The sequence below is a fragment of the Gimesia sp. genome, assembly GCF_048262075.1.
In the GTDB taxonomy this organism is placed as follows: Bacteria; Planctomycetota; Planctomycetia; order Planctomycetales; family Planctomycetaceae; genus Gimesia.
In genome coordinates this window covers 1-115,343 of sequence record NZ_JBLXFK010000007.1, presented here as the reverse complement: position 1 = coordinate 115,343, position 115,343 = coordinate 1, and the positions used below count along the sequence as shown (strand labels likewise).

The window sequence follows — 115,343 nt, the reverse complement described above, 5'->3', positions numbered from 1 at the left end:
TCTGGTGTTTTGACAATTGAGTTTAGTTGTCCTGGTTGTGAAAAGGTTCTGAAAACCTCTGATGACAAAGCAGGGCGTCGTGCGAAATGTCCACAATGTGGAGAACCGATCACAGTACCCGCCGCGCAGGAACCGGATCTCTTTGATGATGGTTTTGAGCAATTTAGTCCCGATGCGCCTGTTCCGGAAAGTAATCGCTTTCTGGTCGGTTCGGAAACTCCGGCAGACATTGAATGTCTCATGTGTGGTGCCGCTAACCCACACGACGCGCTGGTATGTGATTCCTGTGGTGAAGTGATTCGGAACACCGTCAACCAGAAGTGGGAACCCAACCAAATTAAGGTTGGTGAAGTTTTTTCGCGCTCATGGCAATTGTATACCGAGCATCTGGGGCTTTGTGTGGCAGTGCCCTTCCTGGCCAGTCTTCTGAGCGGACTGGTTATTGCAGCAATTGTTTTAGTGGTATTTGCGATTGTCTATGCGACGGGAGATCTCCTTGTCAATAATGGTCCGCTTGCCATTCTCATGGGAGGGGGAGGATTTGTGATCTTATTCATCGCCCTTGTAATTGTACTCAATTATATTGAAGCCGGTACTCAGATTGTTTTCCTCAAAATCGCCTTAGGTGATGATGCTGAACTGGGCGATCTATTTACTGGAGGTCGCTTTGTACTGCGAATGATACTTTGTGGTTTTGTCTTTCAACTGGTGGTCGGGTTTGGAAATATGATCTTCTTTCTGATCGGTTTCTTTCTGACTCTGTTGTTCTGGCCATATCCCTATCTGCTCATTGATCGAGATCTACCTGGAATTGAAGCCTTTACCAGTTCGATTGATCTCACAAAAAAGAACCTGCTGAGTATGACGCTTGTCTTTCTGGCAATTATAGGTATCCCTGTATTGCTAGGGGTTGGACTTGTTGTCGGCGGGTTAATGCTGGTTGAGATTTTGAATGTTTCCCCCTTACCGGTTATGCTTGTTGGTGGGATATTTGCCTTTATCGTCTTTGGTTTTGTGTACACTTTTCAGCTGCTGGTGAAGGCTGTTGCTTACCGGTGTATGACTCGCATTGAATGATTCAAGTGACTGCAGGGGTGGTTTTTTCAGACACCTGCCTGCCTTTAGCTCGAAAGGCGTCATATTAAATCAGGATTCAGAGCAGGGAGCTGCTTCGGGGGTTTTACGGCAGGGGCGTTGGTTTGCTATGATACCAACCGTCAAATGAGGTGGTGGTGTCTCGATTAGTATGCATTAGCCTTATTGAGGTTAATGGTGGCATCTCCCGGGCTATACATTGCAAGTCTCTTTATTGGGATGAAGAGATAGCGTGATGGGATGTATTTCAGAGTGTGGATGAGAGCATGGTACGCGAGCCTGTCATTAAAGGCGATGAAGAACCGGAAAATGATTCTACCGGAGAAGGAAGCGGCTGGGATTCCAGCTTTCTGGCCGATGATGCCGAGTATGATGATGCGTTGCGTCCCCAGCGTCTGAGTGAAGTTGTGGGACAGCGGGCAGTCGTCGAGAGGCTGGAAGTCTTTCTGGATGCGACCCGAAAACGAAATGAACCACTGGGACATTTACTGCTCGATGGTCCCCCCGGGTTGGGAAAAACAACTTTGGCGTCGGTACTACCGCGTGAGCTGGGAACGGAACTGCAGATTACCTCGGGGCCCTCATTGAGTGCTCCCAAGGATTTATTGCCCTATCTGACTAATGCCAGTCACGGTTCGTTTCTATTTATTGATGAGATTCATCGAATGCCGGCGACCGTCGAAGAATTTATCTACCCTGCGATGGAAGATTTCCGGGTGGATATTACCCTTGGTGAAGGTCTGAATGCCCGGACCGTCAACATGAAGTTGCAGAAGTTTACAGTCATTGGCGCAACGACGCGGAGTGGGATGTTGACCGCTCCCTTGCGTGATCGTTTCGTCCGCCGCGAACATCTGGACTTTTATGAAGATCAGGAACTGGTGGAAATCGTTCGCAGAAATGCCCGCAAGCTGAGAACGCCTATTACTGATGATGCTGCATATGAAATTGCCCGCCGCAGTCGGGGTACGCCGCGGAAAGCCAATAATCTGTTACGCTGGGCGCGAGACTTTGCCACCAGCAAGGCCGATGGTAATATTACCAATGAAGTGGTAAAGCGAGCCTTTGAAATGCTGGAGATTGATCAGCTCGGCCTGGAACGTCAGGATCGGCGGTATCTGGAGGCGCTGGTTAAAACTTTTTCCGGTGGACCTGCTGGTGTGCAGGCGCTGGGGCACACCTTGAACATCCCGTCTGATACCCTGGAAGACGAAGTGGAACCGTTCTTATTGCGCTGCGGGTTTATTCAGCGTTCACCCCGCGGTCGTGTCGTTACAATGGCTGCCATGGAGCATTTAAACCTGAACCCTCCCGCGGGTGGCAGTCTCTTCAGATAGATATCTGAACTACACTCTTTTTATTTCACAAAGTAGAACTATGAGTCAGTCCGTTTCGTATGATTATGATGTTGTTGTAGTGGGTGCCGGGCACGCTGGCTGTGAAGCCGCTCTGGCGTCTGCGCGGCTCGGGGCCAAAACAGCGCTCTTAACCATGAACTGTGACACGGTCGGGCAGATGAGCTGTAACCCGGCGATTGGTGGAGTGGCAAAGGGGCAGATCGTTCGAGAAATCGATGCCCTGGGCGGCGAAATGGGACGCGTAATCGATGAAACCGGAATTCAGTTCCGTATGCTCAATCTTTCCAAAGGCCCCGCCATGCATAGCCCCCGGGCACAGGCGGACAAAAAAGCCTATCAGTTCAGTATGAAATGGAAGGTGGAGCAGCAGGATAATCTGGCGCTGCGGCAGGAAATCGTAAAAAGTCTGATCGTAGAAAATGATCAGATCACCGGAGTGCAGGTGCACGGTGATGCCACATATCGTGCCCGCGCAGTGATTCTGACGACGGGCACATTCCTGCAGGCGATCATGCATACGGGAGAAGCAAAAACCAAAGGGGGACGCGCAGGGGAAGGGACGACCGGAACCCTGTCCGACAGCCTGGCGCAGCTGGGCTTTGAGCTTCAGCGATTTAAAACTGGGACTCCTGCGCGACTGAATGGTCGCACGATAGATTTTTCTGTGCTGGAAGAACAACCCGGGGATGAACAGCCTCAGCCCTTCTCCTACATGACAGAGAAACTGACTCAGCCTCAGATGCCCTGCTATCTGACCGAAACTAATGAGCACGTGCATCGACTGATCAATGAGAATCTGCATCGGGCACCCATGTATTCTGGACAGATTAATTCAACGGGCCCGCGGTATTGTCCTTCTATCGAAGATAAAGTGGTACGGTTCTCGGAGCGAAATTCCCATCAGATCTTTCTGGAGCCGGAAGGGCGTTATACGAACGAGTATTACTGCAACGGGATTTCAACCAGTCTGCCCCGTGATGTGCAGGATGAGATGATTCATTCAATCCGGGGGCTGGAAAAAACGGAAATCATGCGGTACGGCTACGCGGTGGAATACGATTTCGCGACTCCGACACAGCTAAAACCCACGCTGGAAACCAAACGTGTTGCTGGCCTGTATTTTGCAGGACAGTTGAATGGGACAACCGGTTACGAGGAAGCCGCTGGCCAGGGATTACTGGCGGGTTTAAATGCAGCATTAAAGATTGCCGGGAAAGAAGATCTGATTCTGGATCGTAATGAAGCTTACCTGGGTGTGCTGATTGATGACCTGGTAACAAAAGGTGTTGATGAGCCCTATCGTATGTTTACATCACGGGCAGAGTTTCGCTTACTGCTCAGGCAGGATAATGCGGATCGGCGAATGACTCCCCTTGGACGTCGTGTCGGTTCGGTCTGCCAGGAACGCTGGGATCAGTACCAGACTTACGAAGCTGAAATCGTGCAGATCATGGATTTCATTCGTGGGAACCGGCATCAAGGCCAGACTCTGGAAGAATGGTTGCGGCGACAGGATACCGGCTGGAAGGAAATCTGCGAGTTCGCTCCAGGATTAAAAGCGATCCCACTATCAGAACGAGCAATTCAACAGACACTGATTGAAGTTCAATATGCAGGCTATATCAAACGTCAGACTGCTGAGATTGAGAAGCAGAAGAATGTGGAAACACTACATATTCCCGAACATATTGACTATCAGCTGGTTCCGAATCTGCGCAATGAAGCCAAGGAAAAACTAAGCCGCGTCAAGCCACGGAATGTCGGGCAGGCGGGCAGAATCAGCGGAGTAACACCGGCTGACCTGACCGTTTTAGTGATTTATTTAAATAGTTCGAGCCGACTGGCGACCTGAAAATCTACCCCGATGGTGGTCAAAAATCCCTAACTCTTTGCGGCGCTGGTAGTTTTTGCGGTCCAGATAAGCCTGTTCGTACCGTCAAAAATGCTTTTTAGTGGCGGTTTCAGCCATTTTAAACGAGTGTAAGTATAGAGACAGTATGGATTTATTTCAATAATTTAGTCAAGCTGGCGAATGCGTGTTGACCATATCGTCAGAATAGATACAATCGGAGTTATTGATAATACTGGTAAAGTCAAGCGGTATTGAAAGTTTTGGCGTTTGTATCTATGTGGGATACTTAAAGCGTCTGGAAAATCAGTGGCGTTTGGCAAGTGAACGGGCCATATAACTGCACCTTGGAGGATGTGGTTTTTTATCGTTTTACCTTATTTCAGGTAAATAGGTAAGAGGCTGATTATGGAGATGTCAGTTTCAAGCATTGGTGTTGATGATCGGGTCATCACTACCTCTGCGCAGGGGCTCGGTTATTGCATGTTGTAATAGCCTTACAGCGCTTGGTCTTTCCCGCAGTTTTGAGGCGGGTCTTCAAAGGATGGATGAGCAATATGAAAACGGTCTTTACCACGGGCGAAGCCGCAAAGATTTGCAAAGTGAGTCAACAAACGATTATTCGCTGTTTTGATTCAGGCCAATTAAAGGGATTTCGAGTACCGGGCTCTCGCTTTCGTAGAATTCCGCGCGATGTGCTTTTTAAGTTTATGAAAGACAACGGGATCCCTACCGATGCCTTGGAAAGTGGAAAACGTAAAGCATTAATCGTGGACGACGATGAAGAGTTGGTAGAATTGATCCGTGATGTTCTGGACGCAGATTCCCGTTTCGAAATTCGCGTAGCAAATAACGGGTTTGATGCCGGAATGATGGTCAAAGAATACCATCCAGATATTATCATTCTGGATGTGATGCTGCCTGATATCAATGGTAAGGAAGTCTGCCAGCGGGTTCGCGGTGATTCCTCCATGGACGATGTCAAAATTATCTGCATCAGCGGTATGGTAGAAGCAGACAAAATTGATGATCTGAAAGCGGCCGGTGCAAATGACTTCATGCAGAAGCCGTTTGAAGTGGAGCAACTGGCCGATCGCGTCTGTAGGCTATTGAATCTGGAATCCGTTCATACTGCCGGCTGATTTCAGGATCAGGTGAAATATCAGTGACATGACGATCGGATTGCGCTTCCGATCGTCGTGGCTACTGCTAACTGGAGCGTCAGATGGCGAGCGAAACCGGTGGAGTGAGCCTTGGCCTGCCGGATGTTTTTTACCGACGCCTGTTTTCATTAATTCCGATTGAATCCCTGGATACTATTCTGGGGGAGTTGGCAGCAGTCTGGTGTGAAGCCACCGCTGCGAAAGCCGCTTATCTGATTCAGTTCGATCAGACATCCCTGGAATTAACGGCCGCGATGTTCCGTCGCTCTCAGGCAGAAGCGGACTTATCCACTCAGACATCCATTCGGATTGATCCGAATCGTACTCTTGTCGAACAGGCTCGTCTGATTGCAGAGCAGGGGCGGCCTTTTCGTCTGATCTCCAGCAGCCCCGCCCATTTTTTTCTCATTCCCTGTGACCAGGTTTCTCTGGTGGGGGTATTTCTGTTTTCAGCTCATCGTTTAGAGGGCATGCTTTCTCTGATTTCTGAATTAACAGATATCAGCTGCCGACTTTTCGCTCAGGCATGGGGAACAGGCAATTCTCAGGACGCGCAACACAATAATTGCCAGTCCTGCCATTCTGCTGCAGAGCAGGGAGAGCCTGCAATTCAGCGGCTTTTACCGAGTAGAGATAAGCTGGAAGCGATGGCTGAATTTGCTGCCGGTGCCGGACATGAGATTAATAATCCTGTGGCAACGATTGCCGGACGCGTACAGATGCTACTGAAAAATGAGACAGATCCGGAACGTAGACAGTCACTGGCGACAATTGGCGGGCAGGCATATCGGATCAGGGATATGATAGGCGATGCCATGCTGTTTGGCCGACCGCCTGCTCCCCGGCCTACAGCCGTCAATCTTTCTAATGTGATTGATGAGGTTCAACACAGCCTGAGTGAGGAGATTCACAATACAGGGGTTCTGTTGACGGTTGATCTTTCAGGAACAGCTTGCCTCTGGGCAGATGAAACACAGTTAAAAGTCGTGATCAGTAATCTGATTTCGAACTGCCTGAATATTCTCGAAGAGGGAGGGCAGATTTACATTTCAGCGGAAGAGGAAACTGTGGATGCGATTCCGATGCTGCATTTACAAATCAAGGACGATGGGCCAGGCCTGTCAGAACAGGAACAGGAGCATCTGTTCGATCCATTCTACTCAGCCAGACAGGCGGGGCGAGGACTGGGCTTTGGTCTTTCCAAATGCTGGCGGATTGTCGACTTGCATGGAGGCCGAATCGAGGCTGAAACAAGTCAGGAGCGCGGCGTGACGTTTCATTTGCTTTGGCCGTGCAATGAGATGGAGTAATAGTTGGTAGCTGGATTCTGGAAACTGACGGCTTTCTGAAATCAACGCTTGCAGATCAGACGGGGATTAGTTTCAATATACTGTGCAGGACGTTCACTGGATGGCGTGATTAAAGGCTTTTGCAATCCGCCGCCGATCATTTTTGATTTAGCAGCCTGAGGGACGATGGCGGCGATTCATTCATTGCTGATTATTTTAACCAGCTTTCTGGCACAGACCGATCAGATTACGGATGTGCCTCTCAAGAAAGAGCCAGCCCGCTACGAGGTGGAAGCACCCAAGATTGCAGTAATTGGGATTCCCGTCAGTCAGGTTACGCTTCGTGCACTCAGGCTGGATGGAACTCTCGATAGCGAATTCTCAGGACACCCGAAACAGATTATGGGCCTGGAATTGTGGATCAGAGACGTTGATACCGCATTACCCCCATTTGAAGACGGGGTCCTCGTGCTTAAGACGGATCTGGCACAAAATCAGAAAGTTTTTATTACTGCGGATACGATTGTTGTTGACCCTGACAGTCGGGGGAGTGCCGTCGTCGAGGTTTATCGAATCTCACGCTGGTTAAGTCTGCTTCCCCCAGTTATCGCTGTCATTCTTGCGATCTGGTTTCGAAATATCATCCTGGCTTTACTGGTCAGTATTTGGGTCGGTGCGGTTATTTTAGCGCATGGAAATCTGTTTCTGGGTTTCGTGCATACTCTGGATACGTTCGTGATACATGAGATCGTCGAACCGGGAAGCAGCAGTTATTCCCATATGATGATCATTCTGTTTACGATGTTTCTCGGAGCGATGGTGGGAGTGATGTCGGCAGGTGGAGGTACTGCTGCGCTGGTTAATCGTCTCTCGCGTTATGCGACGAAGCGTGAACACAGTCAGCTGATGACCTGGTTCCTGGGACTGATCGTGTTTTTTGATGACTATGCCAACTCGCTGTTGGTAGGGACTTCCATGCGTCCCTTTACCGACCGGATGAAAGTCTCGCGGGAGAAACTGGCATTCCTGGTGGATTCCACAGCGGCTCCAGTTTCTGGAATCGCGATTATCTCTACCTGGGTTGGTGTGGAAATCGGGTATATCGCGGATACCTACAGCAGTCTGGGAATCAGCGAAGATTACTACACCACATTTTTATACAGTCTGCCTTATCGGTTTTATCCACTCCATCTGCTGGCTTTTGTCTGGTTAGTGGCCTATCTGGGCAACGATTATGGGCCAATGCTCAAAGCCGAAACACGTGCGATTGCTTTTAACCAGTTGGTGAGACCGGGGCGTTTTAATATCGTGGAAGCAGAGCTGGGGGCTGAAAATGGTGACCTGGCACGCCGTCAACTGTTACGCAACGCATTGATTCCGCTCTCGGTATTACTGGGGCTGGCGATGATTGGTCTGTGGTGGACAGGGACCATTGAGATCGATCGGTTGAATCTGGAACGGCTTCAGCAGGGGAAACCGTTACTGGAGAAATCCATGAGTAAAATTCTGGAGCATGCTTCTCCGAATCGGGTGCTGTTGATTTCTTCTTTTCTGGCTTCTATCTCAGCTGTCGCCAGTTGCAGTTTTTCCAAATCGCTTTCCCTGAATGAATGTGTTGAGGCCTGGTCTGCGGGAGCGAAGAGTATGTTCCTGGCCATTCTGATTCTGGTCCTCGCCTGGTCGGTGGCAACGGTGTGTGATGAAAATCATCTGAATACCGCTGGTGTGCTGGTAGAACTGCTTTCGGGCAGCCTGTCACCCAACTGGATGCCGACGATTACTTTTCTATTGGCCGCTGCCGTCAGTTTTGCGACTGGTAGTTCCTGGTCAACAATGGGGCTGTTGATGCCTTTATCGATTTCCTTGACTTACAGCCTCCTGGTTCCCTTAAATGAAGCTGATCCCAATCATCATCTGATGCTGGGGACGATTGGAGGAGTACTGGCGGGTGCGATTTTCGGAGATCATTGCTCTCCGATTTCGGATACTACTGTCCTCTCTTCAGCGGCTTCAGGGTCTGACCATCTGGATCATGTGCTGACACAAATGCCTTATGCATTGACTGTCGGCACCGTTTCTATTTTGTTTGGATACATTCCTGTTGGCTTCGGAATTCAACCTTATATTCTGTTGCCGGTCGGCCTGATCGTATTATTTCTGATCCTTCAGTTTTATGGTAAATCAGCGGAAGCCGAGGCCCAAAAGCTATTAGATGCCGGGGTAAGTGCTGAGGAATTTAACCTTTCTGAGGATCGTGAAACCGATCAAGAAGGCATAATCGATACGAATGATTCAGATTCCGAAGACAATCCAGAGTCTGCAGAAGAGTCAATTGAAGAGTCCTGAAACTGTGTCGTCCGTTTGATTTGTATGCTATACTCTTCCTATACTCCGTAAGTTAGCGAATCTGTTTTTAGGTATAGGTAGCTCCCAGAATGAATCCCCAATCCAAGCTCAGTGGAATTTTTACACCCAATCTGGTCCCGTATGACTCCAAAGGCGAAATTAATGAGCCGGAGCTCAGACGTTATATCGACTGGCTGATTGAAAAAGGGGTGCACGGTCTGTATCCCAATGGGTCCACCGGGGAATTTACTCGATTCACACCAGAAGAGCGTCGACGGATCGTCGCTATCATCGCAGATCAGACTCGAGGACGCGTTCCGATTCTGGCAGGTGCAGCCGAAGCGAATGTCCGCGAAACCATCAAGGCCTGTGAATATTATCATGGCCTGGGTATTCGTGCCGTCGCGATTGTGGCCCCCTTTTATTACAAATTGAGTCCCGCATCCGTCTATGCCTATTTCAAGGAAATTGGTGATAATACGCCGATCGACGTGACTCTCTATAATATTCCCATGTTTGCCAGCCCGATTGATGTGCCTACGATCCAGCGTCTCTCAGAAGAGTGTGAGAAGATCGTGGCGATCAAAGATTCTTCAGGGGACATCCCCAATATGATCCGTATGATTCAGGCAGTGCGTCCGAATCGTCCCGAGTTCTCATTTCTGACCGGCTGGGACGCCGCATTAATGCCGTTACTGCTGAGTGGAGCGGATGGAGGGACCAATGCGAGTTCGGGGGTCGTTCCTGAACTGACACGTAAGTTGTATGATTTGACGATGTCGGCCCAGTTGGATGAAGCTCGCCGCGTGCAATATGACCTGTTAACCCTGTTTGATACGATGATTTATTCCGCTGAATTTCCGGAAGGATTCCGAGCTGCGGTAGAACTGCGTGGCTTTCAGATGGGGCAGGGACGGCAGCCGATCACCTCAGAGCAGAAGACAGATATTTCTACGCTGAGTCGGACTCTGCAGTGCATGCTCTCCGAACATGGTTTTACCAATGAGCCCATTGGTGGTTGTGCTACCGGAATTACGGAAGAGCTCGGCAACAACGATGTTTCACAAATCGTGCAACGCGTTGTCGCAGAACTCAATCGCCGTAATCTTCTCTAGCTATAACCGTCAGGTAGAACCGAACTCAGCCAGACTCAAGCTTCCAGTTGACTGCGATAGTAGTCTGCGCCGGCCGCGAGTGCTTCGTCCAGTTTTTCGGGATCTTTTCCGCCGGCTTCTGCCATATCGGGACGACCTCCGCCTCCGCCGCCTACCACCTTGGCGGCTGCTTTGACGCAGTCACCGGCTTTGAGGCCCTGTTTCACCAGGTCAGAATTGACGGCAGCCATCAAGGCGACTTTGCCATCGATGACTGTTCCCAGGATCAGAGCGACCTGTTTGCCTTTTTTCCGCAGATGGTCCGCCAGTTCCCGCAGTTGATCACGTGAAGCATCCTTGGCATGGTAGGCCACGATTTTGACATCGTTCACAACAGGTGCGTCTTCCAGTAGATCATCGGCGGTTCCCGCGAGTGACTTACTGGAAAATTTGGTGAGCTGCTTTTTAGTTTCGCGGAGTTCATCCTGCAGATGTTGAATGCGGACCGGCAGATCGTCGGGACGCGGGACTTTCAACTGGGCAGCCAGTTCCAGTAGCAGTTTCTCTGTACTCCTGGTTTTTTCCAGGGCTTTGGGGCCGGTTAAAGCATAGATACGACGCACCCCTTTGGCGACAAGTTCTTCATTGATGATCTTACATAAGCCAACCTGCCCTGTATTGGAAAGGTGGGTGCCTCCGCAAAGTTCGGTACTGAAGTCGCCCATTTGAACCACGCGAACGTAGTCGGGGTATTTTTCACCAAACAGTGCCATGGCCCCGAGTTCACGGGCTTTCTGCAGTTTCATCAATTCTGTCGTGACGGGCGCCCCTTCAGAAACACGCTGGTTGATAATATCTTCAATTCGGCTGATCTCTTCCGGTGTGACTGCTTTACTGTGGGAAAAGTCGAAGCGGAGCGTGTCCTCTTCCACCTTGGACCCACGCTGCATGGCGTTATCTCCCAGAACAGTATGCAGGGCATGATGCAGCAGGTGTGTTGCAGAGTGGGCGCGCTGAATACCGGAACGACGCGGTTCTGCGACCGTTGCGGTGAGGGTCTGCCCCTGTTCCAATTTACCTGTCAAGAGATGTCCAATATGAAGGTAAAGGCCGGCATTCTTCTGGGTATTCGTGACTTCGAATTTGATTCCATCTGCTTCGAGAAATCCAGTATCACCAACCTGACCACCGGCTTCCGCGTAGAAGGGTGTCTGGTCGAGAACCACAACAATCGGGTGGGCATGGCCTTTTTCGACCATGGACTCAACCAGGCGATCCTCTGCAATGATGCCCATGACTTTGGATTCAGTTGTAGTGGTCTGATAGCCTTGGAAGTCCGTTTCACTGATGGTTTTGTGGAGTGCTGTCAGCGGGCCTTCTGACATGACGGAGTCCAGAAAGGCACCACTGCCACTGTCTTTCTGGTGCCGCTGCATCATATTGTTGAACTCGGTCCGGTTCACGGACATGTTATTTTTGGCAGCGAGGGCTTCGGTCAGTTCTATCAAAAAACCGTCGGTCTGATGCAGGTCGAAAGCGTCTTCTCCTGAGATGACTGAACTGCCTGCCTGTTCTGCTGATTTGAGGAAGCCTTCAAAACGGGAGAGTCCTTTTTCGATGACGCCTAGAAACTGCTCCTCTTCTTCTTTGATCGTACTTTGTACGTTTTCAGCAGTCTTGGCGATGTCGGGATAGGGAGTCTTCATGATCTCAACGACCGCCGGTACCAGGCGATGTAGAAATGGTTCATGTTTTCCAAGCAGGTATCCTTCCAGTAGCGCGCGGCGGAGTAGCTGCCTGACGACATAGCTCTCTTTGTCTCTCCCAGGGTTTACTCCTTCATGGATACTGAAGGTGATGGCACGTACGTGGTCTGAAATACGACGAACTGGTCGTCCTGATGCTGCATCGAAATCGTAACCTGTACCGACAATATCACCGGCGGCCAGGCAGAGCTGTTTGAGCGTATCGATCTCAAAGTTGCTGCGTACTCCCTGGAGCACGGAGGCTGTTCGCTCCAGGCCCATTCCTGTATCGATATTCTTTTTGGGAAGGGGCTTCAGGTTATTGGGGGGATCACCGACACGATTGAACTGAGTGAAAACAAGGTTCCAGATTTCGACATTATCTTTACCACCATTGGGATGGTAGAAAATTTCGCTACACGGGCCACAAACACCATCGGGGCCCTCTGAGGGGGCGCCAGCGGGCCAGAAGTTTTCGTGTTCGTTTTCACGACTGATTCGGTTCGCAGGAAGTTTGATTTCATCATGCCAGATGTTGTAGGCTTCATCATCTTCCTGATAGACGGTAACGGAGAGCAGATTGGGATCGAGCCCCAGATATTTCTTATCGGTGAGATATTCCCAGGCCCAGTGGATGGCTTCGCGTTTGAAGTAATCGCCAAATGAGAAGTTGCCCAGCATTTCGAAGAATGTATGATGATATGCGGTGACACCCACGTTCTGGATATCGCCGGTTCTCAGGCACATCTGGCAGGTTGTGGCGCGGGTAAAATCAAGTTTACCCACCCCCAGAAACTGTTCCTTAAACTGGTTCATCCCCGCGGGAGTAAATAAGACAGTGCGGTCATCGCGTGGTACCAGCACATCGGAGGGTCGCTTGACACAACCTTTTTCTTCAAAGAAGGATAGATAACTCTCGCGAAGTTCGTCTGTTTTCATTGTTTCTTATTGCTTGCTGGGGGAAGGATCAGCTTTTGGCCATCCAGATATAGTAATGTTACTGGTGAGTCGTTGACTTTTTGTGCTTCCTGATAGAACGCATCCGGCGTTTGAACCGCCTGTCCATTGATCTGGCTGATGAAGGCACCTTCCTTGAGCCCAGCCTGTTGTGCAGGGCTGTCCGGAGCAACATAGGTTACGACGACAGCAGGTGGATAACTGAACGGACTGAATGTATATTTCCTGCGCGAAGTAGGATAATCGACTCTAAGTCCGCGCCAGAGGGGATGGCGATAGCGGGTTTGTACAATCCCTTCATCATCCGCTACGGGCCATTTTCCCAGTTTCACGTTCAGAGTCAACTCACGCGGTTTTTTTCCTCTCAATATTTGAAGCTTTATCTCATTTCCTGCACCAGCTTTACCCACTTCACGCATCAGGTCCAGATCATGAGTCAATTTCTCGCCATTGATGGAGAGAATGAGGTCGTGTGGCAGCATCCCAGCGATTTGAGCGGGTGAATGCTGTTTGACGCGAGAAGCTTCCACGTAAAAGGGGGCGTCCAGCCCGACGGCTCCGGGAAAGCTGCTACGTACCTGACCCCGATCCAGGGTACCAGGTTCGATGCCCAGGAATCCATATTCCACTTCTAGGCCCGCAGCGAGACTGTTAATGATTCTCAAGGTCGAATTATCGATGGGAATTGCATAGCCTACCGATTTTTCATATCCCTCCAGTGCTGCCAATGCGGTCGTAACACCAATCAGGTTTCCTTCCAGGTCCAGCAACGCACCCCCGCTGGTACCCAGGTCCAGATGGGTATCGACCTGCAGCAGGGTACCAAAGTGATGCAGGGTTTCTTCTTTGGCAATTTCCTGATTCAAAAAGTGTTTGAAAATGGGAACCGGGTAGCGATGAAAATTGCTGATAATCCCCCAGCTCGCACTTGGTGACCCATCACGGGCGATGGCATAGGGATTCCCCAAAGCGATGACAAACTGTCCTTTTTTAACAGGTTTATTGTTGCCATATCGGATGGGAGTCAGGGAGCGTGCATATTCGGGAGACACAGGCTGCGCCGGTGTGAGAACGGCCAGATCGCTACGTGGATCTGCGGCAAGTATCTCTGCATAAAAACCCTGCCGATTGGCAGTATGCACGTAGATTCGACTTTCTGGTACGGGGGTTTGTTCAGCAACCGGCCCTCCTTCCGTGAGATGAAAGTTTGTCAGCACCAGTACCCGATTCTGTTTTGTCGGGTCTGGAATCAGAACCCCTGATCCAAATTCATTGGGAATAAAATTCAGGTCCTGCGGATCCTGTGAAATACTGAAACCCTGATTGGGATCGATGCCGAACGGAGCAGGGATGCGCGATTGAAATTTCTGCTTGGGGATTTTGATTTTCGAAATCGCCACCACAGAGGATTCTGACTGTTCAATGGTTTTGACAATTTGCTGCTGAACCGCCATAGCAACTGCAGAGGCATCTGGCATTTGTGCCTTGAGTGGCAAACCACTCAGAAGCGGGAGCATCAGGATTCCCGCGAGGAACGTTTTAACTAACGACAGGCGACCAGGAGCAGGTTTTTTCGGTTGAGCATCAAGCATGCAAGGCCTTGTTTTAAAACAGAAGTGTTCTTTTGAGCGGAAAGAGTCTCCTGCTTCCCGCCTTGACCGTTCAAGACTCATTTTACCTTTTTTTCGGGGAGAACCCAATGCAAAACGACCTTGAATACCGATAGGGCATCAAGGTCATTTTGTCATTCAGGTTGTGTTTCAGCCGGTCGATTGGGAGCCAGATCAGGCTTCGACAGCTTCGGCTTCCGGCTCGTTTTCTGGATTGGGCACGACTCCTTGTGCCGCCAGGATTTTCTGTTTGATCTCCTCACAGATATCCGGATTTTCTTCGAGGACCACTTTGGACTTGTCACGCCCTTGCCCCAGTCGCAATTCACCATAGCTGAACCAGCTGCCGCTCTTCTTGACGATTTTGTTTTCGACCGCCAGATCAAGCAGATCCAGTTCATAGTTAATGCCTCCGGTTGAGAGCATATCAAACTCAGCAATCCGGAAGGGAGGGGCGATTTTGTTTTTGACAATCTTGGCTTTCATGCGAATACCGGTCACAGTATCCCCATCTTTCAGAGTCGCGATCCGGCGGACATCCACACGTACAGAGCTGTAGAATTTCAATGCGCGGCCACCAGGTGTTGTTTCGGGACTACCGAACATAACGCCGATCTTTTCACGAATCTGGTTAATGAATATCACAGTCGTTTTCGACTTGGAGATGGCCCCCGTCAGTTTACGCATGGCCTGGCTCATCATGCGGGCCTGCAGGCCAACATGCGTGTCACCAATTTCGCCGTCCAGTTCCGCTTTGGGGACTAGAGCTGCGACTGAGTCAACCACGATGACGTCCACAGAGTTCGATTTAATCAGCATTTCAGCAATCTGCAGACCTTCTTCGCCGAAGGTCGGCTGGCTGACGAGAAGTTCTGAAATGTTAACACCCAGTTTTTTGGCCCAAACCGGATCCAGGGCATGTTCGGCATCAATGAAGGCAGCGATGCCTCCTTCTTTTTGAGCGCTGGCAATGACATGCAGGGCGAGTGTTGTTTTACCACTCGATTCCGGGCCATAGAGTTCGATAATACGACCTCGAGGAAATCCGGTGCCCCCCAATGCCAGGTCTAGTGAAAGTGCTCCGCTGGCAATCGAGGGAACAGTCCGGGCATTAGCGCCCGTCAGTTTCATGATTGCGCCTCTTCCGAATGCCTGCTCAATTTGTCCCAGGGCATTTTTCAGCATCCCTTCCGAATCATTCGAACCATTCGTGCTCGGGGCGGGGGTTGCTCTTTTTGATCGTGCTTTAGCGGCCATTGAGGTCTTCCTTCAATAATATGACACTTGCCCCGCAATGAGTTCGAGTTCGTCAGGCGAAGCAACTGCCCAATTTATCGAGAATTGCGGGGACGCTATTATTGAACGCCGTCTCGACCCATGGTTTTTAAAGAAATGTCTATTGTGGACGAAGGTATATTAAAATATTTTCTCTCCTGTCACAATAGAAAACATGAGACATTTATAGCTGTCGGCAATTATTTCAGAATCACACCAGTCTGAAAAGGAATAAAAGCGGGGAAAGCTTCGAAAATTTAAAGAAGCTCATTCCGAGGCCGATTCAGCTTCCCGATCCATCAGCATACCCAGATAAGAGAGTCGAATTTGATTGGAAAGTCCGAGAGATTTTGCCAGTTCAATGATCGCTGCTTCCGCTTCTACAAGTTGATCTTCTTCAGCAAGCAGTTCAATTTCTGCAAAGGTTCCCAGTTCCTCGACTTCGTCGATCGTGATTTCAAACTCTTGTTGATTGTGGGGATAAGCGTAAGGGGTCCGTCGTTTTTTGACGGTGCGAACCTGTTTGAATCCGAGCAGTTCCAGCGTTTCGGCCAGTTGTTCAAATGCCGTCGCTCCCGACTCAAAGCCAAGTTCGATCTCTTTGCGAACCTTACTCACAGTAGCCCGTTTCGGACCTTTGTAGGTGATTCGGTTCTCTGTGCCATTGCGACGGATGCGGAGGGCTTCATCGGTTTCCGCAAAGTTGCGCACGGGATGTGCAAAATAGTGGTCATGCTGTTCGATAGGCTCTCCACGCATGGCACCCAGATGTGCCAACTGGTCGATGAGTTTATCTTTGTCTTGAATCCGAAATTTTTGTTCGACTTCCAGCATGGGCGAGAGCCATCCGAAAAAAGTGATGAAAGTGGTGATCGCACTTGCTGATCAATTAATCGCGCCAGGGATGTTTGATTTTTTCCCAGTAGGAATCGAATTCAAATTTGGGGCTATTATCCAGATCATGGCACTGATAGCAGGTATTCTTTTTGGCTTCGGCAAGCGTGACCCGCATGACTTTCTTCGCCTCTTCGAGTTTATCCATTTCTACAAGCTCAATATGCCCGCTCCCGGGTCCGTGGCAGTTTTCACATTGCTGACCTAACAGGTGGGGAGATTCCTGCTTGTTGACGAATCCACTGTTGTAGCGAATCACTTCTTGTGGATGCCAGCCGGTGACATGGCAGGAGAGACATTCGGGATCGTAAATTCTTGAGACGATTTTCTCGCCTCGTTCAATCTGATCTTTGCGTCCGTTAATCAGGCTTTCGTAGGCGTGAGCATGTGCGGTGGTGAGCCATTTTTCATAGGCTTTGGTGTGACATTCCCCACAGGTTTCAGCACCAACAAATGTGGCACCGCGGGGGTGGTCGATGGGCAATTCTTTCGCGGCGAGATCTTCCTGCTTGAGGCGGTCCTGATAGAACTGCATGTGTTCAGCCATCTTCGGGGTATCTTTGAACCGCTGTTTATCCAGTTCGATTACAGTGAAGCGGAAGCGTTTCGAGGGATCTGTTTTGTCAGCCTGACCAGGGTAATAGCCCACAACTCCGGCACTTTTCCCTTTGTGGCCGACATCCACCATCATCGTTTTTCCAATGAACTCAGGTTCGCCGAGGGGGTCTTCTACACCTCCTGCAGTCAGTAAAAGGTCAAACTCAGGGAATTTTTCAGCGAGTGCTTTTGATTCTTCTTTTTCCGACTGCGAGAGGAGAATCATCAGGTCTGGTTTGGAAGCCTGCATCTGCTTTATGATATCGGGCAGTACTTTTGCGGGTTCCTGCCAGGTGATATCGGGGAATTTTTCAACATGACTTTTGCTTAAGATCGAAGTGACCGCCATTTTCACGCCACCCACTTCAACAATTTTAAATGCTGTTTTACCAAGTCCTGGAGTTTCCAGGATAAGGATGTTGGCTGCCAGAAATGTGGGTGTGGTATTGGGAGCCTGTGGTTCTGGATTGTGCAGTTGCAGGAAGATGTCGGCTCCGAAACGTAGTTCTTCCGGTCCGAGTCCGACGCCCGCGTAGTCCATGTCTTTCATTGAAGCCAGAATGGTTTCGTATTTGATCTGACTCTGTCGGCGATTGCGTTTGACCAGTCCCCCCAGATCGAATGCCGTCACGGGCCATTTTCGTTCCTGGATCTGTTTGAAGAGATCGGCCAGTAGTGAAACTCCCCCTGTCTGATTTTGCGTACAGCCACAAGGCTCAAGATAACCGTGCCTTTCTCCGGTAAGGACAATCGCCAGTTTGGGGGCGGGCCAGTCTTTGAACAGTGGTGTGGGACCACTGGGGGAAGTCGATGTCTTTTTCGCTGGTGTTACAGCGTGTGAAGACTCCGCATGAGCAGCCGCTGGTGTATCTGTTGCAGCAGGAGATTGCTTTTTCTTGACCGTCGGTTTAGAAGTGACCTTTTGTTCTGGTTCCGATTCCTGCGGTTTTGATTCCTCAGGAGCCATATTCACTTCGGGTGATGAACTAGTTTCACACCCTGCCTGAAAGGAGATGCTCAGACACGCGATCAGAAGTATCCGGGTTGAAAATCGGCTGCTTAACATTCAGTTTGACCTTCCGTGGAGGTGATTGAGGAAAGTAAACAATGGCAAGTCCCTCGTTGTTTATCTTAGCTCAAAACATGGTATTGCGTCAAAGTAGATCTGACCCTGGCCCTGGAAAGGTCTTCCACAAAAAAGTTACTGGTCGCCTGAAAGGCTGGATGATTTTTTGGGGGATAAGAAATCACAGAGAAATAATATCACAGAGAAATAAACTGGACTCGAAATTCAATTACTTTTGCGTTGGGGTGATTCGTCTGCAGTTTGACTTTAGCCAGATTGGTTCTCCCGAAGGAGACAGGAGACATCTTGGCAGGAACGGCAAACTTCAATTCATAACGCTGCTTGGTTTTCGACTCAAATGTGTCATCTTTTTTCAATTCAAATTCAAGGAAATCCGGAGCAACTTCCTGGTCAACAATTTCCAGTGGCTGCTCTGTTCCTTCGACGAACATGGATAGTATGACTGACTTTCCCTCCTTCGCTGAGAATTCACCCAGGTTTAAAATCATTGTTTGTGGGTTCCAGTACACACCAAATGTGGGAACAATTCGAATTGGGCCGGTGTGATTTCCAGAAACCTGAATCACGAAATTTCGCGGGCCCTCTGGTTCTGGATGGTCATGATCATGCTTGTGGTCATGGATTTCCGGGTGATCATGTTTCTCTCCGATCCCGGGCGGTGATAAATCATGTGGGATATCAGTTTTAACTGTGAGGCGTTCGTTAAATCCTCCCAGTGGGAACAGATCGGGGTTTGCTGTGACTTCAATGGAATAGCCGCTTTTCGCATCGGCTTCGCTCAGCTCTTCCGCTGTGAGTGGTTTGAATTTTGATGTCAGCCCCGGCTTACTCGATTCAATATCCAGAATTTTAAAATCGTCCAGATATTTGGTGTGAATTTTTCCCGAGAACGAAACTGGATCCGTTGTGGACATGGTGGGCAGGGACCAGTGCGGGCTGCCTGCGTGGTCGCCGGTAAAAGCGATCAGGTTGTTGGCAGTACCTTCTATCTGCAGTTTGAGTTCCTGGTTTTCGGGGTCGTTGGTCCAGATTGTGGCAGTCTGTCCAAAATGCTCCTGCGGACTTTTGGGGGTCCAGGTCAATTCGATTTTAACTGACTCACCAGGGGCAACGAGGTTCTCTTTCATTTCGCTCAGTGTGCATTTGCAGGTCGTCGCGCCTTTTTTGACTTCCAGAGATGCTTCCCCTTCATTTTTCAGAATGAAGTGATGAGACAGTGTCTGTCCCACAGCCATGCTGCCGAAGTTGTAACGCGGCTTTTCTACAACCGCTTTGGGGTAGGGGCCGGTGTGGGAAATTTTCGGGCGGTCTTCTGAGGTGTCAGCCTGTTTTTTAACCGGAGTCGCAGGCTGGACATCTCCATTGCCTCGACCCAGCCAGACTGTACCTGCAAGTGCAATAACAAGAGCAATTATCGCCGTAACGGCTCGTAAATTCATGGTTTCACCAGCAATGAAGTAGTTTGAGAATATAATAGACTTACATAATATTGATGTCAGAAAAATCAGGTCAGACCGGATCCCGACAGAAAACACTTAGTTATTATGGGCCGAATCGTGGCCGAGTTCAATTCTGATTCGTTTGAGTTACGTTAATTATTTCTTTCATTCGACTTACTGTATCCTCATTTAAGTATTTGTCCACATGCCGACCACGTCTGTTGGCTTCATCCAGTTTTAGCGCATGTTGCGCCTCACGCTGACTCTCAGCGGACTTACCTGCGTCTGACAGGGCTTCCGCATATTCAGCTCGATAGAGGGAATTATTGGGATATCCGTCGACCGCTCGACTGAAGTTTTCGAGAGCAGCGACCATGTCATTCTGCTGGTGTGAGGCCTGATACTGCTGTTTCAGCTGACGGCCGAGATCGTAATACTGGCGCGGATTCAATGGATCGCGTTGGATCGCCGCTTTTTTCAACTCGACACCCCGTTCAAATGCACTGCGATTCTGTTCTCCTTCTCGAAATTCAAGCTCAGCCAGAGCCTGCCAGGGATCAGGAGAGAGTGGATCTACCTGACTGGCCTGGGTGAAATAACGTTGCGCATTGCGAACTGATGGGCCACTCACGAGTGACCGTTCCGCCTTTATTACGACTGATTTTCGCTGGATTGTTGGCGCAAACGAAGTCACGACAAAGAAAAACGTTAAGATCAGGCAGGCAGTCAATGAAAGTGCTCTCAAATGTATAGATGCCTCTGTCCGAGGCGAGCCTGGTAGCGATTGGTCTACTGAACTTACGTCAGATATTCCTGATTCTGTGACAACGGGAAAAGCAAGTGCCAGCAGCAGTAGCCAGGTCTGCGTGATGGCGGGCATGGCAATTCCCCCTGCACCTGTCAAGTGGATGCATAAGGCAATAAAAGCTGCTCCCCATGCAAGTGGCAATAATGAAGGGGGGGAATTTGAGTCTGTCACATTCAAGTCAGCGCTGGCATTTAGTAAAAAGAAAAGTGCCAGCCAGCCCAGGCAGAACAACCAGAGTACCAATTCATCAATAGAGAAGAGAAATAATTGAACTCCCCAGAGCATCACAAAGGATAGCCCGAATCCTAACAGCAGCGCCAGTTGTGAGTGAGAAAAGGAATTCTCGGTGAAGGGGCCCTGTTGCTCCGAAGTATCCAGGTTGGGCCACGGTTTTATCATCCAACGGTAGCAGGCCAGACATAGAATCAATAGTAATCCGGCGAGTGCGATCAGGCCTGCATTCGCCCAGATATCGAGAATGAAGTTGTGCGGATCTGCGATTTCTTCACTCGATCCAGGCAGTTTAAACTTCAAATAATGCGAACGGAAGTTCCCGGGGCCTGTTCCCCAGATCGGATTTTCTTGGATGACATCCCAAGTCGCCGTCCAGTATTCGATGCGGTATTGAAGAGATTTTGGGGCTTCGGTCAACACCGCCGCGTCAAAGCCTCCACTCAGGGTTGCCAGCAGCAAAAAGCCAATACAGAGGATCGCGGCGAGACCTCCCCATTTGAGAACCCGCTTTTTCCAGAGCAGAGGATCAGCTGCCGTGTTCCGGCGTGACTGAAGCAGTTTCAGCAGTCCCAGGCTGAACAGGCCTCCGATGAGGCCGACCCAGGCAGTGCGGCTCTTGGTCAGGATCAGGCAGTAACCGATCAGCATCGTTGAGAACAGAAAGATTCCAGGTTTCCATTTATTCCAGAGAGAACCGGAGGACGCAGATTTCCGGAAAAAACAATCAATGGTTACTGCAAACGAAAGCAGAAAACCCACGACTAACAGACCGGCAAATGTGTTTGCGAGCGCAAACATGCCCAGTGGTTCGGAACTGTTTAACAGTCGTTCTTCAAACAGCTTTCGACTGCTCCCCTGGAGGGCATCCGGGGGGACTCCCATGGATAGGAGTTTCTGCCGGGCTTCGGTAGAGAGTGTGGCATCGTATTGCTGCCGTGCCTCCAGGTATTCTTGGGAGAGCTGGTCATACATCCAATGATGCTGCCAGATGCCGTAAACTGAAAGAACTACGACAGTCGTGATGAATCCCACTATCAATGTGCCGCGCAGGGAGGGTGTGGCAAACAGGCGACGGATCAAAGTGAAGCTGCAACCCAGTGCGACCCATTCCCACATCATGGTCAAAGCAGCACGCTGCTGACCTTCTCCGAACCAGATCATGACCAGTGTGGAGAGAGTCTGACCTGCTACCAGCAGCCAGACCGCGCCGTCAAACCAGTCCAGCCGAACAGATCGTGAACGATCTGTCAGAAAGCTGGCGGCATACAGAATCGTGACCAGGAACCAGCCCAGCGCGAACGTGAGTGTATCCCCTTCCGGCGCAGATTCTGCCGGCAGAAAGTAACGTGCTAAAATCAGGGAACCGGTTAGAAACAGCTGGGTTCCCTGGAGTAGACTGGTCAGCCAGGGCAGAGATGAGCTCGTCTCTACCTGAATCGGCTGTGGCGGTTTTTTTTTACGCTGCTTACTCATTCCCGATTTTTCCGACCTACATTTTCCAGGATCGTCACGATCGAAAGGACACAGAAAATCATGAGCATGACCAGCAGAGCAGCGCTCCAGGACGAAACCTCATACAGAATCAGTCCGCCGATTCCCGTGGTCAATGTCGCCAGGTGGATGGTGAGAACTGTAGCCCGTTTACTTAAGCCGAGCTCGACCAGGCGGTGTGAGAAATGGCTTTTATCTGCATGAAAAGGGCTGCGACCTTCTTTCAATCGAATGATCATCACCGTACAGAAATCATACAGGGGGATCGCCAGAATGCAAAGCGGGGCCAGGATGACATGCCGATTCACGATGGTATCGCCGGCTGTCGTTGCACCGGGATAAAATGTTCCCAGAACGGTCATTGTAGAGAGGATCAGTCCGATAAAATAGCTGCCCGAGTCTCCCATAAAGATTTTCGCTGGTGGCCAGTTATGGCATAAAAAACCGGCAATCGAGCCAGCGAGAACGAGTAGCACACCCGCAACCAGCCAGCGTGGTTCGCCGGTATAACGTAACATGATAATAGCAAACAGGACAGCGGCGATGAGTCCGATACCTGAAGTGAGGCCATCCATGTTATCCAGAAAGTTTAATGAGTTGACCAGGACAATGATCCAGGCGACGGTCAGGAGCATTCCAATCCAGGGGTACAGAATAAAAAGTGTGCCCCGGATGCCCCCCATCACCAGGCCTCCCGCCACGAGCAATTGAATCATCAGCCGTGGTTTCCAGGAGATATTGAGTTTATCGTCCAACAATCCCATGACGGCGAGCACACTTCCTCCTCCCAGAACCATCCAAAGTTGTCCAGAGCGATACAGGACCCCTTCCAGATGGGGGACCAGTTCCGCAGGAAGCCAAGTCGGGTTGCTGCCTGATTTGGCAATCATCAGTGCAATCAGTTGCACGCAGACAATCGGGATGATCACTCCCAGCCAGATGCCGACACCTCCACCAAGGGGAGTGGGGGAAATATGTACTTTGCGTTGGGCAGGTTGATCAATGAGTCCCCAGCGAGGGGCCAGTTTGCGCATTGCTGCCGTAGCGAGAAATGAGATTAAAAATGAGGGGACAAGGCAGGCAAAAACAAAGAATAGCATTTCAGATGGCATTCAGAATGACAGAGTGGGATCTTGAATAATATGTTCTAGTGCTTTGTCAAGCTAGAAATTGAGGGTTGGAAGTATTGTTGACGTGCTCCGTTGTCGCACTCTCGGGATATCTATCAACCCAAAATTAAAAAATGACACTTCATTAGTTTGGCTGAAATCAGGGATTAGTGGTAGCGAAAAATGCATTTCCTGGTGGTTTTCGATTGATATATCCTGTGCATGACTTACAGTTGACCCTACCTGTATAATCCGATTGGCGACCAAGGAAAGAGGAGTCTTTGAAAGACGGTGATGAATGAATTGTTTGAGGGAGAAGTTCGATTTAATCAGGCGAGTCGTCCGAATTGGGACCAGGGGACAACGCACCGCAATTTGATTACAGGATATTTGACAGACCTTGCCACCTCTTCCGGGCGGCGGTTATGTGTGCTGGGAGCAGGAAACTGTAACGACCTGGATTTGCAGAAGCTGTCTCAAGTGTACAGCGAAATTCACCTGGTGGATCTGGATGAATCTGCATTGAGATACGGAGTGGAATTTCAATCTGTCTCAGAAAACCCGGCGATCAGCCTGCATGTTCTGGATGTGACGGGAGTCGGAGACAGGTTGGCTGCTTTGAAATCAGAACCGGATCAGCGGGAGTCGGAGTTGGGGGAGATCATTGCCTCTTTAACTGAATCTCAAGAGTTGAATCTTCCTTGTCCTTTTGATGTCGTCTGTTCCACTTGCATTTTGAGCCAGCTGATCCTTCAGGTCGTACATGCAGTAGGTGAGACCCATCCCCAGTTTGAAGCGCTGATGGTCGCCGTGCGCGAGCAGCATTTCCGTACGGTACTGGATTTGATTGATGAAGGGGGCGCGGGGCTGATTATCAGTGATTTTGTCTCTTCTGAATCCGCGGCTGATTTGAAGGATGTCCCCGATTTTCAGTTCACCCAGTATCTATCTCAGCTGCTGTCATCACGTAATTTTTTTCATGGCGTACATCCTGGTCTGTTGTTGGCACAATTAACAGGTAAGACGATCCTGGCAAAGCTGGTTCAAGATGTGGAGATGCTGCCTCCCTGGCGCTGGGATCTCGGCACGCGTCAGTATGCTGTCGCCGCAGTTCGTTTTCACCGACGTATGACTGAATAAGTAGAATGCAGGAGCCCTAAGCAGTCGGTCTGCCTGAATCATTTTTTTCCGGCTGGTTTCTTTTTCTGCGCGGCCCCACTGTTTCTCGGTTTGAGATAAAGTGAGGGCGGGTTTTTCTCAACGGATCCTGTATCATCAGGAACCTGATATTTTGCCTGCAGGAGCTTCAGTTCTGCTTTCAGGTCTTTGACCACCTGTGCGTATTCCGGATCTGAATAGACGTTTTTCATCTCACGGGGATCTTTTTCCAGGTCATAAAGTTCCCATTCACCCAGATTGTAGAAATCAATCAGCTTATAGCGTTTTGTGCGGACTCCGTTGTGCCGACGGACCATATGAGCCGAACGTCGATCATTATAGAATTCATAATAATGGTAATAGAGGCTGTTGCGCCATTTCACTTCTTCCCCCTTAAAGAGGGGAACCAGACTGACCCCCTGCATATCAGCGGGGATCGGTGCGTGGGCCAGGTCCAGAAAGGTCTCCGCGAAATCCAGGTTGGATACCAGATCGTTGTTGACGCTACCGGGTTTGATTACGCCGGGCCAGCGTGCCAGCAATGGCATCCGGTATGACTCTTCATACATGAATCGTTTATCGAACCAGCCATGATCTCCCAGATAAAAGCCCTGATCAGAAGAGTAGATCACAATGGTATTCTTTGCCAGTCCTGACGATTCCAGGTAGTCCAGCATGCGGCCGACATTATCATCGACGGAAGCGACACATCTGAGATAGTCTTTCATGTAACGCTGATATTTCCAGCGTACCAGATCCTTTCCCGTGAGATTTGCTTTGCGAAATGCTTCGTTTTTTGGTTCATAGGCGGCGTTCCATGTTGCCAGCTGTTCGGGAGTCAGATTCTTTGGTGGCGTTAATTTCAGATCAAACGGGGTCATCGTTTTTTCGATGGTCATATCCTGCTGGCGTGCTGCGGTACCACGGCCCTCATAATTATCAAACAGGTTATCCGGCTCCGGGATGGTCACATCGTCGTACTTATGGAGATATTCTGGTCCGGGTTGCCAGTTACGATGGGGGGCTTTGTGTTGAAACATCAACATGAACGGTTTGTCGGGATCCCGATCATTCTTGAGATAGTCCAGTGCCAGATCGGTGATGATATCAGTGGTGTAACCCACGTATTTGACTCGTTTCCCATTCTTGATCATCGGGGGATTATAATAGGGACCTTGGCCAATCAGAATTTCAGAGTAATCGAAGCCTGTCGGATCAGATGCCAGATGCCATTTCCCGACAATGGCAGTCTGATATCCATGTTTTCGAAGAATCTTGGGGAACGTCTGCTGCGCGCCATCGAATTTATTACCGTTCTGTTTGAAGCCGTTCAAATGGCTGTGTTTCCCCGTCAGAATTACAGCACGACTGGGGCCACAGATACTATTCGTGCAGAAACAGTTATTAAACCGCATGCCTTCTTGGGCGATGCGATCCAGATTCGGGGTCTCGTTGACTTTCGAGCCATAACAGCTCATGGCATGCGAGGCATGGTCATCGGTGAAGATAAACAAAATGTTGGGGCGGCCTGATTCCGCGGCGGTGCACTCAGCTTCCTGGCAGATGATCAAGAGAGAGGGACTGAGCAGTAGACTCAGCAAAAATGAAAAAGAGCTGCGAACAGCAGGTTGGGAGAGCGACAGCATAAAGTTCATCCTCAGTCTCAAAAGAAGTTAGATCACAGGCGAAGGCTCATGGCTTATGTGCTCTCTATCATGCAGGTTTACCAGCGGAAGTGCAAGTTTTCGCATGGTATTGGACCCGCCAGTCCTGAAACCAGGTTAGAGATCGGAAGATGTAGATGTTACAGAAGTCGTTCGGGTAGAAACTGCATTTTGGCTGATCCTGCGGATGCGCAGAGAAATAACTCTGGGTTTAAAGGTGTTGACCTGCCTTGAGATAGGTGAAATCCACGTCTGGAGTTTTCTGATTGGTATGGAGGTTGCATTTAATAAATTCATCGAGTTGACGTCTCAGAGGATTGAGTCGTATTTGGAAACAACACTGCAGCCGGGCAATGGATTGCTTGCCCCACCGGTAAAAAAAGGAATTGATTATGTTAGACAAAGTTTCTCCCAAAGTTGTTCACAAGATTATGGCCGCTGAAGGATACCTGGAACTGGGAATGCCCATTCAGGCTCTGGATGCACTTGCTGCATTAGGAGATGCCGGTCCCCTGGAAGCAATGCGTCTGTTTCTGACAGGGGAGGCCTACCTGCGTCAGGAACGATATCAGGAGGCAATTGAGCCTCTTCATCAGGCAGCACGCCTGTTTCCGGTAATGGAAAGTCGCAAAGCCTGGTGTGCCTTAAGCGAATGCTTTCGCCTGGGAGGTTACAAGGAACTGGCAGAGGTCGCGTCCATGACTGCTGAGGCGGTGGAAGAGATAGAAGCGAGTTGTGAAGTATTATGTTTAACGCAGAACCATGGATCATCCTGGGACTGGCCCGATTCTGACTCTCGCATGGCTGACTTTTCGCTGTCCTCTCGGGGTGTGAGCCCCCGCATTCCACGTTAAAAAATCAAAAAAAGACTGAGTTTTTCTAATAAGGCGATGTTTTAGAAATTGATGTAAGTGTTTTAATAGATAATGGATACGTGTAATTTATCAGGGGTAAAATCATATTTGAGTTTCACGATGTGTTCGCTATACTTCAGCCCTCGGGTGATTACTTAACTCCTCTCATTTAAGAAGTCATTCGAAATGAAATCCTGTCTCCCACTGTAGCCCTTACAATGCGAGTCAGGCTTACCTTCTGGTCAAAGTTCCTTCCTGGTTCTGGCCAACTTTCCCACACAATTAACAACTCCAAAATGCAATCAAAGAGTCAATAGAAACATTGATCTCTCTGGTCACCTATGGTTGTTGTATTTCACACCGTATTTCCGGGCTGCTGTCTGTCGGGGATTCCCGCTCAGTCGGTGGAAATGGTGTAGACGAACTTTGTGCTGAAAAGACGATCGCCAAAACTCATGTTTGATATTAATCGGTACCTTACTTATCGCATTCAGAGCTGTTTGCTCATGGGACTGCTGATCCTGCTGTCAGGTTGCGGAAAGATGATCAGTAATAGTGCGACGGAGCAGTTACTGACGTCAGATGCCGTCGATCAGACCATTTCACACCTTGATTTCAGCACACTGGCAAATAAAAAAGTCTATTTTGATACAACCTACATCAAAAACATCAAAGGGGTCGGTTTTGTCAATGGAGACTATATTATCAGCTCCTTGCGTCAGCAGATTGTCGCCGCCAATTGCCTGATCCAGGAGAAGAAAGAGGATGCGGACTACGTCGTTGAGGCGCGCGTCGGTACCCTGGCGACGAATGGTCATGAAGTGAATTATGGAATTCCGGCCAGTAATATGCTTTCCTCTGCGGCGACACTGATGCCAGCGGCACCTGCGATTCCCACAATTCCTGAAATCTCCCTGGCGAAAAAGAATAATCAGATCGCCGCAGCGAAAATCAGTGTGTTTGCCTATAACCAGAAAACACGTGAGCGTGTCTGGCAGTCAGGTGTCCTGCAGGCAAAGAGTACTGCCCGTGATACCTGGATCCTGGGGGCAGGGCCTTTTCAGCGAGGGACCATTTATAAAGAAGGCGCTCAATTTGCCGGCTCGAAAATTGAAATACCTCTGGGCAGTGGTGAAGAATTTTCGAATGAGAGTACCGTGGATTATCTGGAACCCGCTCGTTTTGTTGAGACGCCTGTAAAATCAGAAGTCAAACAGGAAACCAAAAAACGGAATGTTAAAACGCTGGAAGAATGGATCAAGGCTGAGACAGCGGGAAAAGAATCCATAAAAGAGAATTCTGCTGTAGAAGCGAAGCAGTCAAAAGCCGAGTCTGTGGCAGCGAAAGAAACGCAGACTGCTGAGAAGCCCACAACAAAACCGCAATCGGAATTTGAAGTGGAACCTTCCAAAATTAAAACGGTTCTCTTTTTAGAGCCCGAAAAAGCGAACGGGCATCACGACTGGCTCCAGGGGGATACTTCACGGATCTCCACTGTCTGGCCTCAAGGTCCCGAAGAAGCTCAGAAAACAACAGTCGCTGAGCCTGCGGATTCCGAGCCGTCGGAAAAGTTTGAAGTAGATGAAACCTTTCGCAAAATTATTTCCGAATAAATGCTGTTTTTCACGTAGTTATAAACAAGTGGCCTGAAAAATCAGTTTTTCAAGCTGGCTAGTGCTTTGTCAAGCTTGATATTGAGGGGTGGGGTGTTGTTTACGTAGTCTGCTGTCGCACTCTCGTGATATCTATCACCCCAAATTTTAAAGATGACACTCCACTAGACTGTGTCCAGTACTGTTTGACCCGAGTAGATTAGACTGAGAGACGCTTTACTTAAATGTGATACGCTCTAGATCCATTTTGACTCGCGCGAACCGGTTTCCCTTTTGTCTTGTCTAATGAAAAGCTCTGCGGTTGTACATGTTTGATGCAACCTGCCACCAGATTGGTGTCAGATCGACCGCCAGATTGGCAATGTCTAATTCTGATTGATGACTGGTGAATTCGTATAAGTTGTTTATATTATTTGACTTATCTTGTTTTGATTAGAAGCGGAGGCAGATTTGGCACATTCTGTGCGGTAAAATTAATCCAGCGGGCTTCAAATTGCGTTTTTTAATTCAACAGAAATGTAAATAAGCTCAGAGGCATTGATTTCCCATATAATTCAACCCAGCGATGCTCACCATGAGATGGTGAAACGGGAGGTATTAAAAATGATGATTCCTCGAATTCCTCAAAAAACAGTAAGACGACTGATGGCCGCTGAAGGCTATCTGGAGCTGGGAATGCCTCGACAGGCGCTCAGAGAACTCGATCACATTACTGATCCGGGATCGTTAACCGCCTCGTATTCTTTTTTACGAGGGGAGTCTTTAAAACGAGTCGGTCGCTATTCGGAAGCGATCAAGCCCTTACAATACGCGGCTGATTTACTGCCGATACCACATAGCCAGTTGCCCTGGAAATCCCTGGGTGCCTGTTACCGCGAAAGCGGCCAGAGCGATCTGGCTGACAGCGCTGAAAAAACTGCCGATGAAATTGCATCAGAAGCCAATATTCATCTGCGATTCGAGCCTTTAGGTTCTCAATTCAATCCCGTCATGAAACACCAGGTGCATCTGACCATTTCATTTGAACCCGCGGAAGATGCTGAGCAAGACGAAACTGACGAAAATCCATTTCTGAATAACGAAGAACCAGAAGATTTTGGCATTGATCCGGAAGTCGATTAATCCTGCCATTTACTAACCATTGTTATGTAATTGATTGCCTGGAACTTACTGACAGAATTCCCTCCTCATGATTGAGAAGTGCGACCTGTTGTAGTACTGTAGAGTTTGCAGTCTCTGACAGGTTGAGACCTGTATTCTCTAATTCTGATTGAGGTAGTGTGGCAGCATGCAGGATCGAATTCATTCCTCGAACCATCTATTTTGTCTGTTGGCAGTCTTCCTGCTGGCATCTTTATTTCAGTCTGAACGAAGCTACGCCACTCCGCCGAACATCGTCATGATTTTTGCAGATGATGTTTCCTGGAACGATTTGGGTTGCTACGGTCATCCGTCCATACGAACTCCTAACCTGGATCGACTGGCCAATGAAGGTCTGCGGTTTGACAATGCCTATCTGACAATCAGCAGTTGTAGCCCGAGCCGCTGTAGTCTGATTACCGGTCGCTATCCTCACAATACAGGTGCACCAGAACTGCATACGCCATTGCCTGAAGGGCAGGTTTTATTCCCGCAGCTATTACGTGAAGCCGGTTATTATACGGTGATTTCCGGTAAACAGCATATGGGTGACTATGCATTGACCGCCTTTGATCTTGTGTCAAAAGGAAAGGGACCGGGCCGCGAAGCAGACTGGGTTCCCATTCTGAAAGAACGCCCCAGAGATAAACCATTTTTCTGCTGGTTCGCATCCATCGATGCCCACCGCGCGTGGCAGGCCTCCCAAGAGTATCAGCCCCATCAGCCTTCCGAAGTCGTTGTCCCTCCCTATCTGATTGACAGTGAAGAAACGCGCCGAGACCTGGCACAGTACTACGACGAGATCAGTCGCATTGATTATTTTACCGGCCAGATCCTGGATGAACTGGATGCCCAGGGGATCGCTGATAATACGCTTGTTCTGTTTTTCGCAGACAACGGCCGCCCCTTTCCACGCTGCAAAACCAGACTGTATGACAGCGGCATCAAAACACCTCTGATGGTCCGCTGGCCTGCTGCCATTAAAGCAGGTGGCGTAAGTAAGAGCCTGGTCAGTTCTCTGGATATCGGGCCTACGTTTCTTGACCTGGCAGGAGTGGCTCCCGATAAACGCATTCAGGGAGTCAGTTTTGAAAAGGTCCTCAAACAGCCGGAAACGAAAGTTCGTGACTTTGCCTTTGCCGAGCATAACTGGCATGTCTTCAAAGCCCACGAACGGATGGTCAGATCTGGTGACTGGCTTTACATTCGTAACGCCTGGCCTGAGCAGCGTAACCTGTGTGTGGAGTCAATCGATTTTCCTTCGGGTAAAGTGCTCTGGGAACGATTCAAATCGGGTAAACTGAATGAGTTTCAGCAGGACGTCTTTTTAAAGCCCCGTCCACAGGAAGAACTGTATCTGGTGACAAAAGATCCCTACCAGTTTCATAATCTGGTATCCAATCCCGAGCACGCCGCAGAACTGGCGCGGCTCAGGAATGCTTTGGATCAATGGACGGTTCAGACGGGAGATACCATTCCCAAGAATCCGACTCCCGATCGGAATCAACGTCCGGGGGAACCCAAACCTCCTGAATTTGAACATCGTGAAATGCCCGGTGATGCGAAACAGGCTCAGAAAATCAATGCGCCCGGACCGGTTTTGTCCAATTCAATTGATTGAGTGATTCTATCTGCCTGTGAGCAGCGAATCTCGTTGAATCAGACTTTTGAACAACTTACGAAGAACTATCAACATTGCGACTTTTTTTGGAGAGAAACATGAAACGACATCAAATCGTGGGATTGAGTGCAGCATTATTGACAGCAGTCTGCCTGAGTGCGAGCGTTCAGGCCGGAGCGGATTCTGGCTGGGTAAGCCTGTTCGACGGGAAGACACTCAATAACTGGGTACAACACAACGGAACAGCCACCTATATGATCAAAGATGGCACGATTGAAGGCACAACCTCAGAAGGCAGCCCGAATTCGTTTTTGTGTACCAAGAAGAACTATGGAAATTTTGAACTGGAATTTGAAGTCAAAGTTCACAATAACCTGAACTCCGGCGTCCAGATTCGCAGCCAGCAGGAGAATGGCGACGGTCGTGTGAATGGTCCCCAGGTCGAAATTGAAGCCAGTGGAGACAATGGTGCCGAAGCCGGGTACATCTATGGTGAAGCCATTAAATACGATGGTAAAGGCATTGGCTGGATGACACCGGAAGATCAGCGCACTCCTCACAAGAATCTGAAGGATGGTGAATGGAACAAGTTCCGGGTTGTCGCCAACGGTCCAAGAATCCAAACCTGGATTAACGGGGAGCAGGTTTCAGATCTGGTTGATGAGCGGGTTTTCAAATCTCATCCCTCAGGTTTTATTGGTCTACAGGTACACGGCATTAACAAGGGAACCGGTCCTTATTCTGTTGCCTGGAAAAATATTCGGATCAAAGAATTGAAGTAGTCCGACTCAATTTACGAATTGAATAACAAACAGGCCGGTAGAGATGATTTCCCTACCGGCCTGTTTTCTAGATAGATTGTCGCTAATTGGAGATAGACAATTCACTCAGGTACATTCGCCGCCTGATACTCTTCTGCTTTGCGTGATTCCAGAGCTTCCAGAATGGGAGTGATGCCGGCATCGACGGCGATCATTTCAGCGCTATCTGCGGTCCGCCACTTGGTTTCGATTTCCCCATTCTGGAGTCCCTTTCCGCCGATCACGACGCGAAAAGGAATGCCGATCAGGTCAGCGTCTTTGAATTTGACACCGGCGCGGGCATTACGATCGTCAAACAGGACGTCGACGCCTGCTGCTTTGAGTTCCTGGTAATAGCGTTCCGCTGTCTGCATGACTTCGTCGTCTTTTGTGTTCAACGGAATCACCAGCACTTCATAGGGGGCAATGGAAAGGGGCCAGATGAGTCCATTGTCGTCGTGCCGTGTTTCGGCCAGGCCAGCGACAATACGATTCACGCCGATCCCATAACAACCCATGATGATTGGATGCCGTTTTTCTTTTTCGTCCAGGTAGTTCGCATCCAACGCTTCTGTATACTTGGTCCCCAGCTTGAACACATGGCCGACCTCGATGCCATGTACAATTGCGAGCGGTTTACCGCTCTTCGGGCAGGGGTCGCCTGCTTCGGCGTTACGCAGATCGTAAGTGGTGTCCAACTGATAGTCCCGGCCGACATTGACATTCAGGTAGTGTGCGTCTGCTTCATTCGCTCCCGTAATCGCATTTTCGATGACGGGGATGTCGTGGTCAGCGATAATTTTGCAGTTGATACCGACCGGCCCTGCAAAACCGGTCGGTGCATTTGTGACCTGCTGAATGGTTTTGTCATCCGCTAACTCGACGGAACTGACAGACAGGGCGCGGCGGATTTTGCCTTCGTTGGCTTCGTGATCGCCGCGGATCAGGACGGCTATGGGCTCGCCATCTGCCAGATAAATCAGGGTTTTGATCATCTGTGAAGGCTCACATCCCAGGAACGTGCTGACCTGTTCAATGCTCGTTGCTTCGGGAGTTGCTTTTTTCTCCAGGGGACCTGCATTGCCGCTGGTTGTGATTTCCGGCGAAGTACGGCCGGTATCAGCCCGTTCCATATTGGCTGCATAGCCTGAGGCTTCACAGTAGACGATGGAGTCTTCACCATTGTCAGAGGGAATCATGAATTCATGAGAGGCATCGCCGCCGATCGGCCCACTTTCTGCTTCCACTGGCAGGTATTTCAGGCCACAACGTGCAAAAATACGGCAGTAGGCGCGGTACATGCGTTCGTAGATTTCGTCGAGCTGTTCGACGGAAGAACTGAAGCTGTAGGCGTCTTTCATCAGAAATTCACTGGTTCGCAGCACGCCGAAACGGGGACGTTCTTCGTTGCGGAATTTTGTTTGAATCTGGTAGACCGTTAGCGGCAGCTGCTTGTAGCTGCTGATGCAATGGCTAATAAGATCTGTCACGACTTCTTCGTGAGTCGGTCCAAGTGCCATGGGGATCTGACGATTTCCACGGGGGACATTAAACTGAATCAACACAGAACCGAAGGCTTCTTTTCGTTGTGTGCGTTCAAACAGGCCTATCGGCTGCAGGGCTGGCATATGGAGTTCAGCGGCTCCAGCGGCATCCATCTCTTCCCGGATAATTTGTGATGCTTTCTGAATCGCCTTCCATCCCAGGGGAAGGTAAGTATATGCCCCCGCCATTAACTGGCGGATCAGACCGGCTCTTAGCATGAGTTGATGGCTGGGAATCTCCGCGTCGGCGGGAACTTCTTTGATGGTAGGGATCAGAGTATTCGACCAGCGCACGTTATTTCCTTAAGTATCTGATGAGAAAATGTTTATGAATTAGAATGCGAGACCGTTTGAGTACAGGGCATGACGTATGTCAACGGTCATCTATTCTAAAACGCATTGCATTTCACCATAGCGTCTCTCGATCTAATATACTCGGTCCAAACGGGCCTGGAGACGCTACAGCAAAACTGGACACAGTCTAGCAGAACCGATTCGTCTTCAAAAGGTTCGGACTTGTTCGGAGTGAAAATAATCCAGTGGCTCTAAGTTCTATGAAATCAGCAGCTTATTGAGTTTCGCCACAGATCGGAGAAGGCGATCTCCGAGGATTGGCGGGCATCGATTCAGGCAAATGGAAGAGACTTTCAGAACGGACTGGTGTCGGACTTGTTGAGCAGAATGGAACGGCTTAAGATCGTTCTATTGTGTTTCTTAGCGAAACTTAAGATCGACAACAGCGTTTTAAAAGTGATTCTGAAAGCCGAATCGAGATGTCTCGACAAAATATAAATCAACTCAAGGATGGTGATACAGTAAATGAGGTTTATCTGTTAGTTGATAAGCAGTTACGTGCAAATCGCAATGCCAGCCTGTTTCTATCAGCCGACCTGCGGGACTCGACCGGCGTTGTGAATGCCCGGATGTGGAACGTGCTTGAAGAGCGGATGCAGCATTTTCAGTCGGGAAATTATGTGCAGGCCAAGGGGAAAGTGCATCTGTTTCAGGGAACGCTGCAGATCATTTTGACCTACATCGAACCGGTCTCCGCAGAGAATCTGGATCCCGCTGATTTCCAGCCTCAGGCACCACAAGATGTACAGCAACTGCTGACAAAACTGCGTGACATGCTGCTGGGCATCGAAAACAATGAAATCCGTACGCTGATGGAATGTTTTCTGGTCGACGAAGCCTTGATGGATGAATTCTGCAGAGCACCGGCGGGTGTGAAAACACATCATGCCTATCACGGCGGGTTAATCGAACATGTCGTTAATCTGATGGAGACAGCACACCGCATTTCTGATCTGTATCCCAAAGCGGATATGAGTTTGCTGCTGGCAGGAGTCTTTCTGCATGACCTGGGCAAAGTGCGGGAACTCGGATATGAAAACGAGTTTATCTATACGGATGAGGGGCAGTTGCTGGGGCATCTCATTATCGGTGTTGAGATGCTGACCGAGAAAATCCGTGCTTATCAGGAGATGACCGGAGAATCGTTTCCGAAAGAAGCAGAGTTGCGGCTGAAGCATATGATAGTCAGTCATCATGGGACTTATGAGTTCGGCAGTGCCCGCTTACCGATGACACCGGAAGCAGTGGCATTACATCATCTGGATAACCTGGATGCCAAGGTGAATGAGTTTGCGAGATTCATTGACGATGATCTGAATTCCACATCAAACTGGACCCCTTATTCGCCTCGCTTGCAGCGAAAATTGTTCAAGGGAATAACCGAGGATTGAGGTGATGCCCGATTTTGAGAAGAAAATTCTCGATTATGTGAACAGAGCCGGTTACACACCGGTCCGCGAAAAAACACTGCTGAAAAAAGTAGGGGGCTCAAAATCAAATTCCTCTGAATTTGAACAGGCGATAGCCAGTCTGCGAACGCGTAAGGATATTCTGATTTCCGACTCCGGTCTGATCCGTCCTGTGAAAAAAGAGGGCTGGATTGCAGGGATGATTAAGAAAACAAATTCCGGCGCCGGTTATCTGATTCCTCATCACAAGCCGGATGATATTGCACATGATCAGCGTCACGCGGGGGATCTCTACATCTCTGAACGTGATCTCGGTGATGCGCAGACCGGTGATGAAGTTTATGCCACCGTGTTAAATCGCCAGCGCAGTAGCGGACAGATCTGCGGCCGTGTGGTTGAAATCATCGAGCGGGCATCGACAACCTTTGTGGGAACCTACTTTGAAACACAGGGGGAAGGTTATGTGCACGTGGACGGCAAAATCTTCAATTCGCCGATCCATGTAGGGGACCCGGGTGCCAAGGGAGTTTGCTCGGAAGACAAAGTCGTCATCGACATCCTGCATTTTCCTTCCAAAAATTACCTGGGACAGGGGGTGATTGCCAAAGTACTGGGGCCGCATGGGAAACCCGGCGTCGACCTGCTGTCGATCATCTATGAATTTGGGATTCCTCTCGATTTTCCCGATGAAGTGCTGGCAGAAGCACGTGAACAGGCCAGTCTGTTTGATGAAACGAAACTCGGGAATCGACGTGACCTGACCAGAGAAACGATCGTGACCATCGATCCCGCAGATGCGCGTGATTTCGACGATGCGATTTCCCTTACCCAAAATGAAAAGGGGCACTGGCTGCTGGGGGTGCACATCGCAGATGTGGCGCACTTTGTCAAAGAAGGTTCGTTGCTGGATCGGGAAGCCAAACGCCGCGGAACCAGTGTTTATCTGCCCGGGAGGGTCATTCCGATGTTACCGGAGATCATTTCCAATGGCCTGGCCAGTCTGCAGGAAGGGCAGGTCCGGTTTACCAAATCAGCTTTCATTGAGTTCACTCCTGAAGGGATTCCCGTTCATACCGAATTTGCTAACACCGCGATCAAAGTGAAACAGCGATTTGCCTATGAGCAGGTACTGCCTATTGTGCAGGAGAAAGATGAAGAAGGGAAAAAAGTTTCATCTGAAGTGCGTGGACTACTTAAAAATATGTATGATCTGGCGATGAAGCTGCGGGGACGCCGTTTCTCTGCTGGTGCGCTGGAATTACATCTTGCCGAAGTGAAGCTGACATTTGATGACAAACATCGCGTTACCGGCGCTGTCGAACGCGAGCACGACGAGAGTCACCAGATCATTGAAGAATTCATGCTGGCTGCCAATATTTCTATTGCAGAAGCATTCAATGATCGGAAATTGCGTTTTTTGCGTCGTGTCCATCCTAAACCTGAGATGCCACGACAGCTTGCATTTGCGGAATTCGCTAATGCCCTCGGATTTACGCTGAATAAAGTTCAGAGTCGCAAAGATCTGCAGAAACTGGTCGATGAGGTTCATGGAACTCCAGTGGAGCAGGCGATTAATTATGCGCTGCTGCGGAGCCTGAAGCAGGCGGAATATACTGATGAGGAGTTAGGTCATTACGCGTTAGCCGTTGATCATTACTGTCACTTTACCAGTCCGATCCGCCGCTATCCCGATTTGACCATTCATCGCATGATTGATGAGATCCTGGAACGACCGGATAAAAGTAAAGGACAGAGTCCACAGGGGCTCCGGCAATTGGGGCATGAACTTTCATTGCGGGAGCGTCGCGCTGAATCTGCCGAACGGGAATTAACGAAAGTCAAACTACTGACCTGGATGATTGATAATAACATCAGGACTCTGGAAACCATGATTACCGGAGTGGAAACCTTTGGAATGTTCTGCCGAGGGACAGATGTGCCTGTGGAAGGGCTGTTGCACATCAGTCGTTTGGGAAAACATGACTATTTCCATCAGGATGTTCCCAAATTCAGTATCGTGGGTGAGCGAACTGGTCAGGAGTATCGTGTAGGTGATCTGTTGACGGTGGAAGTCGAGAAAATTGATCTGGATCGGCGCGAGTTGGATTTTCGACTGCCGCGCCCTAAACAGTACGGGAATGCGAAAAAAAAGGGTTCAGGTGCCCCGGAGAAGTCGCAACCCAAGGGGGCCGCGAAGTCCAAAAAGAAAGAGAACATGCGCAAGGTAAAATCAAAGAAGGCCAGAAAGAAAAAGAGAAAATAAAAAGCAATTGATCAAGCGTAACGAAGAACAGTGGCAATGTGACCGATGTAAGAGTGCAGGGCCTCCTGTTTTGAGATAGTGAGATCACTTTCTGGAATTAAGTGGCCGAAGAACGAAGTGTGCCTTGAAATTTATCGATTTACTTCTACAAAACCATGAATTTTACAAAAGCATCTAAGTTTATAATTATGTAATGATTGATGTTCGAAGGCAAAGAAATATAATAACTTAAGTTAAGTCTTCAATTCAGAAGCAGCCAGAACGCATTCTGAATTATGACCGGATGAGTGATTGACAGTCAGTCACTGGCATCAAAATTATTTATCACAATCTTATTCATGGCTTGCCTCTGGGCAACCGTGTGAGAGCTAGATTATGGTGACGAAACCAGCTGAGAAACAGCAAACCTCTCCATCAGCAGGCGGTAAATCAGCGACAAAATGGATTATGACATTACTGTCGTCTTCGCTTGGTCAGAAGTTCGTGATGGGAATTACCGGACTTTTACTATGTGGCTTTCTCGTGGTGCATCTGGCGGGTAACCTGCTTGTTTATGTGGGCGCAGATGCTTACAACACATATGCCCATGAGTTGCATAGCATGATGCTGTTGCCTGTGGCGGAAGTCGGATTGTTTCTGCTGCTGTTTGCTCACATCGCTCTGGCTTTCAAGCTGACCAGCGATAACCGCAAGGCGCGGCACATCAGCTATCAAGAACGACAAAGTAAGATCGAAGAACCTCCTTCCCTGTTTGGGCGGACCCCCCTGGGACGCACCAGCTCCTGGATGTTCCTTTCCGGTTCAATCATATTGATTTTTCTGATCGTCCATATGATCGATATGAAACTGCATCTGAATCCTGCTGTGACTTACACAACTGAGACGCCGGAAGGTGTTGTAGAAGCGGATCCTTATTCCATTATTGTACAGGTATTGGGGAGCTGGAGTGCTTCGATTTATATAGTGGGAACGATCATACTCGGGTTTCATTTATCCCATGGGTTCTGGAGTGCGTTCCAGTCGCTGGGGCTGAATCATCCAAAGTACACACCCTGGATCAGGAAGTTGGCGATTCTGTTTGCAGCAGTCATTGCAATCGGTTTTGCCAGTCTGCCCATTTGGGGATTATTTATTCATTGATGTCTGCGATTCAGCTCTGTTTGAATTCAAGCATTATTTTATAGTTCAACAGTTTCCGTTGTGAAGGTTTAAATCATGGCCGAGGCGGCTACTACGGTTTTAAATTCTCGTGTTCCCGAAGGGCCGATGGCCGAGAAATGGGATCGTTGCAAGAAGGAAATGAAGCTGGTTAATCCGGCGAACAAACGGAAGAAAAAAATCATCGTCGTCGGGACCGGGCTGGCCGGCGCATCTGCTGCGGCTTCTCTGGCGGAACTGGGCTATCAGGTCCAGTCATTCTGTTTTCAAGACTCTCCACGTCGTGCACATAGTATCGCCGCACAGGGGGGGATTAACGCCGCTAAGAATTATCCCAACGATGGCGACAGTGTCTGGCGACTGTTTTACGATACCGTCAAAGGTGGAGACTTCCGCAGCCGCGAAGCCAACGTGCATCGCCTGGCGCAGGTCAGTAATAATATCATCGACCAGTGTGCAGCCCAGGGAGTTCCCTTTGCGCGTGATTATGGCGGAACTCTGGCAAACCGTTCTTTCGGTGGTGCCCAGGTGTCGCGAACTTTTTATGCCCGTGGACAGACCGGACAGCAGCTGCTGCTGGGAGCCTACAGTGCACTGATGCGACAGGTTGGCGCCGGTCGTATCGAGCTCTTCCCCCGGCGGGAAATGCTGGACCTGGTGAAAGTTGATGGCGTTGCACGGGGCATTATCGTTCGGAATCTGATTACCGGCGAGTTCGAAAAATATTCGGCTGACTGCGTGCTGCTATGTACCGGCGGCTATGGAAACGCGTTCTATCTATCGACGAATGCCAAGGGTTCCAATGTGACGGCAGCCTGGCGCTGTCATAAACGCGGGGCCTTCTTTGCGAATCCCTGTTACACGCAGATCCATCCAACGTGTATTCCCGTCAGTGGCGACTATCAGTCCAAGCTGACTCTGATGAGTGAGAGCCTCAGAAATGATGGCCGGGTCTGGGTGCCTCTGGTTGCCGGCGATAAACGTCGTGGAAACGAGATCCCAGACAGCGAACGGGATTACTACCTTGAGCGTCGGTATCCTGCATTTGGGAACCTGGTACCCCGTGATGTCGCTTCTCGCGCTGCCAAAGAACGCTGCGACGCGGGGTTTGGTGTGGGAGCAACCAGTCAGGCAGTATTCCTGGACTTCCGTGATGCGATCATCCGCGATGGTCGTCATGCAATTGAAGCCAAGTATGGCAACCTGTTTCACATGTATCACAAGATTACCGGCGAAGATCCTTATCAGGTTCCTATGCGTATCTATCCTGCCGTGCATTATACGATGGGCGGGCTGTGGGTGGATTATCATCTGCAGAGTACGATCCCTGGGCTATTCGTGCTGGGAGAAGCTAATTTCTCGGACCATGGTGCAAACCGCCTGGGAGCTTCGGCTCTGATGCAGGGGCTCGCAGATGGCTACTTTGTGGCTCCTTATACCACGGGACACTATCTTGGTTCACAGAATCTGCCCTCTGTTTCGACTGATGATGAGGCTTTTACTGAAGCTATGGCAAATGCCCAGGACTGGAATGCAAAGATTCTGGGAGTGCAGGGAACCCGGTCTTCGGACAGTATTCACCGCCAACTGGGACACATTCTTTGGGAGTACTGTGGAATGTCGCGGGAACGCCAGGGTTTGGAGACTGCGATGGGTAAGATTCGCGATCTGCGGAATGAGTTCTGGTCCAGTATCAAAGTGATCGGTCAGGGTGAGCAGTTGAACCAGAACCTGGAGCATGCGGGCCGCCTGGCCGACTTCCTGGAGTTTGGTGAGTTGATGGTGCGTGATGCATTGGTTCGAGAAGAATCCTGCGGCGGTCATTTCCGTGAAGAGCACCAGACTCCTGAAAATGAGGCGCTTCGCGACGATGAGAATTTCTGTCACGTGGCAGCCTGGGAATTCACGGGAGTCGGTAATGAGCCTGTGGAACACCGTGAGCATTTAGATTTTGTCGAAGTACCTCTGGCTACGAGGAGTTATAAATAATGAGCGAGACCCTGGATCTGACGCTCAGAGTGTGGCGACAGCCTGGCGCTGATGCCGCGGGCAAGTACGTGGAATATAAGCTGACTGGGATTTCGGTTCATATGTCCTTCCTGGAAATGCTGGATGTCCTGAATGAGCAACTGCATGCCGAAGGTGAAGAGATGGTCGCCTTTGACCATGACTGCCGCGAGGGGATCTGTGGCATGTGCAGCCTGATGATCAATGGCCAGGCACATGGCCCCGATACCGGGACAACCACCTGCCAGCTGCATATGCGTCGGTTTAACAACGGCGATACGATCGTGATAGAGCCCTGGCGTTCCCAGGCGTTTCCCGTCGTGCGTGACCTGGTCGTCGACCGGAGTGCCTTTGATCGTATCATCGAGAAAGGGGGCTTTATCTCGGTCAGTACCGGCAATGCTCCTGAAGCAAACGCGATTCCAGTGCCAGCACCGGTTCAAGAGACTGCGATGGACGCAGCAGCCTGCATCGGCTGTGGTGCCTGTGTCGCCGCCTGTAAGAATGCCTCAGCCATGCTGTTTGTCTCCGCCAAAGTTTCCCACTTGTCGACGCTGCCTCAAGGTAAGCCGGAACGAGACAGTCGTGTCCAGAATATGGTGGCGCAAATGGATCTGGAAGGATTCGGTAACTGCACAAACACAGAGGAATGTGAGGCTGCCTGTCCCGCCGAGATTTCCGTTTCGAATATTGCCCGTCTGAACCGCGAATACCTGCGAGTCAAACTGTGTTCGAAGGAATAATACGCGATTGATTTTTATCAGTTACAGCAAAGCGAGGCTTCTAAAACGGGGGCCTCGCTTTTTTTATAGTGAAAGAGTCTGGGAAATTTCAGATTCGCGGAGTGTGTTGATTGCGAGATTCGGCCTGAGCTTCCACAATAGACGAGCCTCGAGATTGACAGCGTATTACGTCTGTTTTTTATGATCAATTTTGTCAGCAACAGTCAATAGAGAAGAGAGAAATCTGTGTCTGATCCCTTGTTATATACTGCCTGTCATCAGTGGCATGTCGACCATGGTGGCCGTATGGTTGATTTTGCGGGCTGGGAAATGCCTCTGCTCTATTCCAACATCACCACAGAGCATCATGCGGTGCGTAAAACCGCGGGGTTGTTTGATATTGCCCACATGGGACGGCTGTTTTTCACCGGACCAGACGCCTGCCGTTTCCTGGATCAGTTGTTGACGAACAGTGTCGAATCACTCAAGCCGGGCCAGATCCGCTATTCGCTGGTCACGAATGAATCAGGGGGGATACTGGATGACGTGCTGGTGTACCGCTTCTCTGATTTTTACATGCTGGTAGTGAATGCTTCCAATCGTCTGAAAATTGTGGACTGGATTGAGCAGCAGCGAAGTGATTTTGATGTGCAGATTGAAGATCAGACTCGTGAGAAATTCATGCTCGCACTTCAGGGGCCACAATCTCTTGGGATTCTGAACCCACTGGTTGATGCGGAACTGAGCGATATCAAATACTATTATGGGATTGAAACCAGGGTTTCAGGTGTTGATGCCCTGGTCAGTCGAACGGGCTATACTGGTGAGGATGGTTTTGAAGTCGTTCTTGATCATTCTGAGGGAGCAGCGCTCTGGGAACGATTGATCGCCGATGGAGAGTCATCCGAACTGATTCCTGCCGGCCTGGGATGTCGGGATACTCTGCGACTGGAAGCAGCGATGCCTTTGTATGGTCATGAACTGGATGAAGCGACCGATCCCTTTACTGCGGGCCTGAATTTCGCTGTCAAATTGAAGGCCGCTGATTTCATTGGAAAAGAGGCCCTGGTGGCGGCCAAAGCTCGGAACGATCGAAAGATTCGCATCGGTTTTGCCCTGGAAGGGAAGCGGGCAGCCCGTGAAGGTTCGCTGCTGTATTCAGGAGACCAGCAGGTGGGGATTGTGACCTCCGGTTCCTTTTCACCTACTCTGGACCTGCCGATCGGGATGGCATATGTTGACCCCGGATTTGCTGATGTTGGTCAGATCCTGGAAGCAGATATCCGAGGCACACGATTTCCTGCAAAAGTAACAGAACTGCCGTTCTACAAACGCGACAGTTAAGAAATTACAGGCGAGAGGACCACGAAGTACTTTTTATGCGTACATCGGGAATCGTTGCCTCACAGTTCAGTTCTGAATCATTTCGATGTCGATACGATAAGCCCGTTTCAGGCTAGATCGCTTCACATTTAACGATAGCGTCTCTCAATCTAATATACTCGGGCCAAACAGCTCTGGAGACGCTACAGTAAAACAGGACACAGTCTAATCGACCGGTTTGGTGACAAGGTCGTCATCGGCGATCACTTCTTTGGCGACATCCTGCACGAAGTTGTCGATCTGCTTCTTTTCTTTGGCCGGCGCTGGAGCCCCTGCATTCATGCCCACACCAGGCTTAAAGATAAAGGCAGGGGCCATGTCGATGATCGCCCCCCAGTATGTCGTGAAGACAGGGTACTTGACTTCAGGATTTTTTTCCTGATAGTCATCCATCTTCTGCAGCAGCAGGTTATGAGCAATACGAGGATGGCGGTGATGTGGTCCATGTACAAAGATATCAAAATTGAAGTAGGTGCAGAGCTTCGTAATCAGGTTTGAACCGACCACGGTACGAGTACCCAGCATGGGGTCATAGCTGCTCATTCCCAGATGTTCTGTAAACTTACGTGTGTTCTGGTAAATACCAGCCAGGTAGTGAGGCAGAAACCAGACTCGCAGGAGTCCCCAGAGCGCACCATAGTAAGCACACAAGCCGAGAACTGTTCCCCAGAAGAGAACCATGACCGCATACTCATAGCGGATGGTACGACGTACTTTGGGGTCTGTGAGCGGAGAGTCTTTATGCCAGAAGATCCGACCATAAATATAGGGAGCCATGAACAGGCCCATCCCCAGATCGAACCAGATAAAAATTCTACGGAACCGCAGTGACGTATTGGGGTCTGAATAAGGCCAGAGTTCCCAGTCGCTGGGCTTATTCAAATAGGCGTGATGGCGAATATGGCTTTCACGATAGACGGTGTAGGGCACAAACATCGCTGTTCCCAGCACGCGCCCCAGCCAGATACTGGCATTTTTAGAACCAGAGAGGGTATGGTGTGAGCATTCGTGAAAACAACTGGTCCAGCAAAACAGGCAATAGGACGTAAAAAGTGTCCAGAAAATCTGCCAGCCAATGGCGTTACTCGGCCAGTATACAGCCAGGCATACCAGTCCTATTAATCCAAGGGGTAAGAATAAAAAACGAGGAATGGTCGTTTTTTCTTCGAGATCCTTTAATTCCTGCTCAGTAAATTGTGTGACGGACACGTTTCGCTCCGGACTTATGAACTATCAGCACTTTTTCTAATAGATGATTCAAACAGTTGTGAGTATCAGATAAAGATTACATTAGATACTGCTGAGAACGCATAAAATGTTACTCCCAGAAATTTGGTGAGTCAACTAATCAGAACTTTCGGCCATTTGCTGTGAATACTGTATGTTCTCTTATCGTCTAAAACCTGAGTTGCGCTTATTTTTAATTCAGGTAATACTGTATAATTTTTACTAATGGGTATTTTACGATATTTGGGATGTCTTGGGAGTGCGAATCTGAAACTAATTTTAAGATTCTGCGGGCTGCCTTTAAATTATTATTAAAAGATCTGTTTCTTTAGTCACAATTATGGTCAGATTGCGTAAAATCAATCATTTCAAATTGTTGTGACAGGGACTAAATTCTAGTCAGTTTATAGAACTTTTAAACCGATAAATGTTTCCTATATCCAGCTACAACTTGTATGCCAGGTATTATAAACCAGATTTTAAGCTGAAACGATCACAGGAGTCGATTTTTCAAATGGCAGATTTTTCTAATTATCAAAAAGATGTGATCAAACGTTACTACGACAATCGTGATTCCATCGATCAACAGAGGTTGTCTGAACTCTGTACCAATCTTTTTTTGACGGAAGGCAAGAAAAAGGCCAAGCTCTGGGAAAAAGCGCAGGAGTTGATGGAACGACTCGAAGTTCCTGCTTCACGCATTGACCATGTTCTCAAATCTGCTGATCCCGCTGTCCTGGCTGAAGTAGTGCAAGACCTTGAATCAGGAGCGATTGGTTAAGACGATACGGTCCCGCTTCAACTGTCCTGAAAACGGACAGTTGTTTCTTGGGCGAATATGTCAATCAACGGCCTCTTCAAGTGATGTACACAGCTCCTGTTGTTGTGGAATCGCAATATCTTTACTCAGGCTGTGATTGGCCGTCAATGTGTAAACAGTTGCGGTCAGCGTCATCACAGAAGCCGAGGTATAGAACATCGGGGTAAATCCCCAGCGGTCAATGATACTTCCCAGGATCGGGGCAAAAATGATGGCTCCTGCGTCAAAAAAGCCCAGTACGATTGTTGTTCCGGTGCCCCGGTAGTGGGAGGGGAATGATTCGGTTCCCAGCGAAACAACAGCCGGAAAGAGCAGGGCGTGTCCAAAACCGCACAGGAGGGATGGCCCAATCAACTGCCATTCCTGCGTGATGGAAGGGAGAATCGTATGGCCGATGGCATGTCCCATCAGTCCCAGGGTAATCATTTTATTGCGACCCACTGTTTCGCCCCAGCGTCGCGTCATAATACGGATGACGAACGCAGAAGCCGCATAACCGGCGAAGAAGGTACCGATCCCCCCCAGTTCTTTCTGGGAAACAAACCGCGTCAAAAAGACACTGATGACTGTAAAGCTGAGTCCCATCATGATGGCAACGACGACGACCTGGCCGGGCCAGTAACGGAACAGCAGCTGATGGGCGGCTGGTGTGACTTTGGGCCTGCGGTGAATATCATTCTGCGTGACATAAATCACGATCGCAAAGTAGCAGAGCCCCAGAATCGCCGGGATACCAAATAACGCATAAAACTGGGCATTTCCTGGTGCAAATGAACGAAGCATCCAGTCACTGGTTTGTGTCCCCAGGATCATGCCTACAAATCCACTGCTGCCAAGACTGCCAATGACTTCCGTACGGCGGTGATGGGGGACTTTCTGTTGGATGTGGACCACGGAGCAGGTAAACATCCCGGCAATCCCCGTGGCAAAAAACATACGCAACGCGAAGATTTCCCAGCCAAGTGATCTGCAGAGTGTCATGCCACCAGCGCCGATGACAAAGATGATGGCAGAGAGTGCCCAGAGTCGGCGGACTCCGTATCGGTCGATTCCCTGTCCCAGAAAGAAGCGGGCTATCAGAGCAACGAAGACGCCACAACTGACGATATCCCCCACCAGTTCTTCAGTTCCTCCGAGATACGTGATCAGATCTGCAAAGCGGAATGTAATAGCGTTCGCAGTGACCAGCATGACGTTTGCCAGATAGCACAGCCAGAACAGCCGGTTATATATGGGTTCCTCTTCGTCACCAGGGATAATAGGAGTAATAGACATTTGGCTAATTTTAGTTAGGACATATTGACGCATTCAGTACCAGAAAACTCTGGTCACTGCCGGCTTCTGCCTGCATTTTGAAATCAGAAATCCTGGCCGGTTGGAGCGGATTTCATCAAAGTCTTGTATTCGAATGTGAGGCAGCAGGCGGGTACAACGACTGGACACGAACCGGGAAAACAAGTTCGTCTCCCAAGGGAGAAGCGCCTCTCGTTCAACAAACTGACACCGGTGAGGAAAGTGCCCTGAACCCTTATGAAATCATTTTAGCAGATCGGCTGCGATTCGTCTAAGGGGGAAAACTGGAAAGATGGTGGGCCAGGCAGGTCGTTTGGCTGAAAACAGGCTGAATTCAGCTGATATTAATAGTTTGTGAAGGCCGGGGATCCCTGTATTTTGGGATTTAACCCCCGAAGGCGCTATAACGGCGGATGCCTCGCTGAAAGGCAATACGATTTAGCGAAAACAGCACAATGATCCAGACAACTTCGATAGACAATTCGAAAATCAGTTCCTGATGGGTATATTTACCTAGAATGACGGTTCCCGGGAAATAGGCCAGGTACTTGAACGGCAGCATCTGCATCCAACTGCTCAAGGGCTCCGGAAACAGGTCGAGAGGAATCATATGCCCGGAGAGAAAATAATTCAGCATCATGTAGATAAAGATCAGCGAACTGACTTCCAGGAACCAGAACGCGATCAGGCCGATCAAAGATTCAATTAAAAAACCGACGAGAAATGCCATTAACAGCGATAACACCCAGACGGTAATCGTAAACGCATCTGGCCAGCCGATGAAGTAATCGCGACAGAGATAAAAGAGAAGAATGAACGGTCCGATCGCGACCATATAATAGACCAGCTTATGAGCCATGCGGGCCCAGAACAGGTAGCCGAGCATGTCGATGGGTTGGATCAGGTATTTTTTGATCGTTCCATCCCGCACATCATTGGCGATCCCGTTGGCCAGGCCGGGCATACTGGAGAAGGCACGGCCGACCATCACCAGCAGGTAGTAGGCCACCATTTCCTTATAGTTATAGCCTTTGATCGAAGCGACTGGTTTCGTCGTATGGATTCCATAGATGGCCCCCCACAGGAAAATCTGGGTGACAATGGGGAGGAATCGTACAAATGTCGCGAAGACAAAGTCACCCCGATAAACGAGGCGTTCCTCGACAGAGGTTTTGAGGATAATCCAGTGAGTTCGCAGGCTGGCAATCATAGATCTGTTATCAACAGGGTAGAAATTCAAATCGGGAGAGGACAGTTTTAATCGGAGGCAGACTGCAGGACACTCTGTTCGTCCTGCAGACGCTGGGCATCATTTTTCTGCTCGGTGAATACTTCTGCGATGACTTCTTCGAGCGGTCTTTCCTGCACACCCACATCCAGGATGCGATACTTGGAAAGAAGGTTCGAGAGAATTTCCGGTATTTTGTTGCGGGGAACTTTCAGCTTGACTCGTGGTGCTTCATTTTCAATGACTTCTCCCCACTGTGAAAAGTCGCGGGGCATGTCGTCACCATCAAACTGCACGTCCATGATTTTATAGTTGCTGAACCGATCAAGGATATCACTGAGGGGGCCGTCATGTTTAATCTGCCCCTGGTTGATAATGATGGCGCGTTTGCAAAGGGCCTCCACATCTTTCATATAGTGACTGGTCAAAACGACGGTGGTTTTCTGTTCGATCTGGTAGTATTTGAGAAACTCCTGCACGCGGCGTTGCGAAACAACGTCCAGTCCGATCGTTGGTTCATCCAGGAGCAGGACATCTGGTTTATGCAGCAGGGCGGCAATCAGCTCCATTCGCATTCGCTCTCCCAGAGAGAGTTCCCGAACTGGTTGCCCGATCAGGTGGCGGACTTCGAGCAGGCTGGTGAGCTCATCAATCCGGCGATCATACTGCTGAGGATCGATGCGGTAGATTTCTTTATGCAGCCGAAACGATTCCTGTGCCGGCAGGTCCCACCAGAGCTGGTTTTTCTGGCCCATGACCAGGGAAAAGCGGCGTCGATATTCATTTTCCCGCTTCCAGGGAACATGTCCCAGTACTGTGGCTTCACCAGCGGAGGGGAAAATAAGGCCGGAAAGCAGCTTGAGAGTGGTCGTTTTCCCGGCACCATTCGGCCCGAGAAAGGCGACGATTTCGCCTTGTTCAATAGAAAAACTGACATCAGAAACAGCATGAACTGTTTTGTAATCGCGCCTCCACAGTCCCTTGATGGAGGCGAAGACACCTTCATTTTTCTGGTAGACTTTGTAGGTTTTTTCCAGGTTTTTGACAACAATAGCATTCATGTCCTCATCTTACGGTACCTGTGGTTGCTGGTCGAGCGACAAACCAGGCGATTCAGAAAAAACGCTGGCGCAAGCGAAATTTAATGCGTCAGCGGGTGTTGCGGTGTGAGATCAGCAGGTGGCAGCCAGCTCTTTGCGTATCTGACAGGCGATCAGAGGATCACACATGGCTGCCGTCGCCAGATGGGTGGCATTTGCGCCGGAAGCCAGAAACATCTGGACATCGCTGGCAGAACTGATGCCGCCACAGGAAATCAGATCGGGGCGGGTTTGATCGGCGGGGAGTTCAGAGATCAGTTCTGTAAACAGACGCAGTTGATTCAGCGATGCCTGCTTAGTCGCGGCACCGCAAATGCCACGCTGTTCGCCCGAGAAGAGCCGCGTTCCCTGATCATCGACTACCGTTGTTGCTACACTGTTAGTCATGACGATTCCAGCAGCGAAGGGGAGCACTGCCTGTAGAAATTCAGATGCATCTGCTTTTACCGACAGGTGGCCGATTTTGATCAGATAGGGAATAGAACCGGAGACCGCTTTGACGCGACTGGCAACCAGTGACGCTGCCTCGGGTTGCTGATAAAGTTGTCCATCACGCGTGCACACATTCGGGCAGGAGAAATTGGTTTCGATACAGTCAGCACCACTTTCGATGGCCCACTTCGCACAGCGCGCATAATCATCTGCCAGATCTTCCAGTGCCCAGCCAGGCTGCAGACTGCCGACGACAGAGACAGAGAGCAGTTTTTCTGCCGGCAACTGCCTGCGTGTCCATTCTACATCGCGACGCCAGACATCGGGGGCAACCGAAGGCATACCAAAGGAAACTGCCCAACTGCCTTGCATTTCATCTGACAGCTTCACTTCGCTTTCAGTACCTTTAAGTGAGGATGCCTGCACTGGTTGCAGGTTGGGCAGGGGATAGCAGGCACGTGGTGAGGTACGTACGGTTTTGTAGGTCAACACATCAAAGCCGAGGCTGGCATAATACAGGACCCATTTCCCATTTAATAAGGGACCGGCGGGGATTCCCAGGGGAGAAGGGACCGGCAGTCCGCAAAATGACCATGCGCCCGGGACTGATGGTATTTCCTGATCGATAGGCTCGGGGGCGTGCTCGTAATTCCACTCATAAGTCTGCTGTCGAGCATAGCGGGGCAGATGAGGTGAGTTCGGCATGGCGGAACCTGAAAATGAATCGGAGACGCAATAAACAGAATTCATTATAGTCGATTCGGCGACTCCGGTTCCATGCATTCAATACCTTCCGAATGGATTGTTCGATTTGAGTCGCTGCCGGCTGACATGGGAATAAAAAACTCCGGCCTCTGAAGTCAGAGACCGGAGTCAAGGGGGAGTCTGTTTTATGTGTTAGCAGGATTAACGCTGAACAGTATTCATGTTCTTGAGTACGTTCATGTAATCGACGGTGATATTCAGGATTTCATCGTTGTAGTAATCCTTTTTGAAGATCTCCTTGTCGGCTGCTTCTTTCTTTGCTTTTTCTTCTTCCTTTTTCTTGTCTTCCTTCTCTTTGTCGCTGGAGATTTCTTTACGTCGTGCAGCTTCATTCAAAGAGATGGTTTTCTGATTTTTCTTCTGCAGGTATTTGTCAATTTCTTCCTGTGTTTCTTTGAATTCCTTGTCAGCAACAATCCGCTTTGAGCTGGACTGTTTCAACTGATCCAGAATCTGTGGATTCACCATACCGACCGGAGCAAACTGAGCGACCTCTGTCTGGTCGAACTCCATGGCATCGTCAAGGAAGGACTCACCCAGATCCATGTTGTCAATCAATGAAGGCAGCACAATGTCAGAGCGGACGCCCCGGTTTTGAGTACTATCACCGTTGACGCGGTAGAACTGGTTGATTGTCAGTTTCAAAGCGCCCAGGTCCTGGCCACGCAGAAATGAAAACATCTGGTTGCTGACTGGCATCACATTCTGCACGGTACCCTTACCATGAGTGGTTGTATCACCAATGATCAAACCTCGTTTATAGTCTTTGATCACGCCTGCGAAAATTTCTGATGCCGATGCGGAAAGTCGATTACAGACCACAACCAGAGGTCCCGTGTAGACGGCACCTGGTTCGACGTCACTGTGGATTTTCCGTTCGCCGTCCATCTGTTTGACTTGAACAACCGGGCCTTCATCCACAAACAGACCGGAGACTTCGATGGCTTCACTGAGAGCACCACCGCCGTTGAATCGCAGATCGACGACAACGCCATCTACGCCACCCTGATCACGGAAATCATAGAGCACTTTACGCACATCGCGAGCGGTGCTTTTGAAGTTTTCATCGCCTCGCTGGGCACCACGGAAATCGCGATAGAAGGAGGGGATACTGATTACCCCGATGCGACCTGTTTTGCCCGGAATTCTTTCACCGGTTTCAATGATTTTGCCTTTGACTTCGGATGTGCTTAACTCAATTTTTTTCCGAGTCAGCTGATAGGTTTCAACGGCATTATTCTTTTCTTTCTTGACTCGCAGCTGCACAATGGTCCCACGTTTTCCACGGATGTAGCGAACCACTTTACTGAGTTTCATTTCGACGACATCAACAAAATCGCCATCTTCCTGAGCGACGCCAACGATTTTGTCACCTGCTTTCAAACGTCCATCTGCATCAGCGGCACCGCCGGGAACGATTTCGGCAACCACTGTGAAACCATCTTCCGACCGCAGGGCAGCACCGATGCCGTCCAGGCTGAGTTCCATGCTGATACGGAAGTCTTCCAGTGTCTGGGGAGACATATAGCTGGAGTGAGGGTCAAAACAGTGAGTCAGAGAACTGAGATACATTTCCAGCTTTTCTGACTTTTCAGTCTGAGTCATGGTTCTGAGATTATTCCGGTAGCGTTTGTGTAACTGCTCGCGTGCTTCTTCGAGCTTCTTATCTTCCAGGATCAGGTTCAGTAGATCGTATTTGACACGCTTTCTCCAGCGTTCATTCAACTCTGACGGATCTTTGGCAAAATCCTGTTCTTTGGCGTCAACGATGATAGATTCATCGACGGAGAAGTCATGGTCTACATCGACCAGTTGCTGAGCATATTCCATCCGTTCCTGAAGACGCTTCAGGTACAGATCGAATGATTCATAAGCAAAGTTGACATCACCCACAGCCAGTTTGTCATCCAACTGAGTTTTGTCGGCTTCGAATCCCTCAATGTCTGATTTGTAGAAATACAGCTTCTGTGGGTCGAGTTGTTTGATGAAACGCTTCATCAGTTTCTGAGAGATTTCATCATTGATCGGTTTGCCGCTGATATGGAAGCGGCTGACCATCGCACAGACCCGTTTGGCTGTGGTTGAATCGTTGGCTGATTCAGAGACAGTAGCCTGCTGCGCAAAAATCGCAGTTCCCAGAAGGAGAACCATACAAAGACTGAGAGCAGAGGCTGCTTTTGAGGGAGGATTTAACTTCATAAGTTTCGTCCGTTGCTTGGATTTGAAGTGATATAGAAAAACCGTTAGAGAGACCTGACGTTAAACAGAGCCTCACTAATGTCAGCCGCTTGATATTATAGGATCGGAGAAAACAGAACAAGGTGACATTTCCAGGACCTTTTATTTGCAACTGTCTGTCAGAGACCGTTTTAACTGGAAAAAACGCGATGAAAACACCATTTCAATTCTTTCAGAGTCCAGTAGAAATTATTACGTCTGGTGAGCAGCAGACGTTGGTCTTTATTCGAAGGAATTCTAAAAGTCCGGTATCTCTTTAGAAAATCAGTGCCGTTGAATTCCGAACAATCATTCTGTGTAACAGGCCCCTGAAAGGCTTTGTTTTCATAAGTGTTAACTTATAAATGATTTACGTTCTGACTGCAGTGACTTCGAAGACAGAGATATTTAATCAGGCTGCATGAGTCGGGTGAGCATCTGCAGACAGTCATACCAGCGTGCCTGAAACTCATCCGAGTCGACTTTGTGGCCGGATATCAATTGTGCCAGCTGGGGCAGGGTGGCGGGAAAAAAGACCAGGGCCGTAAAGATCAACATCAGGCAGACAGGGTCAAGTTCATCAGAAATGGCTCCCTCCGACTGTGATTGTTTCAGTCGATCGATGTGGTTCTGGTAGTATTCCCTGCGCCAGTCTTCGTCGATCAGTGGCTCTCCCTGGTTCTGTTGTGCTTCATTCAGCAATACCCGCACGTAGTTCTGGTCGCGCAGATTTTCCTTGAAGTAGAACTGCAGCACCTCGGTAATCTCTTTGGGGATTTTTTCGACGCTCTCGTTTCGTTCTTCGAGTTTGCTTTGCAGAGCAGCTTCGAACAGTCCCTGTTTGTCGTTGAAATAGCGGTAAATCAGCGATTTATTGAATTTAGCCTGTTTGGCGATTGCTTCGATCCGGGCACCATCGACGCCCCGTTCTGCAAATTCCGCGATGGCTGCCTTGAGGATGGCATCCTGCGAACTGATTTCCTTTTTAGAGGGGATCTTACCGGCTTCAGTTGAACTCATGCTTGCTCCGTATGTGTGAGGTCTCTGGAGTATAGCTGCAGCAGTTTGGGAAAGGAAGAAGTCGCAATTTGAGTGTTCGAGTTCACAGGCATCGTGCAGTACCGGTAATTTTTCAGATTTTTGTTGAAATCGAAATTCGGCGGGATTAACATCAGAGATAATAGTAACGGTAACGTTACCGGTGATCTATCTTTTTTTTAAGAAAAAACTCTGATTTCGGCTCACACTTCTCATGAGCAGGAGGTTTTTCCTTTCAGGCTGGATCATTATGAGTTTTGAAGTTTGCCTTCGCGCGATGATTTAGACTGTGTCCAGTTTTCTGTAGCGTCTCCGGGGCTATTGGGCCCGAGTATCTTAGATTGAGAGACGCTATCGTTCAATGTGATGCGCTCTATGAAGTCAACTTCTCATCCTGTTCGACAGTCTGGTGATCGTAGAAGTCACATTGAGTCATCAGATTTTGAAAAGGATTCGCTTTCTGAGTGTGTGTTTGCGTCTATTTACTGAGTGACCCGTTCAAGAGCGGTCTCTCAGAGATCTTATATTTTTTGATTCAAATACTTCCGTCAATCAATTGGAAAAGCGAGGAGAAGCGTCATGTCACATCGTAGAGCTCTAAAAAGAGGATTCACACTCATTGAGTTGTTAGTGGTCATCGCGATCATCGCGATTCTGATTGCGCTCCTGCTACCCGCCGTCCAGCAGGCTCGGGAGGCGGCCCGTCGCACACAATGTAAAAACAATCTGAAGCAGTTCGGGCTGGCAATGCATAATTATCACGAAGCCCACCGCATGTTTCCGCTGGGGGCCAGTCTGAGACCCGGTTCTTCAGGGGGGGGCGATTTTTTTGCGAACGGTATCGTGATGATGCTGCCTTACTTTGACCAGGCGAACCTGTCGAACCTCTATGATTCTGTCAAACCCTGGGAACAGCAGTCTCCCACAGTAGCGCGGACGGTGTTACCCATCTTTGCCTGTCCTTCCAATGTGGGCGCAAATCCGATCAATGAACCTGCTCTTGCAAGCTTCATTCCCGCCGGCGGAACTTTTGGAATCACTACCTATGTCATGTGCCGCGGCTCGAACGTGGCCTGGTGTAGTTCCAGTAATCATTCCAGCACGGTGAAAGGGATGTTTGACCTCAATCGTGGGTCCCGCATGTCTGATATTATGGATGGTTCCAGCAATACGATCGCCATGGGGGAAGCAGCGACGGGACCTCAATTCAAATTATGTGAAGGTCAGGGGTGTACTACTGGTCCTGCAACTCCGGTCGAAGCCGGCCAGGGTTGGATGATCGCACAACCACCTCCATCTGATTTCAAGGCAGCCCTGTTTATGGGGCCGCGCGCCAGTGTGTTTGGGAGTACGTCAGACCGAATCAACAAGACTTTTACCACGGAAACTCTAATCGATCTGTCGAACTTTACAGACTGCACGTTTGGGAGCGGTGCAGATGCCACCAGTAATTTCCGTAGCCAACATGTCGGGGGAGCACACTTTCTCTATGCAGATGGATCAGTACATTTCATCAGTGAGAATATCGATATGGGAACCTATCAGGCACTTTCAACAGTCCAGGGAGGGGAAGTCGTAGAGGCTCCCTAATCACTTCAACCGACTGTCTCACTCATTCAATACTGGAGAAGTAGCGTCGAGAGGAGGCGATTCTGAATCAGCAAAGTGTTAATAGTATGGACCTGTCTGAACTCGATCAGGCGCTGGAAGAACTGACAGCAAACAACCGGTCGGAGGTAGGATTATCCGTTGCTGCTCGAATTGATTTGACAGAGCAGTGTCTGTGCTGTCTGTCTGAAGCTGCCAGGGAGTGGGTTGATCTGGCCTGTGCAGCGAAGCGGATTCCACGTGAGAGCTCGACCTGCGCAGAAGAAGTTCTGGCAGGACCGGTTTCAGTGGCGCGGTTTCTACAGGTTTTGTTGATCAGTCTCAAAGCAATTTCCGCCGTCGGCCAACCTCGTCTGCCGGGAAGCCCGAGATCAAAAGCGGGAGGTCAGATCTGCGTACCGGTATTTCCCACTTCAGGGATTTTTGATGCTCTGGTATTCTACGGACTGTCGGCTGAAGCCTGGTTGAATCCTGATGTTTCCCCGGAGAACCTGTTTGATCTGACAGGTTTAGAACGTTCTGCAAACTTCGAGTTGCCTCTGACCCTGGTGCTGGGGGCGGGCAATGTTTCCGCGATTCCTGCGACCGATGTATTGACTAAAATTTTGCAGGATGGCGAGCGGGTGCTGCTGAAGATGAATCCGGTGAATGACTATCTCAAGCCTGTGTTCGAACGGTCATTCTCCCCGCTGATCGATGCAGGGCTCCTCAGGATAGTCAGCGGCAATGCAGAGGCAGGCGCTTATCTGCTTGAACATGCGGCGATTGACCGAGTTCATATTACCGGTTCGACACAAACCCATGATGCGATTGTGTGGGGCAGCGATTCGGAGGAATGCCATACGCGAAAAGAGAATAACCAGCCTCGCCTGGAAATTCCCGTCACGAGTGAGCTGGGCAATGTCTCTCCCTGGATTGTCGTTCCCGGTCATTATTCCGACCGGCAATTGCAGTTTCAGGCAGAAAACATTGCGGCTTCGATTGTGAATAATGCGTCTTTTAACTGTCTGGCTACCAAGGTCATTGTTACTTCCGCTGACTGGCCTGATCGGGATCAGTTTCTAATGCTGATTGAGCAGAAGTTACAGCAGATCTCTCGACGTTACGCGTACTATCCGGGGGCAGCCGAACGCTGGCAGCGCTTTACCGGTTCTGAACCAGATGACAAAGAGTATTTACCCTGGAAACTGATTCGCGATGCCGATCCTGCTCAGTCGCCTCATCTGTTTCAGGAAGAATCATTCGTCTGTGTCTGCGCAGAAACAGCATTGAAAGCAGAGACAGCCTCGGGATTTCTGGAACAAGCGGTTGAATTTGTGAACGAGGATGTCTGGGGGACCTTGTGTGCGACGCTTACGGTTCCCGATGCGTTTCGCAACGCAGAACAAGCGATCCTTGATCGGTGTATTGGAGAGTTGAATTATGGAGCCGTAGGAATTAATCACTGGCCTGCTTTAAATTACGCATTCATGTCGACTCCCTGGGGTGGGGCACCGGGGGCGACATTACAGGATGTCGTCAGTGGGATCGGAAACGTGCATAATACTTACTTTCTGGCGGACGTGGAAAAAACTGTGTTGTACGGCCCCTTAACCCTGTTTCCCAAACCAGTCTGGTTTCCTTCACATTCCAATCCTGAAGCGGTGGGCTGGCGTCTATTTGATTTATATACGAAACCATCGCTGGGCAATCTGCTGCGCACCGGATTGACGGTTGCGTTAAAATAACGAATTCACTTCCACTCATTTCTTGACAGGTTTCTTTGATATGGCGTTTTATCAGCGGATGACATTTTCGAGAGCGTTTATCCTGTGTGGGCTGGTTTTGGGATGCGGCTTGCTGCATGTTGCTGTTTTAGCAGGTGCTGAGGAAAAGCCTGCGTTTAGACTGGAAGCATCAACTTATACCTTTACACCCGGACCTGAGTTTCAGTTTCAATTTCAGTCGCGACTGATACAGGCGGTTCCCGGCGATGTGCTGATTCTGGAAGCGGGACGATATGAGTTACAATCCGGTTTAAATCTGGTGACCGATAATGTCACCATTCGCGGACAGGGGCATGAGAAAACGGTTCTTTCCTTCAAGAATCAGACCGATGGCAGTTTTGGGCTCCTGGCGAGTGGAGATAATCTGGTTCTGGAATACTTTGCCGTTGAAGATACCAGCCACAATGCCATTAAAGTGTTAGGGGCTGAGAATGTGACCTTTCGCGGTGTGCGCACCGAGTGGACGGGCGGACCGAAAACAACGAACGGGGCATACGGGCTCTATCCGGTGCAATGCAAAAATGTATTGATTGAAAACTGTGTGGCGATAGGGGCCGCTGATGCGGGAATTTATGTTGGGCAGTCGACGGACGTGATTGTTCGAAACAGCCGTGCTGAAGCGAATGTGGCCGGTATTGAAATTGAGAATACAGTCAATGCAGACGTGTATGGGAACGTGGTGACCGGAAACACTGGCGGGTTGCTTGTTTTCGATCTTCCGGGGCTGCCTCAAAAAAACGGGAGGCATGTGAGATTATTTCGTAATCGTATTTTTAAGAATAACCTCGCTAACTTTGCGCCTGCAGGGAACATGGTAGCCTCCGTTCCAGCTGGTACCGGCATCCTGGTGATGGCTACTGATGAAGTGGAAATCTTCGAGAATACCATCGAGGACAATCGATCTTTTAATGTGTCTGTCGTCAGCTTTCTGATTTTTGGCAAGAAAATGAACGACCCGAATTATGATCCCTACCCGGAAGGTGTTTTCATCCATGACAACAAAATCAAAGGGGGAGGCGGAGAACCGGACGGGGAACTGGGCCTGATTTTGAAGTCGATTGTGGGAACCCCTTTACCCGAGATTGTTTATGATGGCGTGATTGATTCTCAAAAGCGGGTTGATGGAAAGATTCCGGCTGAGAAAAGTCTGCGACTGTCAAATAATGGTGACGTTCGTTTTTTGAATATTGATTTCGGAAATTTAACACCAGAGAAAATTGCGACCGGAAAATATAAACCCGAGACTGATTCATCTGCTTTTACCGGAGTGCTGCCAGCTCTGAATCCGGTTAAACTTCAACCACACGGAAAACCAGAGCCGACAAAAAACAGGGCATTGCAGGTCTATTATGATGCCCCGCGTAAACTGTCTGAACTGGGTTTGTTTCAGGGGAATGGGGTGACACAGGAACCGGCCGAAGATGTGATCCCCTACGATTTACTGACAACATTGTTTACCGATTACACAACCAAACATCGTTTCGTTCGTCTGCCCGCGGGAGAGAAAATCCGTTTTCAGGAATCCGGTGTGCTGGAGTTTCCGGTAGGCAGCATTTTGGTCAAAACGTTTTCTTATCTGAATGATCAACGTAATCCCTCTGCTGGTGAGCGACTGTTGGAAACCCGCGTTGAGTTTCGGAAAGCGTCTGGCTGGTACGGGTATTCCTACATTTGGAATAAAGAACAAACCGATGCTGAACTCAGCCTGGGAGGCGGAGAAATCGATGTGTCCTGGATCCATTCTGACGGTCAGACACGATCAACCCGACACCTGGTACCTAACGCGAATCAATGCATCAGTTGTCACAGCCAGCATGACAAGTATGTGCCCATTGGGCCTACCGCTGCGAATCTGAATCGGATGAACCACTATGCAGAAGGTGAGGAAAATCAGTTGGCCTATCTGGCACGAAAAGGGAAGCTGCAGGGGGCTCCCCGATTGAAAGAGATCAGTCAACTTCCCGCATTTTCTGACTCTCATTCCGGAACAGTCGATCAACGGGTCCGCGCTTATCTGGCTGTGAATTGCGCTCACTGTCACAGTCCGGGAGGGAATGCGCGAACGACGGGTCTGGACTTGCGGTTTTCTCAACAGGATCCAGCGAAATGGGGCGTCTGGAAAAATCCGGTGGCCGCGGGCAGGGGGTCGGGAGGACGCAGTTACGATATCGTGCCCGGTGCGCCCGAGAAGTCGATCCTGATGTATCGTCTACAGTCCAGTGATCTGGCAGCGCGGATGCCTAATATCGGGAACCGGGTTGTGCATCAGGAAGCAGTCGACCTGATCGGGCAGTGGATCAGTGAATTGCCAGGAGAACGGTCCGATTCTGAAACACCTTAGGATTCTGCGAAGACGAAGCGGAGGAGCTTCAAATTGCCTGTTTGTGTTCGTAGGAGTGACTTTCCTGGATGATCAGCTGATTGCGGCCCTGTTTCTGGGATTTAGCCAATGCGTGAAGTCCACGTTCCAGAACCAGCTCGGCGGAATCGCCGGGAACACAGTTGAGATACGCGAGACTGGCAGTAACGACGACTTCCGGGCTATTGCTCTCCAGTCGGAAATGGTGATGGCGAATTGCTTCTCGAATTGATTCGGCACACATCTGACCGGCATCGACTTCAACGCCTGGGAACAGGATTGCCAGTGTGTCTGACTTCCAGAGACAGATGACATCTTCGTCGCGGACTTTGTGCATGATCAGGCGGGAAAGGGTTTTCATGAACTTGATAGGGGCCATAATCCCCAAACGTTCTTTGAGCTGATCATGTTGATTCATCTGCACGAGTAAAAGCCCGCAGTGGTTTTCCGTGTCGGCTCCTGTCAGCAGCATCATATCCAGATTGGCTTCGAAAGCAGAAGAGTCAGGCAGCTTTAGATGTGAATGTTCCGGCTGGAAGGCCCACTGTAAGGCGGGGAATTCCTGCTGTTTCTTTTTGTCCTGTTTTGTGACAGGCGGGGTTTTGTCCGGCTCTGTATTTTTTCGCTCGACCAGACGATTGATTAGTGAGAGCAGGCTGGTCCGTTTGGAATTCAATTCCCGAGTCTGCTCATTGGTCAGAGTGGTACCCGGAAATTTTTCGAGAAGCGAACAGGCCGTGTATGCGGTATCCAGTGTTTCTTTGACGTGCTGAAAACAGTTTTGAAGATGTTTCTGGGCACGACGGAAGTTCCGGGCCGGCGCACTCTTTCCCAGGATATAACCGGCAGCAAAGCCGAGTGAGACAGCGATCAGCAACCCCGCACCGAAACAGATCAGTAATTCGTTGGGCAGTGTTGATAATGATGTTGTGAGAACTGGTGTCATACTTCTCTTCCTGTCTGGGAAGGAAATCAAATCTGAAGCGATTGGATTGCGAATGAGTGCCTGGAGAAAATTGGAGAATTCACACCAAGTAAATGAAGTTTAGTTCGCATTCCGGTTAGAAGTGCAGGGGAATCCCCGTTCAATCACGAAACACTGTGACCGATTGCAATGATTGTGAGGATTATGATCCCGATTTGATCGTTGTGCCTGCACCTGACTCTCAAGTTCTCGACGTCAGAAACCTGTCCGGGCTATTTTCGCTTGTTGCCATCGAGGGGAGTTGCCTGGACCGGTGCGGGCTTAGGATCGAGGAATTTCAGGCTCAATACGATATCCATGTCCCGATTATCCAGTTCATTGATCAGTTTCTCGTCCACGGTGAAGACAAACGAGATCTGTCTGCCGGACGGTGCAGCGCACAGATAATAAATCCACTGAACTGGAATTTCGTTGGCTTTCCCGGCTACAGTCACGCGGTGGATGAATCGTCCGTCATCTGTAGAGAGGTTTTCTGCTTTCAGAATCTTGACGAGCTTGTCACCGAGGGAAGATCGAATATCCTGCTGGAACTGTTCTTCGCTGGTGTGTTCTCCCGGTTTCACGGTCGGGATTTTTGAGATATTGGCCTGTGAGACCAGGCTGCCTTTATCGAGCAGTCGTAGCACAGCGACCTGCCCCGTCTGATGGAAAACATACCAGTCGCGAGGCAGTAATAACCGGACATCCCAGGGAGGTTCGAAACTCAGATATTTTGATTCCGGGTTGGTTTCCAGTGGAATTGAAGCCAGCATCTCATCGGTTAACGGGCCGGGGGCAGTCGCAATTGAACGTGTCCAGTTGACATCCGCGGTCACTTTCATCCCCGGGCTGACGGAACCTACCGAGCGTTTCTCTGTCTGCTGCAGTTCCAGTTGACTGATATAGTTTTGGTTCAGGCGGAACTGCAGTTTGCCTTTGACAGAAATATTGGTCTGCGCACCAACGGTCGCTCCCTCGATACTGCCTGTGAAGCTGATGGTGGCCAGCTGATCTTCCACGGAGTCCAGTTGGCAGGTTAATTCCGATTTTAAAACTGCTTCGAGGCCGGTCAGGGACTGCAGAACCCAGCGGTCCGGAGTCCAGACTTCACCTACATCGACAGTCGACTGGGGTAACAGCGCCAGAACGGGCAGGCTGTCTCCCGGGGAGTTCAGCAGTTCGAGTTCGGAAGGCAGGAGATGACTGTTGGGGGCATGCAGGGAGAGGCCTTCCAAAGTCCCTTCAGCAACGATGAGTCGATGTTTGTCGCTGCCGCGGGCATAGGTTTTCTGGCCTTGAACATCGATAGTGGCGGTTGCTGCTTCATAATATCGGAGTGAGCGAAATGCTTCTGCATCGCGCCCGGTTCCGGGGAGTCGACGTTCGAGGTACTGAAATTTTCCATCGACGTCGAGTTTGAGTGAGCGAGCCTGTCCTGTTTTAATCGCTGTTTCCAGCTGTCCTTTGACCCGAATGGTGGAATCTACGTTGAAGGTGCGCGCGTCCTGGACGGGTTCTTTGAATTCATAGCTTTCCGCGAAAGCGGGCTTCACAAAGGGTGACAGTACTAAGGTGACCAGCGCCAGACAGAGAAAACCGGGAATCCGTGCAGAAGAAACAGAACTCAATGAAAACATGCGGAAGGCTCCGTAAATCAATCGTCCATACTGATTGGAGAATGCGAGATGTAACTAATCGTTGATAACCACTTTAGTCTGCTGTGCCAGTTCACGGGCCGTCGCGGTAATTCCGTCGACATCCAGACCCAGGTCAGCCAGTAATTCTTTGCGGTTTCCGTGTTCAATGAAACGATCTGGAATCCCCAGTCGTTTAAGGTGACTGGTATTTAATCCCGCATCATTTGCCGATTCGAGGACGGCAGAACCGAAACCGCCACAAAGTGTACCTTCTTCAACAGTAATCACAAAGCCCGATTCCTGCAGGGCCTGATGGATGACTTCCGTATCCAGGGGTTTGGAGAAACGGGCATTGATGACGCCGACATCGAGTCCTTCTTCACGCAGTTTTTCCGCAGCCTGAATACAACTGGTGAACAGAGAGCCAAATGCGATGAGCATTCCATCTTTGCCCCAGACATAGACTTCGGATTTGCCCAGTTCCACGGGGGCGACCTTACGTTCGACTGCATCGGCGGCCGCTTTGGGGTAGCGGATTGCCGTCGGTCCATCGTGCTGCAGCGAAAATTCGAGCATGGGTTCGACATCCAGAGCGTCCCCGGGGGACATGTTGACAATGTTCGGGAAGCACCGCATGTAAGTGTTATCGAAGGCACCGTGATGGGTAGGGCCATCTTCACCAGCGATTCCAGCCCGGTCCATGCAGAAGGTTACAGGGAGGTTCTGCAAAGCGACTTCCTGAAAGATATGGTCAAAGCTGCGCTGCAGGAAAGTACTGTAGATATCTACAATCGGGCGAAGTCCGGCTTTGGCCATTCCGCCGGCAAAGGCGACCGCATGGGCTTCGCAGATCCCGGTGTCAAAGAAGCGATCAGGGAAGCCGTCGCGTACTTTTCCGAGCTTATTACCGGCGCACATGGCTGCCGTGAGGACGACGACCCGTTCGTTGTCGGTCATTGCCTGGAAAATGGAACTGCTGACGACATCGGTAAAGGCTTTGGGGGAAGTGCTGCCCGGTTTTTCTACAGGCACGATTTCGTTTTCTTCATTCCTCTGGAACGGCGCCGGTGCATGAAATGAGACGGGATCATTGGTAGCCGGTTCAAAACCGTGACCCTTTTCCGTCAATACATGCAGCAGTACAGGGCCTTTAATATTCTTGATCATCTGCAGATAGCCGGACAGTGATTCAATATCGTGGCCATCTACAGGGCCAATATAGCGGAAGCCCATTTCTTCAAACAGCATGCCCCCATGCAGAAAGCCTTTGACTGCCTCTTTGAAGCTGCCCAGGGTATGTTCCATGGACTCGCCTACGACGGGGAGTTTGTTCAAGAGCCAGGAGACATCGCGTTTCAGGCCATTGTAAAAAGGGGCCACGCGTGCTTTATCGAGATACTTTGCCAGTCCGCCCACGCGGGGGCAGATTCCCATTTTATTATCGTTGAGGATGACGAGCACATCCTGATCCATGCCCGCTGCGTTGTTCATGGCTTCAAACACGACACCGGAAGGGAGTGCACCATCACCGATGACTGCGACCGACTTGCGATCTGATTCTCCCCTCAGATCGTCACCAGCTTTGAGTCCGAGGACGGTGGAAACACTGGCCCCGGCGTGTCCGGTCATGAACAGGTCGTAGTCGCTCTCTTCCGGATTGGGGTAGCCCATCAGGCCCCCTTTGCGTCGGATCGTCGATATTTCGGAGTAGCGTCCCGTCAGTAACTTGTGTGGGTAAATCTGGTGACCTGTATCCCAGATCAGTCGATCTTTGGAGAAGTCGTAAGAGATATGCAAGGCGATGCAGAGTTCAACCACTCCCAGGTTACTCGCAAAGTGTGCCGAGCGGTCTTCCACAACCGTACACAAAACTTCACGGATTTCTGCAGCCAGCGTTTCGAGTTCAGTCCCGGATAAAGTTTGCATATCAAGTGGCGACTTGATCCGTGGTAGAATGTCGATGTTCATCAGTGGTCTCGTTCCAATATAAAGTGGGCCAGTTCTTCCAATCGTTGGCCGTGGCTCCCAAGTGGGGCAATCGAGAGGCACGCTTCTTCAATCAAATTTTGAGAGCGTCGTCGACTTTCTTCAACGCCAATCAGGGAGGGGTAGGTTAATTTACCGTGATCTGCATCTTTTCGCACGCCTTTTCCCATTTTTTCTTCATCACCGGTTAAATCAAGCAGATCATCGGTAATTTGGAATGCCAATCCTATGCAAGTACCGTATCTTTCCAGGTTTTTCAGAGTCGCTGAATCTGCTCCACCGATGCGCGCTCCCATGGTTAGTGCACTGCAGATCAGTCGTCCTGTCTTACGCTTATGAATGGCTTCCAGAATTTCGAGTCTGGGATTTTCAAGGTGCTCTGATTCCAGGTCAGCAACCTGACCTCCGACCATTCCTATAGCGCCTGCTGCATTCGCAAGATCAACACAACAGGCTGCTGCACAAGACTTTACTTCGATTTCGTTTGCAAGCAGTTCAAAAGCCCGGGTCAACAAGGCATCGCCAGCGAGAATCGCATTTGCTTCACCGAATTTGATATGGCTGGTCGGTAAACCGCGGCGGAGTTCATCGTCGTCCATCGCCGGTAGATCATCATGAATCAGGGAGTAAGTATGTACCATTTCGATGGCACAGGCAGCTGGTAAGGCTGTTTTCAGATCACCGCCACAGGCTTCGCAGCTGAGCAACACAAGGATGGGACGCAATCGTTTTCCGCCTGCAGAGAGGCTGTACGACATTGCTTCTTTGAGAATCGGCGGGCAGTCAGCTGATTGATCGAGTGCCTGATCCAGCTGGTGATTGACCAGAGTCTGCAGGTTAATCCACATTTCTTTAAAGGGCAGGGATGTCGCGCTCATTCAATCAGGGGCTTTAACTTTTATCTTGTGTAATTCGTGTAAGTTTTTTTCAGGCGGATTCTGTTGCCGTCGCCACCAAGAGACCAATCTGGCAGGCTTTGAGATATTCATCAATCATCAGGGTTTCGCTGGTGGTGTGGATGTCCTGTTGGCCACATCCCAGTGTAACAGTCGGGAATCCATGGGCGGTCATCCAGTTGGCATCCAGGCCTCCATTGGCGATGGTCAGTTCCGGCTGGCCTCCCTGTTTTTCGATGGCAAGTCGCGCGGTCTGCACAGCGGGTTCCTCTTCCGGCAGGCGGAAGGAATCATATTTCAAGTAGGATTCGAATGAAACATTCCCCTGTTTCCCTTCGCTGTTTTTCACTGATTTGGCAGCTTTCAGGAAGGCCTTTTTGAATTCATCCAGTATTTTCTGACGAAAAACGGGATTGTGACTGCGTGCTTCCGCTTTGATGGTCAGTTCGGGCATCACCACATTTGTAGCGGCTCCGCCTTCCATGACTCCGACATTGCTGGACCCAGTATTCTTCCCTTTGATCACCAGCCCATGCCAGCCATTGGTATAGAGGTCGTCAATCGCGCGAGAGGCAATCACGGCGGCACTGACGCCACATTCCGGATGTGCGCCGGCGTGACTTGCAATGCCTTGAATCTGGATCTGCATGCCCGAGTCACCGGTTGCACCGATGCAGAGCATATCCGACAGTTTGCCATCCCAGTTGAAGCACATTTTGGGTTTGCCCAGCTTGCTGGTTGTAAGCAGACGCACGCCGACCAGCCCGATTTCTTCCTGAACCATCCAACAGAAGCTAAGTGGCGGGTGGGGGAGGTTCTGTTCGAGGATGGTGAGCAGGGCGTTGAGAATGACGCTGCAACCAGAACGGTCGTCAGCACCTAATGCAGTCTGATCACTTTTAGAATGAATCAAATCTCCTTTTTTGACAGGTTTTGCGCCGACACACAGTGGGACGGTATCCATATGGGCCATCAAAAGACGTCGTGGTCCTCGCAGAGTGCCCGGCAGCTTGACGATCATATTCCCCGTCTGCCCGCCGATAGGACTTTTTTTATGGGCGTTATCGAATTGAATCAATTTCTCCGGCAGCCCTGCTTTGAGCAGGCGGCTTTTAATTTCGTCGGCGATCAGCGCCTCTTCGCCGCTTTTACCGGGGATTGCCATGAGCTCTGTAACGAGCTGTAAAGCTTTTTTAGGATTGATTTTAATTTCGGTCATTGATGAACGTTTACTCATGAGTGTGGATCGCCGGCTGAGAATAAGGGGGACATCCGATGGACAGCATCCTGTTTCGAATGATGCAAGTTAGGCTTTCACGGGAGTTTTTTCAATGCGGTCGCTACTGTACTTCTCAGTTCAATCCCGTGCATTGAGACTCATATTGCTGTAAATCATGATCAAAATTAGAATCCCCGCTGATTTGCCGACAAATATCGGGAATTGGCATTTCTTAGCCACTTCGTATTTGTCCCAAAGAACTGCCCCATTTCCTGAGTTGTTTCCGTTATTGCTGACAGGAAATAACGCATTCGTTAAGTATAACCAGCTAACAATCTTAACATCGGTTTCTGAGAATTGAAGATCATTCGCTCACCTCTGCGCTGGCTTAAACATATTACGCTGGCACTGATTACTCTCATCCTCTTGGCGGTTGGGAGCGAGGTCGCATTGCGCGTGGCCGAATATCGAGATCAAGACTCGGTCAGCAGCTATGATTCCGAAGGGTTTTTAATACCCTCTGACGTGAGTTATCACCGCATCCGGCCTATGCAGGATGTATCCCGCAGGCATCCTGATACGGGAGAAACGATTCAGTTCTCGATCAACAGTATGGGGCTCAGAGGGGCTGAACCTGCGATACCAAAGCCTGCGGGAGTCTTCCGAATCCTCTGTCTGGGGGGGGAGACTGTGCTGGCACCGGAGATGGCAGACGAGGATACATTCTGCTCCCGACTGCAAACATTATTGCAGAATCAGACCGAGCTGAAAGTGGAAGTGATCAATGCGGGCGTGCCTGATGCCTGTCCCCTGATGTCATATCTGCATTTAAGACACTCCTTAGTGGGCTTGCAGCCTGACCTGATTCTGTTTCATTTTGACATGTCTGATGTGGCCGACGATCATGCGTTGCGTCGTTATACACAGATCAGTGATGCGGGGATGCCATTGTGTTCGATGCATCCCCTGTTTGAAAAATATAATGAACCGGAACGACTGGAAAGTCAGTTCTTCGTCTATCGGTATTCACTTCGCTGGCTGGGAGATTACTGGGTCGAAAATCAACCTGCAGGACTGGAACGTGATATTGATACTCCTCAGGGAAAATATTTATGGCTGGAAGATCATCCTCCCGACTGGTCGGTTTATGTCAGGCAAACCCTGGAGCCGATTCAGAATATTCAGCAGATTTCACAGGGGACTTATTCACGATTTATCCTGGCATCCTACCCGAAGCCCTGGCAGGTATCAGAGTCAGCGATGAGTGGAGAGCATGCCAGAACCCAGTTGGGAGTTCGTGAAGGAGTGACTTATGGAAGTCGCTTTCCATTTGAACTGTTAGAGACTTATTCCCGACAGATCAATCTTTCCTTCTGTGATACCTCACGCACTTTTCAGAGTATCCAGAACCCGGATCGATACTATCTTCAAAATGTACCTCAGTTTTCGCGGGAAGGGCATGCCTTATATGCCCGGGAACTGGCTTTGTATATTCTCAAAGAGATCCCCGGCATCTGGACCCGTGAAGTTCCTTCGCAGATGGAACCTCCGGCAGATAGGCAGGCGTTGATTCCTTTACGATAAACGAAAACCTGGCTTCAATGCCGGGTTATGATGGAAGTATCGATTATTCGACTCAGTCTAACAGTTTGTTTAGTGGTCTTTTATTCAAACAGGATTTTATTGCGGAGTATCAATCTGAGGGGAAGCTCTGTTTTCGCTTTTGAAGTTCAGATTCTCTGATTTTCAAAGACTTTATGGAAGAATCGTGACCTATCTTTTCAGGTATGAAGAAATCTTAATATTTTGTGCCATAAAACGTTTTCACAAGGAATTGAAATCAGGAGCGAGTCATCTGGCGTTTCGATTTCAGTCGACTACGCTTTGTACCAGTTCGGTTCCTGGTTTTTTTAGATATCAGCTCGCGTTAAGACAGGACAGGATGTAATGAGTTCTTACGAAACAGCATGTCGTTATTTTTATCAGGCTTCGCGCCAGGTCGGGTTATCGAAGAATATGCAGGATCTGCTGCGCACCCCGGAGCGAGAAGTCAAAGTGGAAGTTGCCATCGAACGGGATAATGGCGAAATCGCGACCTACATCGGCTATCGCGTGCAACATGACAGTTCGCGTGGCCCCATGAAAGGAGGGCTGCGTTTTCATCCGGAAGTCAACGGGGATGAAGTGTTGGCGCTGGCCTCGCTGATGACCTGGAAGACGGCTTTGGTGAATATTCCTTATGGTGGTGCCAAAGGGGGGATTTCAGTAGATACCAGTAAACTGTCTCAGGGCGAACTGGAACGAGTTACCCGTAAATTCATCGATAAGATCTATGATGTGATTGGGCCTCTCAAAGATATACCGGCGCCGGACATGGGGACGAACGCGCAGGTGATGGCGTGGATCATGAATCAGTATGAAAAATATCGGGGGTTTAATCCGGCGTGTGTCACGGGAAAACCACTGGAACTGCACGGAGCCGATGGTCGTGAAGAGGCGACCGGTCGTGGAGTGGCGATGGTGACGCGGGATACTTTGGACCACATGAAAATTGATATGACAGGAGTCACTGTCGCGATCCAGGGGTTCGGCAATGTGGGCAGCTATGCCGCACATTTTCTGGATGAGTTTGGTGCCAAGATTGTCGCTGTCTCTGACGCCAGCGGCGGAATTTACAGTGCTGATGGAATTAATATTCCCAAACTCATCGAATACACTAAGGACACAGGAGCCGTCAAAGGATTTCCGGAAACGGAAGCCCTGTCGAATGAGGAGTTGCTCACATCGAATGTGACCGTGTTGATTCCTGCTGCTTTAGGGGGAGTATTGACCAAAGACATCGCTAAAGAAGTCAAAGCGAGATGCATCATTGAAGCAGCCAATAATCCAACTGTCCCGGAAGCAGACGAAATATTTGATAAAAACGGGGTGGTTGTGGTGCCCGATATTCTAGCCAATGCCGGGGGCGTGACGGTGAGTTACTTCGAATGGGTTCAGAACAGACAGCATTTCAGCTGGGAAAAATCCCGCGTTCGCTCTGAATTAGATCGTATTATGAATGACAGTTTTAAACTCGTCTGGAAGATTGCCACTGATAAAAAAGTGTCTCTACGCGTCGCTGCCTACATACTGGGAATCGGACGGGTAGGGCGTGCCACCGTCTTGGGAGGCATCTGAAACCCCGCTATCATTTTTCGTTAAGTTCAATTCGGACATAGATTAACATTTATTTCACCCCCGACGCTTGCGAGGTAATATATATGATATCCACAGAGGAACTGATCAATGATTGTGTTCTGTTTCAGTCTGTGACACCGGCTGAGATGGAAGAATTGCTCTATTACTCTGAAACGGAAGAGTTTTCTGAAGGGGCACGTATCCTGGATGAAGGAAATTCCACGCGCTATCTCTGGATTATTAAGAGTGGTTCCTGTGAGGTGCGTAAAAAGCTGTCGAATGGAAGTGAGCAGACTCTGAGTCAGCTCAGCCCGCTGTCTATTTTCGGCGAAATGTCGTTTTTCAAGCCGGCCCCTCATTCAGCGAGTGTCGTTGCTTTATCTGATGTAGAAGTCGTGCGTATCCCTGGGCGAGAATTTGATCAGATGTTAAAAGAGGGGGCCAAAGGTGCCCAGAAGGTCGTATTCAATACCTTGCGGATTATGTCGGACCGGTTACGGATGATGGATAAATGGTCAGCGGATATGGTAGAGAGCTGTGGTTCCCGCACCAGAAATGCAGAATGGCACGACTTCCGGTCGAAACTGTACTCAGACTGGAAATTTTAACGGGAAATCAAGCCAGAATCGACGTTTGTGATCCCGCGTTGACACATTTCGACGGATATTTGATACTTCGGTATGTTGAACACAGTCGATCAGGCAATTAGCCTGTGGGGGCACGGTGCGCACCTTTTGGTCGCGTAAGGTGTCCTTTTCAACGAACTGCACGTGTTTTACGTACCAGGATGGTCGATGAACACATTTACCATCTACCCAAAATAAATTAAGAGTGACATGACAGAATTAGACTTGGCTCAATATACAGACCTGCTGGCATCGCAGGCGCGTGATGCCTCACGAAAACTGGTTTCCTCGAATGGGAATCAGAAAAACGCCTGGTTGCGCCGTATGAGCGAATTGATTCGTGAGCGAACACCGGATCTCCTGGAAGCAAATGCTGTCGATATCAAGCAGGCACCGGAGTATGGACTGACGGAAGCTTCCATTGATCGACTGAGATTGACTGAGGCCCGACTTCAGGGAATTACTACGGCACTGGAAGAGATCATCGCCCTACCCAATCCGATTGGCGAAATCATCGATAGTAATATTCGTCCGAATGGTCTGCTGGTCACGCGCGTGCGGGTGCCTCTGGGGGTTGTGTTTTTTATCTACGAGTCACGACCCAATGTAACCATCGATGCGGCTGCCTTGTGTGTCAAAAGCGGAAACGCCGTGATTTTAAGGGGTGGGAAAGAAGCGTTTCACAGCAACATCGCTTTCTATAAGCTGCTGCAGGAAGGGCTGCGAGATGTCGGGCTTCCGGAGGAAGCCGTTCAGCTGGTCGAGACAACAGACCGTGAAGCAGTAGGGCATTTTCTGAAACTGAGCAAATACATTGATGTGACAATCCCCCGCGGCGGGAAAGGTCTGATCGAACGTGTGGCCCGCGATGCGACGATGCCGGTCATCAAGCATTTTGACGGAGTCTGCCACGTCTATCTCGATAAGTCAGCCGATCCTGAGTTGGCGGAATCGATTACGGTGAACAGCAAATGTCAGCGTCCCGGTGTGTGTAATGCGGCAGAGAGCCTGCTTGTGCATATTGATGTTGCGGAAACCATTTACCCACGGGTGGCAGAGGCACTCAAGCAGCAGGGGGTCGAGCTACGCTGCTGTCCACGTTCACTGGAACTGACACCAGGAGCTAAAGCAGCGACTGAAGAAGATTATGGCACAGAATACGTAGCCAAAATTATCTCTGTCAAAATTGTGGATGACATGGATGAAGCGATCCGGCATATTCATCAATATGGATCGGGTCATACAGAGTCGATCGTGACGACAGAACTGGCTGCGTCTGAAAAATTCACTACAGAAGTTGATTCCGCCGCAGTGATTGTCAACGCAAGCACGCGTTTCAATGATGGTGGAGAGTTTGGACTGGGGGCGGAAATCGGAATCAGTACCGATAAATTTCACGCGCGTGGTCCCTGTGGGTTAAATGAACTGACCAGTTATAAATATGTAGCCCATGGAGCAGGGCAGATTCGAGAGTAGCAGTTAGATCAATGATTGAAATCGCGTCGCGGGCAGTCTGCTCTCGCCGTGGTTCAATTTTCAGGGAGGCCACGGATGGCAGACGTACTCAGTCAAAATGAAGTCGAATCGCTCTTATCAGCGTTAGATCCTTCTGCAAACAACACCAGTGCTTCGAGCCGTCCTACGACGCGAAGCACCGACTTTAACTCCCAGATCAGTATTTATGACTTCAAACGTCCCGAACGCGTCAGCAAAGAGCAGATGCGGGCCTTTCGCGCGTTACATGAGAGCTTCAGTCGTGAATTTGGCGCCGCCCTCAGTGGGATGTTACGTTCGATCATTGAAGTCAAGTTAATCAGTGTCGACCAGTTGACCTATAGTGAGTTCGTTTTCAGTCTGGAGAATCCGACCTGCTTTAATCTTCTTGAGTCAGAAACTCTGGAAGGACACATTATCCTGGATATCAGCCCGTCGATCATTTTTCCGATTATCGACCGGTTGTTAGGCGGGGATGGGAATTCTCACGGTGCGTACCCGAACCGGGCATTAACTGAAATTGAGATCCGCCTGGTTTCCCGAATTACCGGGTTGGCAATCGAGGGGATTGAATCGGCTTGGAGTAACCTGTGTGAATGGAAACTTCGGGTATCCCAGGTTGAAAGTAATCCACAACTGGTACAGATTGTGCCTCCGAACGAGGTAATTGTGCTGATCTCTTTTGAAGTCACAATGGGGGAAACACGGGGGATTATCAATCTCTGTATTCCCTTTAATACGATTGAGCCATTATCGAACAAGTTGACCTCCGATACCTGGTCGGCTTACAAGAAGAAGTCACCGGATTTAAGGCAGCAACTGAATCTGGAAGCCAGTGTCTCCAAGTCGAAAATTGCGATGCGAGTCGAACTGGACAACAGTAAATTGACGGCGGGAGAAGTTCTGAATCTGGCCGTAGGTGATGTGATCATGTGCAATAAAGGGAGTGCTCAGAGCCTGACCGTTGAACTGGAAGGCTCCCCGGTTTTTACTGCTTTCCCGGGAGTGTATAAAGGGCATAAAGCCATCAGTATTGAGAAAATGCTGGCCATCCCGCGGGATGTGATCGAAGAACGTCTGAAAAGTTCAGAAGGAGCGACAGGTTGATCTAAGTCTAATTTGCGGGAGTGTGTCAGGCTGTACTTTAGCGATGAATTGCTGTAAGCTTCTGAAGTGAATGGTGATCGGAGTGATTTTCAGTTTATAAAACCTGATATCAGGTTTAACGATCACCGGTCAGCAGCTCGGGAAACGCCGGTTTTCAGTCAATCCGTCATTTTTTCTACGAAGTCACCGGGTTTTTCACCCCGTTTCGGTGGAAAAAGTAACGTGAGGCTGATTATACTGCCCGATCAACCTCCCTGTTGAAGACCATTCTGTATCGTTTTGATGGACAGATGTGGTCTTGCTGGTTGAGGATTCTGCTTGAGAAGAATGCAGAACGCGTAGAGAATATGACTCAGGAATGATGACTGGATCTCTGTTTTCTCAGAGGCAGCACGTGTCTCTGAAACGTTTACGAAGATAGAAAATTAAAATGCCTAAGCAAAAGACACATAAAGGAATTAAGAAGCGGTTCAAAATTACTGCTTCTGGTAAAGCCAAGCACAGGAAAGCGTTTCGCGGTCACATTCTCAGTAAAAAGAGCCCCAAGCGAAAGATCAGACTTCGCGGTGATGGTGTAGTGACAGGCGCTGAAGCGAAGCTGATTGTGAATGCCCTGCGTCCCGGTTCATAGGCTTCGCCGAGATCCCGGCTGCCTGAGCTGGGATGTGTGCTGACAGATTCAAAATTTAACATCACAGTTGGAAAGTAATAATGCGAGTTCGAAAAGGTGCAGCTCGACGTCGAGCCAAGAAAAGACTGTTCAAAGAAGCCCGCGGTAATGTTGGTGGTCGCAGTAAACTGCTGCGAACCGTCAAAGAAACCCTGATTCGTGCCCGGGTCTATGCCTACCGTGACCGCCGCGTTCGTAAACGCGAGTTCCGTGCTTTGTGGGTGACTCGAATCACTGCTGCCTGCCGCGCACGGGGGACAAATTACTCTCAGTTTATCAACGGTCTGACAAAAGCTGGCATCACGCTGAACCGTAAATCACTCAGCGAACTGGCAATTTATGAGCCACAGATCTTTGATGAGATCGTGAAAGCTGCCCAGGCTGCTTTAGCAGCATAATATCCGGGTGGATTAAGTTCTCAGTTGAGATACGTAAAATCAGCCATTTCTGTCCAAAAGAACAGGTGTGGCTTTTTTTACGTACGTACCTGTCTCAAATTTACCAGGCCAGAGAACTCAGGGGGGGCGATTTTTCAAATTGCAGTACGCTGGAAATATAGAAACTGCTATATTACGCGCCAAACCTGCAGGGAGGGAAGCAGGTTCATTTTCAGGGAGGCAGTGAGTCGATGCAGGCAGGCATGAAATCGAATCCGGGTAACAGGTGGAGACCACACTGGCTGGTTGCGCTGTGGCTCATTCTGCTCAGCTTCACGAGTCTGGCTGCCTGCACCGGGTTCAGGTCGGTCGTGCCTGCCCCTCTGGTCTTTGAAGAGCAGTCGGCAAAACTCCTGGAGATTGCGCCTTTGGGAACTCCCAAGGAACAGGCGATTCGTGAGTTAAACGATGCGGGAATATCAGGCGATTTTGCGTCCAGTCCTTCGATCTATTATTGTGATCTATGGCAGCGTGAAGATGGCACAATGTGGCATTTGAATGTCGCGCTACTGTTTAATGAGGATGGGACACTTTATAAAACCCGCCCGGCCCAGGCTGATGTCAGCTGGGAGAAGGATGCGCCCGCCACGGAACAGGCAGAGCTCTGAGTCGTTCTCGCTGTCTCTCAAAGTAGAGCAGTGCAAAGCTATTGGTCTACGGGGTCTGCGGGTTTCTCGAGCAACTGGATATGTCCCTGGCAGAATTTGCAGGCTGCGACTGAGCCCAGATACTTGTGGGCAATGCGCAGTTCCTGCCGGCAGTGGGGACAACTGGTATAGAAGCCTTGGGAGATGGCTTTGCTGGCATCTATTTTCAGGGAGAAAGGGGCCTGACAAAATTTGCAGGAGACCTGTTTGCCCAGGTATTTCTTATGGACGCGTAATTCTTTATGGCAGTCGGGGCACTGGAAAAAATACCCGGCCGGATAGGCATCGCAGCAGACAGCCAGTTCTTTCAGTGGGTGGAACGCAGGAATCTCTACTGTGTCGTGCTCCAGATCATCGTTGAGCAGTTCACGGCAGGTTTGACAGTGTACCAGATTTGCAGGCATGTCCTCCCCACATTGCGGGCAGGGGCCACCGGGCCAGGCGGGCATAATAAATCCTTGTTTTTCAATCAGTCAGTTATCAGGTTGCTGAAGTTTCGAGATGGCCCGTTATCTCGGTCGAGGTTTAGACTGTGTCCAGTTTTACTGTAGCGTCTCCAGGTCCACCAGGACCGAGTATATTAGATTGACAGACGCCATGGTTTAAATGTGATGCGCTCTAGTTTTAATATAAAGGATTCCACATAGATCATTGTGAAAGCGTAGAAGTGAAAAGGACTGTTCTAGCTCTGATTGTAGCAAACCCATGGGGGAGAATGAATCAAATTTTATAACATATCATGCTCATTCCACCGCGTAAACTAATTTTTAGGTTGCAGGCAGTATAAGTGTTTGAAGGTTCTCAGAAACATCTGTTTGTTGGCAACGACCACGGTCGCATGGCTGGGATCTCCAAGTTTAACTTTTCCATGTGATTTGAACTGGGGAGAGGCTTCCACCATGGCGACATCACCATTTTCATTGATGCAGTACAGGACGCCGTTAATACAGACAGGAGAGCTGCTGAAGTCGCCGTCAATGCGTTCAGTCCAGATGTTTTTCTGAGTTGCGATGTCGACACAGCTGACGACGCCGGCATCACCCCAGAGGTAGAGATGGCCTTCATAGACAACTGGAGTCGGTACGTAAGGGAGTTTGGTAGATCGCTGATATTTAATGTGGCTCTCTTTGATGTTACCGGAACCGGTGGGGTCTACGCCGTACAGCAGCTTACCTCTACCACCACCACCGCAGGTCGCGAAGATCAGTCCTTCGCCGTAAACAGGGGAAGAAACCGTGCGTTGAGGAAACTCACCCGTGGTCCAGTTAAGTTTCCCTGTTTCGGGGTCGAGGCTGCTGACGCCTGTGGCACCGCTGACACAAATCAGTTGAGGTCCGGTATTGGGGTGATTGATAATGATGGGGGTTGCATAGGATGTTCTACGGACTGCCCGGTCTGCCTTCCAGACTGTTTTACCGGTCAGTTTATTGAAAGCCGTGACAAAGCTGGGCCCCTGCTGATCATTGGTCGCGATGACCAGGTCTTTGTAGATGATGGGGGAACTGCCGTGTCCATGCTGGCTGGTAAAGGTTCCCAGGTTGCGTTCCCAGATTTTATTCCCTTTGAAGTCGTAGGCAATCAGCAAGTAAGATTCTTCATCCGCAAACTCAACATATACATGTTCTCCATCGGTGGCGGGGGTACTGGAAGCCCAACTACCCTTGCGGTGTTTATGACTCTTTTTCAGTTTGGTATCCCGTCGCCATTTTTCTTTTCCGGTTTTAGGGTCGATGCAGAACAGGTAACGGGTTTCGCCTTCGTCGATCGCCGAGGTAACAAACAGGTTATCTTCCCAGATGGAAGGGGATGAATGACCTATTCCAGGCAGTTCCCTGTGCCAGGCGTAGTCTTTCTCGGTCCACTCCAGGGGATAGCCTTTTTCGTCCGAAATACCTGAGCCGTCAGCTCCCCGAAAGCGAGGCCAGTTTTCTGCCTGCAGTGCGGTCAGCGTTGTAAGGGAGCAGCATACTATCAGCATGATTCGCAGGGTGCGAGTAAAACAGCGGTTGGAGAGTAGTCTGTTCATGGGAGATTCTCGTTTGAGGCAGGATGTAATTCAGATTTCACATAATAAGCTTGACGAATTTTATGTTCTGGTGCAAGTTAATTGAATATAATAAATGTCCGGGCTATCGTAAGTAAATAGGGCGTACTGATTTCGGCAATGTTTGCGGGGCGGGTGCCTGTTGGCTCTATCATGAGGGATCACGTTCGCTGGATTTCAACAGTGAAACCAGTCCTGTGTCATCATACATGCATAATTCTGAAAAGAAAAACTCAAACGTGACTTCCTCAGTAGCGTATCTGATCGTTCAAGAACTGGAAGAGCGGGGCAAGGTGTATCGTCTGGTAGATCGCCAGGTGATGACCATCGGCCGCGCGCCCACGAACCGGATAGTGCTCGACGACGAAGTCTGCAGCCGCAATCATTGTGAGATTTTCTACAGTGACTCAGCCTGGTACATCCGCGATCTGGGCAGTCGAAACGGAACACTGGTGCAGGGGATTCCCATCAGCCAGGACTACGAACTCCAGGATGGGGATGTTGTAGAGATTGGTGACAGTCAGGCAATTTTTACGTTTGATGTATCTCGATTCTCCTCTCGTCCCACGTCAGATGGCTCCAGTGCCGAACTGGAGAGTGAGACAATGGGCGGGGGGCATCAGTCCAGCTGGGATGAATTCAATATTCCAGAGATCATTCAGCGGAAAAGTCATTCCCGTTTTCACACACCGCTTCCCCCTTCTAATGTGGATCGTGATCGAGATCGGACCAGTCGTGAGCTGGGGCGGCTGTATCGTCTGGCGCTGGAGATGGGCAATGTCCAGTCTGAGCAGGAATTGTCGCAGATCGTATTGAATGGTTTGTTTGAGGGGACCAGTGCGGACATTGGTGCCATTTTGTATTTTGATCCGACACAACAGCAGGCACGCAAACCGGAAAATCTGAAGGTGATTGCTTTTCAGTCGGTTGATGAGCTGCCTTACCAGAAACCATCCAATTTCCTGTCCGAAATGGTTTTTGCCGAGGGGGATGCGATTCTGGCCCATAATATCGCGGACGACAGCAAGTTGTCGACGCGTGACAGCCTGGGAAAGATCCATGCCCAGAGTGTCATCTGTGCGCCTCTGCGCAATAAACGGGGGGTGGCGGGGCTGATCCACCTGTATGCGACCAATCCTGATAATCCATTGGATTCTGATGACCTGGAGTTCACGCTGGCTCTGGCGGATCAGCTGGCCATTTCGTTTGAGAACCTGAGTGAGAAACTGCGCCTCTCGGATGGTCTGGCACGGATGGAAGGCGAAAACAAGGCCTTGCGGGAGCAGCTGGAGCTTGAGAGTGAACTGGTAGGGAAAAGCCCCAGTATGACTTCAATGAAGGCGCAGATCCTGCGAATTGCTCCTACAGATGCCAGTGTGCTGATTCGTGGTGAGAGCGGAGTTGGTAAAGAGCTGGTGGCACGAGCCATCCATTTCAACAGCCAGCGAAAGAAACATCCGTTTGTCTGTATGAACTGTGCGGCTCTGAGCGAAGGTCTGCTCGAGAGTGAATTGTTCGGGCATGAAAAGGGGGCATTTACCGGAGCAACCGGTCAGAAGCCTGGTAAATTCGAACAGGCACATAAGGGGACCTTGTTTCTGGATGAAGTCGGGGAAATGTCCCTGGGAGTGCAGGCCAAGTTTCTGAGGGTACTGGAGGGGCACTCTTTTGAGCGAGTGGGGGGCAGTGTATCAATTAATGTTGATGTAAGGGTGGTCGCCGCGACAAACCGGGACATGGAAAAGGCGGTCGCGAAAGGAATTTTCCGGCAGGATCTTTATTTTCGCCTGCACGTGGTAGAGGTCAGCGTGGATCCGCTACGTGTACGTGCGGATGACATCCTGCTGCTGGCAGATTATTTTCTGAATCGCTTTGTGGTCAAAACAGGGCGGCCGATTCGTGGTTTCACCGAGGAGGCAAAGGAATTGCTGGAAGCATATCACTGGCCCGGTAATGTCCGCGAACTGCAGAATACGATCGAGCGGGCTTTCATATTGTGTACCAGCGATATTATAGATGCTTCGGATATCCAGTTGTCGGCAGTGGGAATGGAGAGTGATCCCCAATCTGTACTCCCCCCGGCTCACACCCGGTTTCGCGAGGTCTCACTGGAGATTGTGGAGCAGGAGCATATCCTGGCTGTGCTGGATAATACCAACTGGAACAAATCTCGGTCGGCACAAATTCTGGGAATTGAGCGTTCGACTCTGGATCGGAAACTGAAACGCTATGGGATTCATCGTCCGTGAGTTGTATACGAGTGCTACTGTTGAAAGTAGTCACCATGTGGTTTTGAGTCATCAAAATCCTGCAGATTCAGCCGAAACGGCAGGGGAAATCTGAATCTCAGGCGAGAGTTGCCTGTTGAGGGATTCGATTTCAAAGTAGTTTGCAAAAATGTCAAAAATCTTGTTGACATTTTACCATAAAAACTAAAGAATTGTCCTAGAAACAGGGGATACCTAATAGGTGTCCTCTCTTGCGGTTTTCAACTGCAGCCAAAAAAACTCGGGATGTTTTTTAACCACTAATTTAGAAGAGTTTCCCACCTGAAAAAACCTCCCACACCCTTGGAGGGTGTTGCTTTCAATCTCCCAAATAACGCAATGGATGCGTACGCTACGAGCGATTGAATTTCTCGGTTTGGTAGAGATGACTGATTGTTTTGTTCCACGTAGAAGGTTTGTCCACTCATAGTGGTATGAGTGGAGATTCTGGACTTTTATAATTGTTGTTGGAGAAAGAAGAAGAGAATGTCGGCATTTTTGATGGGTACGGATGACGTTGAGACTCTTTCATACGAACTTGAAGATGATCAGTCATTGGTCAGCTACGAAGATGGTGATTACCAGGATTTTTCTGGTGAAGGGTACGATCCCAACTTCGATGCTCTGTTCGGTGAAGAAGAGTATCGTGAAATGGGCATTAACCCAGATGAAGCAACACAGGCAAAGCCCGGTTCAGAACAGAAGGTTCTGATGCTGGCTGCACGCTATGCTGCTGGTCTGCCACTCTGGAATAACAGTGATTGTTATGATCACGGTCCAGGAGAAAACCTGCTGCAGGGACTTCTTGCTTAATATCATCGTTTCGCAGCGTCTTTTTTCACAACGCGAATCGTTATGTTTCCGATAGAAAAGGGTCTTCAGTCAATTGCCTGAAGACCCTTTCCTTGCGCTGAGACAGAGGGGTTGATGGCATGAGACAGACGATTTTGTGTGGAGTTCTGTTGTTCTTTGCTACCATCGCCTTGGAGGCCAGGGCCGCTGAGAAGACAGCAGATGAACTGGCGCGGGAATTCGTCAACCGACTGGCTCAGAGGGAGTACAGTCAGGCTGCCGCCAGCTTCGACAGTCAAATGAGTCATCGCCTGCCTGCAGACAAGCTCAAGGATCTCTGGAAGGGGATTCTCGCTCAATGGGGAGAACTGCAGGAAATTCAGCGCATTCGGCAGCAGGCGGTTCAGCAGTATCAGGTCGCTATCGTAACCTGTCGCTTCCAGAAGGGACTACTGGATGTGAAGGTTGTCTTCTCAGCGAATCAGAAGATCTCTGGATTGTTCTTTCTCCCTGCCGGCCGCTATCAAAGCCCTGCCTACGTGAAACCGAACCTGTTTAAAGACTCGGAAGTTATTATCGGAACCGGGCTCTGGTCGCTGCCGGGGACACTCTCCGTGCCGACAGGGGAGGGGAAATTGCCAGCTGTCGTGTTGGTGCATGGTTCCGGCCCACAGGATCGGAATGAAACGATCGGCCCGAATCAACCATTTCGTGATCTGGCGGAGGGGCTCGCATCACGGGGAATCGTGGTGTTACGGTATGAGAAACGCACAAAGCATCATCAGTTGAAAATGGCACTCCTGTCGGGAAACCTGACAGTCAGGGAAGAAACCGTCGAGGATGCCGTCTCGGCAGTTCGGTTCCTCCAGTCTCATGAGCGGATCGACAGAACCCGGGTTTATGTTCTGGGGCACAGTCTGGGAGGCTACCTGCTTCCCCAAATGGGAGCAGAGGAGCAGGAGATTGCCGGTCTGATCAGTCTGGCGGGCTCGACACGGCCTCTGGAGGAGATCGTACTGGCACAGGTGAAGTATCTTTCCTCCCTGAACAATGAGGACCCCGCTGCAAGCCGACAGAAGCTGCAAAAACTGGCAGAACAGGTGGCGATGGTAAAATCATCCGGTCTGAAGCCGGAGACTCCCGCCGATCAACTGCCTTTGGGAATCCCCGCCCGTTACTGGCTGGCTTTGAGAGGCTATGATGCCACAGAGAGTGCCAGAACGCTTCAGAAGCCGTTTCTGGTCCTGCAGGGCGAGCGGGATTATCAGGTGACGATGGATGACTTCACGAAGTGGAAACAGGCTCTGGGGAGCCGGAAGGATGTCCGGTTCAATACGTACCCGAAACTGAACCACCTGTTCATGGCTGGTGAGGGGATTGCAACTCCCACGGAATACCTGAAACCGGGCAATGTTGCTGAGGAAGTGGTTCGCGACATCGCGGATTGGATCCACGGTCAGAAGTAGTTCATCGATCAACATTTCAGGGTGGAAAGCTTAGGAAGAATTTGCCTGGTTTCCGCTGGTAGTTTGCTGTGGTATCAGTGGTCGGCGGGAGTTGTTGCAGGCGTTCGCACACTTTTTGAGCATTCCCCAGAGCAGCCGCAAATAAACGACGCACACGGGTACTTCAAATTTGGGCCGTTCATATTGGGAGCGGGTTAAGATTCGGTTCAAAGTTGAATTGATTAAGTGTTGTGTGTTGAAACAGATACGAGCATCGCGTATCACTGTCAGCGTGTCGTGATTGCTGTTTTTTTTGAACTGTTTTCTTTTCGGCACATGATTCGCGACTGTCCTGAAAACAGTACCAAACAAAGCCGACACACTTTTTTTAAGTTGGATGATTGCAATGTCTTTGCAAATTTTACAAAAGCCAGAGCGTACCGTTGCAGAAGAAACAATCTCAGTAGCACATCGTTCTGAACGTGTGGAACGGGAAGTCTCCCAGCGATTCACCGCATCATGGGATTCCTGTCCTGCTCCTGCCAAGCTGGAATCAGAGATTCTGTCAGGCACGCATCGCCAGGTTCAGAACGTCAAAGTTCGCTGTGATCATGCAGGAATTACCGTGTATGGTGTGAGTTCCAGTTATTATCTGAAGCAACTGGTCACCCAAACCGTGCAGACATTTGCACCATCGGTTCCACTGATGAATCGAGTTCTGGTTCAGGCCAAATAGCCTGTTGCAGATCAATTGAGGCATCTTCGGGGCACGTGGGCCCCTGGTTGTGGGAAACTTGATGCTTCTTTTCCATCTGCGGAACTCGAGACAGGCTGGATGTCTGACGTTTTCTTTTATCTGCCTGGGACGAAACGATATAAAAAAAGCGGCGTGAGATAATTCTCAGGCCGCTTTTTGTTTTTTCCGTCCTGGAATGAAATCAGTCTTCAATCTCTAGTACTTCGAATCGGAGTGTGCCTGAGGGGACTTCTACTTCGACCTTGTCGCCGACTTTTTTGTTGAGCAGGCCTTCTGCGAGTGGACTGGATGTGAGAATTTTCATGACTTCACCCATATAGTCTTCTTCACCCGGTCCTACGAATTCATATTTCTCATCCAGACCGTCATCCAGATTCTTCACGGTTACTACAGAACCGAACGTCACTACTCCCTTGGGCATTGTGGATTTATCAGCAATATAGCAGTTAGCCAGTTTGGATTTCAGCTGGTTGATTTTTGCCTGCGTCATCCCCTGTGCTTCCCGTTGGGCATGGTATTCGGTGTTTTCTTTCAAATCACCTTCCGCGCGGGCCTCTGCGATACTTTCTGCAATCTCGGGCATTCTTTCGCTTTCGAGATAACGAATTTCTTCGCGCAGTTTGTCGTACCCTTCTTGTGTGATTGGATGACGGTCCATCTTTTTGACTCCCGATTCGTGATAACTTCAGTTTTTAGATTCATTATATAGCAAAAACGGGCGACGCAGAGTGCCACCCGTTTTTACAAAGACTTGTTATGCAGGCATTATAGCAGAAAACGTGCCTGCAATGCTATGCTATTTCAACCCATTGCTTGTCTTTCGCACTTTGCAGAACAGCGTCGCAGACTTTCTGCGTTTCCAGTGCGGCACGGAAGTCGGGTTGGGTTGGATTACCAGTATCGAGTCCCTGGAAGAAGTCTGCCAGGGCATTGGTAAAGGTGTGTTCGTATCCGATGGTACAACCGGGAACCCACCAGTGATCCATATAAGGATGCTCGAAGTTGGTAACATGGATCCGTCGCCAGCCGGTGACATGGTCTTCTACTTTCTGACCGGTAGTAGGGTTGGCGTATTCGAAGTACTGCAGGATCTGTGGGTCTTCCAGATCGAAGAAGACCGAACCGTCTTCGCCGTTCAGTTCGAACGTGTTGAAGTTTTTACGTCCGCGGGCATAACGGGAGCTTTCGAAGGTTCCCATCGAGCCATTGGCGAAACGGGCCAGGAACATGCAGGCATCGTCGATTTCGACTTTCGTCTTTTCGCCGGTTTCCTGGTGAACGCGTTCTTTGATAAAGGTTTCCGTGGCGGCAGAGACCGAAGTGATCGGCCCGTTGAGCCAGATGGCCGAGTCAATCGAGTGGGCCAGCAGGTCACCTGTAACACCACTCCCGGCGACTTTCGCATCCAGACGCCAGAGTGTGGCGCCGCCCTGGGGAACGTCTTCTGCGATCGTCCAGTCCTGTAGATAAGCGGCCCGGTAATGGAACGGGCGGCCGATACGTTTTTCGTCGACCAGCTGTTTCGCCAGCGTAATGGCAGGGACACGGCGGTAGTTGAACCAGACCATGTTCGCGACGCCTGCCTTTTCGATGGCCTCGGTCATCGCGACTGCTTCGGCGGTGTTCATGGCCAGCGGTTTTTCGCAGAGTACCATTTTGCCAGCTTCGGCGGCTGCAATGGCGATATCGTGATGCGAGTTATTGGGGGTCGTGATGTCGATCAGGTCGATGTCATCCCGTTCGATCAGCTTTCGCCAGTCCGTTTCGTAGGACTCCCAGCCCCAGTTTTCAGCGAAGTCCTTGATTTTGTCTTCGCTGCGGGCACAGCAGGCCTGCAGGACAGGCGTGTGTTCGATATCAAAAAATTTACCGACTTGTCTATAAGCATTGGAGTGGGTACGTCCCATGAATCCGTAGCCGATCAGGCCGACGCGTACGGGTTTGCTCATTGGTGTGACTCCTTCAATATGAAAATACAGGTTGAAAATAAAACGAGTTAAGCAGTATCAGGACCAGCCGTGGGCTTCGCGGACATTGATCATGGCTTCCAGAATGTCATTCCATGTCTGTGGGCTCATCATGATCTCGTTGGAGAACATGCAGCCATCCCAGCAGATATGTTCGAATTTCTTCGTGGGATCGCCGTTTTCATCTTTGAGCCAGTAGCCGGCCCGTTTGACGATATCGAGCTTGCCATTCGGATCTTTGGGCAGACAGTGTCGACCGGTTTTGTCGTGCGAACCGGTTCCATGCACGGTGCCATCATTCTGGGCGACGTGGAAATCGATCGTCCAGGGACGCAGGGCATCGGTCAGGGTTTTATAGGCGGCGTCGAATGTCGCTTCATCATTCCAGTCGAAGTCCTCGGGGAGCAGACGATCTTCAGGAGCGTTATAACCCATCAGGTAAAGCAGGGTGTGTGACATGTCTGCCTGGAAACCCAGTGTTTCGGGTCGATCCACCATTTCCAGCAGTTGCACCATGCGTTTCCAGCTATGCATACCGCCCCAGCAGATTTCGCCTTCGGCGGCGAGTCGTTCGCCATGATCGGCGGCGATGTCGGCTGCCTGTTTAAAAGTCTCGGCGATTTTGGCCTGATTACCTTCCGGGTCGCCGACCCAGTCACTCACGCCAGCCGCGGAGTCGAGCCGCACGACCCCGTAAGGGCGGACGCCCAGTTCTCGCAGTTTTTTTGCAATGGTACAGCCTTTGAGTACCTGTTCGAGGAACTGGCCTCGTTCCTCTGCGCTACCCATGGCCGAGCCACCACCGGTGGGAGGCCAGACAGGAGCCACCACCGAACCAATGACCAGGTTACGACTCTGGACTTTTTCGGCCAGTTGTTTCAAATCGTCGTCGGTAGAGTCGATGCTGACGTGAGGATCGAACAGGAACAGGTCGGTCCCGTCAAATTTGATACCATCGACTTCCGCGGCGGCGGTCAGGTCGAGCATGGTGTCTAGATCAATGGGAGGTTCGGAATCAGGGCCTTTACCGACCACTCCCGGCCAGGCTGCATTATGAAGTTTGGGTAAGCTGTTAGCTGCGTTATCACTCATGAGACGGTCCTTCATGTTAGCAGGAGTTGAGAGATCAAAAAGAAAACTGCCCGAGAGTTCGGGCAGTTCCTGTGTGATAGATCGGTTTTATTTACGGTAGTCACCGATGTTGGGGGCACTCGGACAGGCATCGGGGCCGAAGTAGCGGAGTGAAACCAATGGCTCACTACCAGTATTTTCAATGGTGACACCCGATTGAGCAGTTTTTTCGGTCACGAAGACTTCATCTTCGGTCATTTCCCCGAAGCGGATCATGGCAGGTGTCTGCAGTCGCAGATTCCCGATGGTACCTTCACCCTGGACTGTGATCCAGCTGTAAGCACCAGAGTCTTTGATCGTGACTTTCGCGCCGGGATCGACGGTCAGTTCCTTGGCTGTAAAGAGCTGTTCGCCTTTGACCTTACCGTAAACGATCCAGCGATCAACATACCCGTCGGCTGCGGTATCGCCAATGGCGATGGGTTCAAGGTAGTTATTGTCCTTGAAGTTGGGGTCGACGTTCGCTTCCCAGTCGAGGGCTTCGACGAGATATTCGTTATCGTCGTGCTTATCTTCGGGGAAATCTTTCGTCAGCAGTGAGCGGGGAACCGCACGGCCTTCCACCATGGACTGGTACATCCCAAAGACGTCACTACCCCACTGTGGTTCGTAGGTTACGAGACTTCCAGGAGCGTGTAAAACGCAGGGAGGAATCAGCCAGCCAGTACCCGGTTTGAGTCGGTAGGCTTTGGAGAGATCCAGGATCCCGTTATCGCCATCATTCCAGCGGTCCAAGCAGTCAATGACATCCTGTTTGGTGGTACCAGGTTCCAGACCCATGAATGTATACGGGAAATTATTGCCGATGGCATTCATCTGGGGAGGGAAGTAATAAGACTCAGGTTTGCCTTCCTGGCCGACTTTTGCAGCCTGCTCTGCGTTTTGGTGCATATGATGAGGAATCGGGCCCATGTTATCAAAGAATTTGGAGTAGACGGGCCAGCGGTTGTATTTACCCCAGATGGCATCACCAATGATTTCTGCACCAAGTTCACTGATGGCGTCCCGCAGAGTGAATCTTTCTCCGCCGAAGACGCAGTAGCTTAAACCTTCATCATCGGGTGCACCTTCGTTGGCGGCAACGGTGGTGGAGCCAAACCAGCGTTCGTCGATTCCCCCACGGTGGGTTCCTAATGCATAGTAGTCATTGGGGTGCAGCTTCAGTCGGCGACCAGGCTGCAGAAATGATCGGGGGACCCATGTCGGGGACAAACGAAAAATTCCACCACCTTCAGTCAGCGCATCGGTGGCTAATTTGGCAACGTTAGACATTCTATCCTCTTCTTTATTCCGTGTTGAACTGGCGCATGTTCGCTGGTGACCCTGATGACGACCTCACCGAAAGCATCATCTGTTTGAAGGGTCTGGAACACAGGCAAATTGAATGGCTGTCGAAAAACGACCTGAATCAATGATTTTATTGTGATGTTTCTACCCGTTTTTGAAAAGGAAACCGAATTGTTTTTGCCGCTTAATTTGAAAGAATCACAGTCAAACTCGGTGTGAGTGTTGACTTTGTTGATTCTAAACAACCATTATTAAATCAGTGTGATGGCGCGTTCTGAATCGATTCATCAGCTCAGAAGGTTGAACGGATTTCTTTTTTCTCTGTCTGATGCTTTGCCAGTGTTTACAGAACAGAATCTGGATAAAGCAGGCGATCCTTTCTGAGCAGTTACTTGTCGTCACCGTAATCAGGCTTAGAATGTACGTTTTCAATCTTTAATTGGCAGAAGTCGATCAGATGACGGCTCTGCAGCGAAACTTTATCGGATCAGTAAATAATGACAAAAGTTGCCATCATGGGAGCTACCGGTTATGCGGCTCTGGAACTCATCAAAATTCTGCTGCGAAATCCAGACGTTGAAATTGTGGCGTTGACTTCCCGTTCTGAAGAATCGCCGCATATCAGTGAGATCCATCCCTGTCTGAGCGGTCGCCTGGATCTGTGCTGCGAAGCACTGACGCCTGCCGAGATTGCCGAACGGTCCGACTTTGTCTTCTGTGCACTCCCGCATGTGGCGAGTATGGAAGTCATTCCCGATCTGCTGGCAGAAGGCTGTCGGGTCGTGGATCTGAGTGCCGACTATCGGTTGAGCGATCCTGCCGTCTATGAAAAATGGTATCACCACGTGCATATCGATCCCACGCGCCTGGGGAGTACCGTGTATGGTCTACCCGAGTTGTGGGCGGAAAAAATACCGGGAGCAGATCTGATTGCCAACCCGGGTTGTTACACGAGTACGGCGATTCTGGGGCTGGCGCCTTTGATGGAAGCCGGTCTGATTGAACCGACGGGCATTATTATCGACGCCAAAAGTGGTGTGAGTGGGGCCGGGCGGAATCCCAAGCTGGGCACCCTTTATCCCGAATGCAATGAAAGTATTACCGCATATGGAGTTGGCACCCATCGCCATACTCCCGAAATTGAAGAAGTACTGACCACGGTTGGCGGGAAAGAAGTAAAAGTAACCTTTACACCACACCTGACGCCGATGAATCGGGGAATTCTGGCGACCATGTACCCCCGCCTGACCAAAGCTGCCAGTCGCGAAGAGTTGCTGGACGTGTATCGATCCTTTTATGAAGGCAAACCGTTCGTCCGAATCATCAATGCGATCCCGGCGACGAAGAATGTTTCGGGTACCAATTACTGTGATATTTCAGTGCAATTTGCCGGTGATCAATTGATTGTGTTCTCAGCCATCGATAATTTGATCAAAGGGGCAGCGGGTGTTGCCGTCCAGAATTTCAATCTGATGGCTGGTTACCCGGAAATAACGGGCCTGATCGTCTGAAACAATTTTACCGTGAGGAGAAGCAGTTGACTGCTGACATGATATTACCCCGGGGATTTCGTTCCGCAGGCCTGGCCTGTGGGATCAAGGAAAAGAAATCGACCTTTGATTTATCTCTGTTTGTTTCAGATGTACCCTGTGCTGGAGCAGGGGTGTTTACAAAAAATCAGGTGTGTGGTGCCCCGGTAAAAGTTTCCCGCGAACGGGTCCCCGGCGATTCGTTGCGCGCGGTTGTGATCAACTCTGGCAATGCGAATGCCTGTACCGGGGAGCGGGGCATTGAAGATGCGAAATGGATGACAGGTCTAGTGGCCGCAGGTCTGGATATTGCAGCAGAAAAGGTGCTGGTCTGTTCGACGGGGATTATTGGGCGATTTCTGCCTCGCACTCCGCTTGAAACGGGGATTCCTGCAGCGATTGAACATTTGGGCTCTGATTCAGAAGCATTTCTGAATGCAGCCCGGGGAATGATGACGACTGATACCGTTCCCAAGCGTGCGACGCGGGTGGTCAATGCTGGTGGTCAGGAGATCCGGATAAGCGGTGTTGCGAAAGGGGCTGCAATGATTGCTCCTAATATGGCGACGATGTTATCAGTGATAATGACGGATGCCCCCCTCAGTGTGGCACAAACCGATCAGATGTTAAGGCATGCTGTCGATCGTAGTTTCAACTGTGTTTCTGTAGAAGGTCATACCAGTACCAGTGATACCGTATTTCTGCTGGCCAATAGTGCCTCGGGAGCAGATGCTCTATCAGAAGCGGAGCTGGGGCAGTTCCAGACTGCGCTGGATGAAGTGGCGATGGAGCTCGGGCAGGCCATCATCCGGGATGCGGAAGGTGCTGACCATTTCGTCACGATTGAAGTTTCCGGGGCAGCAGGGCGCGCTGATGCGATGGAAATTGCCCGCACAATTGCCAATGACGCGCTGGTGAAAACAGCGATCGCAGGCTCCGATCCCAACTGGGGTCGAATTGTTTCTGCCACCGGACGGACCAGTGTGAAACTGAATGAACAGGACATCGTGCTGCATATTAACGGGGCGCTGATCTATGAGGACGGGAGGCCTGCCGACTATAACGAACAGGCGATCTCGGATGGGATTCGGCAAAACCGGGATGTACTGATTCAGGTTCAACTGCCATTCGGAAATGAGAAGGTTGTGTTCTGGACCAGCGATCTGACGCAGGAATATGTGCGGTTGAATTCAGAATACACGACGTAATCAGGCAGGTATCAGTCGAACAAAAAAAGAGCGGGAGTTTGCTTTAAAACTCCCGCTCCTGTTTTAGCCACAGCATGTTGGTCCGCAAATGGATGCTGAGGAGAATTCTATCAACTGGTCAGCAGTTGTGTCTGCTGTAGCATCTCTCGTCCCGCTGGTTTCAAGATGCTACAGTCGAAGCAGGCACAGATTACTTTTCAGTGACTTTGAATCCTTTTTCGAAGGCTTTGTCATTGAAGATCAGTTTGATCTGTGCATCGCCTTCTGCTTTTGATGCTTTTGCTTTGCAGCCACCGCAGCAGAATTTCACTTCAGTGCCAGCAACTGTTACTGCCTGGGCAGGGTTGACTGGTTTGCCGGCGAAGGGGCAGTTGACCTGCTTAGCCTGTTTGGTTGCAACCAACTGCATGTTGGCTTTGGCAGCAAATTTCTTGGGGTTAGCTTCAAAAGCTTTTTTGCAGTTTCCACAGCAGAGGCTGACAGAACCACCTTTGTAAGCGACCGTCTGAGCTGGGTTTGCAGGTTTGCCGGCGACGGGGCAAATTGCTTTACCTTCTTCAGCAGCAAAGCTCTGACCAACAAAAGCAGCGACTGCCATTAAAGCAGCGATGGATAATACTTGACGCATGGGTTTCTCCTTGAGTGTTGAAATATTGTGTGGTTGTTACAAAAAATAGTGCAACATAAACGAAAGCAGGATCCGTTCCCATTTTCCGCTACGGAACTCAAATTCGGCAGGGGACAGCGCAAGGCTCATACGAGAGCGTCTGTTGCTTGAGAACGGAGGTGATTAATCCAGATTTGAAAGAGGGCTAGATTAACCAGAAGCAGAAGTGCGCGCAGAATTCCCCTGCGGAGTCAAAAGTTTCAGGGGGACGCCGTTCGAAATTGCGTGAGGTAGCGGGGCGAACAGGGTGAGTGAGCTGAGCAGTCAGATTGATGGATTCGAATTGACTGCGTAATTGTTGCTCTAACTCGATTGATTTAACAGAGACAGTTGCAGCTGTCTGTGAAAACGACTGATGACAGTGACAAGCTGGTTTCTCACATTGTGTCTGTTTGTGGTTCGACGGGGACTGTTGATCCGGTTGGTGGGAACTTCGGCAGCAGCAGGATTTCGTCGAGACCTTCTTATCAGAGGCTGATTTGCTGCAGCAGCAGCTCTTGGCCTGACTGTCCTGCTTCTGGCTGCACTCGCAACCCGAAACGGGGGCAGCTGGCAACACCAGGCAAGCAATCAGAATCAGTACTAAGAAACGGTACATGGACGCTTTCTTAAGATTGACATTTATACTAATGCGAAACTCCCCCATTATATTTTTATAAGTCTTGTTTCGCAAGTAGTAATTTTAATTCTTTTCAGTTGTCTGCTTTTCAGCGGGGGGGAGGGGGGCTGCCTGTTTCTGTTCGCGGATTGCCAGTTCATCGTCATCGTACAGGCGAATTCTTGCATTATAAGTCAGGATTTCTACCATTTTTTGTCCAAAATCGACGTTCAGATCTCTGATATTGGAGTCGATCGGTGCATTCCAGGAGAGCAGGCTATCGCCCGTCTGTTTATCGATCGCCTGAAGATGAATAATGCTGGTAGAGCGATTTCCCATGCGTTTGTAATCTCGCGACACCAACAGGATAACTGGCAGCAGATTCTGCTGGTCGAGGACCAGATGTTGTTTGTCAATTTCCTGGTTCCAGAGTCGTTTTCCCGTCTGCCGATTGAAGGTGTAAAGCATTCCATTGATGGGGATTGAGGGGATGTTGACCGAAATGGAATTATGCGAAGGCGAATGGGCGGCGAAATAGATCTGATTCTGATCTGCAACCAGATAGAAATTCTGATGATTGTTGAGTTCTGCCCGTGGGATGCCTTCCAGTTCAGAGCGTTTCCCCGTTCTGAGATCAATGATAGATAACTGTCCCTTAGGGCTTAATACTGACAGGTAGTGGTGGCTGAAGAGGCCAAACTGGGAGTCGCGGGGAAAATCAAGCTTCCAGTTGAACTCACTGGACTGGGGGTGAAAACTAAAGATGGAACTGACGCCGGCTGTCAGGCCAGGCAGTTTTGTGTCTTCTGCTGACGAGATGGCGACAAATGCAGACTCGCCTTGATAGATGGCATTTTCAAGGTATTGCCTGGTTTTCCCGATGTCTACCTGCTGGCCATCACTGACACGCAGAACTTTTTTGGTGACTCGATCCCGGGTGACCAGGTAAATCATGCGATCGTCACCCAGCACGCGGGTTTCTTGATCGACATTGTCGTGGGTCCAGCGGACTTTTCCGGTACGGGTATCAATGAGGATGATCTGCCGACGACTGTAATAGCAGGTATAGTCAGCATTGGCAGCGGCAATCATACCTACTTTGCGGATGGCAATTGAAGGGTGGTGTCGATGCACGAGAGTGGATTCATTTCCCAGTTGAGCCGGTGTCAGGCGGTAGGAGCTGGAATAATACCGGTTTGTCTGTTCCTTCTCCAGTTTCTGGCTCCAGATCAGCCTATGATCGACAAGATCAAAGAAGTGCAGCATATCTCGATGTTGCAGAATCAGATTATGCCCGACCACATCACTTTCATTAAAGCTGGATGAGCGAGATTGCATCGTTGATCGCAGTGGGGTTGACCACATCAGCTGATTTCCCGCAGGCTGTTTCATCGTCAGACGATTCTCTTTGGGATGGACGGTCAGGATCAGCGACCGGTAGAACGGCAGGCTGGAGCCACTGGTATCCAGCGTGTTTTCTCCCGAGGAATAATATCGTGCCGAACCACCTACAATGAGTTTCAGGTTTCGGGGGCGCCAGTTTTCCGGCAATTGTTTCTGACTGTCTGTCTGCAGGTTCTGGTGATACTGATCCTGAAATTGTGCAACAGTCAGGTTCTCTGCTACGACCAGGCTGGGGTCGTACTGTGAAAGTTGATTCAGGTAAAAAGCGGCGTCGTCCGTCAGGTTGAATTTCACACAGAGTTGAACCATCCCCGCCAATGCTTCAGCTGTATACTGAGGCGATTTCAGATTCATCAATCGGGACAGCCAGAGTTCCGCTTCAAAGAACTGCTCCGATTGCATTGCGTGCTTGATTTGCAGCCGCAGTACCGGAATTGAAGCGTCAAGGGAGCCGAACTGCTGCAGAAAGCGTATCCTGGTTTCGGCATCTTTCATCAGAGTCTGCCGGGCGCGCTCGCTGATCTGTTGTGTAAACTGGGCCTGTTGTGCGGGCGCGGCCTGTTGCCAGAGATCACTGGCCTGTCCTGCGATCCAGCAGTCAACTTGCGTTTCCGTACCGCCTGTTTTGATAAGGGAGTCTGCCGGCGCCGCCGTGAGCTCAAGCAGAATTTTCAGAGCCGTAGAAAACTCATTGCGAGCCCGGGCACGTTCCACGAGCAGTCTTTGCAGTTCAATGCGCTCATTTTTCGAGGCGACCTGCTGTTCCAGTTGCTGGACCAGTTCATCATGTTGATTGAAGTCTGAACGAATGAGGGAAGTCAGGCAGTCGATCATCAGGGCCTGATATTGAGTTTGATTTTTGCCAGAAAGCTGCGCGGGATTGATCGCTTGCAACTTCATCAGAGCCTGTGGATAGAGATGACTCATTATCAACAGTTCTGATTCTTTAAAGAGTGCCAGCGGGTCACTGGCGTTCTCTTGTTTCAGCTGTTCGATTTCCGCTTCGAAGGTCTGTTTCTGTTCGAAGCTGGCAAGTCCTGCCGTGCTGAGTGACAAAAACTGACCCTGGTAGATGATCAGGTTACCCAGCGGCTGCCTGTCGTCGGGGCTGAAGATTTTGTTCAGAATGATGCCCGACTTGACGTCAAAGGTCCAGATCTGCCCGCTTTGTAGAGGAACGTGCAGACGGTGATCGGCGATGACTGCCTGACCCGAAGGGAGGCCTGCTTCTGAATCAAAGGGTTTGTTCCAGACCGTTTTACCGTCAGTCAGTGAAACCGCATGTACGCCATTCAAGCCAACCAGCAGAATCAGATTATCAACGACACCCGCCAGGTAGAGTGAACTTTCTTTGGCGCGTCGCGTCCAGCAGGGAGAGCCTGTAATCAGATCAAGGCAGACCAGCGTTTCATCGTCCTGGGGTGTATAAACGACCTTGTTTCCGCTGATAACAGGGGCAGACGGGCACCAGCGCTGATTCAGGGGTTCCCGCGCAGTCTGGTTGATGTGACTGAACTGCTGGTTGTTGTTGGTGGTGCTGACCGGTTCGTATCTGGTTGACCAGAGAATCGAATGATTCAGGCGATCAATGGCAGTTAAGAGGCCAATCGTCGTCGGGCAGATAATGACTCCCTGGTCGATTGCGACGGGAGCGATCCACCAGCGGCGGACCATGTCGAGTTCAATATCCTGATCGGGATTGCCTATCTGTTGCGACCAGCGTTCCTCGCCGGTTTCCGGATCGAGCGCATACACGCGGATTTCCCGGTCCCGTTCGCCGATAATATAGAGTTCATTTTCAGCAGGAGTGGGAGCTCCGAAGAAAAAAGTGCCCGCCAGGGGAAGGTCAAATGGTTCTTCAAAGCGGGTTCCGCCCAGTTTCCATTTGGGTTGACCGGTTTCCAGATCGTAGGCAACCAGCTGATTGCTGGACCAGAAGTCTGTATCAAACCCGCCCCGCTGCCGCAGACGGTTGAAATTCCTTGCGGAACCGGAGCGCCCCAGATTCAGGCGCATGCTCTCCAGTACGAACAGGTGCTTGCCGTCGCTGCTCTGGCTGCCCCAGTTGGCATTTCGAAAGAGCAGGCTGGTTAAGGCGTGGGAATCGGGGTCTGTCCCTTTATAAGGTGAAAATGACTGTGGTTCCTGTTCTGCATCAAACAAGCCTCGGGCCTGCGGTGTGTTGCTGCTTTTGAGCTGGGCATTGATATAGGCCGTTTCCGGTGAATTTTCCAGCGCGGCTTCCCAGAGCGGGGCACCCGTGCGGGAATCGAGTACCTGCACTCCCTTGAGAGTACGAAAGATGACTTTACCATCAATTGCCAGAGGAGGCAGCGCAGGAATGGTGGCACGTCGGGCGCTGGTGAGATCTTCCTGGATCAGTTGTAACTGAGTCTGTATGGAATGATTCGATGTGAGCGGATAGGACCAGCGGGGGATCAGTAACGGATCGGCGGCTTGAGCACGGGCTGCATGATTGGGAGAGCCGAACAGCATCGGCCACTCTGTGAGCATCAGGTTGGAGGTGGTCTGTAGGATTTCCTGTTTCTGCAACCACTTCAGTGGACTTTCGTCGGCACCACCAATTCTGATGGACTGATTGAGACCATCAGACGCGTCATCCGGCTGGAACAGTTCAGCGACAAGGTCTTCATTTCCCGTCTGTTTAAAAATATAGGCTGCTTTTGTTTTCCACTGTCGCGACCTGGTAATCGGGGCATGCATTTTCAGCAGGCGTTGCAGGTATTGTGCGGCCAGGCCGAATTCTCCTCGCTCGAGATGATACGAGGTCAGGAAGTTCATCGAATCGAAGCCGGCAGGGGTGCTGGCAAACCGGGTGGCGATTTCAGCGTAAGCCTCTGGAGCGGCATTATTTCGCAGGGCGTCGGAGAGAAGTTTGCTGGCCAGTGCTTCATACTGACGTGTGAATTTTTCCTGTTCTTCATCCGGGATAAGCTGCAAAAGTTCATAGATCAGCTCACGGTCGGTAATCAACTCACGGGAGCCATTGATGTGAACGGGCAGATTCAAGCTGTTTTCCAGCATCAGTTGCAATTTCTCACGAGCTGCCTGCCATTGTTCTCCTTCAATTAACTGCTGCACGCTTTTGAAACGTCGTTCCTGTTCCAGGTCCTGGGGAAAACGGTAATAGTCTGGACTTTTCGATTGTGCTGGTTTGTTTGCCTGTTGGGCAGCTTTGGGGTTGCCGAACCAGCCCTGAATAATTTTCTTCAGTGGGTTGAGAGCATTCTGTGCGGGTGCCTGTTTCTGTGCATTGGGCTGAAAGGGGGCCTGTTTTTCTTCCGGTTCATCAGCATAAAGCCCCAAGACGGGGAGCAGGAGCAGGCAGGTTATAACGATGGAAACGTTCGTGCGGTTTATTCTGGTCAAATTCATCCACTCAGCCTTATTGTTGTCTGGCGGGGATATGGTATGCCAAGGCATTTGAGTCACTCTCAATCTATTCTACAGCCTGTTTTGCTGGAGCCAATACGTAAACTGGTGGAATTGCGGTCTGTTGGAATCATTGGGTTCCCTGTTATCTGTCTGGGGGACGCTGGTTGAATCGCAGGATGTTTTTGTGTACACTTTTTCTGGGAAAAGGAAAGTGTGGCTGATCGGGACAGCAAGAATCGACTTGTGGAAATCAAAAAAACAGCATGTCTTGGAACTTTCAAGCAAGATAGAGGGGGGAATCGGTTGCAGATTTGTGCGCGGGAAGTTATTTTTGCACGCTTCAACTATAGCAAACTGGTGAAGTACCAGCCGCTCACGCGGGTGGAATCGCTGGGATTGCCCTTGGACTATATGTGCTTTTCAGACGGAACTGCCTTTGCTGTCTGACTTTAGCCTGTGACTAATTCAATTGATGCGTCTTTGGAATCATTTGTTGGTTGCGAATGACGAAAAGCGTATTTGAATGAAGCGGGACACATCAGTGAGCACTGATTCAGGCGGGGCACTGGTTGACCATCAACAGTATTTAATGACATAGTGTCAGGTGATAGATTCAAAAGTCTTTAATGGAAGAGTGGGGCGACGTTAACTGTTGTAACACTCCTCGAGGAATGTTGGGAAATGTCAGACGATTTTGTATTGCAGAAAATCAGTGCTACGAAGCGTGAAAAACTAGGCTCGATCGAAAGTCGACATATTCGCCGTGCTGGTCGGATTCCGGCAGTGGTTTACGGCCACGGTCAGGACCCCGCACATGTGAGCGTGGATGAACGCGAACTGCAGGATCTGGTCAAAAATCGCGAACGTGTGTTCGAGATCGACGTTGATGGTAATGTTGAAGAAACCATGTTGCGGGATCTGCAGTGGGATACATTCGGAACACAAATTCTGCATGTTGACCTGATCCGGATTAATGCTTCGGAACGAGTGACACTGGAAGTTCCCGTGCGACTGCGGGGTACATCACCTGGAGCAACTGATGGCGGTATCCTGGAACAGCCGCTGCATGCCCTGGAGTTGGACTGCCTGGCTCATAGTATTCCGGACTACATTTCCGTGAAAATCAATGCTCTGGAAATTGGTGATGCGATTCATGTTCGTGACATTGAAGTCCCACGTGGCTGCAAAATTCACAATGAACCGGAACTGGTAGTTGTGCATGTGCTGGCACATGGTGCTGAGGAAGCAGAGCCTGCAGAAGAGCCTGAAGTTGAAACGGAAGAAGCAACAACAGAAGACTAAGATCACTCAGTGTGATCAGTATCGGTTAAGTATTTGAAATCTGGCGGGTGTCGCAGTGAAAGTGGTCGTAGGGCTGGGGAATCCCGGTAAAAAATACGAACGAACGCGTCACAATGTCGGGTTTGAAGTGTTGAATCAATTGGCAGAGTGGCATGGAGCACCTGGGGCACGAAGCCAGTTTGAAGCGGAAGTCACTGAGATTTCCTGTGGCGGCGATAAAGTGTTACTTGTAGCTCCACAAACATTTATGAATTTAAGTGGCCGCAGTGTTGCCGCTGTGGCGAAATTTTTCAAACTGCCAGCAACAGATGTGATGGTTGTTTGTGACGATATGAATCTGCCTGTCGGGCGTCTCCGTTTGCGGGGGTCTGGTTCAGCAGGTGGACAAAAAGGATTACAGGATATTATCCAGAAGCTGGGTACTCAGGATGTACCACGCCTGAGAGTGGGTGTGGGACGGCCTCCTGCCGGATTTTCAGCAGCGGATTATGTCTTAGGTCGATTTCAGGGGAAACAGGAATTCGAGCTGATCGCGACGGCAGTTGACAATGCTGCCAGGGGGATCGAATGCTGGGTTCAGGACGGACTTGAAATGGCCATGAACCAGGTCAATGCACCTGAGTAAACAGATCCCGGTTTGGTTGAACCGGCAATAAGAAATAAATGAGAATTGGATCAACAATCTGGCTGAATCATAGAAGCCAAATTATTCCGGGAGAAAAGTCTTGTCTGTAGCAGAAAAAAAAGCAGTTATGGTAAATTACGAAGGAATGTTCCTGTTGGACAGTGGCAAATTTGCTGCTGATCATGAAGGGACTATTGCTCATCTGATGGAAATCCTGGAGAAGGCTGGTGCTGAAGTCGTAGCACACCGTCCATGGCAGGATGGAAAACTGGCTTACGAGATCGAAGGCCACATGAAAGGCCTGCATTATCTCGTGTACTTCACGATGCCAGGTAGTGGTATGGATTTGATTACCCGTGCCTGCCACCTGAGTGACATTGTCATTCGTCAGATGGTAATCAAGCAGCCTCAGACACTGTTTGATGCGATGGTCTCTGCCATTGATCCCAGTTCTGCTCCAGAATCCGCTGCAGCAGAATCCAAGGGAGATTCAGACTCGGATGAAGCTGATTATGATGCTGTTGACGACGATGATGAAAACTAGACTGTATCCAGTTTTACTGTAGCGTTTCCAGGGCTGTCTGGCCCGGGTATTTAAGATTGAGAGACGCTATACTCAATTGTGATGCGTTCTTGTGGTTCATCGCTGGTTCGATGATTCAGAAATAGTTGTTCTGGAATGTTCCCGTTTATAACATTCAAACTTAGGGAGACCAATTATGGCCAGTTTTAATAAAGTCATACTGGTAGGCAATTTAACACGCGACCCACAGGTGCGCTATACACCGGGTGGGAGTGCGGTCGCTGAGATTGGTCTCGCGGTGAATCGCAGCTGGTTTGACAAGAACTCAAATTCCCGCAAAGAAGAAACCACCTTTGTTGATGTGACGTTATGGGGGCGTACTGCAGAAGTCGCCAGCGAATATCTGACTAAAGGGCGTTCGGTCCTGATTGAAGGTCGATTGCAGCTGGATCAGTGGGATGATAAAGAGTCCGGACAAAAACGAAGTAAGCTCAAAGTGGTAGGCGAAAATATGACCATGTTGGGCGGCAAAGGTGAATCAGGTGGCGGCGGCGGTGGTGCACCCTCGGGAGGCGGATATGCCTCACGCGGAAATGCTCCCTCGCAGGGGGGCGGTTCCAGTCCTGCAGATTCATTTTATGATAACACCCCTGGTGGAATTCCTGATGATGATGTGCCCTTCTAATTGAAGCGCGGTCGCTGGGGAATTACACAGCAGGTAACAGTATTTTTAAACGATTGTATCAAACAAAAATTACGGAAGTGACTGATAATGGTTCGTAAACAACGTAGCTCCGCTGTCGTCGGTAGTACCAAATCATCTATCGAAGTATTACTGGCAGAAAACGTGGATAGCCTTGGTGAGCAGGGAGATATTGTCCGGGTCAAACCTGGGTATGCCCGTAATTTCCTGTTGCCTTATGGTCTGGCGACGATTGCGACTGATCACAATAAATGGATGGTCGTCCAGCATCAGAAGCGGATGGCCGAGCTCGAAAAAGATCGTCTGAAATCTCTGAAGAATCTGGCTGACAAGTTGAGTAAGCACAGTGTGACGATGGAAGCCAATGCCAACGAAGAGGGCCATCTTTACGGTTCCATCGTGGCTGTTGATATCAGCAAGTCTTTGAAAGAGGGTGGCTTTGATATCAGTGCAGACAGCATTCGCCTGGAAGGACCTCTGAAAGAGCTGGGGATGTACACCGTGAAAATGCAGCTGCATGATAAGGTGAAAACCGAAGTCAAAGTCTGGGTCGTACCGACTGCAGAAAAAAGCTGAGCCCGGTCAGGTAAGAGAAATTTTACCAGTCTGAGTTTCACGAATAAGAGAGAGGTCCGCTATATTGCCGGGCCTCTTTTTGTTATATATGATTGCTCTCGCAGCGCGAATTGATCTGCTGATTGCTTAAGCACTACGTTGATCTGACCACTGTGCTGCAGAGAGAACTCACTTCATATTGCCTACAGAACCAGGGGATGGTTATGTCAGTCGCCGGTAAAGGAAATTTTCGCCGTCCGAAGCAGGAATCCGTCGAAGAGTTATTCGGTAAGGTTCCACCGCAAAACCTGGATGCGGAAAAAGCGGTGTTAGGCGGAATTCTTCTGGATAATGTGGTGATCGATGATCTGGTACAGATCGTTAAGGGCAACCACTTCTACAGTGACAAAAATACCCGGATTTTTGCCGCGATTCTCCGTTTACATGATTCCGGTGTGCGAGGCATCGATGCGGTGACCATCGCTGAAGAGCTGGATTCGAAAGGTGAACTGGAAGAAGCTGGCGGGGTGATGTATCTGCATGAGATTCTGGAGAGTGTGCCCCACGCGGCGCATGCTGAGTATTATGCAAAGATTGTCCGGGATAAATCGGTACAACGGACCCTGATTCATTCCTGTACGGAAATCATCCGTGAAAGTTATGCACCGCAGGGTGACACGCTGGACGTCTTGAATAAGGCGGAGCAGAGTATCTTCAGTATTCTGGAACAGCAGGGCGAAGGGGATAAGATTGAAATCCGTGACATCCTGATGGATGCCTTCGATCGGATTCATGAGCGCTCTCAGAAAGAGGGCATGCTGACCGGGCTGACCTCGGGTTTTCTGGATCTGGATACCCAGATCAATGGTTTTCAGCCTTCCGAACTGATTATTCTGGCGGCTCGTCCCAGTATGGGAAAAACCGCGCTGGTCTGTAACTTCGCGGAAGCCGCCGCGGACGAAGGGGGGACGGCCACGATTGTCTTCAGTCTGGAACAGTCCAAGCTTGAGTTAGCCGAGCGTTTGCTCTGTATTCGTTCCGGCGTGAATGGTCACTCACTGCGTGCCGGCGACCTGGAAGACGATGAACGCCACCGCCTGATTGAAGCGTCGTCAGAACTCAGTGAAATGCCTCTGTTTATTGATGATAAACCGGGGCGGACGATTCAGGAGATCAGTGCGATCTGCCGACGTTTGAAGCGACTCAGTAATCTGGGACTGATTATTATCGACTATCTGCAGTTGATCGAACCTGAAGATAAAACGATGCCCCGTGAGCAGCAAATTGCTTCGATTACCCGCCGCCTGAAAGGCCTGTGTAAAGAATTGAATATTCCGATCATCGCGCTGGCCCAGTTGAACCGTGGAGTCGAACTGCGTGATGACAAGCGTCCGCGCCTGGCTGACCTGCGAGAGAGTGGTGCCATCGAACAGGATGCCGACCTGATCATGTTTCTGCATCGTCCGGATAAGTATGATCCGGAAGATAGCCCTGGTCTGGCGGAAGTCATCGTGGCCAAGCACCGTAGTGGTCCCACCGGGATTATCAATCTGACCTGGATGGCATCGTCGATGCGGTTTGCCAACTATGCAAACCTGGATGTTCCAGAAGGGGGCTACATGGGTGATAGCGGGGGTGGTGGTTTCGGCTAATCACAGCCTGGCTGATTCTGGTGACTTTAAAGAGATGGAGGAAGTGAAATGAAACCGACCTCTGATTTTAAGCTCAGCCGTGCGTGCCTGTTGATTGCAGCCGTGGTGGCGTTTTGTTGTTCAGAACGTAGCCCGTTATTCGCCGAGGACCTTCCCGACGCGCAAGCGATCCCCTTCAAAATCGAACCTCCGTTCGCCTGGAACCGTACTGATCGCTATGTACCTCCGGATTTTAAATCTTTTTTTTCGGACGACAAAGAGGCCGGCAAACAGCTTGATCTGATGCTGGAAGGAAAGTTGAAGGTAACGAGCATTGATGAGCGTCTGGCTTTGATTCGACGCGGTTTGCGGCATTGCTCGAAGCATCGTACAACATTGTTGGGGCAGGTGGGGAATCAATATATCTGGAACAGGGAGCAACAGGATCCCCGTGCCATCGAGTTGATGTACCATGCGAGTGCCAGCGACAATGGTAGTATCGCGAGTAGTGCGATGTACCATGGTCCCACGGTGGTGTCACAGAGGTCACCCAACCTCGTGCGAATGCTGATGCAGCAATATCCCAGGCTTGATGCACAAAAGCAGCGGCGGATTGCCTGGGGTATGCAGACTTATGGCGACAAAGAGCAGACGCGGAAGTTACTGCTGGGGCTGCTGGATGATTATAAACAGTTGAATGATTCTACCCTCGGGGCCGTGCTGGAAACTTACCAGGCGGTATTCAAAACGGAACCGCCTGAACTGAATCGTTTTGATGATGTTGGACTGTGGGTAATCGGCTTCCATCGAACCGATGTTTCTGCCACGCATCCCCGGGCTGCTGAGATTTTACGCGAAATGGCAGGACAGCCGTTGCGTGGTCAAGAGGAGATGTTACTGGAATATGTGACCCGCGTTCATGAGGGGTGGGAGACGGCTGTTGTCCTGTTGAAGGGACGGAAGGCACGTCGGCTGCTAGTGGGCTATCTTGAAAAACGGAAGTATACGGAACTTGATTTTAACGGACTATTTTCAGCGCGGGTCCTGCAGGAGAGGCGTCTGAACGAGTTCGCGCGTTTTCTGCCGGCGGGTGCTCCTGCCAGCAGGCTGCCTGCTTATACGCGTCCGTCTGCAGATCAGGTTTATGCTTATCAGGCAGCGGAATTTGTGGCTCCCGATTATCAGGCCTGCTTTGCCGATGATGTCCAGGCGGGGCAGAAACTGGATGAGCTGTATGAGAATCGGGAAAAACTGTCACTCACAGATCGCGAATTGCTGGAGTTGTTTCGACGTGGGCTCCGTCGTTCTTCTCATAGACCGAATACGATGTTCGGGTGGATTTCCGGTGCACTGGGCTGGCCCCGTGATCCCCGTCTGACCGAGATCTTCTATCAGGCGCTCGATCCGAAAGGTCCCGAAAATGTGCGGAAGGCCGCCCTCTATTATGGGTTTGGACTGGGAACCGACAAGACCAGGAATGTTCTGCGAGCCCTTTTTCACGTTTATATGGCTCCTCCGTTCGACGACACGACCAATCGAAACATGCGGTCGCGAATCTTGTGGAGCGTACGCGATCATGAAGATGATAAATACTACCTGTCGACCCTGTTTGCAGAGGCGTTACGCGAGCATGCGAAGCTGTCCGACGTGGCGCTGCAACAGGCTGACAGTGCATACAAGCAGCTGACAGGCGAAGATCCACCCACTGCGGATGAGTATGGCGCACGGGGTATGTATCTTGTCATGTTCGGTGTTGAAGGTGCGAGTACGATACCGGCTTCAAAGCAATACGTTTCTCAAAGGCTGGGCGCGTCACCGCTGATCCTCACGAAAAAATTTCTGGAGGAGAACAGTGAAGTGAGCGTCATGGTACTCGTACAAGGATCTACCGGTCTGGACTGGCTCATTAAGAACCTGCAGGCAAAACCGGAGTTACCAATCTATTATGCGGGCCTGCTGACGCCGGAGATGGTCGAAAAGGGGAACAACCTGCAGGAGTTTAAGGAATTTCTGCCAGAAGAGTCACCAGAGAAAAACTAAGATTGCCACAGGGCAATCAGTCCAGTCTGAGAGTCTTAGCGTTCGCTTTCACGCAGGTTCAAGTTCAACTGGAAGAACTGCAGCCGAGTAACTGATGGGTTTCCTGGATTATTTCGGCGAGTGATTCCATGATTGTTTCAATGTCGGCCTCGCTAAGATCCAATGCGGAGAGGACTTCCGGATCTACGGTCTGGGTTTCGACGGTGCGGGAATAGCCTTCTCCGAGTCGAGCGGCGAGCACGTCTGCCACGTGGATTATTAATGGCAGCGGCTGATCTTCAATTGGAAGTTGTAGTGGATCGTGATGGAAACGTGCGGCGTATTCGAATTGAGCAGGGAAATTCCAGTCTCGGCAAATATAGCCGCCAAATAATTCATGATTTGCGTCTAGAATGTCATTTTCAGCCTGTCGAAATGTGATGTGCTCGTTCTGGGATGTAGTCTGGATGACATCCATAAACTTTGTATAGTCGACCTGCATTTCAATCATGATACCGATGTCGTGAATCAAGCCTGCCAGGAAAACTTCGTCAGGTGATCCCACTTTCGTTCGCACAGAAATTTCGCGTGCACAGCTCGCGACAGCGACCGAGTGCAGCCAGAGTTCGCTGGCATTAAATTCAGGTCCGATCAGGCTGGTTTTGAAAACTTTACTCAGGCTGCTGGCGATTGCAATATTTTTGATGGCATTCAAGCCTAGCAGTACCACGGCGCGTTCAATGGAGCCGATCTGTTGCGGGAAACCATAAAACGAAGAGTTGACGATTTTGAGAATGCAGGCGCTCAGCGCAGGATCGGTGGCGATGACTTTTCTGAGATCTTCCGCGCTGGTCCCGGAGTCATCTACAAGCTCCATGACTTTTCTGGCTACAGCAGGAAGTGTAGCGATGCTTTTGATTTTAAGAAACGAGGATTCAACGACTGGTGGATAACCTGGCATTCTCGTTTGTCTCTTCGAGTGTGTTTGATTTTTAATAGTAGTTATCATGTTCAGGGTTCTTCGTTTTCAATCTGAGTAATGAGAAGATAATCAGTTCTGGATTGTCGCGTTCACAGGGATTGCGTCCAGAGCTTGTATCCAGGGTGCTTCCGAATAGAACAGAGTTTCGATTTCCTCGGCGGGGCGCGGTCTGGAAAATAAGTAGCCTTGTCCGTATTCGCAGCCCAGTGCCTGCAGAATAATGAGCTGTTCTGTATCCTCAATCCCTTCGGCAACCACTTTTAAGCCGAGGTTATCTGCCAGGGCAAGAACAGATTGCAACAAGGCAGCGTAGTCATGGACATGTTTCACATTCATGATCAGTGAACGATCGATTTTCAGAACATCCAGGGGAAATTCATGGAGGCATGACAGGGAGGAATATCCGGTGCCGAAATCGTCCATGTCGATCTTGATTCCAGCTGTTCTCAATTTTCGCAAGATCTCGATGATGTTGACCTGATCCTGCATGATCAGACTTTCGGTGACTTCCAGATGCAGACAATCCGGCGGAAGGTCGTGTTTCCGAATGGTCTGGAGCACGAAGTCGGTCAGATCGGGGTCTAGCAACTGTTTACGCGAAAGGTTGACATGTAAAATGGAGGGGGCGTAATCTCCCTGTGTTTGCCTCCAGGTTGAAAATTGTTGACATGCCTGGTTCAGTCCCCATTTGCCGATCGAATTAATCAGTCCGGTTTCTTCCGCGATGGGAATAAAAATATCCGGACCGGTCATGCCATGCAGAGGGTGTTCCCAGCGTAACAACGCTTCCACTCCGTCAATTTTACCCGACTCCAGCGAGACAATAGGTTGATAATAGAGCTGAAATTCATTTTGTTCGATTGCCAAACGCAAATCACTTTCGATCTGCAGGCGAAATTGAACCTGTTCTCTCATGGATTGGTCAAATACCATATAACTACCTGCATTCGAGGCTTTAGCTTTGTACATCGCCAGGTCGGCATCACGCAGCATGTCGTTGGCTGATTCATATTGAAAGTCACTGGTAACGATACCGATGCTGACTGAAGAGTAGACAGTATGGCTGCCTAACTGATAGCTCTGTGAGAGTTTTTCCAGAAGTCGTTCGGCTACGCGGGTGGCATTGGATAGATTTGTGATGTTATTCAACAGCACGACAAACTCATCGCCACCCAGGCGGGCTGGTTTGACCTGGTCTGCCTCTCGTAAAGTACTACTTAACCGCTGCGATATTTCGATTAAGAGCTGGTCTCCCATTTCGTGTCCCAGGCTGTCATTGATCAGTTTGAAACGATCAAAATCCAGGAATAATAATGCGAAGAAATGATCGGGTTTCTGATCGATGCTGCTTTGGATTAAGTCAAGGATATAAGCGCGGTTGGGTAATCCGGTTAGCGAATCATGATAGGCCTGAATACATAGGTCGCTGATCAGTCGTTTCCGGTCGGTAATTTCGATTCGGAAGCTGTAATAGCTGACGGTATTGTCATACTCATCAAGCATAGGGACAATGGTTGTGTCGACCCAGTAGAGCGAACCATCTTTGGCACGGTTGCAGATTTCTCCACGCCAGATATTATTTTGCTTGATGGTGGCGTACAGTTCCTCGAAGAATTCGACCGGATGGTGCTCCGAGTGAATCATTTCGTGACTCTGGCCTACCAGTTCCTCTTTGGTGTATCCCGATATCTTACAGAAATTGTCGTTCGCTTCCAGGATCCTTCCCCGGGGATCAAGCACTGCCACAATGCCTGCAGCATCGACGGCTTTATTATAGGCTTCTAATTTACGGTTGGTGCTTCCCAGTGATTTTTGTAATTCATGGACTTTGAATTCGGCTCTGCGTGCCAGTTCCCATTTTTGCGTAAGTGAAGCGGCCAACTGTCGGACTTCCACGATATCAAATGGTTTTTTCAGAATGAGCCAGCGATTCATATGGCCCAGGGTCCGGGTCATCTCGGACCAGTTGTAATCATTGTAAGCCGTACAGATTACGATCAACAGATTTGGATCCGCTTCCCAGAGGTGGCCGACTGTCTGAACGCCATCCCAGCCGGGAGGCATGCGAATGTCTACAAAAGCCATGGCATAAGGTCGCTGCTTCTGCAGTGATTGACGAACTTTCTCCAGTCCTTCCTGGCCCTGGCTTGCCGTATCCACTTCGAAGGACAGCTGGGGGATGTCGGATTGTGGTTCTTCGCCGAACAAGCCTGAATAGGATGACTTGCTGGAATTATGATGTTCATTTTCCGCCAGGATTTTGCGAAAGTCGTTTTGGATGTCTTGGTTATCATCAATGACCAAAATCCGCCGATTACTGATTTCGTTTATGTTTTGCATAATTTCGCTCCGGTTGGGCGGTAGGGGATTTCCAGAATAAAGATTGCACCGGTTCCAGGTCCTTCACTGTTGGCCACCAGGCTGCCCCCCAGTTCCGTAGCCGCCAGGGCTGCACTGTGCAGGCCAAAGCCGTGTCCTTCCTGGCGTGTTGTAAATCCATGTGCAAAAATTTTAGTCAGGTTTTCACGGTCGATTCCCATTCCGTTATCTTCTATTTTTATCATAACTCGATCTTTACCGAGTGGTTGAATACCCAATGTAATCTGGTGCTCCTGATGGTTGCTTTCCAGGCAGGCATATTTCGCGTTATTGATCAGGTTGATGAAGACCTGCAGCAGTAATTGTTTATTGGTGACGATACGATCAATGCCAGAATAATTGCGTTGAATCTTGACAGAGTGTCGTTCCATTGAAGCGAGATTAATGTTGATCGCATCTTCCATCAGTTCGATCACTGAGAATTTTTCTACGAAACCTTCGTTATCCTTGGCATGCTTCTGTTGTGCCTCGACGATGGTCCTGATGTGATCAATGTTTCGAATCAATGAGTTGATTTCGTCAAGGATTTCGTCTTCTTCAGTGGAAAGCTCCTCGCTGACGTCAATCAGGAAGCGGGGCAGGTGTTTCCCCCGTTCATCATTTGTCACAAACTCGCCCAGGTCTGTCAGATGATGTTCGATGACTTCAACCGCTTTACCCAGGTTTTTGGAGCTGGAATTGGTTACATTATTCTGAATCAGGCTGGCGGAGACGTTTACACTGTTGAGTACATTTCCCACATTATGTAAGACGCTGGTGGCAATTTCTGCTTTTCCGGACTGGTGTGCTGTTTCAATGAGTTGGCAGGAAGTCTTCCGCAGAGCGCTGATGTAGAGTAAACAAATGCTGAAGAGGGCTGTACCCACGATGCAACCGACAAGTAACAGCAGCCCCGCCATCTTGTGGAGTGCCGCTGTCTGTGTGGAAATATCTCTGAGGATGATCAGGTGACCTACCTGTTGATCGCTGACATCTTTTAACGGAACACTTCCACCATGATAAATCTTGCGGGTTGTGTGCTCTGTGAAGGTAACCGTTGTGTTATCCAGATTGCCGGTATTGATCAGTGACGTCAGTGCAGCGGGAACGTGTTCGATAGTTTTATCGATAATGACCAACTTTGAAAGCTGGCTCCAGTCACCACGGCGCTCCAGAATTTTCAGTCCGGTTTCCCAGTGTCCACGGTTGAGGTGCTCCTTTTCAATCGTGATGACGACTTCGACTCCCATGCTTTTTGACAGCTGGGGTGTGATATGTTCGATTTCTTCTCCCAGTTCAATATAGCCGACAAGTTGGCCATCGACGATCCAGGGGGAGACAACCCTAAGAGTGAAGTGTCCGTATTTTCCCAGTTCGATGCCGGATGAGCTCTGAGCTCTGTCAGCTGCCTGCTGTAGCGTGTGTCGCTTGATGGTATCGCCGGAATCACTGGGGCGGTGGACCCGCAAAGCACAGGTCCGGTCGAGATTGATAAAGTAAAAATGCGTGACACGATTCGAGGCATGGAGTTGTTGGTAGATCGGCAAAGCCAGCCGAAGTAGTTCCTCACGATTTTGATCCAACCAGGCATCCTGCAGATTTTCATTTCTGGAAATTAATTGCAGAAAACCGTTTAATGCATTCGTGTCTTCATTGAGATTATTGTCCAGCACCTGGCAGGCTCCCTCCACCCGTGCTGTCACGTCAGCATTAATCGACTGTTGTTCCTGCCAGTATAACATCCACAACCCACAGCCTATGATCAGCATCATCGCAGCCACCACCGAGATCAGAATGCGCAGATTCAGATTCTGGTAGAGCCGGGCCGGTTGTGTGAGGCGATGTTGAGGCGTGTTCATGGTCTTGCGTGTAAGTGCCGGATTGTATAGTTCCATTGATCTGTGATCGGCAAAGTTGTGCATGTATCAGCTTGAACAAGCCACGCTGCCGGTCTAATGCAATGCTTGCTCTGCGGTTAAAAACATAGATTGCAGAAAAACCTCGATAGCTCGTTGACTGAAATAATTGATGTTTTTGAGGATGAATCTCTTCCTAAAATCCCACCAATCGTAACCGTGAGGTATCCAACTATTGTGGTTATGCAGTGATACACCTCCTCATTTGAGTGCGATGAGAATTGTGTGCAGTGATGGAAGTTTGGTGGATTGTATGGGCGGGGGACGCGCAGCAGATGGCAGTGAGATCATTTGCTGGTGAATCGATGGACAAATGAGATTCAGGTCATACGTGCATTCAAATCTCAGTCTGTTTTATTTCCTGAGAGGAATAGCGCGAATCATGTCAGACTGGTTTGGAGCCGTTTGAGTAGGTTCAGTCTGTGTCAGATTGACTTCAGATCTATTATGGAAAACCTGAACGCAGGCTAGAGCGCATCACTTTTTAGAATAGCGTCTCTCAATCTAATATACTTGAGCCAAACAGCCCAGGAAACGCTACAGTAAATCTGGACACAGTCTAATCTTCGTCTTCACCAGCTGCTGTGGGAGCAAAGCCGCGACGCATGGTGTTTTCGGTGACGTTCACGGGGACCAGGAACTGCAGCAGGTAATCGGGACCGCCAGTTTTGCTGCCCATACCTGACATTTTGAAACCACCAAACGGGTGGCGTTCGACCATGGCTCCGGTGATGTTACGATTCAGGTAGATGTTACCTGCCATCAGTTCCATACGGGCTTTCTGCAGGTGAGCCGGGCTGCGACTGTAAATACCGGCAGTGAGGGCATATGGCGTATCATTAGCGATGGTAATCGCTTCCTCAAAATCTTCTGCTTTCATGACTGCCAGAACCGGTCCGAAGATTTCTTCCTGGGCGATCTGGCAGGTGGAGTCGACATCAGTGAAGATATGCGGCCCGACGTAGTAGCCTTCCTCTTCCAGTTCCGAGGTGTCGCAGGCGAGTGCCAGTGTGGCTTCTTCTTTACCGATTTCGATGTATTCCAGAATCCGCTGTCGTGCCTCCTGATCGATGACGGGGCCGACGATGGTACCGGGGTCTTCGGCGGGGCCGATCTTTAAGCTCTTTGTGGCTTCCACCAGACGACTGACAAACGTGTCGTGAATGGAATCGAGCACAATTACCCGCGAGCAGGCAGAGCATTTCTGGCCGGCGTAGTTGAACGCAGAATGAATCACACCCAGGACGGCTTCGTCAAGGTCGGCGTCATCATCCACGATGATGGCATTTTTACCACCCATTTCTGCCACGACACGTTTCACCATTTTCTGGCGAATGTCTGTATTGGAGGCAGATTCGTTAATCGCGAGACCAACATCGCGAGAACCAGTGAATGTGATCATCTCCACATCCGGGCTGCCAACCAGTTCGGGGCCGACTTCTTCGCCGATGCCTGGCAGGAAATTGACCACGCCATCGGGGATCCCGGATTCGTGAATCAGGTCCATGAGCTTGGCAGCGACGATCGAGGACTGTTCCGCCGGCTTCATGACGACAGTGTTTCCAGTGACCAGGGCCGCAGCTGTCATGCCAGTCAGAATCGCCAGGGGGAAGTTCCAGGGGGCGATTACGGCTACAGTACCACGGGGGCGATAGAAATAGACGTTTTCTTCGCCGGGCACGTCACAATGTTGCGGGTTTGCCAGTTTGCGCATCTGGTCGGCGTAGTACATGCAGAAGTCAATCGCTTCGACGACGTCGCCATCGGCTTCTTCCCAGGGCTTGCCGCATTCGTAGACAATCCAGGCTGCCAGCTCGAAACGTTTGCGACGCATGTTGGCGGCGATCAATTCCAGGTATTCGGCGCGGTACTGGGGTTCGGTTTTGGACCAGCCGGGGAAGGCCCGTCGGGCCGCGTCAATGGCGTCAATCGCATCGTCGGCGGAGGCAGAGGAAATGGTTCCCAGCGATTCCGAGTGATGCGAAGGATTGCGTGAGGTGAGAGTGGCTTTGGTGTCAATGGCCCGTCCGTTGATCAACAGCGGATACTCTTTGCCGAACTGGTCTTCGACGGCTTCGAGTGCTTCCCGCATCTTCTGGCGTGATTCTTCGAGGCTGAAATCAGTGAGCGGTTCATTCTCGAAGTGTGTTTCTTCTTCTGCGGACGCTTTTTTCCGGTTGGATTTACTGGCGTGATCGGACGGGTTCATCATCAAGGTCTCCAGATTGACGTGCTCGCTAAAGCTTTGTCGAAGGAATGAGTCGTTAGAAGTGTTTTCCAGCAGGCGGCGGACCAGATAGGCCATGCCGGGGATCAGTTCGCCGAACGGAGTATAAATGCGGACCCGATGTCCCATCTCCGCGAAGACCTGCGCCTGCTCTTTGCCCATCCCGTACAGCATTTGAATTTCATAAGCAGAGGGGGGGACATCCAGTTCATGTGCAACGGCGATCGCGTGTGCCAGGCTCCGCATGTTGTGGCTGCCAAAGGCTGGTTTGAGCCACTGAAAGTTCTGTAACAGGATCTGCGTCAGTTTTTCGTAGTTCGCATCCGACTCCCATTTCTCCTGGAAAACCGGGATGGGCCAGTTGCGGTACTGGGAAGTGATTGTTTCGAAGTCCCAGTAAGCGCCTTTGACCAGTCGGACCCACACGGGGGTCTTGCGTTTTTTGACCCATTTCAAAAGATCCATCAGGTCAGCTTCCGCCTGGGGCTGATAGGCCTGGATCACAATGCCGACATTGTCAAAATCACGGAATTCCTTTTCCATCAGCGTCTGCTTGAAGATCTCCAGCGTGAGCGGCTTGTAGGAATTCTGTTCCATGTCGACGTGCAGATAGGCGTCATATTTCATCGCCTGTCGTAACAGGGTTCGCAGGCGGGGTTGAACTGCCGCCATCGTGCCAACGGGATCAGTGGGTTTAAACTGACTGCAGAGTGCCGAGAGCTTAATCGAAACGTTGGTGCGAGGCAGATGTCCCTGGTTGTCCCAGTCGAGCTGCACATTTTCGGACCACTTGCGGGCACGCGGTGCCAGGCCTCTGATCAGATCAAGGTAAGACTGCATATAGGCTTCGGCTTCGACTTCGCTGATGACGGCTTCACCCAGCAGGTCCAAAGTAAAAGTGAAGTTTTCACTGCGAAGCCGATCGACGGTGCGGTGGACTTCATCAACTGAAGATCCGGCGATAAAACGGCTGGCCATCCGGCGGGCATTGGAGCGGGCGTTCAGGGCGAGGGCTCTGCCGAGAACCGAGTTCGGTGTCGAAAGTTCCAGGCCAATGCGAGCCGCCCAGGGGAGATGCTTACGGACATCTTCAAAATATTCGTGCAGATGCCTGACGATCGATTCATGTGAGCGAAGCATGGGCAGGACGTCCACGAAGCGGAACATCTGCACTTTGACTGACTCATCGGCCATTGCCCAGGAGAGAATTCGATCGTCCCACCAGCGTTTTTCGAACATGGTCGGTTCGCGGCGTTCGAGCAGACCCCAGATCTGCTGGCCGAGCTCCTGCGTTCGCTGCTCAAAATTCTGGTTCAGGTTGGAAGACGCTTTTTTTCGTGCCACTTATATAACCTGCCTCTGAGTGCAGACTGCACTTTCTGTGTCGCGGTATTAATGTTTAAGATTGATCTGAGACCACTGGACAGGGGAGTTTATTGGTAGAAAGGCCCCATAAATCGACATCCTGTCAGTAATTCTCTTACGTAAACACTCCCTTGAGTGTTGGGGCTGGCCTCTCGTCATACGGGTCTCTGCGACCCGAAATATTCGTATATGGTGTTAACTGCAAGCAGGTTAACAAATCCGCATAGGTGAGGTAAGTGTTGCGGGTCAGGCAATCAGAACTTTTCTGCTTCGATGAGAGCGAATCGGGCTTGCCAGGTGGGAGAGAGGCTTTATTCTAAAGGAAATTATAAAATTAGGAATTTAGGTCGCCTGTTCCTCTTTCGTTGCATTGATGTTAGTTGACAGGTGCTTGATAATGAAGGCTCAGTGATACTCGATGACCAGTCTGAGATTCGCCCGCGAATTGAGGATTGTCTGGACAATTAGGAGAGGGATGAACCTGCGATGCGTGACTTTGAATATGAAGCCCCCACTTCACTGGCAGACGCCGTTGGTCTGCTGGCTAAAAGTAATGGGAATGCCCGCCCGCTCGCGGGGGGAACTGATTTAATTGACCATGTACGGACCGGCAGATTATCGACTGATCTGATTGTTGATCTGAAAAAGATCCCGGAACTGATGGCGCTGGAACTGACTGACGCAGGTCTGCGCCTGGGAGCAGCGGTTCCCTGTTACCAGATCTACAATCATCCGGGAATTCTGGAAAAATATTCAGCGATTTCTGACAGCAGCAATATTATAGGTGGCATGCAGATCCAGAACCGGGCCAGCGTCGGGGGAAACCTGGCGAATGCCGGTGCCGCCGCGGATTCGACTCCCGCGTTGATTGCTCTGGATGCAACCGTAGTCATTCAGGGACCTTCGGGAACCAAAGAAGTTCCCGTCGATCAGTTCTGCACGGGACCAGGCCAGAATATTCTGGAGCCTGGCGAAATTATCGTCGAACTCAAATTTCCACCACGACCCGAGCACAGCGGTTCCCATTACCGGCGGTTCATTCCCCGGAATGAGATGGACATTGCTGTCGTCGGCGTCGGTGCTTCCGTGGTACTGGATGAGAGTGGCGAAAACTTTGTTTCCGCCCGCATTGGACTGGGAGCGGTCGCTGCCAAGCCGTTTTATGCCCAGGAAGCCAGCGAACTCCTGGCAGGTCAGCCGGTGAATGACGAGACAGTCAAAAAAGCAGGTGAGGCGGCTCGGTCTGTGATCCATCCGATTACGGACATGCGGGGTACAGAAGAGTTCCGCCTGCATGTGACGGGCGTATTGACCGAACGTGTGCTGAAAAAAGCGGTCGAACGTGCTCGCGGTTAATTCATCAACTGACTGACTCAACCAATCAACGCAATATTATATAGATCATTTTTAAATAAGGACTTTTCAATGGCGAAGAAACGGATCGTAACCGCGACTGTCAACGGGCGTGAAGAGGAATTCCTCTGCCAGCCTCGGCAGACATTGCTCGAAGTCTTACGAAATACACTGAATCTGACAGGCGCCAAAGAAGGCTGCTCCAACGGTAACTGTGGTGCCTGTTCGGTGTTGATTGATGGAAAAGCCGTCAATACCTGCATGGTGCTGGCTGTGGAAGTCGAGGGCGCCAACATTGAAACCATTGAGGGGCTGGCACCCGGTGATGGCCTGGACCCGCTGCAGGAAGCGTTTCTGGAAAATGCGGCGCTGCAGTGTGGAATCTGCACACCCGGCTATATCATGTCGGCCAAAGCCTTCCTGGATGAGAACCCGAACCCCACCGAAGAAGAAATTCGTTTCTCGATGGCGGGCAATCTGTGTCGTTGCACCGGTTATGACAAAATCGTACGTGCCATCCAGCAGGCTGCGGAAACACGATGTGCTCAATCTGCCTCATGTGAGAAGGAGACTGTCTAATGGCGACCATTGATGAAACCAGAACCGCAGAAGGTAGCGAAGAATCATCTAAATATAAGGTGATTGGTACCCGACCGATTCGTCATGACGGAGCTGACAAAGTCACCGGCCGTGCGTTATACGGTGCGGATATCAAAGTCAAAGGCATGATCTACGGTGCGGTGCTGCGGAGCCCGCATGCCCATGCCAATATTAAATCGATCGATACCTCAAAAGCAGAAGCTTTTCCGGGTGTGCGTGCCGTCGTCACCAGTGCGGATCTGCCGGAACCCGGTGATAAAATTGCCGAGTTGGGGGAAGGGGCTGTCGTCCTGAACCATCTCAGCAGCAACAATCTTGCCCGCACCAAAGTGCTTTACAAGGGACACGCAGTTGCTGCGGTAGCTGCCGACAATCTGCATATCGCACAGGAAGCAGCCAGCCTGATCGAAGTTGAATATGAAGTTCTGCCACCCGTGCTGGATGTGCTGAAAGCGATGGAAGATTCGGCACCTGTTTTGAATCCCGATGTGCGGACGGAAGAAGCCTCCACTGGCGAGAAAGGGGACAAGCCGAGTAATGTCGCCAAGCATATCGTATTTGAAAAAGGGGATCTCGAAAAAGGATTCGCCGACGCGAAATATGTTGTCGAACGTGAATTTCGCACATCGACCGTGCATCAGGGGTATATCGAACCGCACGTTGCGACCGTATTGTGGAACAACGATGGTCAGATTACCGTCTGGACTCCGACCCAAGGCACGTTTTCGGTCCGCTCGCAGATGGCAGAGTTATTGCATGTGCCTCTGGCCCGCGTGAAAGTGGTCCCTGCAGAAATTGGCGGGGGATTTGGTGGCAAGATCTCCGTTTATCTCGCACCAGCGGCTGCAGTCTTATCCCGTAAAGCAGGAGTTCCCGTTCAAATTGTGATGGACCGGGCGGACGTGCTGCAGGCAACCGGCCCCACTCCCGGTTCCTTTATCAGGATCAAGATGGGCGTCGATGCAGACGGCCGTCTCACCGCCGCCGAGGCCTGGATGGCTTATGAGGCAGGCGGTTATCCCGGTTCGCCGATTGGCGCCGGTGCGATGTGTGTCTTCTCCTGCTATGACATTCCCAACGGTCGCGTGGAAGGTTACGACGTTTGCGTCAACAAACCGCGCACCAACGCGTATCGCGCACCGGGGGCGACCAATGCTGCGTTCGCGACGGAAACTGTTGTGGACGAGCTTTGTGAAAAGCTGGGTATGGAGCCGGTAGATTTTCGCCTGCTCAACGCTTCAAAAGAAGGGACACGCCGGATTGACGGCGTGACCTATCCGCGGATAGGCCTGGTGGAAACATTGGAAGCCATCAAGAACAGCGAGCATTACAATACGCCGTTGACCGGTAAAAATCAGGGGCGGGGCATTGGCTCCGGGTTCTGGTTTAACGCGGGGTTGAAATCAGCCGTGACCGCGACTGTCAACTCGGATGGCTCTGTCGGTCTGCTGGAAGGTTCGACGGATATTGGTGGTTCCCGCACCGCGATTGCCATGCAGTTCGCGGAAGCGATCGGGCTGGCAGCGGAAGACATCAAGCCTGCTGTGGTCGATACCGACAGTGTGGGCTATACCGATGTGACCGGCGGAAGCCGCGTGACGTACGCGACAGGCTGGGCCGCTTACGAAGCTGCTCAGGACCTGAAGCGCCAGATCGTCACACGGGCTGCTGAGCTGTGGGAAGTCGATCCAGATCTGGTTTCCTATGAAGACGGTTCCGTAATTGGTCCGGATAAGTCCATGACCTTCAAGGAAATTGCCATCGAATTGTCTTTGGGAGGTGAGCCGTTAGTGGGACGTGGTGTTTCCAATCATAACGAGCCCGGCGGCGCATTCGGAACACATTTAGTGGACGTGGAAGTCGATCCCGATACCGGCAAAGTAGACATTCTACGTTATACCGCCGCCCAGGACTGTGGTACCGCGATTCATCCTGCGTATGTCGAAGGACAGATTCAGGGGGGCGCCGTGCAGGGGATTGGCTGGGGATTGAACGAGGAATACTGGTATGACGAAGAAGGCAGCATGCGAAACGCCAACTTCCTCGATTACCGGATTCCGACCTGCTATGACCTGCCGATGATCGACGCACTCATTGTGGAAGTACCCAACCCGGGACATCCCTATGGTGTGCGAGGCGTGGGAGAAGTTCCCATCGTGCCACCACCGGCGGCTCTGGAAGCAGCAATTCACAACGCCGTCGGCGTGCGAATGTATGAACTGCCGATGTCGCCGCCACGTGTTTTGCATGAGCTGTTGAAGAAAGAATCCTGATCAGAAACGGAATCTGATATGCCTCGTCTGTTTATTCCTCCGCTGCTCAAACCTTATTGCAAAGGGGCAGCAGAAGCTGTTGTGGAAGGGACCACCGTCAGGGAAGCGGTTGAGTCTTTAGACGAGTTGTATCCCGGCGTTAAAGAGCGACTCTGTCCTGAGGGCACACTCAGGGCAGGGCTCGCAGTCACCGTCGATCAGAACGTGACCCCGCGTGGGCTCTCGCAGAAGGTGACATCCGAAAGCGAAATCCACTTTCTCCCCGCAATCGGCGGCGGGTGAGTTGAATTCTATAACCCTTTAATATTCATCGTAATCTGTGTTTCTGGGGTTGTCGTGAGGCAACAGGTAATTGTCAGGGTTGGTGATTGATTCAGAGTGAGTCTGGCGATTTCTTCGGCCTGATTTGCGCTGATGACATTTGTTTGTGCGGTTTCTCTATCAGTTTCCTGCTCGCTGCGCTCATACCGAATTGCATGCGGTACCACCCCTTTTTCTAATATTTGGGATGGGATTACACTGGTTACCGCAGGTCACTATCGGGTGGCCCCGGATGTAATCCGGGGTTGTCGTAGA

The 115,343-nt window shown here is 50.2% G+C and carries 82 protein-coding genes; 48 read left to right on the top strand and 34 right to left on the bottom strand.

Annotation, left to right across the window (positions count from 1 at the left end; translation table 11 throughout):
* The first annotated feature begins 9 nt into the window (after nucleotides 1-9).
* From ACN0YH_RS15310 to ACN0YH_RS15280, 7 genes are all read left to right on the top strand, one after another.
* Nucleotides 10-1,077, top strand: coding sequence for a hypothetical protein (locus tag ACN0YH_RS15310; RefSeq protein ID WP_417380447.1), 1,068 nt, complete (start codon nucleotides 10-12; stop codon nucleotides 1,075-1,077).
* 284 nt (nucleotides 1,078-1,361) lie between these two features.
* Complete coding sequence (gene ruvB / locus ACN0YH_RS15305; protein ID WP_417380446.1) at nucleotides 1,362-2,432, top strand: Holliday junction branch migration DNA helicase RuvB; 1,071 nt, start codon at nucleotides 1,362-1,364, stop codon at nucleotides 2,430-2,432.
* Nucleotides 2,433-2,472: 40 nt separating this feature from the next.
* Nucleotides 2,473-4,305 carry a tRNA uridine-5-carboxymethylaminomethyl(34) synthesis enzyme MnmG gene (gene mnmG / locus ACN0YH_RS15300; RefSeq protein ID WP_417380445.1) on the top strand — a complete coding sequence of 611 codons (1,833 nt, stop codon included), beginning with the start codon at nucleotides 2,473-2,475 and terminating at the stop codon, nucleotides 4,303-4,305.
* 554 nt (nucleotides 4,306-4,859) lie between these two features.
* The gene (locus ACN0YH_RS15295) at nucleotides 4,860-5,444 is read left to right on the top strand and encodes a response regulator (protein WP_417380444.1); all 585 of its coding nucleotides are present in this window, start codon (nucleotides 4,860-4,862) and stop codon (nucleotides 5,442-5,444) included.
* 83 nt (nucleotides 5,445-5,527) lie between these two features.
* Nucleotides 5,528-6,775 (top strand): sensor histidine kinase, encoded by a 1,248-nt coding sequence (locus tag ACN0YH_RS15290; RefSeq protein WP_417380443.1) that lies wholly within the window; start codon nucleotides 5,528-5,530, stop codon nucleotides 6,773-6,775.
* 165 nt (nucleotides 6,776-6,940) lie between these two features.
* On the top strand, nucleotides 6,941-9,100 hold the full coding sequence (locus ACN0YH_RS15285) for a Na+/H+ antiporter NhaC family protein (RefSeq protein WP_417380442.1): 2,160 nt from the start codon (nucleotides 6,941-6,943) through the stop codon (nucleotides 9,098-9,100).
* Between the two features lie 89 nt (nucleotides 9,101-9,189).
* On the top strand, nucleotides 9,190-10,215 hold the full coding sequence (locus tag ACN0YH_RS15280; RefSeq protein WP_417380441.1) for a dihydrodipicolinate synthase family protein: 1,026 nt from the start codon (nucleotides 9,190-9,192) through the stop codon (nucleotides 10,213-10,215).
* A gap of 35 nt (nucleotides 10,216-10,250) precedes the next feature.
* Here the strand turns inward: ACN0YH_RS15280 and alaS are convergent, their stop codons facing one another.
* The 8 genes from alaS to ACN0YH_RS15240 all read right to left on the bottom strand — a co-directional run bounded on the left by alaS (nucleotide 10,251) and on the right by ACN0YH_RS15240 (nucleotide 23,431).
* Nucleotides 10,251-12,878 (bottom strand): alanine--tRNA ligase, encoded by a 2,628-nt coding sequence (gene alaS / locus ACN0YH_RS15275; protein WP_417380440.1) that lies wholly within the window; start codon nucleotides 12,876-12,878, stop codon nucleotides 10,251-10,253.
* The gene (locus ACN0YH_RS15270) at nucleotides 12,875-14,488 is read right to left on the bottom strand and encodes a trypsin-like peptidase domain-containing protein (protein ID WP_417380439.1); all 1,614 of its coding nucleotides are present in this window, start codon (nucleotides 14,486-14,488) and stop codon (nucleotides 12,875-12,877) included. Before ACN0YH_RS15270 ends, alaS begins: the two co-directional genes overlap by 4 nt.
* Nucleotides 14,489-14,680: 192 nt before the next feature.
* On the bottom strand, nucleotides 14,681-15,763 hold the full coding sequence (gene recA / locus ACN0YH_RS15265; RefSeq protein WP_417380438.1) for a recombinase RecA: 1,083 nt from the start codon (nucleotides 15,761-15,763) through the stop codon (nucleotides 14,681-14,683).
* Between the two features lie 285 nt (nucleotides 15,764-16,048).
* Nucleotides 16,049-16,615, bottom strand: coding sequence for a class IV adenylate cyclase (gene cyaB, locus ACN0YH_RS15260; protein ID WP_417380437.1), 567 nt, complete (start codon nucleotides 16,613-16,615; stop codon nucleotides 16,049-16,051).
* Between the two features lie 55 nt (nucleotides 16,616-16,670).
* Nucleotides 16,671-18,239: a multiheme c-type cytochrome gene (locus ACN0YH_RS15255; protein WP_417380436.1), complete on the bottom strand. Its 1,569-nt coding sequence runs from the start codon at nucleotides 18,237-18,239 to the stop codon at nucleotides 16,671-16,673.
* 296 nt (nucleotides 18,240-18,535) lie between these two features.
* Nucleotides 18,536-19,798, bottom strand: coding sequence for a DUF1573 domain-containing protein (locus ACN0YH_RS15250; RefSeq protein ID WP_417380435.1), 1,263 nt, complete (start codon nucleotides 19,796-19,798; stop codon nucleotides 18,536-18,538).
* 127 nt (nucleotides 19,799-19,925) lie between these two features.
* A complete protein-coding gene (locus tag ACN0YH_RS15245; RefSeq protein ID WP_417380434.1) occupies nucleotides 19,926-22,313 on the bottom strand; it encodes an O-antigen ligase family protein in 2,388 nt (795 codons plus the stop codon).
* Nucleotides 22,310-23,431, bottom strand: a complete 1,122-nt coding sequence (locus ACN0YH_RS15240) for an MraY family glycosyltransferase (protein WP_417380433.1) — start codon at nucleotides 23,429-23,431, stop codon at nucleotides 22,310-22,312. Before ACN0YH_RS15240 ends, ACN0YH_RS15245 begins: the two co-directional genes overlap by 4 nt.
* Nucleotides 23,432-23,734: 303 nt before the next feature.
* Between ACN0YH_RS15240 and ACN0YH_RS15235 the strand changes: the two genes are divergently transcribed.
* Nucleotides 23,735-24,580, top strand: coding sequence for a hypothetical protein (locus ACN0YH_RS15235; protein ID WP_417380432.1), 846 nt, complete (start codon nucleotides 23,735-23,737; stop codon nucleotides 24,578-24,580).
* Nucleotides 24,581-24,618: 38 nt separating this feature from the next.
* Here ACN0YH_RS15235 and ACN0YH_RS15230 read toward each other — a convergent pair whose 3' ends face one another.
* Nucleotides 24,619-26,244: a sulfatase gene (locus tag ACN0YH_RS15230; protein ID WP_417380431.1), complete on the bottom strand. Its 1,626-nt coding sequence runs from the start codon at nucleotides 26,242-26,244 to the stop codon at nucleotides 24,619-24,621.
* Between the two features lie 410 nt (nucleotides 26,245-26,654).
* Here ACN0YH_RS15230 and ACN0YH_RS15225 point away from each other — a divergent pair, with 410 nt between their 5' ends.
* From ACN0YH_RS15225 to ACN0YH_RS15205, 5 genes are all read left to right on the top strand, one after another.
* On the top strand, nucleotides 26,655-27,116 hold the full coding sequence (locus tag ACN0YH_RS15225; protein WP_417380430.1) for a hypothetical protein: 462 nt from the start codon (nucleotides 26,655-26,657) through the stop codon (nucleotides 27,114-27,116).
* 455 nt (nucleotides 27,117-27,571) lie between these two features.
* On the top strand, nucleotides 27,572-28,729 hold the full coding sequence (locus ACN0YH_RS15220) for a DUF6655 family protein (RefSeq protein ID WP_417380429.1): 1,158 nt from the start codon (nucleotides 27,572-27,574) through the stop codon (nucleotides 28,727-28,729).
* Nucleotides 28,730-29,332: 603 nt separating this feature from the next.
* Complete coding sequence (locus ACN0YH_RS15215; RefSeq protein ID WP_417380428.1) at nucleotides 29,333-29,851, top strand: tetratricopeptide repeat protein; 519 nt, start codon at nucleotides 29,333-29,335, stop codon at nucleotides 29,849-29,851.
* Between the two features lie 166 nt (nucleotides 29,852-30,017).
* Entirely contained in the window at nucleotides 30,018-31,490 is a 1,473-nt protein-coding gene (locus tag ACN0YH_RS15210; protein WP_417380427.1) for a sulfatase, read from the top strand.
* A gap of 98 nt (nucleotides 31,491-31,588) precedes the next feature.
* Nucleotides 31,589-32,272, top strand: a complete 684-nt coding sequence (locus ACN0YH_RS15205; protein ID WP_417380426.1) for a 3-keto-disaccharide hydrolase — start codon at nucleotides 31,589-31,591, stop codon at nucleotides 32,270-32,272.
* Nucleotides 32,273-32,373: 101 nt separating this feature from the next.
* Here ACN0YH_RS15205 and ACN0YH_RS15200 read toward each other — a convergent pair whose 3' ends face one another.
* Nucleotides 32,374-34,128, bottom strand: coding sequence for a proline--tRNA ligase (locus tag ACN0YH_RS15200; RefSeq protein WP_417380425.1), 1,755 nt, complete (start codon nucleotides 34,126-34,128; stop codon nucleotides 32,374-32,376).
* Nucleotides 34,129-34,607: 479 nt separating this feature from the next.
* Here ACN0YH_RS15200 and ACN0YH_RS15195 point away from each other — a divergent pair, with 479 nt between their 5' ends.
* From ACN0YH_RS15195 to gcvT, 6 genes are all read left to right on the top strand, one after another.
* Nucleotides 34,608-35,579, top strand: coding sequence for a 3'-5' exoribonuclease YhaM family protein (locus ACN0YH_RS15195; RefSeq protein WP_417380424.1), 972 nt, complete (start codon nucleotides 34,608-34,610; stop codon nucleotides 35,577-35,579).
* Nucleotides 35,580-35,583: 4 nt separating this feature from the next.
* Nucleotides 35,584-37,860 (top strand): ribonuclease R, encoded by a 2,277-nt coding sequence (gene rnr / locus ACN0YH_RS15190; protein WP_417380423.1) that lies wholly within the window; start codon nucleotides 35,584-35,586, stop codon nucleotides 37,858-37,860.
* Between the two features lie 375 nt (nucleotides 37,861-38,235).
* Nucleotides 38,236-39,000 carry a succinate dehydrogenase cytochrome b subunit gene (locus ACN0YH_RS15185; protein ID WP_417380422.1) on the top strand — a complete coding sequence of 255 codons (765 nt, stop codon included), beginning with the start codon at nucleotides 38,236-38,238 and terminating at the stop codon, nucleotides 38,998-39,000.
* 75 nt (nucleotides 39,001-39,075) lie between these two features.
* Nucleotides 39,076-41,007 carry a fumarate reductase/succinate dehydrogenase flavoprotein subunit gene (locus ACN0YH_RS15180; RefSeq protein ID WP_417380421.1) on the top strand — a complete coding sequence of 644 codons (1,932 nt, stop codon included), beginning with the start codon at nucleotides 39,076-39,078 and terminating at the stop codon, nucleotides 41,005-41,007.
* Entirely contained in the window at nucleotides 41,007-41,768 is a 762-nt protein-coding gene (locus ACN0YH_RS15175; RefSeq protein ID WP_417380420.1) for a succinate dehydrogenase/fumarate reductase iron-sulfur subunit, read from the top strand. Before ACN0YH_RS15180 ends, ACN0YH_RS15175 begins: the two co-directional genes overlap by 1 nt.
* Nucleotides 41,769-41,993: 225 nt before the next feature.
* Nucleotides 41,994-43,091 carry a glycine cleavage system aminomethyltransferase GcvT gene (gene gcvT, locus ACN0YH_RS15170; protein WP_417380419.1) on the top strand — a complete coding sequence of 366 codons (1,098 nt, stop codon included), beginning with the start codon at nucleotides 41,994-41,996 and terminating at the stop codon, nucleotides 43,089-43,091.
* A gap of 204 nt (nucleotides 43,092-43,295) precedes the next feature.
* On the opposite strand, the gene ACN0YH_RS15165 is transcribed toward gcvT, so the two are convergent.
* Nucleotides 43,296-44,339, bottom strand: a complete 1,044-nt coding sequence (locus ACN0YH_RS15165) for a fatty acid desaturase family protein (RefSeq protein ID WP_417380418.1) — start codon at nucleotides 44,337-44,339, stop codon at nucleotides 43,296-43,298.
* 532 nt (nucleotides 44,340-44,871) lie between these two features.
* On the opposite strand from ACN0YH_RS15165, the gene ACN0YH_RS15160 reads away from it, so the two are divergent.
* The gene (locus tag ACN0YH_RS15160; protein WP_417380417.1) at nucleotides 44,872-45,138 is read left to right on the top strand and encodes a hypothetical protein; all 267 of its coding nucleotides are present in this window, start codon (nucleotides 44,872-44,874) and stop codon (nucleotides 45,136-45,138) included.
* A 60-nt stretch (nucleotides 45,139-45,198) separates the two neighbouring features.
* On the opposite strand, the gene ACN0YH_RS15155 is transcribed toward ACN0YH_RS15160, so the two are convergent.
* The 6 genes from ACN0YH_RS15155 to ACN0YH_RS15130 form a co-directional block, all read right to left on the bottom strand.
* On the bottom strand, nucleotides 45,199-46,452 hold the full coding sequence (locus ACN0YH_RS15155; protein ID WP_417380416.1) for an MFS transporter: 1,254 nt from the start codon (nucleotides 46,450-46,452) through the stop codon (nucleotides 45,199-45,201).
* 403 nt (nucleotides 46,453-46,855) lie between these two features.
* Nucleotides 46,856-47,680, bottom strand: a complete 825-nt coding sequence (locus ACN0YH_RS15150) for an ABC transporter permease (protein WP_417380415.1) — start codon at nucleotides 47,678-47,680, stop codon at nucleotides 46,856-46,858.
* A 47-nt stretch (nucleotides 47,681-47,727) separates the two neighbouring features.
* Complete coding sequence (locus ACN0YH_RS15145) at nucleotides 47,728-48,759, bottom strand: ABC transporter ATP-binding protein (RefSeq protein WP_417380414.1); 1,032 nt, start codon at nucleotides 48,757-48,759, stop codon at nucleotides 47,728-47,730.
* 111 nt (nucleotides 48,760-48,870) lie between these two features.
* Nucleotides 48,871-49,935 (bottom strand): hypothetical protein, encoded by a 1,065-nt coding sequence (locus ACN0YH_RS15140; protein WP_417380413.1) that lies wholly within the window; start codon nucleotides 49,933-49,935, stop codon nucleotides 48,871-48,873.
* A gap of 201 nt (nucleotides 49,936-50,136) precedes the next feature.
* Nucleotides 50,137-52,194, bottom strand: a complete 2,058-nt coding sequence (locus ACN0YH_RS15135) for a carboxy terminal-processing peptidase (protein ID WP_417380412.1) — start codon at nucleotides 52,192-52,194, stop codon at nucleotides 50,137-50,139.
* Nucleotides 52,195-52,620: 426 nt separating this feature from the next.
* Nucleotides 52,621-53,232, bottom strand: coding sequence for a TetR/AcrR family transcriptional regulator (locus ACN0YH_RS15130; RefSeq protein ID WP_417380411.1), 612 nt, complete (start codon nucleotides 53,230-53,232; stop codon nucleotides 52,621-52,623).
* A 597-nt stretch (nucleotides 53,233-53,829) separates the two neighbouring features.
* Here ACN0YH_RS15130 and ACN0YH_RS15125 point away from each other — a divergent pair.
* The 3 genes from ACN0YH_RS15125 to ACN0YH_RS15115 all read left to right on the top strand — a co-directional run bounded on the left by ACN0YH_RS15125 (nucleotide 53,830) and on the right by ACN0YH_RS15115 (nucleotide 58,965).
* A complete protein-coding gene (locus ACN0YH_RS15125) occupies nucleotides 53,830-54,840 on the top strand; it encodes a DUF1559 domain-containing protein (protein WP_417380410.1) in 1,011 nt (336 codons plus the stop codon).
* Between the two features lie 86 nt (nucleotides 54,841-54,926).
* Nucleotides 54,927-56,585 (top strand): aldehyde dehydrogenase family protein, encoded by a 1,659-nt coding sequence (locus ACN0YH_RS15120; protein ID WP_417380409.1) that lies wholly within the window; start codon nucleotides 54,927-54,929, stop codon nucleotides 56,583-56,585.
* A gap of 40 nt (nucleotides 56,586-56,625) precedes the next feature.
* Entirely contained in the window at nucleotides 56,626-58,965 is a 2,340-nt protein-coding gene (locus ACN0YH_RS15115) for a parallel beta-helix domain-containing protein (protein ID WP_417380408.1), read from the top strand.
* Nucleotides 58,966-58,993: 28 nt separating this feature from the next.
* Here ACN0YH_RS15115 and ACN0YH_RS15110 read toward each other — a convergent pair whose 3' ends face one another.
* The 5 genes from ACN0YH_RS15110 to ACN0YH_RS15090 form a co-directional block, all read right to left on the bottom strand.
* A complete protein-coding gene (locus ACN0YH_RS15110) occupies nucleotides 58,994-59,929 on the bottom strand; it encodes a GGDEF domain-containing protein (RefSeq protein WP_417380407.1) in 936 nt (311 codons plus the stop codon).
* Nucleotides 59,930-60,180: 251 nt separating this feature from the next.
* Nucleotides 60,181-61,584, bottom strand: a complete 1,404-nt coding sequence (locus ACN0YH_RS15105; RefSeq protein WP_417380406.1) for a hypothetical protein — start codon at nucleotides 61,582-61,584, stop codon at nucleotides 60,181-60,183.
* A 54-nt stretch (nucleotides 61,585-61,638) separates the two neighbouring features.
* Entirely contained in the window at nucleotides 61,639-63,552 is a 1,914-nt protein-coding gene (dxs, locus tag ACN0YH_RS15100) for a 1-deoxy-D-xylulose-5-phosphate synthase (RefSeq protein WP_417380405.1), read from the bottom strand.
* A complete protein-coding gene (locus ACN0YH_RS15095) occupies nucleotides 63,552-64,448 on the bottom strand; it encodes a polyprenyl synthetase family protein (RefSeq protein WP_417380404.1) in 897 nt (298 codons plus the stop codon). Before ACN0YH_RS15095 ends, dxs begins: the two co-directional genes overlap by 1 nt.
* A 49-nt stretch (nucleotides 64,449-64,497) precedes the next feature.
* Entirely contained in the window at nucleotides 64,498-65,703 is a 1,206-nt protein-coding gene (locus tag ACN0YH_RS15090) for a M20/M25/M40 family metallo-hydrolase (protein WP_417380403.1), read from the bottom strand.
* A 339-nt stretch (nucleotides 65,704-66,042) separates the two neighbouring features.
* Between ACN0YH_RS15090 and ACN0YH_RS15085 the strand changes: the two genes are divergently transcribed.
* The 8 genes from ACN0YH_RS15085 (at nucleotide 66,043) to ACN0YH_RS15050 (ending at nucleotide 73,804) form a co-directional block, all read left to right on the top strand.
* Complete coding sequence (locus ACN0YH_RS15085) at nucleotides 66,043-67,269, top strand: hypothetical protein (protein ID WP_417380402.1); 1,227 nt, start codon at nucleotides 66,043-66,045, stop codon at nucleotides 67,267-67,269.
* A 363-nt stretch (nucleotides 67,270-67,632) separates the two neighbouring features.
* Nucleotides 67,633-68,862 (top strand): Glu/Leu/Phe/Val family dehydrogenase, encoded by a 1,230-nt coding sequence (locus ACN0YH_RS15080; RefSeq protein ID WP_417380401.1) that lies wholly within the window; start codon nucleotides 67,633-67,635, stop codon nucleotides 68,860-68,862.
* An 83-nt stretch (nucleotides 68,863-68,945) separates the two neighbouring features.
* Complete coding sequence (locus ACN0YH_RS15075) at nucleotides 68,946-69,470, top strand: Crp/Fnr family transcriptional regulator (RefSeq protein ID WP_417380400.1); 525 nt, start codon at nucleotides 68,946-68,948, stop codon at nucleotides 69,468-69,470.
* A 228-nt stretch (nucleotides 69,471-69,698) separates the two neighbouring features.
* A complete protein-coding gene (locus ACN0YH_RS15070; RefSeq protein ID WP_417380399.1) occupies nucleotides 69,699-70,964 on the top strand; it encodes a glutamate-5-semialdehyde dehydrogenase in 1,266 nt (421 codons plus the stop codon).
* Nucleotides 70,965-71,039: 75 nt separating this feature from the next.
* Complete coding sequence (fliM, locus tag ACN0YH_RS15065; RefSeq protein WP_417380398.1) at nucleotides 71,040-72,089, top strand: flagellar motor switch protein FliM; 1,050 nt, start codon at nucleotides 71,040-71,042, stop codon at nucleotides 72,087-72,089.
* A 430-nt stretch (nucleotides 72,090-72,519) separates the two neighbouring features.
* Nucleotides 72,520-72,720, top strand: a complete 201-nt coding sequence (rpmI, locus tag ACN0YH_RS15060) for a 50S ribosomal protein L35 (protein WP_417380397.1) — start codon at nucleotides 72,520-72,522, stop codon at nucleotides 72,718-72,720.
* 80 nt (nucleotides 72,721-72,800) lie between these two features.
* Nucleotides 72,801-73,157, top strand: coding sequence for a 50S ribosomal protein L20 (gene rplT / locus ACN0YH_RS15055; protein ID WP_417380396.1), 357 nt, complete (start codon nucleotides 72,801-72,803; stop codon nucleotides 73,155-73,157).
* A 242-nt stretch (nucleotides 73,158-73,399) separates the two neighbouring features.
* Nucleotides 73,400-73,804, top strand: a complete 405-nt coding sequence (locus ACN0YH_RS15050) for a hypothetical protein (protein WP_417380395.1) — start codon at nucleotides 73,400-73,402, stop codon at nucleotides 73,802-73,804.
* Nucleotides 73,805-73,842: 38 nt separating this feature from the next.
* Here the strand turns inward: ACN0YH_RS15050 and ACN0YH_RS15045 are convergent, their stop codons facing one another.
* Both ACN0YH_RS15045 and ACN0YH_RS15040 read right to left on the bottom strand, forming a co-directional pair.
* Nucleotides 73,843-74,292: a hypothetical protein gene (locus ACN0YH_RS15045; RefSeq protein WP_417380394.1), complete on the bottom strand. Its 450-nt coding sequence runs from the start codon at nucleotides 74,290-74,292 to the stop codon at nucleotides 73,843-73,845.
* Between the two features lie 311 nt (nucleotides 74,293-74,603).
* On the bottom strand, nucleotides 74,604-75,869 hold the full coding sequence (locus ACN0YH_RS15040) for a PQQ-binding-like beta-propeller repeat protein (RefSeq protein WP_417380393.1): 1,266 nt from the start codon (nucleotides 75,867-75,869) through the stop codon (nucleotides 74,604-74,606).
* Nucleotides 75,870-76,126: 257 nt separating this feature from the next.
* On the opposite strand from ACN0YH_RS15040, the gene ACN0YH_RS15035 reads away from it, so the two are divergent.
* The 4 genes from ACN0YH_RS15035 (at nucleotide 76,127) to ACN0YH_RS15020 (ending at nucleotide 81,127) form a co-directional block, all read left to right on the top strand.
* The gene (locus tag ACN0YH_RS15035) at nucleotides 76,127-78,136 is read left to right on the top strand and encodes a sigma 54-interacting transcriptional regulator (RefSeq protein ID WP_417380392.1); all 2,010 of its coding nucleotides are present in this window, start codon (nucleotides 76,127-76,129) and stop codon (nucleotides 78,134-78,136) included.
* 504 nt (nucleotides 78,137-78,640) lie between these two features.
* Nucleotides 78,641-78,967, top strand: a complete 327-nt coding sequence (locus tag ACN0YH_RS15030; protein WP_002647613.1) for a hypothetical protein — start codon at nucleotides 78,641-78,643, stop codon at nucleotides 78,965-78,967.
* Nucleotides 78,968-79,086: 119 nt separating this feature from the next.
* Entirely contained in the window at nucleotides 79,087-80,412 is a 1,326-nt protein-coding gene (locus ACN0YH_RS15025) for an alpha/beta fold hydrolase (protein ID WP_417380391.1), read from the top strand.
* A gap of 385 nt (nucleotides 80,413-80,797) precedes the next feature.
* Complete coding sequence (locus ACN0YH_RS15020) at nucleotides 80,798-81,127, top strand: hypothetical protein (RefSeq protein ID WP_417380390.1); 330 nt, start codon at nucleotides 80,798-80,800, stop codon at nucleotides 81,125-81,127.
* Nucleotides 81,128-81,329: 202 nt separating this feature from the next.
* Here ACN0YH_RS15020 and greA read toward each other — a convergent pair whose 3' ends face one another.
* The 4 genes from greA to ACN0YH_RS15000 form a co-directional block, all read right to left on the bottom strand.
* The gene (gene greA, locus ACN0YH_RS15015; RefSeq protein WP_417380389.1) at nucleotides 81,330-81,806 is read right to left on the bottom strand and encodes a transcription elongation factor GreA; all 477 of its coding nucleotides are present in this window, start codon (nucleotides 81,804-81,806) and stop codon (nucleotides 81,330-81,332) included.
* Nucleotides 81,807-81,939: 133 nt separating this feature from the next.
* Nucleotides 81,940-83,097: a Gfo/Idh/MocA family protein gene (locus tag ACN0YH_RS15010; protein ID WP_417380388.1), complete on the bottom strand. Its 1,158-nt coding sequence runs from the start codon at nucleotides 83,095-83,097 to the stop codon at nucleotides 81,940-81,942.
* A gap of 57 nt (nucleotides 83,098-83,154) precedes the next feature.
* Complete coding sequence (locus ACN0YH_RS15005) at nucleotides 83,155-84,207, bottom strand: sugar phosphate isomerase/epimerase family protein (RefSeq protein ID WP_417380387.1); 1,053 nt, start codon at nucleotides 84,205-84,207, stop codon at nucleotides 83,155-83,157.
* An 87-nt stretch (nucleotides 84,208-84,294) separates the two neighbouring features.
* Nucleotides 84,295-85,518, bottom strand: a complete 1,224-nt coding sequence (locus tag ACN0YH_RS15000) for a hypothetical protein (RefSeq protein ID WP_417380386.1) — start codon at nucleotides 85,516-85,518, stop codon at nucleotides 84,295-84,297.
* 512 nt (nucleotides 85,519-86,030) lie between these two features.
* Between ACN0YH_RS15000 and argC the strand changes: the two genes are divergently transcribed.
* Both argC and argJ read left to right on the top strand, forming a co-directional pair.
* Nucleotides 86,031-87,044 (top strand): N-acetyl-gamma-glutamyl-phosphate reductase, encoded by a 1,014-nt coding sequence (argC, locus tag ACN0YH_RS14995; RefSeq protein WP_417380385.1) that lies wholly within the window; start codon nucleotides 86,031-86,033, stop codon nucleotides 87,042-87,044.
* 26 nt (nucleotides 87,045-87,070) lie between these two features.
* Nucleotides 87,071-88,270, top strand: coding sequence for a bifunctional glutamate N-acetyltransferase/amino-acid acetyltransferase ArgJ (gene argJ / locus ACN0YH_RS14990; protein WP_417380384.1), 1,200 nt, complete (start codon nucleotides 87,071-87,073; stop codon nucleotides 88,268-88,270).
* Nucleotides 88,271-88,460: 190 nt separating this feature from the next.
* Here argJ and ACN0YH_RS14985 read toward each other — a convergent pair whose 3' ends face one another.
* Nucleotides 88,461-88,898 (bottom strand): hypothetical protein, encoded by a 438-nt coding sequence (locus ACN0YH_RS14985; RefSeq protein WP_417380383.1) that lies wholly within the window; start codon nucleotides 88,896-88,898, stop codon nucleotides 88,461-88,463.
* 721 nt (nucleotides 88,899-89,619) lie between these two features.
* Nucleotides 89,620-94,335: a PQQ-binding-like beta-propeller repeat protein gene (locus ACN0YH_RS14980; protein ID WP_417380382.1), complete on the bottom strand. Its 4,716-nt coding sequence runs from the start codon at nucleotides 94,333-94,335 to the stop codon at nucleotides 89,620-89,622.
* Nucleotides 94,336-95,016: 681 nt separating this feature from the next.
* Between ACN0YH_RS14980 and ACN0YH_RS14975 the strand changes: the two genes are divergently transcribed.
* From ACN0YH_RS14975 to ACN0YH_RS14945, 7 genes are all read left to right on the top strand, one after another.
* Nucleotides 95,017-95,637, top strand: a complete 621-nt coding sequence (locus ACN0YH_RS14975; RefSeq protein ID WP_417380381.1) for a 50S ribosomal protein L25 — start codon at nucleotides 95,017-95,019, stop codon at nucleotides 95,635-95,637.
* A gap of 55 nt (nucleotides 95,638-95,692) precedes the next feature.
* Nucleotides 95,693-96,262, top strand: coding sequence for an aminoacyl-tRNA hydrolase (gene pth / locus ACN0YH_RS14970; RefSeq protein ID WP_417380380.1), 570 nt, complete (start codon nucleotides 95,693-95,695; stop codon nucleotides 96,260-96,262).
* A gap of 127 nt (nucleotides 96,263-96,389) precedes the next feature.
* Nucleotides 96,390-96,806 (top strand): 30S ribosomal protein S6, encoded by a 417-nt coding sequence (gene rpsF / locus ACN0YH_RS14965; RefSeq protein WP_417380379.1) that lies wholly within the window; start codon nucleotides 96,390-96,392, stop codon nucleotides 96,804-96,806.
* Between the two features lie 175 nt (nucleotides 96,807-96,981).
* Complete coding sequence (ssb, locus tag ACN0YH_RS14960; RefSeq protein ID WP_417380378.1) at nucleotides 96,982-97,470, top strand: single-stranded DNA-binding protein; 489 nt, start codon at nucleotides 96,982-96,984, stop codon at nucleotides 97,468-97,470.
* A gap of 87 nt (nucleotides 97,471-97,557) precedes the next feature.
* A complete protein-coding gene (gene rplI / locus ACN0YH_RS14955; protein ID WP_417380377.1) occupies nucleotides 97,558-98,064 on the top strand; it encodes a 50S ribosomal protein L9 in 507 nt (168 codons plus the stop codon).
* Between the two features lie 203 nt (nucleotides 98,065-98,267).
* The gene (gene dnaB / locus ACN0YH_RS14950; protein WP_417380376.1) at nucleotides 98,268-99,695 is read left to right on the top strand and encodes a replicative DNA helicase; all 1,428 of its coding nucleotides are present in this window, start codon (nucleotides 98,268-98,270) and stop codon (nucleotides 99,693-99,695) included.
* A gap of 48 nt (nucleotides 99,696-99,743) precedes the next feature.
* On the top strand, nucleotides 99,744-101,714 hold the full coding sequence (locus ACN0YH_RS14945) for a hypothetical protein (protein WP_417380375.1): 1,971 nt from the start codon (nucleotides 99,744-99,746) through the stop codon (nucleotides 101,712-101,714).
* Nucleotides 101,715-101,778: 64 nt separating this feature from the next.
* Here the strand turns inward: ACN0YH_RS14945 and ACN0YH_RS14940 are convergent, their stop codons facing one another.
* From ACN0YH_RS14940 to pruA, 4 genes are all read right to left on the bottom strand, one after another.
* On the bottom strand, nucleotides 101,779-102,654 hold the full coding sequence (locus tag ACN0YH_RS14940; protein WP_417380374.1) for an HDOD domain-containing protein: 876 nt from the start codon (nucleotides 102,652-102,654) through the stop codon (nucleotides 101,779-101,781).
* 90 nt (nucleotides 102,655-102,744) lie between these two features.
* A complete protein-coding gene (locus tag ACN0YH_RS14935; RefSeq protein WP_417380373.1) occupies nucleotides 102,745-105,015 on the bottom strand; it encodes an EAL domain-containing protein in 2,271 nt (756 codons plus the stop codon).
* A complete protein-coding gene (locus ACN0YH_RS14930; RefSeq protein WP_417380372.1) occupies nucleotides 105,003-106,892 on the bottom strand; it encodes a cache domain-containing protein in 1,890 nt (629 codons plus the stop codon). The genes ACN0YH_RS14935 and ACN0YH_RS14930 overlap by 13 nt, the downstream gene beginning before the upstream one ends.
* Before the next feature lie 616 nt (nucleotides 106,893-107,508).
* On the bottom strand, nucleotides 107,509-110,520 hold the full coding sequence (gene pruA, locus ACN0YH_RS14925) for an L-glutamate gamma-semialdehyde dehydrogenase (RefSeq protein ID WP_417380371.1): 3,012 nt from the start codon (nucleotides 110,518-110,520) through the stop codon (nucleotides 107,509-107,511).
* 507 nt (nucleotides 110,521-111,027) lie between these two features.
* Here pruA and ACN0YH_RS14920 point away from each other — a divergent pair.
* The 4 genes from ACN0YH_RS14920 to ACN0YH_RS14905 all read left to right on the top strand — a co-directional run bounded on the left by ACN0YH_RS14920 (nucleotide 111,028) and on the right by ACN0YH_RS14905 (nucleotide 115,049).
* Nucleotides 111,028-111,897 (top strand): FAD binding domain-containing protein, encoded by an 870-nt coding sequence (locus ACN0YH_RS14920; RefSeq protein ID WP_417380370.1) that lies wholly within the window; start codon nucleotides 111,028-111,030, stop codon nucleotides 111,895-111,897.
* Between the two features lie 69 nt (nucleotides 111,898-111,966).
* Complete coding sequence (locus ACN0YH_RS14915; protein ID WP_417380369.1) at nucleotides 111,967-112,473, top strand: (2Fe-2S)-binding protein; 507 nt, start codon at nucleotides 111,967-111,969, stop codon at nucleotides 112,471-112,473.
* A complete protein-coding gene (locus tag ACN0YH_RS14910) occupies nucleotides 112,473-114,767 on the top strand; it encodes a xanthine dehydrogenase family protein molybdopterin-binding subunit (RefSeq protein WP_417380368.1) in 2,295 nt (764 codons plus the stop codon). Before ACN0YH_RS14915 ends, ACN0YH_RS14910 begins: the two co-directional genes overlap by 1 nt.
* 18 nt (nucleotides 114,768-114,785) lie before the next feature.
* The gene (locus tag ACN0YH_RS14905; protein ID WP_417380367.1) at nucleotides 114,786-115,049 is read left to right on the top strand and encodes a MoaD/ThiS family protein; all 264 of its coding nucleotides are present in this window, start codon (nucleotides 114,786-114,788) and stop codon (nucleotides 115,047-115,049) included.
* Nucleotides 115,050-115,343 lie beyond the last annotated feature (294 nt).

Excerpts from the sequence above, each read along its gene's own strand:
- ACN0YH_RS15285 (WP_417380442.1), top strand. The coding sequence starts at position 6,941 with ATGGCGGCGATTCATTCATTGCTGATTATTTTAACCAGCTTTCTGGCA.
- ACN0YH_RS14915 (WP_417380369.1), top strand. The coding sequence starts at position 111,967 with ATGGCGAAGAAACGGATCGTAACCGCGACTGTCAACGGGCGTGAAGAG.
- dxs (WP_417380405.1), bottom strand. The coding sequence starts at position 63,552 with ATGAACATCGACATTCTACCACGGATCAAGTCGCCACTTGATATGCAA.
- recA (WP_417380438.1), bottom strand. The coding sequence starts at position 15,763 with ATGGCCGCTAAAGCACGATCAAAAAGAGCAACCCCCGCCCCGAGCACG.
- ACN0YH_RS14935 (WP_417380373.1), bottom strand. The coding sequence starts at position 105,015 with ATGCAAAACATAAACGAAATCAGTAATCGGCGGATTTTGGTCATTGAT.
- ssb (WP_417380378.1), top strand. The coding sequence starts at position 96,982 with ATGGCCAGTTTTAATAAAGTCATACTGGTAGGCAATTTAACACGCGAC.
- argC (WP_417380385.1), top strand. The coding sequence starts at position 86,031 with ATGACAAAAGTTGCCATCATGGGAGCTACCGGTTATGCGGCTCTGGAA.
- ACN0YH_RS15270 (WP_417380439.1), bottom strand. The coding sequence starts at position 14,488 with ATGCTTGATGCTCAACCGAAAAAACCTGCTCCTGGTCGCCTGTCGTTA.
- ACN0YH_RS15110 (WP_417380407.1), bottom strand. The coding sequence starts at position 59,929 with ATGACACCAGTTCTCACAACATCATTATCAACACTGCCCAACGAATTA.
- cyaB (WP_417380437.1), bottom strand. The coding sequence starts at position 16,615 with ATGCTGGAAGTCGAACAAAAATTTCGGATTCAAGACAAAGATAAACTC.
- rpsF (WP_417380379.1), top strand. The coding sequence starts at position 96,390 with ATGGTAAATTACGAAGGAATGTTCCTGTTGGACAGTGGCAAATTTGCT.
- ACN0YH_RS15140 (WP_417380413.1), bottom strand. The coding sequence starts at position 49,935 with ATGCCGAACTCACCTCATCTGCCCCGCTATGCTCGACAGCAGACTTAT.
- ACN0YH_RS15250 (WP_417380435.1), bottom strand. The coding sequence starts at position 19,798 with ATGAATTTACGAGCCGTTACGGCGATAATTGCTCTTGTTATTGCACTT.
- greA (WP_417380389.1), bottom strand. The coding sequence starts at position 81,806 with ATGGACCGTCATCCAATCACACAAGAAGGGTACGACAAACTGCGCGAA.
- ACN0YH_RS15295 (WP_417380444.1), top strand. The coding sequence starts at position 4,860 with ATGAAAACGGTCTTTACCACGGGCGAAGCCGCAAAGATTTGCAAAGTG.
- ACN0YH_RS15240 (WP_417380433.1), bottom strand. The coding sequence starts at position 23,431 with ATGCTATTCTTTGTTTTTGCCTGCCTTGTCCCCTCATTTTTAATCTCA.
- ACN0YH_RS15120 (WP_417380409.1), top strand. The coding sequence starts at position 54,927 with ATGGACCTGTCTGAACTCGATCAGGCGCTGGAAGAACTGACAGCAAAC.
- ACN0YH_RS15160 (WP_417380417.1), top strand. The coding sequence starts at position 44,872 with ATGGCAGATTTTTCTAATTATCAAAAAGATGTGATCAAACGTTACTAC.
- ruvB (WP_417380446.1), top strand. The coding sequence starts at position 1,362 with ATGGTACGCGAGCCTGTCATTAAAGGCGATGAAGAACCGGAAAATGAT.
- ACN0YH_RS15220 (WP_417380429.1), top strand. The coding sequence starts at position 27,572 with ATGTTTGATATTAATCGGTACCTTACTTATCGCATTCAGAGCTGTTTG.
- ACN0YH_RS15150 (WP_417380415.1), bottom strand. The coding sequence starts at position 47,680 with ATGATTGCCAGCCTGCGAACTCACTGGATTATCCTCAAAACCTCTGTC.
- ACN0YH_RS14910 (WP_417380368.1), top strand. The coding sequence starts at position 112,473 with ATGGCGACCATTGATGAAACCAGAACCGCAGAAGGTAGCGAAGAATCA.
- ACN0YH_RS15130 (WP_417380411.1), bottom strand. The coding sequence starts at position 53,232 with ATGAGTTCAACTGAAGCCGGTAAGATCCCCTCTAAAAAGGAAATCAGT.
- ACN0YH_RS15030 (WP_002647613.1), top strand. The coding sequence starts at position 78,641 with ATGTCGGCATTTTTGATGGGTACGGATGACGTTGAGACTCTTTCATAC.
- ACN0YH_RS15155 (WP_417380416.1), bottom strand. The coding sequence starts at position 46,452 with ATGTCTATTACTCCTATTATCCCTGGTGACGAAGAGGAACCCATATAT.
- ACN0YH_RS15025 (WP_417380391.1), top strand. The coding sequence starts at position 79,087 with ATGAGACAGACGATTTTGTGTGGAGTTCTGTTGTTCTTTGCTACCATC.
- ACN0YH_RS15205 (WP_417380426.1), top strand. The coding sequence starts at position 31,589 with ATGAAACGACATCAAATCGTGGGATTGAGTGCAGCATTATTGACAGCA.
- ACN0YH_RS15000 (WP_417380386.1), bottom strand. The coding sequence starts at position 85,518 with ATGTCTAACGTTGCCAAATTAGCCACCGATGCGCTGACTGAAGGTGGT.
- dnaB (WP_417380376.1), top strand. The coding sequence starts at position 98,268 with ATGTCAGTCGCCGGTAAAGGAAATTTTCGCCGTCCGAAGCAGGAATCC.
- ACN0YH_RS15235 (WP_417380432.1), top strand. The coding sequence starts at position 23,735 with ATGAATGAATTGTTTGAGGGAGAAGTTCGATTTAATCAGGCGAGTCGT.
- ACN0YH_RS15090 (WP_417380403.1), bottom strand. The coding sequence starts at position 65,703 with ATGAGTAAACGTTCATCAATGACCGAAATTAAAATCAATCCTAAAAAA.
- ACN0YH_RS15115 (WP_417380408.1), top strand. The coding sequence starts at position 56,626 with ATGGCGTTTTATCAGCGGATGACATTTTCGAGAGCGTTTATCCTGTGT.
- ACN0YH_RS14985 (WP_417380383.1), bottom strand. The coding sequence starts at position 88,898 with ATGCGTCAAGTATTATCCATCGCTGCTTTAATGGCAGTCGCTGCTTTT.
- ACN0YH_RS15255 (WP_417380436.1), bottom strand. The coding sequence starts at position 18,239 with ATGGCTCCTGAGGAATCAAAACCGCAGGAATCGGAACCAGAACAAAAG.
- ACN0YH_RS15175 (WP_417380420.1), top strand. The coding sequence starts at position 41,007 with ATGAGCGAGACCCTGGATCTGACGCTCAGAGTGTGGCGACAGCCTGGC.
- ACN0YH_RS15070 (WP_417380399.1), top strand. The coding sequence starts at position 69,699 with ATGACAGAATTAGACTTGGCTCAATATACAGACCTGCTGGCATCGCAG.
- ACN0YH_RS15145 (WP_417380414.1), bottom strand. The coding sequence starts at position 48,759 with ATGAATGCTATTGTTGTCAAAAACCTGGAAAAAACCTACAAAGTCTAC.
- ACN0YH_RS15105 (WP_417380406.1), bottom strand. The coding sequence starts at position 61,584 with ATGTTTTCATTGAGTTCTGTTTCTTCTGCACGGATTCCCGGTTTTCTC.
- alaS (WP_417380440.1), bottom strand. The coding sequence starts at position 12,878 with ATGAAAACAGACGAACTTCGCGAGAGTTATCTATCCTTCTTTGAAGAA.
- ACN0YH_RS14905 (WP_417380367.1), top strand. The coding sequence starts at position 114,786 with ATGCCTCGTCTGTTTATTCCTCCGCTGCTCAAACCTTATTGCAAAGGG.
- ACN0YH_RS15225 (WP_417380430.1), top strand. The coding sequence starts at position 26,655 with ATGTTAGACAAAGTTTCTCCCAAAGTTGTTCACAAGATTATGGCCGCT.
- ACN0YH_RS14940 (WP_417380374.1), bottom strand. The coding sequence starts at position 102,654 with ATGCCAGGTTATCCACCAGTCGTTGAATCCTCGTTTCTTAAAATCAAA.
- ACN0YH_RS14930 (WP_417380372.1), bottom strand. The coding sequence starts at position 106,892 with ATGAACACGCCTCAACATCGCCTCACACAACCGGCCCGGCTCTACCAG.
- rplI (WP_417380377.1), top strand. The coding sequence starts at position 97,558 with ATGGTTCGTAAACAACGTAGCTCCGCTGTCGTCGGTAGTACCAAATCA.
- rplT (WP_417380396.1), top strand. The coding sequence starts at position 72,801 with ATGCGAGTTCGAAAAGGTGCAGCTCGACGTCGAGCCAAGAAAAGACTG.
- fliM (WP_417380398.1), top strand. The coding sequence starts at position 71,040 with ATGGCAGACGTACTCAGTCAAAATGAAGTCGAATCGCTCTTATCAGCG.
- rnr (WP_417380423.1), top strand. The coding sequence starts at position 35,584 with ATGCCCGATTTTGAGAAGAAAATTCTCGATTATGTGAACAGAGCCGGT.
- ACN0YH_RS15080 (WP_417380401.1), top strand. The coding sequence starts at position 67,633 with ATGAGTTCTTACGAAACAGCATGTCGTTATTTTTATCAGGCTTCGCGC.
- ACN0YH_RS15180 (WP_417380421.1), top strand. The coding sequence starts at position 39,076 with ATGGCCGAGGCGGCTACTACGGTTTTAAATTCTCGTGTTCCCGAAGGG.
- rpmI (WP_417380397.1), top strand. The coding sequence starts at position 72,520 with ATGCCTAAGCAAAAGACACATAAAGGAATTAAGAAGCGGTTCAAAATT.
- ACN0YH_RS15040 (WP_417380393.1), bottom strand. The coding sequence starts at position 75,869 with ATGAACAGACTACTCTCCAACCGCTGTTTTACTCGCACCCTGCGAATC.
- mnmG (WP_417380445.1), top strand. The coding sequence starts at position 2,473 with ATGAGTCAGTCCGTTTCGTATGATTATGATGTTGTTGTAGTGGGTGCC.
- ACN0YH_RS15050 (WP_417380395.1), top strand. The coding sequence starts at position 73,400 with ATGAAATCGAATCCGGGTAACAGGTGGAGACCACACTGGCTGGTTGCG.
- ACN0YH_RS15210 (WP_417380427.1), top strand. The coding sequence starts at position 30,018 with ATGCAGGATCGAATTCATTCCTCGAACCATCTATTTTGTCTGTTGGCA.
- ACN0YH_RS15215 (WP_417380428.1), top strand. The coding sequence starts at position 29,333 with ATGATGATTCCTCGAATTCCTCAAAAAACAGTAAGACGACTGATGGCC.
- ACN0YH_RS14980 (WP_417380382.1), bottom strand. The coding sequence starts at position 94,335 with ATGAATTTGACCAGAATAAACCGCACGAACGTTTCCATCGTTATAACC.
- ACN0YH_RS15075 (WP_417380400.1), top strand. The coding sequence starts at position 68,946 with ATGATATCCACAGAGGAACTGATCAATGATTGTGTTCTGTTTCAGTCT.
- ACN0YH_RS15045 (WP_417380394.1), bottom strand. The coding sequence starts at position 74,292 with ATGCCCGCCTGGCCCGGTGGCCCCTGCCCGCAATGTGGGGAGGACATG.
- ACN0YH_RS15020 (WP_417380390.1), top strand. The coding sequence starts at position 80,798 with ATGTCTTTGCAAATTTTACAAAAGCCAGAGCGTACCGTTGCAGAAGAA.
- ACN0YH_RS15185 (WP_417380422.1), top strand. The coding sequence starts at position 38,236 with ATGGTGACGAAACCAGCTGAGAAACAGCAAACCTCTCCATCAGCAGGC.
- ACN0YH_RS14945 (WP_417380375.1), top strand. The coding sequence starts at position 99,744 with ATGAAACCGACCTCTGATTTTAAGCTCAGCCGTGCGTGCCTGTTGATT.
- ACN0YH_RS15280 (WP_417380441.1), top strand. The coding sequence starts at position 9,190 with ATGAATCCCCAATCCAAGCTCAGTGGAATTTTTACACCCAATCTGGTC.
- ACN0YH_RS14975 (WP_417380381.1), top strand. The coding sequence starts at position 95,017 with ATGTCAGACGATTTTGTATTGCAGAAAATCAGTGCTACGAAGCGTGAA.
- ACN0YH_RS15010 (WP_417380388.1), bottom strand. The coding sequence starts at position 83,097 with ATGAGCAAACCCGTACGCGTCGGCCTGATCGGCTACGGATTCATGGGA.
- ACN0YH_RS14920 (WP_417380370.1), top strand. The coding sequence starts at position 111,028 with ATGCGTGACTTTGAATATGAAGCCCCCACTTCACTGGCAGACGCCGTT.
- ACN0YH_RS15230 (WP_417380431.1), bottom strand. The coding sequence starts at position 26,244 with ATGCTGTCGCTCTCCCAACCTGCTGTTCGCAGCTCTTTTTCATTTTTG.
- ACN0YH_RS15245 (WP_417380434.1), bottom strand. The coding sequence starts at position 22,313 with ATGAGTAAGCAGCGTAAAAAAAAACCGCCACAGCCGATTCAGGTAGAG.
- ACN0YH_RS15005 (WP_417380387.1), bottom strand. The coding sequence starts at position 84,207 with ATGAGTGATAACGCAGCTAACAGCTTACCCAAACTTCATAATGCAGCC.
- ACN0YH_RS15195 (WP_417380424.1), top strand. The coding sequence starts at position 34,608 with ATGTCTCGACAAAATATAAATCAACTCAAGGATGGTGATACAGTAAAT.
- ACN0YH_RS15125 (WP_417380410.1), top strand. The coding sequence starts at position 53,830 with ATGTCACATCGTAGAGCTCTAAAAAGAGGATTCACACTCATTGAGTTG.
- ACN0YH_RS15135 (WP_417380412.1), bottom strand. The coding sequence starts at position 52,194 with ATGAAGTTAAATCCTCCCTCAAAAGCAGCCTCTGCTCTCAGTCTTTGT.
- ACN0YH_RS15290 (WP_417380443.1), top strand. The coding sequence starts at position 5,528 with ATGGCGAGCGAAACCGGTGGAGTGAGCCTTGGCCTGCCGGATGTTTTT.
- ACN0YH_RS15095 (WP_417380404.1), bottom strand. The coding sequence starts at position 64,448 with ATGAGCGCGACATCCCTGCCCTTTAAAGAAATGTGGATTAACCTGCAG.